The organism is Hafnia alvei (assembly GCF_034424155.1).
Lineage (GTDB): Bacteria > Pseudomonadota > Gammaproteobacteria > Enterobacterales > Enterobacteriaceae > Hafnia > Hafnia alvei.
Map to the genome: position 1 here is coordinate 2532972 of NZ_CP139992.1, position 114890 is coordinate 2647861.

114 protein-coding genes, 3 pseudogenes and 1 riboswitch (1 of these 118 only partly in view) are annotated in these 114890 nt (G+C 47.2%); of the genes and pseudogenes, 74 read left to right on the forward strand and 43 right to left on the reverse strand.

The genetic code is table 11. The annotated features are described in order from the left end of the window. Nucleotides 1-280 precede the first annotated feature (280 nt). From U0008_RS11895 to U0008_RS11915, 5 genes are all read right to left on the reverse strand, one after another. Nucleotides 281-733, reverse strand: coding sequence for an outer membrane lipoprotein YfiB (locus U0008_RS11895; protein ID WP_046359891.1), 453 nt, complete (start codon nt 731-733; stop codon nt 281-283). Nucleotides 734-803: 70 nt separating this feature from the next. Next, nucleotides 804-2030: a diguanylate cyclase DgcN/YfiN gene (locus tag U0008_RS11900; protein WP_226929871.1), complete on the reverse strand. Its 1227-nt coding sequence runs from the start codon at nt 2028-2030 to the stop codon at nt 804-806. After that, the gene (locus U0008_RS11905; RefSeq protein ID WP_226929872.1) at nt 2031-2624 is read right to left on the reverse strand and encodes a regulatory sequestration protein YfiR; all 594 of its coding nucleotides are present in this window, start codon (nt 2622-2624) and stop codon (nt 2031-2033) included. A 485-nt stretch (nt 2625-3109) separates the two neighbouring features. Then, complete coding sequence (locus tag U0008_RS11910; RefSeq protein ID WP_040046608.1) at nt 3110-3481, reverse strand: helix-turn-helix domain-containing protein; 372 nt, start codon at nt 3479-3481, stop codon at nt 3110-3112. A gap of 30 nt (nt 3482-3511) precedes the next feature. Beyond that, nucleotides 3512-3928: an aspartate/glutamate racemase family protein gene (locus tag U0008_RS11915; protein WP_051874145.1), complete on the reverse strand. Its 417-nt coding sequence runs from the start codon at nt 3926-3928 to the stop codon at nt 3512-3514. Between the two features lie 846 nt (nt 3929-4774). On the opposite strand from U0008_RS11915, the gene U0008_RS11920 reads away from it, so the two are divergent. Beyond that, complete coding sequence (locus U0008_RS11920) at nt 4775-5107, forward strand: DMT family transporter (RefSeq protein ID WP_395038435.1); 333 nt, start codon at nt 4775-4777, stop codon at nt 5105-5107. Nucleotides 5108-5394: 287 nt separating this feature from the next. Beyond that, the gene (locus U0008_RS11925) at nt 5395-6342 is read left to right on the forward strand and encodes a LysR substrate-binding domain-containing protein (RefSeq protein WP_043493497.1); all 948 of its coding nucleotides are present in this window, start codon (nt 5395-5397) and stop codon (nt 6340-6342) included. A gap of 15 nt (nt 6343-6357) precedes the next feature. Here the strand turns inward: U0008_RS11925 and U0008_RS11930 are convergent, their stop codons facing one another. Continuing rightward, the gene (locus U0008_RS11930; protein ID WP_043493848.1) at nt 6358-7809 is read right to left on the reverse strand and encodes a methyl-accepting chemotaxis protein; all 1452 of its coding nucleotides are present in this window, start codon (nt 7807-7809) and stop codon (nt 6358-6360) included. A 322-nt stretch (nt 7810-8131) separates the two neighbouring features. On the opposite strand from U0008_RS11930, the gene U0008_RS11935 reads away from it, so the two are divergent. From U0008_RS11935 to U0008_RS11945, 3 genes and pseudogenes are all read left to right on the forward strand, one after another. Continuing rightward, on the forward strand, nt 8132-8575 hold the full coding sequence (locus U0008_RS11935) for a GNAT family N-acetyltransferase (RefSeq protein WP_043493499.1): 444 nt from the start codon (nt 8132-8134) through the stop codon (nt 8573-8575). A 74-nt stretch (nt 8576-8649) separates the two neighbouring features. After that, entirely contained in the window at nt 8650-8817 is a 168-nt protein-coding gene (locus U0008_RS11940; RefSeq protein WP_155273776.1) for a hypothetical protein, read from the forward strand. Between the two features lie 375 nt (nt 8818-9192). After that, nucleotides 9193-9327: pseudogene (locus U0008_RS11945) on the forward strand (SDR family oxidoreductase); the annotation flags it as partial. Between the two features lie 534 nt (nt 9328-9861). Here U0008_RS11945 and U0008_RS11950 read toward each other — a convergent pair. Then, nucleotides 9862-10776, reverse strand: coding sequence for a LysR family transcriptional regulator (locus U0008_RS11950; protein ID WP_043493502.1), 915 nt, complete (start codon nt 10774-10776; stop codon nt 9862-9864). Between the two features lie 105 nt (nt 10777-10881). On the opposite strand from U0008_RS11950, the gene U0008_RS11955 reads away from it, so the two are divergent. Then, a complete protein-coding gene (locus tag U0008_RS11955) occupies nt 10882-11820 on the forward strand; it encodes a DMT family transporter (protein WP_043493504.1) in 939 nt (312 codons plus the stop codon). Nucleotides 11821-11913: 93 nt separating this feature from the next. On the opposite strand, the gene U0008_RS11960 is transcribed toward U0008_RS11955, so the two are convergent. After that, a complete protein-coding gene (locus U0008_RS11960) occupies nt 11914-12255 on the reverse strand; it encodes a hypothetical protein (protein WP_043493508.1) in 342 nt (113 codons plus the stop codon). A gap of 667 nt (nt 12256-12922) precedes the next feature. Here U0008_RS11960 and U0008_RS11965 point away from each other — a divergent pair. Beyond that, entirely contained in the window at nt 12923-13663 is a 741-nt protein-coding gene (locus U0008_RS11965; RefSeq protein ID WP_025796973.1) for a helix-turn-helix transcriptional regulator, read from the forward strand. Here U0008_RS11965 and U0008_RS11970 read toward each other — a convergent pair. The 4 genes from U0008_RS11970 to umuD form a co-directional block, all read right to left on the reverse strand. Then, nucleotides 13644-14291, reverse strand: a complete 648-nt coding sequence (locus U0008_RS11970) for an acyl-homoserine-lactone synthase (protein WP_043493511.1) — start codon at nt 14289-14291, stop codon at nt 13644-13646. The two genes, U0008_RS11965 and U0008_RS11970, sit on opposite strands and share 20 nt — an antisense overlap. Nucleotides 14292-14686: 395 nt before the next feature. Next, entirely contained in the window at nt 14687-14965 is a 279-nt protein-coding gene (locus tag U0008_RS11975) for a YdgH/BhsA/McbA family protein (RefSeq protein WP_025796977.1), read from the reverse strand. Between the two features lie 175 nt (nt 14966-15140). Further along, a complete protein-coding gene (gene umuC / locus U0008_RS11980) occupies nt 15141-16409 on the reverse strand; it encodes a translesion error-prone DNA polymerase V subunit UmuC (protein ID WP_043493513.1) in 1269 nt (422 codons plus the stop codon). Further along, the gene (gene umuD / locus U0008_RS11985) at nt 16409-16828 is read right to left on the reverse strand and encodes a translesion error-prone DNA polymerase V autoproteolytic subunit (protein WP_043493515.1); all 420 of its coding nucleotides are present in this window, start codon (nt 16826-16828) and stop codon (nt 16409-16411) included. Before umuD ends, umuC begins: the two co-directional genes overlap by 1 nt. Nucleotides 16829-17142: 314 nt before the next feature. Between umuD and U0008_RS11990 the strand changes: the two genes are divergently transcribed. Continuing rightward, nucleotides 17143-18027, forward strand: a complete 885-nt coding sequence (locus tag U0008_RS11990; RefSeq protein ID WP_043493518.1) for a GNAT family protein — start codon at nt 17143-17145, stop codon at nt 18025-18027. Between the two features lie 100 nt (nt 18028-18127). Here U0008_RS11990 and U0008_RS11995 read toward each other — a convergent pair whose 3' ends face one another. Next, a complete protein-coding gene (locus U0008_RS11995; RefSeq protein ID WP_043493520.1) occupies nt 18128-19129 on the reverse strand; it encodes a sodium:calcium antiporter in 1002 nt (333 codons plus the stop codon). A gap of 92 nt (nt 19130-19221) precedes the next feature. Then, nucleotides 19222-19344, reverse strand: a riboswitch (yybP-ykoY riboswitch). 203 nt (nt 19345-19547) lie between these two features. Here U0008_RS11995 and U0008_RS12000 point away from each other — a divergent pair. Beyond that, nucleotides 19548-19988: a GNAT family N-acetyltransferase gene (locus U0008_RS12000; protein ID WP_043493522.1), complete on the forward strand. Its 441-nt coding sequence runs from the start codon at nt 19548-19550 to the stop codon at nt 19986-19988. Nucleotides 19989-20050: 62 nt separating this feature from the next. Here the strand turns inward: U0008_RS12000 and U0008_RS12005 are convergent, their stop codons facing one another. Next, nucleotides 20051-20254, reverse strand: coding sequence for a hypothetical protein (locus U0008_RS12005; protein ID WP_025796988.1), 204 nt, complete (start codon nt 20252-20254; stop codon nt 20051-20053). Nucleotides 20255-20498: 244 nt separating this feature from the next. Here U0008_RS12005 and U0008_RS12010 point away from each other — a divergent pair, with 244 nt between their 5' ends. The 3 genes from U0008_RS12010 to U0008_RS12020 all read left to right on the forward strand — a co-directional run bounded on the left by U0008_RS12010 (nt 20499) and on the right by U0008_RS12020 (nt 21981). Next, a complete protein-coding gene (locus tag U0008_RS12010; protein ID WP_219334615.1) occupies nt 20499-20672 on the forward strand; it encodes a YnfU family zinc-binding protein in 174 nt (57 codons plus the stop codon). 133 nt (nt 20673-20805) lie between these two features. Further along, entirely contained in the window at nt 20806-21345 is a 540-nt protein-coding gene (locus U0008_RS12015) for a DUF2058 domain-containing protein (RefSeq protein WP_040046593.1), read from the forward strand. Between the two features lie 153 nt (nt 21346-21498). Beyond that, the gene (locus U0008_RS12020) at nt 21499-21981 is read left to right on the forward strand and encodes a cold-shock protein (RefSeq protein WP_040046592.1); all 483 of its coding nucleotides are present in this window, start codon (nt 21499-21501) and stop codon (nt 21979-21981) included. Between the two features lie 106 nt (nt 21982-22087). On the opposite strand, the gene U0008_RS12025 is transcribed toward U0008_RS12020, so the two are convergent. The 3 genes and pseudogenes from U0008_RS12025 to U0008_RS12035 all read right to left on the reverse strand — a co-directional run. After that, complete coding sequence (locus U0008_RS12025; RefSeq protein ID WP_043493527.1) at nt 22088-22390, reverse strand: hypothetical protein; 303 nt, start codon at nt 22388-22390, stop codon at nt 22088-22090. A gap of 399 nt (nt 22391-22789) precedes the next feature. Next, a complete protein-coding gene (locus U0008_RS12030) occupies nt 22790-23035 on the reverse strand; it encodes a YmjA family protein (RefSeq protein ID WP_043493530.1) in 246 nt (81 codons plus the stop codon). 118 nt (nt 23036-23153) lie between these two features. Continuing rightward, a pseudogene (locus U0008_RS12035) lies at nt 23154-23267 on the reverse strand (hypothetical protein); the annotation flags it as partial. A gap of 85 nt (nt 23268-23352) precedes the next feature. Between U0008_RS12035 and U0008_RS12040 the strand changes: the two are divergent. Then, on the forward strand, nt 23353-23589 hold the full coding sequence (locus U0008_RS12040; protein ID WP_051874146.1) for a hypothetical protein: 237 nt from the start codon (nt 23353-23355) through the stop codon (nt 23587-23589). Between the two features lie 122 nt (nt 23590-23711). On the opposite strand, the gene tolA is transcribed toward U0008_RS12040, so the two are convergent. Together tolA and U0008_RS12050 are read right to left on the reverse strand one after the other, a co-directional pair. Beyond that, nucleotides 23712-24095, reverse strand: coding sequence for a cell envelope integrity protein TolA (tolA, locus tag U0008_RS12045; protein ID WP_043493533.1), 384 nt, complete (start codon nt 24093-24095; stop codon nt 23712-23714). Nucleotides 24096-24124: 29 nt separating this feature from the next. Continuing rightward, complete coding sequence (locus U0008_RS12050; RefSeq protein ID WP_043493535.1) at nt 24125-25066, reverse strand: LysR family transcriptional regulator; 942 nt, start codon at nt 25064-25066, stop codon at nt 24125-24127. 103 nt (nt 25067-25169) lie between these two features. On the opposite strand from U0008_RS12050, the gene U0008_RS12055 reads away from it, so the two are divergent. Further along, nucleotides 25170-26378, forward strand: coding sequence for an MFS transporter (locus U0008_RS12055; RefSeq protein WP_043493537.1), 1209 nt, complete (start codon nt 25170-25172; stop codon nt 26376-26378). 100 nt (nt 26379-26478) lie between these two features. Here the strand turns inward: U0008_RS12055 and U0008_RS12060 are convergent, their stop codons facing one another. After that, a complete protein-coding gene (locus U0008_RS12060; RefSeq protein WP_043493539.1) occupies nt 26479-27381 on the reverse strand; it encodes a LysR substrate-binding domain-containing protein in 903 nt (300 codons plus the stop codon). Nucleotides 27382-27548: 167 nt separating this feature from the next. Here U0008_RS12060 and U0008_RS12065 point away from each other — a divergent pair, with 167 nt between their 5' ends. From U0008_RS12065 to U0008_RS12085, 5 genes are all read left to right on the forward strand, one after another. After that, nucleotides 27549-28094: a hypothetical protein gene (locus tag U0008_RS12065; RefSeq protein WP_043493541.1), complete on the forward strand. Its 546-nt coding sequence runs from the start codon at nt 27549-27551 to the stop codon at nt 28092-28094. A 4-nt stretch (nt 28095-28098) separates the two neighbouring features. Continuing rightward, nucleotides 28099-28425, forward strand: coding sequence for a hypothetical protein (locus U0008_RS12070; protein WP_072008171.1), 327 nt, complete (start codon nt 28099-28101; stop codon nt 28423-28425). Between the two features lie 13 nt (nt 28426-28438). Next, a complete protein-coding gene (locus U0008_RS12075) occupies nt 28439-29281 on the forward strand; it encodes an MBL fold metallo-hydrolase (RefSeq protein ID WP_043493542.1) in 843 nt (280 codons plus the stop codon). A gap of 393 nt (nt 29282-29674) precedes the next feature. Next, nucleotides 29675-30019 (forward strand): colicin E1 family microcin immunity protein, encoded by a 345-nt coding sequence (locus U0008_RS12080; protein ID WP_043493546.1) that lies wholly within the window; start codon nt 29675-29677, stop codon nt 30017-30019. Between the two features lie 145 nt (nt 30020-30164). After that, entirely contained in the window at nt 30165-30623 is a 459-nt protein-coding gene (locus U0008_RS12085; protein WP_043493549.1) for a GNAT family N-acetyltransferase, read from the forward strand. Nucleotides 30624-30688: 65 nt separating this feature from the next. On the opposite strand, the gene U0008_RS12090 is transcribed toward U0008_RS12085, so the two are convergent. The 3 genes from U0008_RS12090 to icd form a co-directional block, all read right to left on the reverse strand. After that, nucleotides 30689-31126 (reverse strand): VOC family protein, encoded by a 438-nt coding sequence (locus tag U0008_RS12090; RefSeq protein ID WP_043493551.1) that lies wholly within the window; start codon nt 31124-31126, stop codon nt 30689-30691. Nucleotides 31127-31355: 229 nt separating this feature from the next. Next, nucleotides 31356-32171, reverse strand: a complete 816-nt coding sequence (gene cho, locus U0008_RS12095; RefSeq protein ID WP_043493854.1) for an excinuclease Cho — start codon at nt 32169-32171, stop codon at nt 31356-31358. A 399-nt stretch (nt 32172-32570) separates the two neighbouring features. After that, nucleotides 32571-33824 (reverse strand): NADP-dependent isocitrate dehydrogenase, encoded by a 1254-nt coding sequence (gene icd, locus U0008_RS12100; protein WP_025797012.1) that lies wholly within the window; start codon nt 33822-33824, stop codon nt 32571-32573. Nucleotides 33825-34065: 241 nt separating this feature from the next. Between icd and rluE the strand changes: the two genes are divergently transcribed. The 12 genes from rluE (at nt 34066) to U0008_RS12160 (ending at nt 46310) form a co-directional block, all read left to right on the forward strand. Continuing rightward, nucleotides 34066-34692, forward strand: a complete 627-nt coding sequence (gene rluE / locus U0008_RS12105; RefSeq protein WP_043493552.1) for a 23S rRNA pseudouridine(2457) synthase RluE — start codon at nt 34066-34068, stop codon at nt 34690-34692. 72 nt (nt 34693-34764) lie between these two features. Then, nucleotides 34765-35217 (forward strand): NUDIX hydrolase, encoded by a 453-nt coding sequence (locus U0008_RS12110; protein ID WP_025797016.1) that lies wholly within the window; start codon nt 34765-34767, stop codon nt 35215-35217. A gap of 279 nt (nt 35218-35496) precedes the next feature. Then, the gene (locus tag U0008_RS12115) at nt 35497-36117 is read left to right on the forward strand and encodes a 4Fe-4S dicluster domain-containing protein (protein WP_043493556.1); all 621 of its coding nucleotides are present in this window, start codon (nt 35497-35499) and stop codon (nt 36115-36117) included. 1 nt (nt 36118) lies between these two features. Further along, the gene (hyfB, locus tag U0008_RS12120) at nt 36119-38134 is read left to right on the forward strand and encodes a hydrogenase 4 subunit B (RefSeq protein WP_043493558.1); all 2016 of its coding nucleotides are present in this window, start codon (nt 36119-36121) and stop codon (nt 38132-38134) included. 10 nt (nt 38135-38144) lie between these two features. Next, nucleotides 38145-39095, forward strand: a complete 951-nt coding sequence (locus U0008_RS12125; protein WP_043493560.1) for a respiratory chain complex I subunit 1 family protein — start codon at nt 38145-38147, stop codon at nt 39093-39095. Between the two features lie 15 nt (nt 39096-39110). After that, complete coding sequence (locus U0008_RS12130) at nt 39111-40550, forward strand: hydrogenase 4 subunit D (protein WP_043493856.1); 1440 nt, start codon at nt 39111-39113, stop codon at nt 40548-40550. Nucleotides 40551-40561: 11 nt separating this feature from the next. Then, nucleotides 40562-41212 carry a hydrogenase 4 membrane subunit gene (gene hyfE, locus U0008_RS12135; protein WP_025797022.1) on the forward strand — a complete coding sequence of 217 codons (651 nt, stop codon included), beginning with the start codon at nt 40562-40564 and terminating at the stop codon, nt 41210-41212. Between the two features lie 4 nt (nt 41213-41216). Continuing rightward, the gene (locus tag U0008_RS12140) at nt 41217-42803 is read left to right on the forward strand and encodes a hydrogenase 4 subunit F (protein ID WP_043493563.1); all 1587 of its coding nucleotides are present in this window, start codon (nt 41217-41219) and stop codon (nt 42801-42803) included. Beyond that, nucleotides 42757-44544 (forward strand): hydrogenase large subunit, encoded by a 1788-nt coding sequence (locus tag U0008_RS12145; RefSeq protein WP_172625151.1) that lies wholly within the window; start codon nt 42757-42759, stop codon nt 44542-44544. Before U0008_RS12140 ends, U0008_RS12145 begins: the two co-directional genes overlap by 47 nt. A gap of 10 nt (nt 44545-44554) precedes the next feature. Beyond that, a complete protein-coding gene (hyfH, locus tag U0008_RS12150) occupies nt 44555-45106 on the forward strand; it encodes a hydrogenase 4 subunit H (RefSeq protein WP_025797025.1) in 552 nt (183 codons plus the stop codon). Then, entirely contained in the window at nt 45103-45879 is a 777-nt protein-coding gene (locus U0008_RS12155; RefSeq protein WP_043493569.1) for an NADH-quinone oxidoreductase subunit B family protein, read from the forward strand. The genes hyfH and U0008_RS12155 overlap by 4 nt, the downstream gene beginning before the upstream one ends. Beyond that, nucleotides 45879-46310: a formate hydrogenlyase maturation HycH family protein gene (locus U0008_RS12160; RefSeq protein ID WP_043493572.1), complete on the forward strand. Its 432-nt coding sequence runs from the start codon at nt 45879-45881 to the stop codon at nt 46308-46310. The genes U0008_RS12155 and U0008_RS12160 overlap by 1 nt, the downstream gene beginning before the upstream one ends. Before the next feature lie 49 nt (nt 46311-46359). Here U0008_RS12160 and U0008_RS12165 read toward each other — a convergent pair whose 3' ends face one another. Further along, complete coding sequence (locus U0008_RS12165) at nt 46360-48372, reverse strand: sigma 54-interacting transcriptional regulator (protein WP_025797028.1); 2013 nt, start codon at nt 48370-48372, stop codon at nt 46360-46362. Between the two features lie 286 nt (nt 48373-48658). Between U0008_RS12165 and focA the strand changes: the two genes are divergently transcribed. The 12 genes from focA to U0008_RS12225 all read left to right on the forward strand — a co-directional run bounded on the left by focA (nt 48659) and on the right by U0008_RS12225 (nt 59209). After that, entirely contained in the window at nt 48659-49516 is an 858-nt protein-coding gene (gene focA, locus U0008_RS12170; protein ID WP_043493574.1) for a formate transporter FocA, read from the forward strand. A 188-nt stretch (nt 49517-49704) separates the two neighbouring features. Next, complete coding sequence (locus tag U0008_RS12175) at nt 49705-50430, forward strand: hypothetical protein (protein WP_043493576.1); 726 nt, start codon at nt 49705-49707, stop codon at nt 50428-50430. A gap of 98 nt (nt 50431-50528) precedes the next feature. Continuing rightward, nucleotides 50529-51113: a fasciclin domain-containing protein gene (locus U0008_RS12180; protein ID WP_025797035.1), complete on the forward strand. Its 585-nt coding sequence runs from the start codon at nt 50529-50531 to the stop codon at nt 51111-51113. A gap of 58 nt (nt 51114-51171) precedes the next feature. After that, a complete protein-coding gene (locus U0008_RS12185; RefSeq protein ID WP_043493578.1) occupies nt 51172-51735 on the forward strand; it encodes a sigma-70 family RNA polymerase sigma factor in 564 nt (187 codons plus the stop codon). Then, on the forward strand, nt 51732-52415 hold the full coding sequence (locus U0008_RS12190; protein ID WP_043493580.1) for an anti-sigma factor: 684 nt from the start codon (nt 51732-51734) through the stop codon (nt 52413-52415). Before U0008_RS12185 ends, U0008_RS12190 begins: the two co-directional genes overlap by 4 nt. Before the next feature lie 150 nt (nt 52416-52565). Continuing rightward, a complete protein-coding gene (gene mnmA, locus U0008_RS12195; RefSeq protein WP_043493582.1) occupies nt 52566-53669 on the forward strand; it encodes a tRNA 2-thiouridine(34) synthase MnmA in 1104 nt (367 codons plus the stop codon). Between the two features lie 158 nt (nt 53670-53827). After that, nucleotides 53828-54886 (forward strand): GGDEF domain-containing protein, encoded by a 1059-nt coding sequence (locus U0008_RS12200; RefSeq protein ID WP_043493584.1) that lies wholly within the window; start codon nt 53828-53830, stop codon nt 54884-54886. Between the two features lie 169 nt (nt 54887-55055). Next, nucleotides 55056-55682 carry a high frequency lysogenization protein HflD gene (gene hflD / locus U0008_RS12205; protein WP_040046563.1) on the forward strand — a complete coding sequence of 209 codons (627 nt, stop codon included), beginning with the start codon at nt 55056-55058 and terminating at the stop codon, nt 55680-55682. A 155-nt stretch (nt 55683-55837) separates the two neighbouring features. Continuing rightward, a complete protein-coding gene (gene purB, locus U0008_RS12210; protein WP_043493587.1) occupies nt 55838-57208 on the forward strand; it encodes an adenylosuccinate lyase in 1371 nt (456 codons plus the stop codon). Between the two features lie 185 nt (nt 57209-57393). Further along, on the forward strand, nt 57394-58155 hold the full coding sequence (locus tag U0008_RS12215) for a GntR family transcriptional regulator (RefSeq protein ID WP_043493589.1): 762 nt from the start codon (nt 57394-57396) through the stop codon (nt 58153-58155). A gap of 294 nt (nt 58156-58449) precedes the next feature. Continuing rightward, nucleotides 58450-58851 (forward strand): type II toxin-antitoxin system RelE/ParE family toxin, encoded by a 402-nt coding sequence (locus U0008_RS12220; protein ID WP_051874147.1) that lies wholly within the window; start codon nt 58450-58452, stop codon nt 58849-58851. Continuing rightward, a complete protein-coding gene (locus tag U0008_RS12225) occupies nt 58844-59209 on the forward strand; it encodes a helix-turn-helix domain-containing protein (RefSeq protein ID WP_043493592.1) in 366 nt (121 codons plus the stop codon). The genes U0008_RS12220 and U0008_RS12225 overlap by 8 nt, the downstream gene beginning before the upstream one ends. 9 nt (nt 59210-59218) lie before the next feature. Here the strand turns inward: U0008_RS12225 and U0008_RS12230 are convergent, their stop codons facing one another. From U0008_RS12230 to U0008_RS12240, 3 genes are all read right to left on the reverse strand, one after another. Further along, a complete protein-coding gene (locus tag U0008_RS12230) occupies nt 59219-60166 on the reverse strand; it encodes a PfkB family carbohydrate kinase (RefSeq protein ID WP_043493593.1) in 948 nt (315 codons plus the stop codon). Then, a complete protein-coding gene (locus tag U0008_RS12235; RefSeq protein ID WP_043493595.1) occupies nt 60166-61206 on the reverse strand; it encodes an ADP-ribosylglycohydrolase family protein in 1041 nt (346 codons plus the stop codon). The genes U0008_RS12230 and U0008_RS12235 overlap by 1 nt, the downstream gene beginning before the upstream one ends. A 77-nt stretch (nt 61207-61283) precedes the next feature. Continuing rightward, the gene (locus U0008_RS12240) at nt 61284-62540 is read right to left on the reverse strand and encodes a nucleoside permease (RefSeq protein WP_043493598.1); all 1257 of its coding nucleotides are present in this window, start codon (nt 62538-62540) and stop codon (nt 61284-61286) included. 405 nt (nt 62541-62945) lie between these two features. Here U0008_RS12240 and U0008_RS12245 point away from each other — a divergent pair, with 405 nt between their 5' ends. From U0008_RS12245 to U0008_RS12295, 11 genes and pseudogenes are all read left to right on the forward strand, one after another. Next, a complete protein-coding gene (locus U0008_RS12245; protein WP_043493858.1) occupies nt 62946-63677 on the forward strand; it encodes a gluconate 2-dehydrogenase subunit 3 family protein in 732 nt (243 codons plus the stop codon). Then, a pseudogene (locus tag U0008_RS12250) lies at nt 63678-65456 on the forward strand (GMC family oxidoreductase). Nucleotides 65457-65470: 14 nt separating this feature from the next. Further along, the gene (locus U0008_RS12255; RefSeq protein WP_043493601.1) at nt 65471-66754 is read left to right on the forward strand and encodes a c-type cytochrome; all 1284 of its coding nucleotides are present in this window, start codon (nt 65471-65473) and stop codon (nt 66752-66754) included. A 342-nt stretch (nt 66755-67096) separates the two neighbouring features. After that, nucleotides 67097-67597 (forward strand): hypothetical protein, encoded by a 501-nt coding sequence (locus U0008_RS12260; protein ID WP_130992423.1) that lies wholly within the window; start codon nt 67097-67099, stop codon nt 67595-67597. 63 nt (nt 67598-67660) lie between these two features. Next, nucleotides 67661-68065 (forward strand): cell envelope integrity TolA C-terminal domain-containing protein, encoded by a 405-nt coding sequence (locus U0008_RS12265; protein WP_043493605.1) that lies wholly within the window; start codon nt 67661-67663, stop codon nt 68063-68065. Between the two features lie 297 nt (nt 68066-68362). After that, on the forward strand, nt 68363-68986 hold the full coding sequence (locus U0008_RS12270) for a porin family protein (protein ID WP_043493608.1): 624 nt from the start codon (nt 68363-68365) through the stop codon (nt 68984-68986). Between the two features lie 71 nt (nt 68987-69057). Further along, a complete protein-coding gene (phoP, locus tag U0008_RS12275) occupies nt 69058-69732 on the forward strand; it encodes a two-component system response regulator PhoP (RefSeq protein ID WP_040046551.1) in 675 nt (224 codons plus the stop codon). Beyond that, nucleotides 69729-71201, forward strand: coding sequence for a two-component system sensor histidine kinase PhoQ (gene phoQ / locus U0008_RS12280; protein WP_025797076.1), 1473 nt, complete (start codon nt 69729-69731; stop codon nt 71199-71201). The genes phoP and phoQ overlap by 4 nt, the downstream gene beginning before the upstream one ends. A 150-nt stretch (nt 71202-71351) precedes the next feature. After that, on the forward strand, nt 71352-72473 hold the full coding sequence (locus tag U0008_RS12285; protein WP_043493610.1) for a ribosomal protein uL16 3-hydroxylase: 1122 nt from the start codon (nt 71352-71354) through the stop codon (nt 72471-72473). Nucleotides 72474-72686: 213 nt separating this feature from the next. After that, nucleotides 72687-73910 (forward strand): phosphoadenosine phosphosulfate reductase, encoded by a 1224-nt coding sequence (locus U0008_RS12290; protein WP_080723947.1) that lies wholly within the window; start codon nt 72687-72689, stop codon nt 73908-73910. After that, nucleotides 73907-74542, forward strand: coding sequence for an IbrB-like domain-containing protein (locus U0008_RS12295; protein WP_043493612.1), 636 nt, complete (start codon nt 73907-73909; stop codon nt 74540-74542). Before U0008_RS12290 ends, U0008_RS12295 begins: the two co-directional genes overlap by 4 nt. Nucleotides 74543-74612: 70 nt before the next feature. On the opposite strand, the gene cobB is transcribed toward U0008_RS12295, so the two are convergent. From cobB to lolC, 5 genes are read right to left on the reverse strand one after another with little or no spacing between them, the layout of a single operon-like run. Beyond that, the gene (gene cobB / locus U0008_RS12300; protein WP_043493614.1) at nt 74613-75452 is read right to left on the reverse strand and encodes a Sir2 family NAD+-dependent deacetylase; all 840 of its coding nucleotides are present in this window, start codon (nt 75450-75452) and stop codon (nt 74613-74615) included. Between the two features lie 50 nt (nt 75453-75502). Then, nucleotides 75503-76414 (reverse strand): N-acetylglucosamine kinase, encoded by a 912-nt coding sequence (gene nagK / locus U0008_RS12305; protein ID WP_043493617.1) that lies wholly within the window; start codon nt 76412-76414, stop codon nt 75503-75505. A gap of 57 nt (nt 76415-76471) precedes the next feature. Next, entirely contained in the window at nt 76472-77722 is a 1251-nt protein-coding gene (gene lolE / locus U0008_RS12310) for a lipoprotein-releasing ABC transporter permease subunit LolE (RefSeq protein ID WP_025797088.1), read from the reverse strand. Next, nucleotides 77722-78441, reverse strand: a complete 720-nt coding sequence (gene lolD, locus U0008_RS12315; RefSeq protein WP_025797090.1) for a lipoprotein-releasing ABC transporter ATP-binding protein LolD — start codon at nt 78439-78441, stop codon at nt 77722-77724. Before lolD ends, lolE begins: the two co-directional genes overlap by 1 nt. Further along, a complete protein-coding gene (gene lolC, locus U0008_RS12320; protein WP_025797092.1) occupies nt 78434-79633 on the reverse strand; it encodes a lipoprotein-releasing ABC transporter permease subunit LolC in 1200 nt (399 codons plus the stop codon). The genes lolD and lolC overlap by 8 nt, the downstream gene beginning before the upstream one ends. A gap of 272 nt (nt 79634-79905) precedes the next feature. Between lolC and mfd the strand changes: the two genes are divergently transcribed. Both mfd and U0008_RS12330 read left to right on the forward strand, forming a co-directional pair. Then, nucleotides 79906-83367, forward strand: coding sequence for a transcription-repair coupling factor (mfd, locus tag U0008_RS12325; RefSeq protein ID WP_025797095.1), 3462 nt, complete (start codon nt 79906-79908; stop codon nt 83365-83367). A gap of 263 nt (nt 83368-83630) precedes the next feature. Beyond that, on the forward strand, nt 83631-84161 hold the full coding sequence (locus U0008_RS12330; protein WP_043493619.1) for a hypothetical protein: 531 nt from the start codon (nt 83631-83633) through the stop codon (nt 84159-84161). A gap of 176 nt (nt 84162-84337) precedes the next feature. Here U0008_RS12330 and U0008_RS12335 read toward each other — a convergent pair whose 3' ends face one another. After that, entirely contained in the window at nt 84338-84877 is a 540-nt protein-coding gene (locus U0008_RS12335) for a glycine zipper 2TM domain-containing protein (protein WP_025797099.1), read from the reverse strand. Nucleotides 84878-85347: 470 nt separating this feature from the next. Between U0008_RS12335 and U0008_RS12340 the strand changes: the two genes are divergently transcribed. Continuing rightward, nucleotides 85348-86787: a CBM96 family carbohydrate-binding protein gene (locus U0008_RS12340; protein ID WP_051874148.1), complete on the forward strand. Its 1440-nt coding sequence runs from the start codon at nt 85348-85350 to the stop codon at nt 86785-86787. Between the two features lie 81 nt (nt 86788-86868). Here U0008_RS12340 and U0008_RS12345 read toward each other — a convergent pair whose 3' ends face one another. After that, entirely contained in the window at nt 86869-88173 is a 1305-nt protein-coding gene (locus U0008_RS12345) for an NAD(P)/FAD-dependent oxidoreductase (RefSeq protein ID WP_025797100.1), read from the reverse strand. 385 nt (nt 88174-88558) lie between these two features. Between U0008_RS12345 and U0008_RS12350 the strand changes: the two genes are divergently transcribed. Both U0008_RS12350 and U0008_RS12355 read left to right on the forward strand, forming a co-directional pair. Beyond that, nucleotides 88559-90625: a carbon starvation CstA family protein gene (locus tag U0008_RS12350; RefSeq protein WP_043493622.1), complete on the forward strand. Its 2067-nt coding sequence runs from the start codon at nt 88559-88561 to the stop codon at nt 90623-90625. 25 nt (nt 90626-90650) lie between these two features. Beyond that, complete coding sequence (locus U0008_RS12355) at nt 90651-90956, forward strand: YbdD/YjiX family protein (protein ID WP_025797104.1); 306 nt, start codon at nt 90651-90653, stop codon at nt 90954-90956. 62 nt (nt 90957-91018) lie between these two features. On the opposite strand, the gene kdgT is transcribed toward U0008_RS12355, so the two are convergent. Further along, nucleotides 91019-92002 (reverse strand): 2-keto-3-deoxygluconate transporter, encoded by a 984-nt coding sequence (gene kdgT, locus U0008_RS12360; RefSeq protein ID WP_043493627.1) that lies wholly within the window; start codon nt 92000-92002, stop codon nt 91019-91021. A 260-nt stretch (nt 92003-92262) separates the two neighbouring features. Then, complete coding sequence (gene fsa / locus U0008_RS12365; protein WP_043493631.1) at nt 92263-92928, reverse strand: fructose-6-phosphate aldolase; 666 nt, start codon at nt 92926-92928, stop codon at nt 92263-92265. A gap of 159 nt (nt 92929-93087) precedes the next feature. On the opposite strand from fsa, the gene U0008_RS12370 reads away from it, so the two are divergent. The 4 genes from U0008_RS12370 (at nt 93088) to U0008_RS12385 (ending at nt 97500) form a co-directional block, all read left to right on the forward strand. Next, the gene (locus tag U0008_RS12370; RefSeq protein ID WP_046449156.1) at nt 93088-93987 is read left to right on the forward strand and encodes a glycyl-radical enzyme activating protein; all 900 of its coding nucleotides are present in this window, start codon (nt 93088-93090) and stop codon (nt 93985-93987) included. A gap of 4 nt (nt 93988-93991) precedes the next feature. Beyond that, entirely contained in the window at nt 93992-96424 is a 2433-nt protein-coding gene (locus tag U0008_RS12375) for a formate C-acetyltransferase/glycerol dehydratase family glycyl radical enzyme (protein WP_043493634.1), read from the forward strand. 72 nt (nt 96425-96496) lie between these two features. Further along, complete coding sequence (locus tag U0008_RS12380) at nt 96497-97258, forward strand: DeoR/GlpR family DNA-binding transcription regulator (RefSeq protein WP_043493637.1); 762 nt, start codon at nt 96497-96499, stop codon at nt 97256-97258. Further along, the gene (locus U0008_RS12385; RefSeq protein WP_043493639.1) at nt 97255-97500 is read left to right on the forward strand and encodes a DUF2164 domain-containing protein; all 246 of its coding nucleotides are present in this window, start codon (nt 97255-97257) and stop codon (nt 97498-97500) included. Before U0008_RS12380 ends, U0008_RS12385 begins: the two co-directional genes overlap by 4 nt. A gap of 176 nt (nt 97501-97676) precedes the next feature. On the opposite strand, the gene aphA is transcribed toward U0008_RS12385, so the two are convergent. After that, the gene (gene aphA, locus U0008_RS12390) at nt 97677-98390 is read right to left on the reverse strand and encodes an acid phosphatase AphA (protein ID WP_043493643.1); all 714 of its coding nucleotides are present in this window, start codon (nt 98388-98390) and stop codon (nt 97677-97679) included. A 283-nt stretch (nt 98391-98673) separates the two neighbouring features. Between aphA and dinI the strand changes: the two genes are divergently transcribed. Beyond that, nucleotides 98674-98922 (forward strand): DNA damage-inducible protein I, encoded by a 249-nt coding sequence (dinI, locus tag U0008_RS12395; protein WP_025797120.1) that lies wholly within the window; start codon nt 98674-98676, stop codon nt 98920-98922. 190 nt (nt 98923-99112) lie between these two features. Here dinI and tehA read toward each other — a convergent pair whose 3' ends face one another. Further along, a complete protein-coding gene (gene tehA / locus U0008_RS12400; protein ID WP_043493644.1) occupies nt 99113-100135 on the reverse strand; it encodes a dicarboxylate transporter/tellurite-resistance protein TehA in 1023 nt (340 codons plus the stop codon). Nucleotides 100136-100373: 238 nt separating this feature from the next. Between tehA and U0008_RS12405 the strand changes: the two genes are divergently transcribed. From U0008_RS12405 to U0008_RS12420, 4 genes are all read left to right on the forward strand, one after another. Continuing rightward, nucleotides 100374-100661 carry a hypothetical protein gene (locus U0008_RS12405; RefSeq protein ID WP_025797123.1) on the forward strand — a complete coding sequence of 96 codons (288 nt, stop codon included), beginning with the start codon at nt 100374-100376 and terminating at the stop codon, nt 100659-100661. Nucleotides 100662-100825: 164 nt separating this feature from the next. Further along, nucleotides 100826-101080 carry a biofilm formation regulator BssS gene (gene bssS / locus U0008_RS12410; RefSeq protein ID WP_004092990.1) on the forward strand — a complete coding sequence of 85 codons (255 nt, stop codon included), beginning with the start codon at nt 100826-100828 and terminating at the stop codon, nt 101078-101080. Between the two features lie 203 nt (nt 101081-101283). Then, nucleotides 101284-102396, forward strand: coding sequence for an N-methyl-L-tryptophan oxidase (solA, locus tag U0008_RS12415; protein WP_043493646.1), 1113 nt, complete (start codon nt 101284-101286; stop codon nt 102394-102396). Nucleotides 102397-102561: 165 nt separating this feature from the next. Beyond that, on the forward strand, nt 102562-103182 hold the full coding sequence (locus U0008_RS12420) for a response regulator transcription factor (protein WP_043493649.1): 621 nt from the start codon (nt 102562-102564) through the stop codon (nt 103180-103182). Nucleotides 103183-103306: 124 nt separating this feature from the next. Here U0008_RS12420 and proP read toward each other — a convergent pair whose 3' ends face one another. Further along, nucleotides 103307-104848, reverse strand: a complete 1542-nt coding sequence (gene proP, locus U0008_RS12425; protein WP_043493651.1) for a glycine betaine/L-proline transporter ProP — start codon at nt 104846-104848, stop codon at nt 103307-103309. A gap of 602 nt (nt 104849-105450) precedes the next feature. Here proP and U0008_RS12430 point away from each other — a divergent pair. Continuing rightward, complete coding sequence (locus U0008_RS12430) at nt 105451-105543, forward strand: DUF2770 family protein (protein ID WP_309544517.1); 93 nt, start codon at nt 105451-105453, stop codon at nt 105541-105543. A gap of 45 nt (nt 105544-105588) precedes the next feature. Here the strand turns inward: U0008_RS12430 and U0008_RS12435 are convergent, their stop codons facing one another. Beyond that, a complete protein-coding gene (locus U0008_RS12435; protein ID WP_043493654.1) occupies nt 105589-106626 on the reverse strand; it encodes an AI-2E family transporter in 1038 nt (345 codons plus the stop codon). Between the two features lie 321 nt (nt 106627-106947). On the opposite strand from U0008_RS12435, the gene pdxR reads away from it, so the two are divergent. Next, nucleotides 106948-108420: a MocR-like pyridoxine biosynthesis transcription factor PdxR gene (gene pdxR / locus U0008_RS12440; RefSeq protein ID WP_043493656.1), complete on the forward strand. Its 1473-nt coding sequence runs from the start codon at nt 106948-106950 to the stop codon at nt 108418-108420. A 19-nt stretch (nt 108421-108439) separates the two neighbouring features. On the opposite strand, the gene trhO is transcribed toward pdxR, so the two are convergent. Continuing rightward, nucleotides 108440-109489 carry an oxygen-dependent tRNA uridine(34) hydroxylase TrhO gene (gene trhO / locus U0008_RS12445; RefSeq protein WP_043493658.1) on the reverse strand — a complete coding sequence of 350 codons (1050 nt, stop codon included), beginning with the start codon at nt 109487-109489 and terminating at the stop codon, nt 108440-108442. A gap of 176 nt (nt 109490-109665) precedes the next feature. Continuing rightward, the gene (locus tag U0008_RS12450) at nt 109666-110220 is read right to left on the reverse strand and encodes a helix-turn-helix domain-containing protein (RefSeq protein ID WP_043493663.1); all 555 of its coding nucleotides are present in this window, start codon (nt 110218-110220) and stop codon (nt 109666-109668) included. 140 nt (nt 110221-110360) lie between these two features. Between U0008_RS12450 and U0008_RS12455 the strand changes: the two genes are divergently transcribed. Then, nucleotides 110361-111341, forward strand: a complete 981-nt coding sequence (locus U0008_RS12455) for a DMT family transporter (protein ID WP_025797136.1) — start codon at nt 110361-110363, stop codon at nt 111339-111341. On the opposite strand, the gene U0008_RS12460 is transcribed toward U0008_RS12455, so the two are convergent. Then, nucleotides 111282-112178: a LysR family transcriptional regulator gene (locus U0008_RS12460; protein ID WP_043493669.1), complete on the reverse strand. Its 897-nt coding sequence runs from the start codon at nt 112176-112178 to the stop codon at nt 111282-111284. The two genes, U0008_RS12455 and U0008_RS12460, sit on opposite strands and share 60 nt — an antisense overlap. Before the next feature lie 127 nt (nt 112179-112305). Between U0008_RS12460 and U0008_RS12465 the strand changes: the two genes are divergently transcribed. From U0008_RS12465 to U0008_RS12475, 3 genes are all read left to right on the forward strand, one after another. Then, the gene (locus tag U0008_RS12465) at nt 112306-113184 is read left to right on the forward strand and encodes an MBL fold metallo-hydrolase (protein WP_043493673.1); all 879 of its coding nucleotides are present in this window, start codon (nt 112306-112308) and stop codon (nt 113182-113184) included. A 141-nt stretch (nt 113185-113325) separates the two neighbouring features. Continuing rightward, complete coding sequence (locus U0008_RS12470; protein ID WP_043493676.1) at nt 113326-113760, forward strand: DoxX family protein; 435 nt, start codon at nt 113326-113328, stop codon at nt 113758-113760. Nucleotides 113761-114186: 426 nt separating this feature from the next. Next, nucleotides 114187-114890, forward strand: partial view of a peptide MFS transporter gene (locus U0008_RS12475; RefSeq protein ID WP_025797143.1) — the start only. The gene runs 817 nt beyond the window's last position; the window shows 704 of its 1521 coding nt (coding positions 1-704); the start codon lies at nt 114187-114189; its stop codon lies off the right edge, out of view.

Genomic DNA, 114890 nt, shown 5'->3' on the forward strand with positions numbered 1-114890 from the left:
TACGCATTTTCCGGCCCTTTTATCCTTATTTAATCCTTCAAATAACGTAGCTGCTAGGTAACAATAATTCAACAAAATGGCCCAAATGTCAAAATTTGTGATCTTAGTCACTCGAAACGTAAAGATGATTTGCCTAGAAAAATATATAACAAAGATTATATTAACCATTTGAAATTAATTAATGGTTCGAATATTTACACTACGAGGAGAACGGAATAACGCAGGGTTTGAATGGAACTATTGAGTAGGCATCATCCGTGATACCCAAGCCAATATTGGTTTATGGTGACTCGATTACAATGGCAACGCGTCTATTTTCCGAGCGGCCCTGTTTAGTACTATTACTCGCAATCGGGTTACTTTCCCCCATACCACGAGTCGTCAAATTCATGCGTGGGATCCCGCCCTGAGAAAGTGCGTCTGCGACGGTATTGGCCCTTTTCAAAGAGAGCTGCTGGTTATAACTTTCGTCGCCATAGTTATCAGTGTAACCACTCAGACGCGCATGCATGATATTAATTTGCGCGAGTGTTTTACCCATTTTTTTGACTGTTTCAACGCTTTCAGGGGTTAAATTAGATTTGTTATTGCCGAAAAGAACCTTCTCTGACAGCCCAAACATCCAACCTTCATCGGTTTGTTGAAAGCCTTGTTCTTTTAGTACCGCAATTTGTTCTGCGGTGAGCCCACCTTTATGCTGACAGCCTGCCAAAAATAACATGGCTAAAAACATGCCAATAAATTTCCAGTGAATATGCTTTCTCACGTGCCCTACTCCCTATTTCTATTTTTTAAGATTCTCGCTATGAGATACTCCAACCACCACCGCTATGCTTGCTGTGATACATCGCGGCATCTGCCTTTTCTAATAATTCAACCGGTGTGCTCTGTGCATGTGAAAGCGTGAAGCCAATACTCAGTGAAATAAACACCGGCTCACCGTTGGGTAAATATATTGTTTCCCGCATTGCTTTGACAATTTTATCAATGACTTGCATAACATCGTCTTTATGCGCGATATGGCGCAATAAGATTGAAAACTCATCTCCGCCCATGCGAGCAACTAAATCACTCTTGCGAATTTGCGTTCTCAGCCTCTCAGCAATAGTTGTCAATACATGGTCGCCAGCTGCGTGTCCCCACGTATCGTTCACCGCTTTAAAACCATCCCCATCGAGGAACATCACGCATATTTGTTCCTGCGCCGTATTCATACTTTCCAGCATGCTCATAAAATTTGAACGGTTAGGTAGTGAGGTTAGCGGATCGTGTAATGCTTTATATGAAAGCTGATCGTTTTCATTCACTAAATCGGCCTGTTGCAGTTCCATTTCGCGCAGCAGACTGTTGAAGCCTCGGCTTAGCTCATTAATCTCAGCGATTTGTGACGGTCTCACACGCAAAGTAAATGCTCTATTTTCTCGGGCCGAACGGGCAACATGGGCGATGTTTTGTAACTCGTCAACAATTCCGGTGTGCATCCGGCGTACCAACCCAAATGATAGCAACGCGGTAAGCACCAAGCAGCTTAGTAGTCCGAGCATTAAGTTTCCTAGAAACTTAACCATCGTCGCGCCACCTGCGGTCAACGTTACATACCCTACCACTTCGTTTTCACTCATTATGGGCTGCACAACCATTTTTGGCAGTAGCCATTTGCGAATAGGGTCATCGATGGTCATATGCAAACGGGTCGGTGAAGTCCAACTGGCCAATAGATCTTTCTTTTGATCATAGATGCGAGCTTCGTAAATCTGTTCTTTTCGCGCAATCAGCGTGAGGGCTTCCTGAGCCGCGGGTTTATCACCAAATACCACTGCCGCTGCGCTGGTGTAGCTTATCGTTGACGCAACCAACTGCAAATTGTGCTCCGCATAGGTTTTCAGCGTAAACACGGATAATACAGACAACGGTATACCCGCCATAAGCAGCGTAATCGCAATGATCATCAAATGAATACGCTGAAACATACTGCGCAACGTTGGCCGCGCTTTTGGCATATTGGCGTTTGAGGCAAAAATATGATTCATCTAATTACCCTTTTTCTTCGCCAAAAGCAGCACGTTAGGATTCACCTGAACATTGCTGCGCGCCAAAATATCTAAGTTCAGATCAAATGCGATCCCTGAATTATCAATGCGTAAACAAAATGCGCTGCCCTTAATACACTCTGGGTTATCTTCTGCAATGGTTAAAATACTTTTTCCCTGCATATTTTGTATGAGTAATTCTTGATCGCTCGGCTTTATATTCCCGAAGTAAACCACGTCGCATTGTTCAAGCAATTTCGTTGGCGAAAAATCAACGATTTGCGTAGAGACATGACGACTAGGTAACACGATATTCTCCTCGACTAATAAACGTGCATAGCGTGCTGGAGGAACAATACAAAGCTTAATAGGATCAGGAGAATTGGCCCAACGGGTATAGCGGATCATCCCAATAACAACTTTTGCAACTTCTTGTTCTTTAACAGCAATTAACTGTGGAGAGTCTACAGGCGTTTCGGCTGCAAAAACAGGAAAGCACTGTGCTGATAGAGCGAAAATTAAGGCTACAGCGGCTGTGCTCTGTATCCCTCTTAAATATCGGCGAAATTTCGTACGGACAGAGGGGGGCATCATGAAAAAAGAAGCCTAACGGCAACGGCCTCAGTTTTAATTAGGTTACACATTATTATTCCTCCGTTAACATCCGCCAGCATAATGAAAACATTAAGTACAAAAAAAGTATACACGTAAACTATAGGATTTTTCTCGCATCCGGAATTTTCGCACAACAAAGGCGCTATTTTTATTAGATGCGTTTAAAACCTCAATAAGATTGTTCCTTTTATTGTGCAGTCCGTGAACATATCCATACTTAGTGAACCAAAGTGTGAGCTATAACTCATCAATATATCGGTTAGAAACGTTTTTTCTTTAACCGAGAATTGTTCACTTATTTTTCAATAAACTAGGCGTATTTTGTTATTAACATAAAGGAAAGAGATACCCTTGGCATCATTATTATTAGCAGTATGCCTATGCCAACTTAATGAACGCAAAAAAAGCACCTTACTCAGTTGGGAGTCCAACTTTTGAGGTGCCGTTCATAATGGTGACTCTCGCTAATCTCTTTTGTTCATTTCCATTACCTCATCGAGGTTAGGATATTGTCTTTTATCGCGAAACTTGGCGGGAGATGTTTCGAAATGAGCCCTAAACACACGGCTAAATGTCTGCTGAGAGCTAAAGCCATACTTAAGCGCGATATCAATAATTGGCAGTTCACTGGCGCACAATAACGTTGCGGCTTCGTGTAAACGACGTTTCCGGACATATTCAGCAATAGAGAGTCCTTTTTTCTGCTTGAACTCGCGCTGTAGATACCACTTTGAATAGCCGCTTTTTGCTGCGATAGCATCAACTTTAATGGCCTCACTCAGCTGAAGCTGTCCTTCTATCCACTGAATCAGCTCGCTGACAATCACCTCTGACATTTATAACCTCTATCTGTAAGTGCTCAGCTTCTAGCTGATACTCATAATTTCTTTAGCAAGCAGAGTTGCCTGTTCAGTTGTTGACTCTATGACCGGTACGCCATACATCCGCTCTAATCCCTGCCTAAGATTATCTGCGCATCCTTTGTTTGATGAACAGAGTATAATAGCTTTGCAGCATGCCGAAAAATCGTCTCGATGTTTTCTCAGCCATTTGGCAATAACCGTTCTCGCTTCTCGCGCCTCTTCATTTTCCACCGGTTTTGTTTCTCTATTTTCTGGTGGGAAATGCAGCTCAGGATAAATCAGTATAAACGCACAGTTTTTCGCCAATAACTGCTCGGTTTGTTGCACCCAATCTATTCCGGAAAAACGCATAAATTCAGCGCTAACGTGAATCAGTGGCATCGCTTTTAGATCATATAATTGGTCATTTATCATACTCATGTCTTTTTCCTTAATGTCAAAATTTCAGGGTAGACATGTTCACATTGCGTTCAGATTTATTCTTTTTATACGAATTCAATTTCTGATGAGGCGTATTGTAATTGCCTGTATTTTTCATCTGGTGCATTTCGTGCTGAGTGGCGCGTATTTTTCCCCTGCAGAGCACGAACTTACTCTAAAAAATAAGCAACCTATGGAACAAAACACCAAGAGCTAAAAAGGCAGATATGGTATGCTACACGCTACTATAAAAGGTGGTATGTATGGCCTTAATGACTAAGGTTCTCGATATATTTAAAAGTAAACAGGCGTTTGTTATTTGTCAGGAATGCAATCACAAAGGCCGCTTTGATGAGTTCAAGATTGAAGACAGCATAATGATGCACTGTCCGCATTGTCATTATAGTTTCAATCGTAAACGACACAAGATTTCGTCTATTTGATGATCGTTTGATCCCAAAAATACCTGAGTTTTCCTATCTCGCCGCCTAACGATGAATAACGTTTTTGCTGGAAAAATAGCAATAACATTCTGCGAAAAATGGTGATTGTTGAAGATAGGTTGAACTTGTCTTGCTAAGATATGTAAGGTGCATTTCAACAATATCGTAGCAGGGAAATTTATGCGATTTTTGATCAATACAATGACAGGGCTCGTCGTCATTTTACTTGCTGTATGGACCGCATTCATATTCGACTTCAATGAAGTAAATAGACTCCCCGCCTTTTTATTTCATCATATTGAATCCTTTTTCAGCCGCTGATCCTTATCGTATAATGGAGGCAACAGGCAGTAGCCATGCGCTTAGCCCCTTTAATTTGTAAGGATTTATAATGTCTCCCGCGTTGATCACCTATGGTGCGTTAGCTTTCGCTATTATTTGCGAAGTCATAGCAACATCTATTCTTCCGCACACTAAAGAATTTACCCGTCCCGCACTCACGATTGTCATGGCCCTTCTGTATGCCGTTGCGTTTTATATGCTATCAATTGCAACACGAACCATGCCCGTTGGAATTGCTTATGCAATATGGAGCTGTTTGGGCATCGTACTCATTTCGGGCGTTAATTATGTCTTGTTTAAACAAACCCTCGATGTTCCTGCGATGATTGGGCTAGGGTTTATTATTTCCGGTGTGCTTATCATTAATATATTTTCTCATTCTGTATCACACTAATATTTCTTTTTACAACCAGCTGATAGATTTGTTTACAACTGGTTGTAAATAGCATGTTCTTTTAATTACAATAGCCACTATTTAAAGGTATACCCTTACATTTTATCACAATCTTCTTCTCAATTTTCCTTTTCAGTCATTTATTCATTTTTGTTTTTATCTTAAAATTATTGAATCTACTAGGTTTTAGTTTATAGTTTTAAAATTAGGCATATATAAAAACACAGACTCAGAGTGAGTTTCTACATCATGTGCTCCACACCGAATCGAGCGTTCAGAGATACGAAATGAATAATATCAATGAAAAACAAATCCTCAGGCGAGTGCGCAGCATAGATTTAAATTTACTCACTGTTTTTGAAGCTATTTTTAGCTGCAAGAGCGTGAGCCTGGCAGCTAAGACCTTGAATATATCGCCTTCTGCAGTCAGTCAATCATTACAAAAAATACGTTATCACTATGAAGATATACTCTTCATTCGACAGGGGAACGTTTTGCAACCGACCCTTGTGTGTTTGAAAATCCATGAGCAATTAGCTGAGATCATGCGTTTAGTTGATTTCTCTCTGAATAGTCGAGTTGATCCACTCAAAAAGAAAAAGTTTATTATTTATGCGTCGCAATTTATGGCGACGTTCTACCTGCCAAAACTGATTAACCTGCTACAGCATCAATCCCCTAATGTTGAGATCGTGCATCATACGTTGACGGAGAGCACCAACGTTGACGAACTACTGATTAATCGCCAAGCCGATCTTATTTTTGACCTTCACCCTACCGCCAGCCACTCTGTGATTTCTACCGAGTTTTCTCGCGAAACACTCACGTTAGTATGCAGCACGGAGCACCCTCGCCTCCAAGGTAAAGTCGATATAACGCAGCTGTATACCGAGCGTTTTTGTGGCTTAAACTCGGCGATTCCTTACATTATGCGGCGCCAAGTTGAGCTTTCGAGACTGTTTAAAGAGCGGAATTTTATCTTCTCCAGTGATTCCGTTATGGCTATTTTAAGTATTATCAAAAATACAGAGTCCATTGGCCTTGTGCCTACCTCTTTGTTAACAGAAGACCACCATCTTCATATCCGTCAGATCGATATCGATATTCAGATCGAACCGGTCATGTTTTACGTTCTGTACAACAAGCATGTTGCTGATTCACCGGGTTTCTCTCAGCTCTTGGCTATCATTATGCAGCTCCGGCAAGGCGTGACCACTGTACCTAACGGTGCCTAGGAAAGCCTCCGAGTGTTACGCCAAACGAAATACCGAGATCGCCCGCTTGAGTGCGTCGGCCTGATGTCCCTGTTGTTGAGCTACCCTCACCGTCTCAGCCACATGACTTATATTTTCCTGCACGCTGCTATCAATTTTAGCAATACTGTCATGCATTTGTGCGATGCTGACCCGTTGTTGAACGCTCATTTCCGATAGTTCATCGACCAGCTGTGACAATTGCGTAATCGAACTCATGACCTCCTGCATCGTTACCCCAGCGGCGCTCACCTGCCGCGATCCCGTTTGAGTACAGCTCACGGATACCGCGATTAATTGGCGTATTTCTTTAGCCGCATTTTCACAGCGCTGGGCCAGCATTCTAACCTCGGTCGCTACCACCGAAAATCCTTTACCATGCACACCAGCACGTGCGGCCTCCACGGAGGCATTCAGTGAAAGAATGTTAGTTTGGAAAGCAATACCATCAATAATTTCTAGAATATTACTGATGCGGACAGATTCCTCCCTAATCTGCGCCATCGTCTGGATTGTGGCAGAAATATTTTCGTCGCCGCGGGCCGCAACATTCGAAGCTTGTAGCGAGAGTTCTTGGGCCAGCAACGCTTTTTCACTGGTATATGTAGAGACAGAGGTCAGCTGCGCCATCGCACTCGCGACTACCGCAAGCGCGGATGCTTGCTCATCTGTCCGCTGCGATAATGCAGAATTCTGCCGCAGAATACTTTCTGCATCACCTTGCACCATCGCGATCCCGTGGCTTACCTGACCAAGCGTATTGCGCATCGTTTTCAACGTGGCGCTAAAAGTGCGAGCGAAAGCCGAATGGCTTGGGCGCTGCTCACGATCCAACGTCAGACAGCCTGCTTCTCGATTAATATGCGATGCCAACTGCGCAACTTCACTTGCCGAGCGGGCATCCCGCGCCATATGCACCGCCATGTAAATCAATATAGCCGTTTGCGCCACCACAAATACCGCGTGGAAAACAACCATATGAAACCCAGGATGCATGAAGCAGACGATCCCATAAAGATCGTTTTCCTGTAAATAATTAAACAACAGATGATGAACAGCGGCAGTGATCGCCCCCATGAGCAAAGGCCGATAATCTCGGTAGGCTAATAACGCTGAAAGTAGAACAAAAACAGAGAAATGAAATTCAGTCTCACCCTCACCTAATTGGATCAATAAAGCAGCAAAGCCTAATAGCGTAAAAGCATAAAATAATCGGGTAATTAATTTCCCTGGAAACAGCATCTTTATCAGCGAAGAACTGAGTGCCAATATTGCCCCCGCAATTAACGCAGTAGATGTATGCTCGTAATACCAACCCACGCTAACCGCAATAGCAAATAATACCCAGACTAATAGCAACATCAGCCAATCAGCACGCCGGTAGATCTGTTCGAGTGAAACCGTCTCTGACGATTCACCTTTACTCTGTAAGATTGTCGCTGTCACCATTTTATCATCCATACTGTCTGTTATAAGAATCGCTAACGTTTTAAGCATTGCTATCTCATCAAGCGTAGATGTTTTATGGACAAGTTGTGGAAAATTTAATGTGTATTTAATCTGTAGAATTAACAGGTAAGAGTGATTTTTTATTGGAGAGACGAACCTTTACGCACTTCTTTTTTCTAGGCGGCATACAAAATAAATGTTCAGTTATATTTACATCAAAATCCTCTCTAAAATTTAGCGAAATCATCCATACTGACTATCACTCTCGTAAATTGCTTATTAGCGCTATGCTATTCATCACACATATAGAGGTGATAACACAATGAAATTATTTACAGCTCAACTTCAAGACGTTAAGAAAATCCTTCCGCTTTACTTAGGCTATCGTGCATTTTATCAAGTCCCTGAATCTGCTGAAAAAGCTGAGAAATTCCTGACTGACAGGATCACCAATCATGAATCCGTCATTTATTTTGTTGAAAAAGACGGCGTCCCTGTTGGATTCACACAGCTGTATCCGCTGTTTTGCTCATTAGAAATGAAGCGTATTTGGCTGCTTTATGACCTATTTGTTGCACCTGAAGCCAGAAAAGCTGGAGTTGCACAACAACTGATTGCTCGCGCCGATCAGTTGGCTAAAGAGACAGATTCCGCCTTCATCATGCTCAGCACGGCAACTGATAACGTTAAAGCTCAGGCCTTATATGAAAAAGAAGGTTACGTTAGAGATACTCAGTTCTTTGTTTACAACAAAATGCTCGGTTAACGGATGCTACACAAAACGCTGTCATGCACTAGACTTTCAGGATAAACAATAACTGACTAAGAATTGAGGTTCTTATGCGCAAGACTTTATCTGTTTTATTTATTCTGATGCTTGCTGGGTGCTCTGGTGGATATCATCATCAGAAAGCCACTGACGATCAAAATAGCGAACAAACTTGTCAAAACCCAGACGCTAATGCGGACAGCACCTGTGGTCATTCCATTGTTCCGAGCATGTATTAGCAGCATGTTTGAATACATAAATGATAAAGGCCACCGTTTGGTGGCCTTCTAACTAGAATAACGATTAATCACGTGTAATTTTCTCAGCCTCTTCTTCCGTTTCAATATAACTCGACCCAAACGCAATTGTTGCAAGCAGCCCGACAATAAACCCCACTAATCTACTGCGCATTATCTCTCTGAGTAGCCTCATCGCATCTCCAGTTCAGGAACGGAGTTAGACTATACAGAGTAATATGGGTGGAAAATGCCAATTAGCCAGCAAATTTTTTAGTTCTACTGGGAGATATATCAGCTTTCGACCATGCTAGTTTTCTGTTCAATGGCGATCATGATAGTTTTACGCACCAAAGAGATTGTATCCCTTGCCCGCAGCTACATGCCTTAACTAAAAATATCGCCATTGAGCTTGGTGCAAATGGCATCCGCGTTAATGCAGTATCACCTGCGGTTGTGCAAACACCAATCTATGAGGGATTCATACCGAAAGACGAAGTAAACGGAGTCATGGCAGGTCGCAACGCAGGTTAAAACATAACAGGCTGCGAACATTTTGTCTTACTACTATAACGCTGGCTTTCTTCTTTGAGGCCAGCATTCTTATTCTAACCGATATCGTGTCACTCGCGAGCTCATAGCAAGTTACCCCCTTTACTTGTATAAATCGCTCGTTAATAGCTAGCATGATTTTAATTTTAATAAAATTAATATCAGTACAATAATTTAAACAACTCCCAAACAAATATTAAAAACATCCTATCTGAGCAATACATTTATATGACCAGTGATATCATCAGCAGGATTTTTACAACTACTCTAATTTTTCAATATTTGTTGGGACTCACCATGCTGAAAACAACGCTTCTTTCCGCTATTTTTATCTTATCAGGTTACTGCCAGCGACTGGATCAGCGCCGCCGGTGGCATTATGCAGGCAAAAGATGATCATAACCGCTCTACTATGGACTCAAGAATTAAAGCGGCGAATAAAGCAGCAGGATACTAGCGTCCATTAAGAACGAGTACTCACTATCCAACACGTCTTCATTGTCCATCACTAATCCGCGTGATCCTTTGGCGTAGAAAATCAACTAATCGATTGCTGTCTGGTGACAGGACAGCAGCCTTAGTATTCACAACACCAACATCCATATAGGTAATGCAGTCATCAATAGTTCGGCGTACAACCCGAAGACCATCTAAAGACCAAGGCCGATAAACCAGATCCGATAAAATAGTCACGCCTTTGCCTTGGGCGACGAGGCTGCGAATAGCTTCGAAAGAGTTAGTTCGAAAATGAACATCCGGAATACATCCCCGACTATGCCAATAATCTTGAAATACTTCGGCATATTCGTCGGTCACTAATAGCAGAAATGGATATTTTTCCACATCAGAAAGAGTCAGCATCGGCTGGCTTAGCAACGGGTGACCAATGGGTGTCCATAGTTTTCTCTGAGAACGTATAAACGTCTCGATCCGCAAATCAGCGTCATGATTGATATTAGAAATCAGCAATAAACAGAAATCGAACTGCTTTTGGCGTAATGCACTAACAAGAACTGGAGAAGCCGCTTCTTCAAATATAATTTCCATCAGCGGAAAACGGTTTTTTATATCACTAAGAATATTAGGCAATAAATAGGCCGAAAGCGTTTCAGCAATGCCAATGCGTACTGTACCACTCGCTGTTTCCGGCTGGTTTTGTAGATCCTCCAATGCCACGTGGCTATTCATCACAATTTTGCGCGCGTGGATGAGAAATCGCTCTCCTGCCTGGGTTAGCTGAACCCCTTTCGGGTGACGGATAAACAGTTGGCTGTTCAGCGCCTCCTCGAGATTACGCATAGCTACTGTCATTGAGGACTGCGAAATATGACAACGGTTAGCCGCTTTTGATATTTGCAAAGTTTCAGCTAATGAAATGTAAAATTCAAGTTGCCTCAATGTAAAGTTCATAGTTTTAACCTATACCCAAGGATAAAAACTTTATATTAGCATCCTAGCATTTATTGGCAGTAATCTTGATCTAACAAATAAGCCAATACTTTTACTGGAGCATTTATGCCCTATCTCCTACTTAGCCTTGCAGCATGCTTTTGGGGTGGAAACTATGTGGTAGGCCATGTATTAGTCGCTACCGCAAATCCTATTATTCTTTCTGCCGCTCGCTGGATTTTTACTGCTCTCATACTAGTGGCAATATATTTTCGACAAATTCGAGAACAATGGCCTGTCATGAAGAAATCAGCCGGTGTTATCGCATTTCTTGCCTTTTGTGGTCAGGTTTTATTCCCATTAACGCTTTATATTGGCCTGCAATACACTTCATCACTTAATGCCGCTATATACTTATCAACAACGCCAGCAATGGTGTTATTGATTAATCACTTTATCTTTAAAGAGAGAATATCATCACGAAATATCAGCGGAGTCATACTCAGTTCTTTGGGAGTAGTGTGGTTAATCCTGCAAGGAGATATCGCCCATGCGAACCTATTTAGCCAACTTAATAGAGGCGACCTTTGGACCATGGGGTCAGCCGTTAGTTGGGCGGTATACTGCGCATTTTTACGTACAAAACCGAAAGAAGTTAAAGGGAATGCCTTTGTGGCGGTGAGCGCTGCATTAGGTGCCGTGGTATTGCTTCCTATATTAGCGCTAACCATTATTGAAAACGGAGTTCCGAACATAACCCCCTATGTTCAGCCTGGATTTTTAATGGGTCTCGCATATCTGATCATATTCCCCTCTTGGCTCTCATATCTTCTTTGGAATAAGGGTATTGCAGCTATTGGGGCGACGCGTGGAGAAATATTCTCCCACATCATTCCGCTCAGCGGCGGTGTATTTAGTATTTTGTTTTTGCATGCACAACTCCATGCATACCATGGGGTAAGCGCCCTATTCATTGTGTCGGGTATCGCGTTATGTTCTCATTCAGGCAGTCTAAAAATGACAATAAAAGAAAGTGACAGAGGAAGGGATGAAATAGAGGACTAACAATGCCCCCCTGTATCCGGTACATCGAGCGTATCTGCGTGCTTAGCTACTGCAGATACGCATATCAGATCAGATACGGACAAATTGGCTCACTCATTTAGCTCCACGATAAGGTATTGGATGTTGTGATAATGGGTGGTCCAAATTTACATTGTGGGCACCCTCGATTTTAGCAATAACGACCTGAAAGCCAGAAATCCACTTGCTGCTTTGCTCTTTGGCACGTAAATGCTCAACGTTGCTCATAAGTAATTCGAGTCCTTCCCGATTATCCCAGTAGTAATTGTTTATTAGACGACCACTCTGAGCATCAGTAAATGACTCCATTCCAATAAATCCAGCAATGCCTTTTGAGAAATCTTCAATTTTTTTATCCAACTTATAAAAATCTTCATCATATTGTTTTTTGTCAAAGATAAAACTGGTTAGAAACATTGCATATTCCTCTGATAATTCCTGATGTTAGAACTTGCTGGCATTTTCTATCAACACCATCAACATGCTCCCAATATCACACTATACAGGTATAGCCTCAGTAAAGGCGGCCACCTTGCATTTCCTGAAGGGTGTATCACCACAATCATTACCAGTCATCCTACGCCACATCGAGAAAGAAACGAACAGATGGAATATTAAATGGCGCCCCTGAGTCGATCCTTACTAAAACACCTATGTGTTAAAAGTATTATTAAGTATTTTCAGCATAAAATAATGTTACAACCTGTCGCTTATTTGACCAAAAAACAAAAGAATATCGCAAATTGGCAGCAATATGATTCATTTTCTTTGTATTGAAATAAGGTGGTTTTTTGAGCACTAATGAGAAACAGAATGGGGAGTGTTTGAAACGAAATTTAAGTGGTGCTAAAGTAGAGACTCTCTGGACAGTATTGGCTTTGCAAATCCACTGCCCAGAGATTTTTCCCTGGTGTTGGCTGAATTAGCTACCTGACTCTCGTGGTCAGGTTTTTTTTACCTTCAGCTTACCGGGGCATTATAAGTCATTGGCTAAGTTCTGTAAGTTGTACTTAAGTACTTTGCGCCCTGTACTTAAGTGCATGTTGTCACTCAGACATGGGAAATTGAACGTCTAGGAGCCCAAATGTTTTCTGTTTTCAATGAAAATCCGATACTAACGGAAACGCTCCGAGATTATATCGATAGAAAACTATCGCATTTAGGCAGTCCAGAGTACGCCTACACGGTCATCAATAAAAAAAACCCTTCAAAACTGCTTATCATTTCAAGCTACCCCGATGAGTGGGTTAACCTCTACCGTACTAATAATTTGCAGCATATCGATCCGGTCATCTTAACCGGCTTCAAACGTACCTCGCCCTTCGCGTGGGACGAAAACATCACATTGATGTCAGACCTCAAGATTTCAAAGATTTTTTCGTTATCAAAACAATACAATATTGCCAATGGCTTCACCTTCGTACTGCACGATCATTTGAATAATCTAGCGCTTTTATCTTTAATCATTGATAGCAATATGAAGGAAAATTTAGAGAAAAAGCTGGCCGCTGAGCGTGGCAATATTCAGATGCACCTCATTGAAATTAATGAGCAAATGTATCATCTCGTTCAGTCGATATCTTTTGGCAATGAAGACAGCGAGATTGATTCAGACAAACCGATTTTCACCCTGCGTGAAAATGAAGTGCTTTATTGGGCAAGTATGGGGAAAACCTATGCCGAAATTGCCACCATCGTGGGTATTTCAGTGCGCACCGTTAAGTTTCATATGGGCAACGTCGTGAGCAAGCTTGGAGTAAGCAACGCCCGACAAGCAATAAGGTTGGGCGTTGAACTTGATCTTATTACACCAATGCAGGCGTAACGGCTATCGACATTGGCCAATTAACCATCTGGGACTGAATACCACCGACTGAAGCGGTTATTTTGGCTGCCATTTTATTCTGGCTGACAGAGTCTGTCGGGAGATAAACCAGATAAATTCGCTCATCCTCACTCAGATATGCTTCCTTAAGCGGTTTAATTTGCCAACCTGAACGTTTCAATATTGTCAGCATTGCTCGGCTGACGATAGTGTAAATACCGTTGCAACCATAGTGCCTAGCATAATTTATCATCGCTAAAAATAGTACTTGGCTTAGCGGATATCGCTCGCCTAACAAATCCCTCGCGCGTGATTTATCAACAAAAAATCGGCTTGATTCTGTTTCACCGGCAGGCAAAGGCACATCCGAAAAACAAGCCTGAAACGTGTGAGTAATCATATTAGGCTCATCCAATGGAACAAAGCGCACGCTGCAGACCAGCTGTCCCTCATATAAACCTAGGATGTAACGTGTATTAGGATTATCAAACTCGTCAAACTCCATGTCTTTGTTGCAGACAACATCCCATCCCAACCGGTCACTGAACGTTTTTTTTCTCAGTCGATAGAGTTCATCAGAACGGACCCCATTCAGTTCTTCGTAACTGACATCAAATAGCTCAAGCATTCCATCACCTTGATTACATTTTAGTTACTATCCATATTATCTATGGCTGGTGTTTTTCGCGTCCTGCTATTGTACAGTTTTTTTTAAGAATATTTGAAGATAGGTTATAAAAGTCTGGGATCAAAGCCGCAACTCATTTTCAGCGCACGCAGGTAACCTGAGCAGATATAGGCGTTCATGGAGGGATATTCGGTATGACTTTAGGATTATTCAAACATGTTGTTGAACGTAAAAACGCACCTCATCTTCGCTGTTAAAAAAATAAAATGAGCTAATGTGTAGAAAATCCGAGTGTAATAAATTGATTACCAGACATGATTTCAGCAGGCTTGCTCGTAATCGCGAGGGCCGTTATGTAAAAAGGCTACTATAAAGTAGCCTTTTATTCATTTTATTTATTTAAAAACTTCAGCTACCGCTTCAAAGTTTGGGCCATGCTCACGGGCTGCAATAATCACGTAGTATTTCCCACCCTTTTCATCAGCCAGTTTTGATAACCGTTTATGTAGGTCGGAAGGAGAACCCACTTCACCGTTAGTCGCGCCTACAGACACATTTCCAATATACTCATATTTGAAATGATGGGCTTCATCCTTAGAAATCAAATCTGCCGCAGCGGCACTGAATGCCGTCATTGAGAAAGCAAGGGCAGTAGCTAAAATAACTTTTTTCATATAACACTCCATGCTCATTATGAATCCTTACCGTAACATACCATCAACAAATATGAATGATCTACATCAAATTATTCACATTATGTATGTTTTAATGCACGGTGGAGTGCTGCCCAATTGAGCCAATATCAAGGCATTGTGTTGATATTAGCCCCCCCACGGAACAGCGACTTTTCTAATGTGCCATCACAATCGGCAATTCGCTAAACCGTGTGGTATACGCTGGAGACAGCATGTTGCGTTTCATCTGCCAATCCCTTTTTATTCCCTGCCCAGCAAACCACACCTTGCTACGTCCTTTATTATTTATTTCGTCGAGCACTTTCATCAGAGCTTCACTATTAGGCTTAGGGTTAAACTCATCGAACAGATTCAATTGCGAAATGCCGTGATCGTAGAAATCCCCGAGCATAACTCCGCCCTTTTGGTAGCGTTTATCAGGCTTCCAAATGTGATCTATGCAAATCAATGCGTGTTTAATGATGTCTCGAGTATCATTAGTGGGTATTTCTAACCGAGCCGACGCTAAATTGTTGTAATGCATTTCATGCGCAGCAAATGGCGACGTTTTAATAAAAGTACTCACATGTTTACAAAACTGCCTTTCGCCTCGTAGTTTCTCTGCGGCCCTTTCTGCATAGCTGCAGATAGCTTCCTTCAGATCTTGATATTCTGTAATACGTTCGCCAAAACTACGGCTACATACAATCTGCTGTTTCGCCAATGCAGCATCTTCAATATTTAAGCATGATTCACCACGCAGCTCCCGCACGGTTCTTTCAAGAACGACGGTGTAGTTACGGCGAACATAGGCCAAATCCATCTCAGCCAACTTTAGCGCCGTATCAATACCCTGTGTTCTAAGCGATTTTGATATCTGCCTACCAACGCCCCACACCTCTTCAACAGGCATCAGTGCCATCAACTTGCGTTGCCTAAGCTTGTTAGACAAATCTACAACGCCCGCAGTTTGCGGCCACTGTTTTGCCGCATGGTTGGCCAATTTAGCCAACGTTTTTGTTGGGGCAATACCTATGCCCACATCCAGGTGAGTCCCCCGCTTAATTTGTTCACGAACTTCGTGCCCAAACGCTTCAAGGTTATGGCAATGGCTGACGCCACGCAGATCCATAAATGCCTCATCGATGGAATACACTTCAACACGCGGAACCATAGCCTCAAGCAATAACATCACTCTCTGGCTCATATCGCCATAAAGTGAATAATTACTGCTAAAAACATGTACGCCATATTGCTCAAACAGCCTCCGCTGCTTGAAATAAGGTGCCCCCATGGTCACTCCGAGTTGTTTAGCCTCCGCAGAACGTGCAATGACACAACCATCGTTATTTGAAAGAACAACTATCGGCTTACCATGCAAATCGGGGCGAAATACCGCCTCGCAGCTGGCATAAAAACTATTCACATCAACAAGGGCGAACATTAGCGCGCCTCGTTGATCACAAACTTAACGACCCCGAATGTCTCAAGCACTTCGCCCTCACTGAATTCGATCGCTGAATACTCTGGATTTTCGGCAAGCAGCATGACCCTAGGACGGGTTACATAACGCTTTACCGTGAACTCACCGCCGAGGCACGCAATGATAATGTCGTTATGCTTAGGCCTCATGCTTGAATCCACCAGCAGCAGTGAGCCATCAAAGATCCCCGCCCCCGTCATTGAGTCACCAGAAACACGCACAAAATAGGTTGATGCCGGATGAGCAATAAGTAGCTCATTTAAATTGATCGGTTTATCAATGTAGTCAGCCGCGGGACTTGGAAAACCCGCGGGCACGCAGTCTGCGTACAACGGAAGTGGTGCCGAAGGCTCGCTCAAACAAGCAGGATAGAATTTCATAACATTAAACCGGTAACTGTATATATATACAGTATAGTGCGTGATTTTAAGAATGAAAAGTGCCTACTCTCCAGATCGGCAGTTCTATACGGGAAAGTTCTGATTTGGAAAGAATTATATTTCTTCGGGCTTAATTTTATTCTTAGCCAGCTTAACCTGAAAATATACGGCCATTAAACCAAAAGATAATATGAGCCCCCTATTCAGGTATCTCACAGCGATCTGCTTAATAACGTGATGTGGTTTAATCAATATTGAGGAATACATTGGTAAATTTGCGAAAAGTAAACCGAGTTATTTTGGAAAATCGCAACATGTTACCAGCAAAATTATTAGGGTGGAAACCATCCAGCTATGAGATTTATTGCCAGGCTTATCGTGAATTTGGCGGGAGTGTATGCAACCATCCTTTAGTATTAAAAATATTGGAAGATAGAGCCCCCAATCAAATTCAGTTTTTTCATAAAGAAGCGAATGGGAAAATCGTTGGTGCATTCTTCACTGATAAGTGTGGGGAAATTATCCATCCGCACAAGAAAATCCCAGTTATATTTGAGAATATTATTCTCCCAATCTCACCAGATTTAGGAAGTTTCTATCTACCTGCAAAATCGAAAGAACTCTCTATTAGACATAAAAAACAATTCCTTAACTTCACCTATGGCGTATTAAACCGGCGATCAATATGTCTTGTTAAAGATTCATTTTCTAAGAAAACGAATAAGAAAAGACAATCTGATATGAACAAGTTTCTCAAAAATGGCGGAGAAGTCGTTTCCGCCTCCTCCTTTAGCAGCGAGCAACTCAGTGCAATTTACCTCAAATTATCTGGTATGCGTTGGGGGAGTCAACATAATCACAGCGATATCACAGAACTTGCTGAATTTATAGAGTCAATCCGAACAATGATTTTTGGTAACGTTTTATTCTATAAGGGCGAACCCTGTGCTTACGACTTAATTTATCAGGCAGAATGCAACAACTGGATTTATTTTGACGATCACAATGGTGGGATTGATACAACGATAAAAGATTTTAGTGTCGGGAGCCTTTTGCTTTTCGCTAATATCAGTGAAGCACGTAATCTTTGCCAGCAGAAAAATAAAGAGTTTATTTTTAGCATCGGCAGATCAAACGATAAGTGGGCCTATAAAAAACTATGGTCAAATGAAATAAAATTAGGGAAATCTATTTTTTAAGCTCACAACTGCCATCCGAATATGATTTTATACTTTGTATAACCATATAAACGCCGGAGTTTCAAATTTACTCCGGCGTATAGTCAGTCAATAACGATCGCTACGCGACATAGCCGAATACCAACAGCACAAATAGCGCATACCCTCCACTGACAATGATTAATGCACGTCCATCAGCAATACCTCGGCGAAAAACGTGCCAGAGATAAACAATAGCCAAGGCGGTCACTATTCCAGCGACTAACAACGGACCATCAAACAACCACGGTGTGAAAAATAAGCCTAGCGCGCTGGGAATGGTTGCTTGAATCATCATCGCCCCCGAAATATTAGCCAGAGCTAAACGCTCTTTGCCCTGACGCACCCAAATCAGCGCATTCATTATTTCGGGTAGTTCGGTCGCTACGGGGCTCAGAAATAAAGCGACTAAGTGCGGGGGCCAATGCATGATAGTTCCTATATTCTCAAGCTGGCTGATAAAAATATGAGAAGCTGTCGCGATAACGATCAGTGATAAAACAATTTGCAGCACAATCCAACCCATTGGCGGCTCAATTGCTGAGGGTCGAATTTTGAGCGGTTCAATCATTTCTTCTTCAGGTGCAGTATCGCTATTCCTGATTTCCCGCCAAACATAGAGCGCATAGGCCACGAGAAATAAAACGCCCAACCATGGCTTCAAAGTAAAAACAATCAGGCCTAACGCAACTTTAACAAAAAATACGGCGAGAAATGTAGCCTGATCATGGCTCATACGCGCATAATCGGCCCGGATTTTGGCGCTCTTTCGATTGGAACGCCGATGATGGCAAATCAGCGCTAATCCAACCACAGCATAGGCCAGAGTCGCTAACACCAGTGGCCCCCCCATCGCAGCGCCGACCCCAATATTTTTTTGTTCTGGCGTACTACCAAAGACCACCGCCATAAAGGTCACCGTGCTTTCAGGCAGTGCGGTGCCAAAAGCGGCAAGCACAGAACCAACGGCTGTAGCGCCAATATTTAGCCGCCGCCCGAACCATTCGATCCCATTAACAAAACACTCACAGGCTAAATAAATAGCGATCGCAGAAAGGAAAAAGAAGGTGATTGTTTGATACATAATAATGATGTGGCCGGGCGAGTCGGATCCCAATGGTGCAACAACACGACTCGCCCGGCTGGGAAAGTGTATTGCGACCAAAAGTCTCGCCTGGCTATGCTTTCGCAATGGCTGACCACGCCATGAGGAAATAAACCTCAAGTTTGTTGACGTGGACTCCCTAGCAGTACTCCCAGTACGGCTGAAGGATGGCTACTCCCCAATGATAGTGTCGGCATGCTACCAGAACTGAATACACGCGTCTCGGGAGTTCAAATGAAGTCATCAGTCTGTTTTTGTTCTGTTTAGGATCGAAGGACTACGAGAAAGAAAACTGGCATAATGATGATAATATTCATGTGATAAGAATTAAGTTCAAGACTGGATCAATGCAAATCCCCTGCATTCATCCTCAAGGCCTACGCATCGGAATATTATTATGCTAACCATAGAACCTGCTGACTCTTCAGTATTTGAGCGCCTCGTTAGTATCTGGGAAACCTCAGTTCGAGAAACTCACTTTTTCCTAACCGAAAGCGACATCACGGAGTTACGCCCTTTATTACTTAATACCTATTTGCCAAACCTACCCGTTTTTATTACCCGAGATGCAACGGGTACGATCCACGGATTTATAGGCGTTGATGAAAATCGTATTGAAATGCTGTTTGTTGATGCAGCGAGCAGAGGGAAAGGTGTCGGAAAGCAACTTCTTACTTATGCCATTGAGAAATTACACGCAAATGAAGTGGATGTTAATGAGCAAAACCCTCAAGGCGTCGCTTTTTATAAACACATGGGATTTGTGCAAACAGGCCGCTCAGCAGTAGACAGTCAGGGAAAGCCGTTTCCGTTATTGTATATGAGATATTCTTGCTGAGACGGCAATGTGGGCCGATGACAACCAGACTCTCCTATTTTATCGAACCCACACCAGTATGATTACTGCTCTTTATTTGCTTTAGAATGAAATGAAAGACGAGTCTTGAAATAGGCTTTCACGCTCTCTCCCATCGCGTGAATTTTGGCGTCGATATCCTGACATAAAAACTCATCACTGTTCATTGCTCTGACTCTCTGTAACGCGAACTCGTCTATTTCTTCTTTTTGCTGTTCAGTTAGCTCATGGTCATTTTGTTGTTTCATTGGGAGTGAGTCCTCTTGTTTAGTGGTTAAAATACGCATTGTGGGCATCACCTTCAGAGTCAGACACATTAATGCCAGACGTGACGGTTCTATCCCTTAATTATACGAGTAATGACACTATAGTTTATAAATGCACGCTACACGGCTTGTGTCATATGGCAATAATGAACAATAAATAGGCATTTTAGGGCTATTGCTGAGCTTTCAGTGTATGGTGATCTCCCATGTACTCAGAGAAAGCCTTATGTCATTTTTTGATGGTTTAAAGCTATATAGTACTCGTTCTATACAGATCACCTGCCCCAAATGCTCTCATGTATCAGAGCAAAGTGTTTCGAAAATTCGCAAGAACACAACACTGATTTGTACAAGGTGCGGTGAGTATTTCTTGCCTAATGAGATTAAAACCAAAGAGTAACACTTAGTGTTTCTAAACAAGGCTGCTTTAGGCAGCCTTTAAGCTATGTATCAAGCATGGTTCTACGCTCTGGCATAGTCTTAAAAATTACAGGTATAATCCCACCTATTATTCAACTGGTTTAGAAACGAAGATGACAAAACTCACCTTACAAGAGCAGATGCTTAAAGCTGGACTCGTCACCAGCAAAAAAATGGCCAAAGTGCAAAGAACGGCTAAAAAATCACGCGTTCAGGCTCGCGAGGCGAGAGAAGCCGTGGAAGAAAATAAAAAAGCGCAGCTTGAACGAGACAAACAGTTAAGCGAACAACAAAAGCAAGCCGCTTTATCGAAAGAATACAAAGCCCAAGTGAAGCAACTGATTGAAATGAATAGAATTGACATTTCAAAAGGCGACATCGGATTTAATTTCACTGATAATAATTTAATTAAGAAACTCTATGTCGATAAGCTGACCCAATCTCAGTTGATTAATGGTCGTCTCGCGATTGCTCGCTTAGTTGTCGATGGCAGCAGTGAGGCCGGATACGCAATTATTCCCGCAAGCGTGGCCGATAAGATTGCGCAGCGTGACGCGGACAGTATCGTATTAAATAGTGCGCTGAGTCAGGAAGAGCAAGATGAAGAAGATCCGTACGCCGACTTTAAAGTTCCTGATGATTTGATGTGGTAATGAGTGTCGAAGCTTAAAAAGCCCAAATGGGCTTTTACTCTCGTCACGATTTTATGTTCACCCCGATCATGGAAAGACGTAGGCTACGCAGACATTGTGCTTTACACTGCGCGCTGCAAAAACTGAGTAGATAAACAATTTAAGTAGGCGGTAATGGCGATGAATGGAACGATCACAACGTGGTTTGAAGATAAAGGTTTTGGATTTATCAAAGATGAAAACGGTGATAACCGCTATTTTCATGTGATTAAAGTCGCCAACCCTGAGCTGATTAAAAAAGATGCGGCGGTCACATTCGAACCCACCACGAATAACAAGGGCCTATCGGCTTATTCTGTAAAAGTTATTCCAGACAGCAAATATATCTACATCGCAGGCGAGCGTATTAAGCTGACGTCGATTAAGTCTTACCTCGTTTACAGCGAAGAAGTGCCAGCCGATACCCGTATTGATAAAGAAAATACCGTGCTATCGGTCGGCATATTGATGAACAGCATCAGACCAAAAGCATCGACTCAATCAGATGAAATGCGATCGCTGAAAAAACTGGCGATCACCACTTTTCAGGAAACGACGCTAATCTTCACTGAAGATGAAATCGACATAGATGCGACGGTGAAACTGCTCAAGGTCTAAGTGATTCCAATGCTGGACTCTTGTCCGATGCAAAAACAGGGTTTCAGCCCATAAAAGAGGCCACCTAAGGTGGCCTTTTCAATTTTTCAAAACCGCTAAAAATACGTTAGTTTTGCGTTTCGATCTGTGACCAGCCCTTGCTGTACATGCAATCTTTAATCAGCACTTTGCGCTTTGACTCATTTGCGTCAGAAACCGAATAGCTCGTATCAGACGTTTTATTTTTCTTATCTTTTGTCGTATATGTCGAACTAACAACATTATCTGGAGGTAGGTCTCTTAGGGCCTGAGCCTCACATTTTGTTTCAGCGATGGCGGCATCATTTGCATTAGAACCCGGTTTCACCCATTGATAGGTGCTACATCCAGAAAGGAGTAGCACCGCTGAAAGAGTAATAAACTTATTCATTATTAATCACTTATAATTAAAGCTTAGTGAATATCAATATAAAAAAGAATTACTTATAGAATTCGAATCCATAAATCCCCTTCCCTGATCCATAGATATTCACTCAAAAGATAAATCCGCTGTTACCAGCTAGGATAGTGGTTTGTTGCCGCAGCCGTGCGTCAACTTAAGTTGTTCATGGCAACCACCCTTTTCCATAAGCTGGGTTAAAACATGCAACGCTCTCAGAGTAGCCGAATGAAATATCATAAACAATAACCGCACGTTATTTGTTTACTCTTCATTAACCGCGAAAATGATGGACTGATAACCCAGCGCAACGTAAAGCCGCTAGCATCTAACAACCAAGACGTAGTGATGTTGCTAGCAACCCACACTGAGCACATTATGCAAAATGAGCTACTCATTACCCCATCGATTGAGAAACTCGGCGATATCATCAATTCGTTGCTCGTCAATACCCGCCTCGCCGGCCATCTGTTTCTGCGTATCTTCACTCACTTCTTCGTTGTTCATTAAGCGGGTAATCAGTAGCTGGAAGTAATGCGCCAGAGAATCACGTTCCGACTCGCTCACTGGTTTTGCTGATTCCGTCGAATATTCATCCAAAATGTCATAATATTTCAGGGATACTTCATTATTCATAATTCATCTCCAAAGTTAGATCTAAGTCAGTGACGATCTATATCGTCTGGTTTTAATAATATCATTCTTCCTATATTTTCTGGCGTGTGATAATCAGGCCTGAACCTGCGACAGCAGTTTAACTCATCAAAATGCTATATTTACCAGGTGAAAAGTCCGTCTTGCGTTTAAACATATTTCCGAAAGACTCCGCAGAAGCATAACCTAGCCGGTGGGCGATTTGAATAACACTTCCCAACGTTTTGCTCTGCACCTCGGATACCAGTACGGTTTTCAGCAGAACATTGCCCGTAGCAACAAAGAGAATAGGTGAAAAGATGGTGTCTGTGCCACAAACGGTGGATGAATTTATTGCCAGCAACGCCTCAATATTTATTCAAGGGGAGAGTAACAGTGCCACAGGATTACTGGCAGCGGCAAAATTACTCAGCCAAATAATGATGCGAGAAGCGCAAACAATGGCATTTTCCGATGCATTTTTGCTGATTAGTATCTTACTGGGTATCGCATTTATGCTAGCTCCTGTAATGGATAGAGCTACCGGTGCTACATAGAAATAACTCATGCGATTGGACAGTATACAATTCGCCCTAGATTATCCCTTCTTCACTGAATAATGTGCTGTCCCCCAAAGATAACCTTTGATTGAGTCGCTCGTGATTATTTATCGTCTAAATCAATCAGGTCTAACAGCAATTATTGTATTTTTAAAAATCTGATAGACCTCATTGCTCGGTGGCTTAGGGAATTTGGCTAGTTTCACTGCCTTGACCGCGTCACTACATAACGTTGGGTCGCCATCTTCTGCAGTCACTGCCAACAAACGACCATCAGGGGCAAGATTAATGCGTAAATTGCAAATTTTCCCTTTGAAGCTGGGTTGTATTTTAAAATGCCACTCTATTGCAGATTGAATATCACCAGCATAATTTCTAATAGATTGGCTAAGCTCAGTCCCTTTAGAGTCCGCGACTTGTGAATTAGTCTTATTGCTACATCCTGACAAAAGCGATAGCGCGCATAGTGCCCCTACTCCCAATAACGAAACAAATATCTTCATATTACTCCACCATTGTCTGTGACAACTATTTAATCCCCAGATGCAACATGTTTGGTTGTTGCGAAAGATATATTACTCAATTTTTGCTGCATGAAATCAATGAGCGCTCTTGTTTTAGCGGGTAAATAACGCCGATCTGAATAAAGTGCGAACAATTGCAATGGGGCTACCGATTGTTCAAACTCAATCTCAATTAACCGTCCATCGTTAAGGTAAGGTTGGCAGGCTTGTTTCGATAGAATGGCAAAACCGACACCTGATACCGCCGCCCGTCCTGCCATCTCTCCGCTATTTACCCGATAATGGCCTTTAACCTTAATAGTCTCGAACTCCCCTTTTTTATTAACAAACTGCCAAGGAGCACCTTTAAGTGCACTTACCGTAGTAATACAGGGTAATTCTTCAAATTGCTGTATACGAGAAGGGATGCCATAACGCTGAATGATGGAGGGAGCTGCAACGATGGTGCAAGGGATAGTCACCAGATGGCGGGCTATGCAGTCACTGTCATCCATCTGACCACGGCTAACAATGATCGCTAAATCCAGATCATCTCGCAGGGATTCAAAACCAGACAAATTTGTCACGCAGCTTATTTCTAGATCAGGGTGCTGACAGGCGAAATCGGCAACCACAGAACCCAACAATGCAGGACCTATTTCATTGGGGATACAGATACGTAATGGGCCCTTGAGTTGCATTTGACGCAACGTTAATTCTGTTTCAGTTTGTTCAAGCGCCTCCAATAAAGGCTTCGCACGAGTATAGAGTAGGTGCCCCGCCTGAGTGAGTTTCATATGTCGGGTACTGCGCTCAATGAGTTGAAGATTCAGTTTGTCTTCTAACTGAGAAATACAACGACTCACATTTGATGTCGGCATTTCGAGGGCTTTCGATGCCCCAACAAAACTTTCTCTTTCAACCACAGCAATGAACACTCTCAGGGCATTAAAATCAAGAGCCGGACGCATCAACTATCCCATAAATGATAATAATAAGTGCCATTTTTACCATCTAATGAACAGCTTTGATAGCGGTTAAACTCGGATATCTTTCATCCTCAGGTCACTTGCTATGCCACTGGTCACAACAACGTTTAACCATAAATCCCTCTTACGGATAGCTATTGTAATGGCTTTTATCCAGTTCACTAATGCTCTGGAATATATGATGTTCAACCCAGTATTTGCCTTCATGGCCGCCGATTTCGCAGTTCCCGTGTCATTCGCAGGCTATGTATCCGGCATGTACACATTTGGGGCAGTCCTATCGGGAATTGCCGCCTTTTACTGGATTGGCCGTTTCAACAAGAAACGTTTCTTAATCGCCAACATGGCACTACTCTGCCTACTGACACTTTTGACGACATTTACCTCCAGTTTTAGTCTTCTGCTTACATTACGATTCTGTGCGGGATTGGTTGGAGGTACGACAATGGGGGTGGGTATAAGTATATTGATAAACCACGCACCGACTAACTTGCGTGGAAAAATGTTGGCGACGGTGATTGCGTCATTTTCGATGGTAAGCATTGTAGGAATGCCCACTATATTATTTCTTTGTACTCATTACGGTTGGCATGCCGCTTTGTGGTTAATCAGTACACTGTGTTTGTTGGCGTTGCCACTGATTGTCGCCATCATCCCTCAAGACCCAGCCTCTTTCGACACACGCCACGCACTCTCTCTCAATAGGGATACTTTACTGTTTGCTTCAGGTAATGCGCTTGTACAGTTTAGTCCAATGTTAGTCATTCCTATTCTGGTACCTTTAATGACACAGCAACTAGGTGCTTCTCAAGACCTGTTAACTTGGCTGTTCTTCGGCGGTGGTGTTGCAGGGTACCTGTCTACAAAAATGACAGGCGAATTAACCTCCCGTTTTTCTGCTTTGATTCTGGCTACAGGTTCAACCATAGTTTTTATACTGAGTTTGCTAATACCAATGCTGGGCTATCGGCATCCGGCGTTATTTATTATGTTATTTCTTGGCGCATCTTACAGTCGTTTGGTTTCATCTTCGGCGGTTACAATTCAGTTTCCTGATGATAGCCAACGAGCTGGATTCTCTTCATTACAGACATCAATAATGTATCTAATTACAACCGTTGCATTTTTCCTGTCCGCTTTTCTATTACCTAATCATGGCATGGCACCACAAAATGTGAACATGTTACTGGCAGTATGTGCAATTTCCGCATTAGCACTCCCAATTATCGTAATCATTCTGCAAAAGAAACTGGCTAAACGTAAGATCTCGCCAGATCATCTCATCATTGATTAGCATAACGTCCGCTGTTGGCACAAAGTGAACAGTACAGTTAGCTGTCAGGTCCGCTATGAGCGAACGGCGAGCGTGATGTCATACTTTGGCATTAATGGCTTCAAATAGATGCTTCTGCAAGAGTATGTATTTCAGCAAGCAACCATCGTTCAAAAATCTCCAATGCAGCTTCATTTACTCCAGTTTCCGGCGGTTTTACTAGACAAAATTTTTTGCTCAGACTTTCTGACTCTGGCCAAGGCGAAACAAGTAAGCCACGGCTCAATTCATTCTGGACGTACATCCGCGGCACCAAGGCAACGCCCTGTCCTGTCATTACGGCAGCTATAGCCATTTCATGAAGATCATACCGAACTCCCTGCGTCGGATTGCCAAGACTTATTTCATTTTCATTCGCATAGTGATGCCATGCATCCGGATTCTGCCGCCGATGGATCCGTGGGATATCGTTTAATTGTTCATAGACGTCCTTATCCGTTAACAGTGTCGGTTGGCATACAGGTACCAGTTTTTCCTCAAAAAGAAATTGTATGCGCATGCCCGCCCATGCTGGATGCTCAAAATGAATAGCGGCGTCAAAACCACTTTCGGTCAGAATGAAAGGATCGGTTCTGGCAGCAATATTCAATGTTATATCCGGATACATAGCCTTAAAACCACCCAGACGAGGAATAAGCCATCGACTGGAAAAGGTAGGCAGAGCAGCAATATCCAGACTCTTACTTCCTTCAGGTATTCCCATTATGTACTGAGTATCCCGTTCGAGCCGCTCAAGCGTTTCGCGGATGTGATGAGCATAGTGTGCGCCTGCTGGATTGAGCTTCACGCGACTTCCCGTACGGTCGAACAGTTTACGGTTGAGCAAAAGTTCAAGGCGTGCAATCTGGCGACTAATGGCTCCTTCCGTCAGCGATAGTTCCTCTGCGGCCCTGGCAAAATTACCATGCCTTGCGGCGGCATCAAAAGCTTGCAGGGAAGCGCTACTGGGTATTTTTCTGCGCATAAAAACGGTTCCTTTCTCTGTGTCTGTGGTGCGCCATCAGTGAGTTAATATCACTAAACCATGAAATAATATCGATTTATAGAGGGAGAAACAGTGGGTAGCATGATGAAAAATCATTGATTAGGTTTATTAATTTCTTGCTACTTGTTTTATGTGGAGGGAAGTCGATGTTCTATACCGTGGAATGCTCATATAACGATCCTGATAGCGAGGATGAGTGGAATGAATTTTACAGCCAGGAAAAATTGCCAGCGTTAATATCGGTTATCGGATTCAGTACGTCTCAGCGTTTCCGTGCCGCCAAAGCCGGTAAGCCTGTTTACCTCGCCATTCATACCGTTAAAAATGCGGATGTTCTTAGCAGTGATGATTATCGGCTGAAAGGGGGTGGGAATTTCTCTCGTTGGCAGGCATATATCACTGACTGGTATCGAAATCTATATGAATGTGAAGGTCTGGCTCCGGCCGTATCCCCAGATGAAATCCTGCTATTGTGCGCTCAACCGATAAGCTCTGTAGCGACAGCCCCTAGGTACCGGGCTCTGGAAATGCACGCGGTAGGACTGGATAAATTCCCGGAACGTCGCATTGCATACATTCTGCCACGTGAAAATGCAGCATCGTTTGCGGATGTACCCGGGGTCTATCTCTACGACCCCCTTACATCGCAGTTGCAAAATTCTGTTAAGGGCTATCAAAGAGCGAAGCTATAAAATCATGCCTAATCTGACTTTTTATATTTCTGAAGATCAATCGGACAGGTTTGCGGACCTTCCCAGTTTTACTCATAACTGTAGCGCTCTCTGCTGTGGCATTCTCGGTGCAGAACCCGAAAAAGTTCATATCATATATGTCGATATAAAACCTGGATGCGGGCATTTGGTATACGCCGAACTTTTTTATCGTATGACAACACTGCGTACGCCAGAAGTGATGAAGAACTTTATGTATGAATTGGATCTCGCCACTCAGCAGGCTTCGGGGCTAATAGCCCGTATTCGCTGTTTTGGTTCTACTTCATCACAACTATACGCCCGCAACTAACCTTGAGGTATTTATGAACAATCAGATCTTCCCATCCCGTCAGATAGGGGATTTTCAGGTAACGGCTCTGAGTGATGGCGATATGTCTGCCAGCCTAGATTTACTATCCGGCATTGAAGCAACTGATGCAGAGGATATTCAGTACACGGCTGGGATTACGGAGCCAGGTAATATCCATATCACCTGTTATCTCATTCGTGGTCAGGGGAGAACGATTCTGATCGATGCCGGTGCTGGGGGACTGAACAACGTGGGCGGGCAGCTCAAAGCAAATCTCGCAGCCCTCGGGATCAGCGCTAACGAAGTAGATACAGTCTTATTAACACACTGCCACCCAGATCACATCGGAGGCCTATTGGATGCTGAAAAACGGCCAGCCTTTAAGCATGCTGAACTTCTTCTTCATTCTCTCGAAGCGGAATACTGGTGGGATGATGAAAAACTTAAAATAGCGAGTGAACGTGGACAACGTAATATCAGGCTGGCCCGTCAAACGTTAGATACTTATGCACAGAAGATCCGTTTTTTTAGCAATAGCGAGATAGCAAAGGGCATCGTCCCAGTGTGGCTACCGGGTCATACACCTGGGCATACAGGGTTTCGTATTGATTCGGGCGGTCAAAGCTTATTAATTGGCGGGGACATCTTCCATTATCCGCATATTCAGTCGGCACAACCGACTGTTTCCGTTTTGTTTGACGTCGATCCTGCTCAAGCCGAAGAAACACGGAGAAAATTTTTGGAACAGGTAGTCAGAGAAAAACTGCTTATTGGAAGTATGCACTTAGGCCGTGCTGGCTTTGCTCTCGTTCTCAGGGGGAATAATAGATATCATATTTCCTACCCTCAGAAATGAATGGTAATGCCTAGCTTACTCACCCATTGATGGGTCAACGCAAAGTTATCAAAGTCTACTTATGGCACAAAGCGAACCTAAATATTAGCGACTATCCACCAACAATAATCATAAAAAACTAAGGAATGCCTAATTGGAACCTGAAGATAGAACTACCGTCTAACCCTCCCACCTACCACGGGTTTTTGATAGCCCTAAAATTAAATAATAACAAAACGGGAGCACTAGGCTCCCGTTGCTATGTTTAGACATGACTCGATTACATGCGTTTAATATTAGTTTCTGCTACTCAACGAGCTGTGGGCCAAACCTGCTTAAGCGGTTACGGCCTTGCCACTCTTACTCCCCCTCAGATACAATCTTATGCAACAAGCATCTCAATAAGCTCATGAAATGACTGCCACATATTATCTAAAAAACTGTTTCTGGGGTTTATTTGGCCCCGGTTTTCTTGCTTACAATATTCTGAACGACTTACAAGATGGATTGATCTTTCCTGCATACATACCCTATATGCCGTATGTTGCTATCTATTTAGCAATAGGCGCAGTTATTTATCCTTTTTCTTTCTTTGTTTTAGAGCAGTTAGCAATGAAAATAATGAAAAAAGAAACGTGGCGATATTATTTTACTTTTGATGGCCCATCACGGGGACTTTTTATTTTTTCATATATGCTTTGTGCGTTGTTATCAATACCATTGTTCATGCTTTATCCAGTTATAAATAAAAAACGTTAATATCACACTAGACTCAAAAGCGATAAAGATTAAGAGCGACAGAACTTTCGGCGGTCTGCTGGTGATTTTTGGCGTGAGCCAGCCGGACGCGTTAAGGCCGGCATGGCCGCAACATAATAGTCAAGACATAAGGTAAGGATTAAAGATGGAAATAAGCTGGAAGGCATTGCGGGGCAACAGCCTCAGCGCACGGCAGTTGCATGATATTCTGGCGCTGCGCATCGCGGTTTTTGTCGTGGAGCAGGCCTGCCCTTTTCAGGATATTGACGGGCAGGATCTGCCTGAAAGTACCCTCCACATTGTTGGCTACAGCAACGAAAAGCTTGTCGCCTACGCGAGGGTGCTGCATGTGGATGACTCACCGGATGCGGCCAAAATCACGCGGGTAATTGTTGATGACACATTCAGGGGGCAGAGGCTGGGCTTCAGGTTGATGGAAAAAACAATGTCCCTTATCCACGATAATGAGCCAGACAAGGCGATAAAGCTCTCGGCGCAGTCTCACCTCGTCAGATTCTATGTGGGATTCGGGTTTAAAACGGTGTCCGATGAATACCTGGATGACGGCATCCCCCATCAGGATATGGTGTATGCGGACGCCTGAGTCTTACCGCGCCTGACGGCTTGGCGTCGCCTGCGGGCGTTGTTGCTGGCAACAACTCGTCTGAATTACCCACGAAGCCATGGGGTTATTGTAAGCCCAGTGAGCAACCCTTCAGGGCTAAGCAGGCGAGTCACTGCTTGCCCCCAAGGCTCCATGCGGTTAGCCACCAACAAGCGATAACCCTTTTCGCTCAAGATACGGGTAGCTGAATCGAGATCCTGTACCTCATATTCAATCCATCCCTGCGGTATTGGGTATTCGGTTGGCCACTGGTCAGCACCAAAACATGAATTTGCGGCCTGTGATAACGGCCAGACGGCAAAATGCTTAACGCCCTTCAGCATACACTCTTCCGACAGCAGGTAATCGCTGTTACCTTCCATTGGTTTAAGCGGTAGACCGAGTACCTGCACATAAAATTCGGAGCTGGATTCAGTATTCTGCGAGATTGGGCCAAACCCTGCTACAAACAAAACTTCAATTCCCTGTAAATTCTGCAACATGCCGGCTTCCCTAATTGTCTGAAATTGAATTCTAAATTTATACTACGACTCACTAAACCGCCACGTCTAATATTGACATCTCGGTGCCATATGAGCGGAATCCATTGCATCTACGCCTCGCTCATAAGAGATTTAGCAAGACACGGCACCAGCATATATGAGTACTCCAATACGAACTAAGCGGCAGTGAGCATTAAATATAAAAGATTGTAGCGGGAATAACTTCAATTCATTCCAAAGCAATAATATTAAATTTCCCACTCAGTAACGGTTTGCATAATATTTTGTATCCGTCCCTATCGAAGCAATCTGCCGTAGTGTTGATTGATTTGGCCTCTTGCAAGCTTCCGACTGTCCCTAAGTAAAACCAGTTATTAATAATATGATACTGAGTGAGAGTCTCGCTGCTTTCCTCAACAGCAACTTTGCCATCATATGGCCAGCACTGCACACGCATGCTCTCCATCGCTTGCACCAAACGCAGCTGATGCCCTTCGAGCGATTCCTTACCGCAGCAAGCGCCGGCACACCGTTTAAGAACATAACGAAAGCAAGAACGTCCTTGAACCAAACGCTCCAAACCTAATACGCCATAACAGAGTCTTTGCTGATCAGCTACCGCTCTTAATGCATCTAATGCTGACGATTTATTGGGAAATAAACCGAATAATTGGTCTTCGTGCCAAAAGCCACGATCTCCAGCATAAACAACCTCAACGCCGCTATGCTTTAGCGATAGCGAGCAAAGCTGCTTAGCATGTCTCAGCCTTTTATTGAACAATGGTTTTTGTGCCTTTATCAACTGAGCTTCTATCAGCAGAGCCCCTAGCTCACCCGCCATTTCTATATGTTCAATATGGGTGGTTAAATGAAGCAGTTTTGCTTCATTCTTATTCCTAAAGTGCGACATAACCCTAGAGCGAATATTGACACTTTTACCGATATAAAGCGGCATTGTCTTACTTGTACCATGAAAAATATATACCCCTGGTCGCGAAGGGAGGGCCGCGAGTTCGTTCTTCAGATGCTCTGGATATTTATACATATCCTCATCTAATATTGACACTTATTGCCTCCTTTCAGCCAGAGATGGGCTCGCTCAAGAGTGGCCTTTAGAGAAAGTTGTTAACAGACGCCTAATTAGTACTGCGGATGCCTAATTCATAGACTAGACATGGTACATCGTAATGTCTTTCTATTGCCTTGTAAGTCATGCCTAGCTTTCAGCGACCTACTCCCCATAACGCAACATCGCGCGATAAAAGCTATGGCGGCTACAGGCACACAGCGGACAAAGAGCAAGTTCATAAGGTCTACTATGAGCAGACATTGAATAAAGTCCTATTGAGGTGATATAAATTGTTTCGAGTCAGTACAACTTAGCCGAAACTGACAACAAAACGGGAGCACTAGGCTCCCGTTGGCATATTCAGACGTTAACTGATTACATGTGCTTAATAATCGCGTCACCAAACTCTGAACATTTCAGCAGCTTAGCGCCTTCTAACTGACGTTCGAAGTCATAGGTCACGGTCTTGGCAGCGATTGCGCCTTCCATACCTTTAACAATTAAATCAGCCGCTTCGAACCATTCCATGTGACGCAGCATCATTTCAGCGGACAAGATAATAGAACCAGGGTTTACTTTATCCTGACCCGCATACTTAGGTGCGGTGCCATGAGTCGCTTCAAACAGAGCGCATTCATCACCGATGTTAGCGCCCGGTGCAATACCGATACCACCAACCTGTGCAGCCAGCGCATCAGAAATGTAGTCACCGTTCAGGTTCATACAGGCGATAACGTCATATTCAGCAGGACGCAGCAGGATCTGTTGCAGGAACGCATCCGCGATCACATCTTTAACGATGATGTCTTTGCCGGTTTTAGGGTTCTTGATTTTAACCCATGGGCCACCGTCAATCAGTTCGCCGCCGAATTCTTCACGCGCCAACTGGTATCCCCAGTCTTTAAATGCGCCTTCGGTGAACTTCATAATGTTGCCTTTGTGAACCAGCGTCAGAGAGTCACGGTCGTTGGTGATCGCGTACTCAATCGCCGCGCGAACCAAACGCTTAGTGCCCTCTTCCGAGCAAGGCTTGATACCGATGCCGCAATGTTCAGGGAAGCGAATTTTCTTCACGCCCATTTCATCACGCAGGAATTTGATCACTTTATCAGCTTCAGCGCTGTCTGCTTTCCATTCGATACCGGCATAGATGTCTTCTGAGTTTTCACGGAAGATCACCATATCAGTAAGTTCTGGTTGTTTCACCGGGCTTGGCGTGCCCTGATAGTAACGGACTGGACGCAGGCAAACGTAGAGGTCGAGCTGCTGGCGCAGTGCAACGTTAAGAGAACGAATACCGCCGCCAACCGGGGTGGTTAGTGGGCCTTTGATAGCCACGCGGTAGTCACGAATAAGGTCCAGCGTCTCTTCAGGCAGCCATACGTCTTTACCGTAGACCTGAGTCGATTTTTCGCCGGTGTAGATTTCCATCCAAGAAATTTTGCGTTCGCCTTTGTAGGCTTTGTTAACGGCTGCATCAACGACTTTGATCATCGCAGGAGTCACGTCAACACCGATACCGTCACCTTCAATGAACGGAATCACCGGGTTATGCGGAACAACCAGTTTCCCCTGAGCATCAACCGTAATTTTCTTACCTTCAGCCGGAACAACAACTTTGCTTTCCATTAACCTCTCCTTCAGCGCACGTACTTATAAAATACCGTTTATAAATATTACTACCCATTAACCTGGGTCATTCGTTTTTGTACAGTAACTGCTTGATTTCGCAAAGGCATGAATTTTTAAAAATGCAGCCTTTTGTTAATGCATTGTAAGATACCTGTCAATATTACTTGAAATATTGTCCGTCGCCAATCGGAATACGATTTCAGTTATAATGTTGTGACCATCTGCTATCATAATCACTATGTCAAAATTCCCTGTTAAAAATCACAACGTTAACCGATTCAGCTCGCGTCCTAATGCGGCTGTGAAGCGTCCACGTGGGCCACGAAAAGTGGTCATATTCAACAAACCTTTCGACGTTTTGCCTCAGTTCACCGATGAAGCAGGACGCTCTACATTAAAAGATTTCATCCCGTTGACCGATGTTTACGCGGCTGGCCGTCTCGATCGGGACAGCGAAGGCCTGCTGGTGCTAACCAACGACGGCAAACTTCAGGCTCAGTTGACTCAGCCTGGGCAAAAAACAGGTAAGGTCTACTATGTTCAGGTTGAAGGTGCACCAGACGAAGCCGCTCTGGAGCAATTCCGCCGTGGCCTTGAGCTAAAAGATGGTATGACACTCCCTGCTGGGATTGAAATCGTTGCGGAACCAGAATGGCTCTGGCCGCGCAATCCGCCGATCCGTGAACGTAAATCCATCCCTACCACATGGATGAAAGTAACGCTTTATGAAGGCCGTAACCGGCAGGTACGCCGAATGACAGCGCATATTGGTTTCCCCACCCTGCGCCTGATCCGCTACAGCATGGGAGATATTACGTTGCAAGATCTCGCCCTCGGCGCTTGGCAAGAAATCCAATATCCATAGCCAGAAAGCATGGCCAAATAACGAAATGGTTAATCAGTCATGAATAGCTAACTCATAGAAGAAGGAAATCTGATGCTAAAACCTCATGTGACCGTTGCCTGCGTCGTGCAGTCTCAGGATCGTTTTTTGATCGTAGAAGAAACCGTACACGGAAAACCAACGTGGAATCAGCCTGCGGGTCATTTGGAGGCCGACGAAACCCTGCTAGAAGCTGCGGTGCGTGAGCTATGGGAAGAGACGGGCATACACGCCCAACCTCAGCACCTCTTGCAGATGTATCAGTGGGTTGCACCAGACAATACGCCTTTCTTGCGTTTTACCTTCTCGATTGATTTACCCGAACAGCCGGAAACGCAGCCGCACGATGACGACATCGATCGTTGTCTGTGGCTCACCGCCGATGAAATTATCCACAGTGACCGCCTGCGGTCGCCGCTGGTACGCGAGAGTATCCTGCGCTATCAACGCCCTGAGCGGTATCCGCTGGAAATTCTCGCCACCTTCGGTGAGCTAAAAAGAAGCTAATTAAGCTATAAGCCCCGCATCGGCGGGGTTTTTCTTGTCCTCTCGACACAGCGTGCTTGCGATCACACTTTTTACCTTTGATATTCTTATTCGTCACAATTGACGTTTTTTTAACTCATAAAAATGACGACCCCCGCTCAAATCACCTTATTTAATTCTCCCTAAAAACGTTACCTATTCTTTTTATTAGAGAAATTTTCCAGGCTCCTCTTTGGCACAGATCGTGCTCATGCATTGAGCATGCTAGTCACCGTTGTGATCTGAACCAGAGGACCGAACATGAATCGCTTTGTGATTGCAGAACCTTTGCGATGCATTGGCTGTAATACTTGTCTGGCGGCCTGCGCCCAGACGCACAAGGAACAGGGTTTACAACAGCACCCTCGCCTTGCGATGACGCGTACTGGCGACCAAACGGCGCCCATCCTGTGCAGACAGTGTGAGGACGCGCCGTGTAAAAGGGTATGCCCTGTTAACGCCATCAGCCAAGGCACCGACGCCATTGAGCTAAACGAAAGCCTGTGCATCGGCTGCAAACTATGTGGTCTGGTCTGTCCTTTCGGAGCGATTACGCCTTTCGGCAGTCACCCTCTCGATCTTCCTGACCAATTTCAATATCACGTCAGCGCGGCTGAACTGGCCGATGTGCCCGTCAGTTCGCCGACGATGGAGCCGTTTCTAGCGTGGAATGCAGGCGTACGCAGCATTGCCGTCAAATGTGATCTGTGTGCTTTCTCATCGTCTGGCCCCGCCTGTATCCAAGTTTGCCCTACTGATGCGCTGCACTTGGTCGATGAAAAACTGATCGCACAGCAGCTGTTGCAACGCCGCTTGGAGGCCTCTTCTGAGTTAGCGTCTGACCTTCTGGCGCTCGCCATCCCACCGCAGGAGCACCTCTAATATGGATTCTCTTCACTTGTTGTTCTGGTCTGTTGGTCTCTACGTGATAGGCGCCGTGCTCTCGCTACTCTTCGCAAAGCAAGAGCGTATCGCGATTTGGGCCACCGGCATCAGCGCTATTCTTGGCGGGATTATCGGACTGTGCAGCGCGTTTCCCGTATTGATACAGACCGCAACGCTCACATTTTCTGCCGCAGGCCCCTTCCCTTTTGCCGAGTTCGTGGTGCGCATGGACCCATTGGCGGCGTTTATGGTGCTGGTCATTTCGTTGCTGGTCACCCTGTGCGGGCTCTATTCGCTTTCTTATGTCGAGGAGTATCGCGGGCGCGGCGCGTGGAGCATGGGGTTCTTCATGAACCTGTTCATCGCCTCCATGGTGGCGCTGGTCGTGATGGACAATGCTTTTTACTTCATCATTCTGTTCGAGATGATGTCGCTCGCTTCGTGGTTTTTGGTTATCGCCGATCAGGACGACGAATCTATTCATGCGGGTCTGCTCTACTTCTTTATTGCCCACGCAGGTTCCGTGCTCATCATGATTGCGTTCTTCTTGATGTGGCAGCAAAGCGGCAGCCTCAATTTTGCCTCCTTCCGCAGCCTCTCTCTTTCTCCTGGGCTGGCCTCGGCCGTTTTTCTGCTGGGCTTTTTTGGCTTTGGTGCCAAGGCAGGGATGCTGCCGTTACATAGCTGGCTGCCTCGTGCTCATCCTGCGGCACCTTCTCACGCATCGGCGTTAATGTCTGGCGTCATGGTCAAAATCGGCATTTTCGGCATCATCAAGATCGGTATCGACCTTTTGGGTGCCACCGAACTGTGGTGGGGGATCGTGGTGCTAGGATTTGGCGCCGTATCTTCCGTGTTAGGCGTGCTGTATGCGCTTGCCGAGCACGATATCAAACGGCTCCTCGCCTGGCATACGGTTGAGAATATCGGCATTATTTTAATGGGCGTCGGCGTTGGCATGGTTGGAATGGCCACTCAGCATCCGGTTCTCGCCGCGCTAGGCTTGCTCGGTGCGCTCTATCACCTGTTGAATCACGCCGTATTTAAAGGGCTGTTGTTCCTCGGCGCGGGCGCGGTTATTTATCGTGTGCATACCCGCGACATGGAAAAAATGGGCGGCCTCGGCAAGCTTATGCCTTGGACAGGACTCGCGTTCCTCATCGGTTGTATGTCCATTTCGGCACTCCCCCCGCTCAACGGCTTCATCAGTGAGTGGTACACCTATCAATCGCTGTTCTCAATGAGTCATTCCGGTGATTTCATCATGCGGCTAAGTGCGCCAATTGCCATTGTGATGCTAGCCATCACCGGCGCACTCGCAGCGATGTGCTTCGTTAAAGTGTACGGCATTAGCTTTTGCGGTGGTGCGCGCAGCGAGCGGGCCGCTCAGGCTCGTGAAGTGCCTTGGCCGATGACGCTATCCATGTTGCTTTTAGCGTTACTGTGCATATTGCTTGGCGCAGGTGCCAGCGTCGTTGCGCCCATCATCTCTAGCGTAGCCACAACGCTCGTCAACACTCACCCCATCACCGTATCTGAAGGATTGCTATTGGTTCCCGCGCAAGCATCCCAAGCGATGCTTTCCCCGGCGGTTATGTTCATCTTATTACTCGCCTTACCGCTGCTGCCGCTGCTGGTTTATCTGGCATTGCGCGGAAAACAGCAGAAATTTCGCCGCCATGGCGATCCTTGGGCCTGCGGCTACGGCTGGGAAGACGCCATGTCCGCCTCCGCGGGCAGTTTTACGCAACCACTGCGCGTGATGTTTATGTCGCTTTATCGACTGCGTAAACAGCTTGATCCATCCCCACTTTTAGCGCGCGCGTTGGATAGCACCACACGCGGAGCCGCGCGAGCAGAACCGTTTTGGGATGAAGGCATCATTTATCCACTGGTGCGTGGCGTGCGCCGTTTTGGTTCACGCGTTCAAAATTTGCAGGGTGGCGATTTCAGGCTGTATTGCCTCTATATCGTGGCCGCATTGGTGATCCTACTTTTGATTATTGCGGTGTGAGGAGAAAATCATGTTGATGCAAGAAACGCCCTCGCTGGCAATGGGGATCTTCGCGCTAGTGCAAGCGATTATCCTATTAGCCATGACTCCGCTGATGACCGGTATCTCACGTCAAATCCGCGCCAGAATGCAATCTCGGCGCGGGCCGGGGATTTGGCAGGATTATCGCGACCTTAGCAAACTGTTTAAGCGCCAAGAAGTCGGCCCAGCACAATCCGGTATTATCTTCCGCCTAATGCCCTACGTTTTGCTCGGCAGCATGCTGCTGGTGGCGATGTCTCTTCCCGTCTTCACACAGACTGCGCCCTTCGGCGGCGCGGGTGACTTAATCGCTCTGCTGTATCTTTTCGCGCTATTCCGCTTTTTCTTCTCGCTTTCCGGTTTGGATACCGGCAGCACTTTCGCCGGTATTGGTGCCAGCCGTGAACTCACCTTAGGGATCTTAGTTGAGCCAACGTTGATTCTGGCTCTGTTAGTCGTAGCGCTTATCGCGGGATCGACCAACATTGGCACTATTAGCGCCACCTTAACTCAAGGATGGAGCTCACCAACGGCAACATTTTTGGCGCTGCTGGCCTGTGGATTTACCGCTTTTATCGAAATGGGAAAAATTCCCTTCGACGTCGCCGAAGCCGAACAAGAATTGCAGGAGGGGCCGCTGACCGAGTATTCAGGCTCGGGACTAGCCTTAGTGAAGTGGGGGATCGGGCTTAAGCAGGTCGTGGTCGCAGAACTGTTTTTGGCGGTGTTTATTCCCTTTGGCAAGGCCGCCACGCTCAGCGCCTCGGCGCTCTTCTTCGCACTGATCCTCATGCTGATCAAACTTCTGGTGGTATTCGTGCTGGCCTCACTGGTGGAAAACAGTTTGGCTCGCGGTCGCTTCCTGATGACTCATCGTGTGACATGGCTTGGCTTTGGCATCGCAGCGCTAGCCTTCGTGTTCTACCTAACCGGTCTATAAGGAGCTACCACCATGATGGAAAATATCGCTCTAACGACCCTTTTGCTACCGTTTATCGGCGCACTTATCACCGCCTGCGCGCCCAAACGTTATGCTAAATGGCTATGTACATTCTTCGCCCTAATCCCAACCTTAGGCACGCTGGCTCTAGGTTGGCAATATTGGCTGCACGATAAAGCCGATGTCACCTATACCCTGCTCAGCTACGGCACGGTCGAGCTGTTTGGTTTTACCATTGACCGAATCAGCACGCTTATCGTTTTTGCTGTCGTGTTTCTTGGCTTCTTGGTCAGCCTTTATTCCACCGGCTATCTCACCGTTGGTAATAAAGAGCATCCGCATGAGGGGAGCAATCGCTATTACGCATTTCTGCTGATCTTCATAGGTGCCATGGTTGGGCTGGTTCTTTCATCCACCATTCTGGGGCAACTGCTGTTTTTCGAAATCACGGGCGGCTGTTCCTGGGCATTGATTGGCTATTACCAAACGCCAAAATCTCAGCGTTCCGCCATGAAAGCGCTGCTTATCACTCATGTGGCCTCGATTGGTCTGTATCTCGCTGCCGCCACGCTGTTCCTTAATACCGGCACGTTTGCCCTCAGCGCTCTCGCCAATTTGCACGGCAGCGCCAGCTATATCGTGTTCGGCGGTATCTTGTTTGCCGCATGGGGGAAATCGGCCCAGCTACCGCTACAGGCGTGGTTACCTGATGCCATGGAAGCGCCAACGCCTATCAGTGCCTATTTACATGCGGCATCAATGGTTAAAGTCGGTGTTTATATCTTTGCACGTGCCATCCTTTCTGCCGGAGAAGTGCCGCATATTATCGGCTGGATAGGCATCGTCATGGCCACCATCACGCTGATTTATGGCTTCCTGATGTATCTGCCGCAAAAGGATATGAAACGCCTGTTAGCGTGGTCGACCATCACTCAGCTTTCTTATATTTTCCTCGCCCTCTCGCTATCGATATTCGGCTCTAAGCTGGCCTTTGAAGGCGGTGTGGCTTACATCTTCAACCACGCTTTTGCCAAGAGCCTGTTCTTCTTGATTGCCGGAGCACTCAGCTACAGCTGCGGCACCCGAATGCTGCCGCGTTTGAAGGGCGTGCTGAAAAAAATGCCGCTGCTAGGCATCGGATTCTGCGTGGCCGCCTTAGCCATTACCGGCGTCCCCCCGTTTAACGGCTTCTTTAGCAAATTCCCTATTTTCGCCGCAGGTTTTGCGCTTTCACATGAGTTTTGGGTCATGACGCCATTAATGGTGTTGGTACTCATCGAGTCTGTCGCCAGCTTTGCATGGTTTATTTACTGGTTCGGTCGCGTCATTCCCGGCACGCCGAGCGAAGAGGTCGCCCAAGCGGCACCGGTTCCTCTGGCCATGCGTATCGTGCTGGTGGTGCTGATCGCGATGTCGGTGTTCTCAAGTTTTATCGCCGTTGCCTGGCTTGGATAAGGGAGTCAACTATGACCGGATCATTAATCGTTAATAACCTAGCAGGGCTGATGATGCTCACATCGCTGCTGGTCATTGGAGCCAAACGCCCTACCGCTTCCTGCTGGCTCTATGCTTTGCAGTCGCTGGTTCTGGTGCTGATATTCTTCACGTTATCGCAAACCCTTGAGGCTCATCAGTTAGCCCTTTGGGCCATCAGCGCTTTCATCACCAAAGTGGTGATGGTGCCGCTCATTATGGGCTATGCCTTCCGCAAACTGTCAGACCCCTGCGCCAATGGCAGCATTATCAGTATGTCGATGCTGATGCTGTCTGCTGCCGTTATCGTTGTGCTGTGTTGGTTCGTGGTGGCACCGGTTCAACTCCCGTTACTGGCAACGCTAAAACCCGCGCTGGCGGTCTCTCTTGGGCACTTCCTATTGGGGCTGCTGTGTATCGTGACCCAACGCAATATTTTAAAACAGGTATTTGGCTACTGCCTGATGGAAAACGGCTCTCACCTCACTCTCGCACTGCTGGCATTCCGTGCACCAGAGTTAGTTGAAATCGGTATTGCCACCGATGCCATTTTTGCCGTGATCGTGATGGCGGTGCTAGCGCGCAAAATTTATCGCACGCTCAACACGCTGGACGTTGAACAACTCACGGCGCTGAAGGGGTAACGCGATGAATCAAGAATCGATTTTATTTCTCCTACTGGCGACGCCGTTAATTGCCTCGTTGTTAACCTTTGCCAGCCGCCTGCTGGGTGATTCAGCCCGCATCGTGGTCACGGCGCTACACAGCATTGGCATTCTCGCGCTGTTAATCGTCGCCCTGTGGGTGGTCGCGATGACCGCCGAACACGGCGAACTCTTATCGGCTAACCACTGGCTGCATATCGACAGTCTCAGCGCCCTATTCTTGGCAATTCTGGGCGTGATTGGCTTTTTAACCGGGCTTTACTCGATTGGCTACATGCGCCATGAAGTCGACGAAGGAGAAATTTCCGTCCCGACGCTGTGCAATTACTATGGTTTCTTCCACCTGTTTCTCTTCACCATGCTACTGGTGGTCACCAGCAACAACCTCATCTTAATGTGGGCCGCCATTGAAGCCACTACCTTAAGTTCAGCGTTTCTGGTGGGAATTTACGGCCAGCGATCGTCGCTGGAAGCCGCATGGAAATACATCATCATTTGTACCGTCGGCGTCGCCTTCGGCCTGTTTGGCACCATTTTGGTTTATGCCAATGCGGCCAGCTTTATGCCCGATGCCAACAACGCTATTTTCTGGACGGAAGTCCTTAAGCATGCGAGCGAACTAGACCCAACGCTGATGCATTTAGCCTTTGTATTTATCCTGATTGGCTTCGGAACCAAAACCGGGCTATTTCCTATGCATGCGTGGTTACCGGATGCCCATAGCGAAGCGCCCAGCCCCACCAGCGCCCTGCTTTCTGCGGTGCTGCTAAACTGCGCGCTGCTCGTTATCATCCGTTACTACATCATTATCAGCGCCGCTATCGGACCCGTTTTCCCAAGCCGATTACTGATCGTATTTGGTTTGCTGTCTGTGGCTGTTGCTGCGTTCTTTATTCTGGTTCAGCGCGACATCAAGCGCCTACTGGCCTACTCCAGCGTCGAAAACATGGGGCTGATTGCGGTCGCTATCGGCATCGGTGGCCCGCTAGGGGTGCTGGCGGCCTTGCTGCACACGCTTAATCACAGCCTCGCCAAAACCCTGCTGTTCTGCGGTTCTGGCAACGTGTTATTGAAATACGGCACGCGCGATCTACACGCGGTGAAAGGCATGCTCAAAATCATGCCGTTCAGTGCCGTACTCTTCGCGGGAGGCGCATTAGCGCTCGGAGGTATGCCTCCATTTAACGTCTTTATCAGTGAGTTTATGACCGTTGTTGCCGGTTTGGCGGCGGGGCATGTTTGGCTCACCGTGTTTATCTTGCTGCTGCTGACCATCGTACTCGGTGGCTTAGTTCGCATGGTGGCGTGCATTCTGTTTGGCGACGCCCCCGAAGCCGTCAGCAAAGGCGAGCTGGGGCTGTTCACCACCTTACCGATGGTGATCCTGATCGTGCTGATGCTGGTCATGGGGACACACATTCCCCAACCGGTAACGCGTCTACTGGAAAACGCCGCCACCATCGTCATGAATCCATCATCAACGCAGACCCCGACCTTCAACTGGCCGTGGGTCGCAGCACAACATGTGCCGTCCGCGCAATGCGCATCAACATCCTGCATGGAGAAGTAATGTGAGCTACCTAAATGTGGTGAATAGCAATCAACAGGGTGAAAAGCGCGGTGCGGGTTATTTAAAAAAACTGCGCGAAAAATTTCCCAACAGCGTACTGGACGAAGAGTGGCAAACCGCCGATCAGCTCACCGTTACGGTGAAAACCAACGAACTGCCAGAGATTGTGGAATATCTGTACTATCAGCTCGGCGGCTGGCTGCCGGTGTTATTTGGCAACGATGAACGTTCCCTAAATGGTTATTTTGCGGTTTATTACGTGCTGTCGATGGAGGAAGGCGAGAAGTGTTGGGTCACGGTGAAAGCCTTGGTCAGCGCGACCACGCTGGAATTCCCTTCGGTCACCCCTCGTGTTCCGGCTGCGGTATGGGGTGAGCGTGAAATCCGCGATATGTACGGTTTGATACCGGTGGGTTTGCCCGATGAGCGGCGCTTAGTGCTACCTGATGACTGGCCTGACGGCATGTATCCGTTGCGCAAAGATGCGATGGATTATCGCCAACGCCCAATGCCGACCACCGATGCCGAAACCTATGAATTCATCAATGAACTCGGCGGCAAAGATAACCGTATTGTGCCGATTGGCCCGATGCACATTACCTCGGATGAACCTGGACATTTCCGCTTGTTTGTCGACGGCGAGCAGATTATCGATGCTGACTATCGGCTTTTCTACGTGCACCGCGGGATGGAAAAGCTGGCTGAAACCCGCATGGGTTACAACGAAGTCACCTTCCTCTCAGATCGGGTATGTGGAATTTGTGGCTTCACCCACAGCGTGGCCTACACGACCTCGGTCGAAAATGCGCTCGGTATCGTGGTTCCGCCTCGAGCCCATACCATTCGCAGTATTTTATTAGAAGTCGAACGTCTGCACAGCCACCTACTTAACCTCGGCCTATCGAGCCACTTTGTCGGCTTTGATACCGGATTCATGCAGTTTTTCCGCGTACGTGAAAAATCCATGATGATGGCTGAGTTGCTCACCGGTGCACGCAAAACCTACGGTTTAAATCTCATTGGCGGCATTCGTCGTGACATTCTCAAAGCCCAGCAGATGAAAACCCTGCAATTAGTGCACGAGATGCGCGATGACGTCACTCAGCTAGTCGATATGCTGATGAATACGCCGAACATTGAGCAACGCACGCAGGGCGTGGGCATTTTAGATCGTAAAATCGCGCGGGATTTCAGCCCCGTTGGGCCACTGATCCGCGGCAGCGGTTTCAAGCGAGACATGCGTTTCGACCACCCGTATGCCGATTACGGCAACCTACCTAAAACGTTATTTACCTTCGACGGCGGCGATGTGTTCTCGCGCGTGATGGTGCGCGTGAAGGAGGTTTTCGATTCTTTAGCCATGATCGAATACGGTTTAGACAACCTGCCCGAAGGCAATCTGCTGGTCGAAGGCTTTACCTATCAACCACATAAATTTGCTTTAGGGTATGCCGAGGCACCACGCGGTGAAGACGTGCATTGGAGCATGCTGGGTGACAACCAAAAATTGTTCCGCTGGCGCTGTCGCGCAGCAACCTACGCCAACTGGCCGGTGTTACGCTACATGCTGCGCGGAAACACCATTTCCGATGCGCCGCTTATCATTGGCAGCCTTGACCCCTGCTACTCCTGTACCGATCGGGTAACCCTAGTTGACGTGCGTAAGAAAAAATCCAAAACCGTCTCCTATCGGGAAATTGAACGCTATAGCGTTGAACGTAACCATTCACCGCTGAAATGAGGGGTAAACAATGCTGAAACTGTTTAAGACCATCCTCAAAGCCGGTGAGCCAACGGTGAAATATCCGTTCAAGCCGCTGGACGTTTGTCCCGGCTTTCGTGGCAAACCGGAATACGATCCCGAACAATGCATCGCCTGTGGAGCCTGCACCGTCGCCTGCCCTGCTAACGCATTAACGATGGAAACGCATCTCCAGAGCGGCGAGCGCATTTGGCAATTGTTTATTGGTCGCTGTATTTTCTGTGGACGGTGTGAAGAAGTATGCCCAACGCGAGCGATTGTGCTATCACCTGAGTTTGAAATGGCGGTCACCCGCAAGCCCGATTTATACGTAAAGGCAACGTTTCAACTCCAGAGCTGCCGCAGCTGTCATCGTCCTTTTACGCCGGTGAAATCGGTGGAATATGCCATGGCGCTGCTGATCCAGTCTGGCGTCGATGCCGCCAGCGTTGAGGAAATGCGCCCCAAGTTTGAAACCTGCCCTCGCTGCCGACGTAGAGATGACCTAAGCCATCATGAGCATCAGAACCTGAGCTATCACGTTGGGGAGAAAAATCAATGAGCCACACACCGAGTCAGATAGGTCACACAGCCAGTAAACCCATTCAATTGGATGAGTCGGCAACGGCGCTCAAACAAACTCTGCTCAGGGATATTAAACGTTCAGCCTATGTCTATCGCGTCGACTGCGGCGGCTGCAACGGATGCGAAATAGAAATATTCGCCGCGATCACCCCCCTGTTTGACGCCGAGCGTTTTGGTATCAAAGTGGTTCCTTCACCGCGCCATGCCGACATTCTTCTGTTTACCGGCGCCGTCACGCGGGCGATGCGCGTTCCGGCATTACGTGCTTATGAAGCAGCGCCCGATCCTAAAATCTGTATTTCTTACGGCGCCTGCGGCTGCGGTGGAGGCATTTTCCACGATCTGTATTGCGTATGGGGCGGCAGCGATACGATTGTTCCGATTGATGTTTGGATCCCCGGTTGCCCGCCAACACCTGCCGCAACAATTTACGGTTTTGCCGTCGCACTCGGCCTGCTCGATCAAAAACTTAAAGGCGTTAACCACCAGCAGCAAGCGAATGAGAAAGCCTCGTTATTGCTGCCACAAACGCTGCCTGAACTCAGAATCCTTGTCGAGCGTGAGGCACGGCGTTTGGCAGGTTATCGGCAAGGACGCGAGATCAGCGATCATTTCCTCGGGCTACTACAAAATGGCGATGCCAACACCGTGGCAGGCAATATTGCACAATGGTTACAAAGTGCTGACGATCCACGTCTAAACGAAATCGTGCATCGGCTACAAAGCCTGCTGGCAACGGGAGGTCGGTAATGACTGGCGAGGAAAAACCAAATAAGAACAATGTGGTCTTTTGGTCACTGCGGCAAAAATTTCTTGATAGCGGCGATGTTCCCGAACAGGCACAGCAGGTGATGTATTACTCCTTGGCGATTGGTCATCACGTGGGCGTGATTGACTGTCTGAATACCGAGCTGACCTGCTCTTTAGAAGCTTACCAGAACTGGATTTCACTCTTACCTGAGGGTGAAGCATTGCGTAAAATGCGTGGTTTACTCACTTTTGGCGAGATAACGATTGATATTACGCACACTCAAATGCTCGCCAACGCGTTTGCGCCGCTATGTGAGTCAGCAGCGGCACCTTTTGCCGAATGGAGTTCAACCTTAATCCGTTTGTTAACCGAAATAGTTAACGAACCCGCCATCTATCTGATGGTAAAAAAGACACCGTCCAATATCTAATTGCCTCACGACAAAATGAAGAAGAAGCACAGCAATGTGCTTCCCAAACTTATACTTCTCGGGCAGAAATGCCTAAACGCTGCATCCGCGAGAGCAACGTGGTGCGTTTGATGCCCAGTTTAACCGCCGCACCGCGTGGCCCCGCCACAATGCCGTTAGTTTCACGCAGCACCTGAACAATACGCTCTCTTTCTTCTTCATCATTTTCTGGTGCTTTGGTTTGCAGGATCTGCGCCATTTTAGAGATTTTGTCTGCCACATGGCTTTTGGTTGCAGGGATGCGCAAATCATTAAGCTGCAAATTAAGCGGCCCGCGACGGGTCAAAATCACCGCCCTTTCAATTACGTTTTCCAGCTCACGCACGTTGCCTGGCCAAGGATATCGGCTCAAATGTTCCAAGGCTTCGGCGGGAATACTGTCAATATCACGATTCATGCGGCGAGCCAGTTTTTGAGTGAAAAATTTAGCCAATAAGGGAATGTCGTCTGGCCTTTCACGCAACGGAGGCAACAAGATCGGAAACACATTTAGCCGGTAATAAAGATCGCCACGAAACTCACGTTCAGCTGCCATATGTTGCAAATCACGGTTGGTCGCTGCAATCACACGTACGTTAACAGGAATTACGCGATTTCCCCCTAAACGCTCAATCTCCCGCTCTTGTAAAACTCGCAGCAGTTTAGGTTGCAGTTCAAGCGGCATATCGCCGATCTCATCTAAAAATAACGTTCCGCCCTCGGCCATTTCGAAGCGCCCAAGATGGGTATTGGTAGCACCGGTAAATGCCCCTTTATCATGGCCAAACAAATCGCTCTCCAGCAGACTGGAAGGCACCGCCGCACAGTTCATTTTTATCATGGGGTTATTATGTCTGGCGCTAAGCTTATGAATGGCGCGAGCCACCATCTCTTTGCCGGTTCCCGTTTCCCCCAAAATTAATACGGTGCTATCGCTTTCAGCGACCATTTCCATTTGCTCAACCACATCACTCATCGCTTGGCTTTGGTAAATAATATCGCTGAACCCGTCGCTATTTTGGATCTGTTCATTGAGCCAGATATTTTCATGCGCCAGACTATCTTTACTGCGGGTGATCTGCCCATAAGCGTCGGCGTTTTCCACCGCAATGCCGATACGGGCCGCGATCTGAGCCAAAAGCTGGCAGCTATCGCGGGTAAAAATAGCGGGATCGGGATGTGCTAAAATCAGAACGCCAAGAGGCTTGTGGTTAAACGATAACGGCAGAAAAAAAGCCGCCTGCATGCCTTTTTGAGCCAATGTCTGAAGCAACGGATCTTGTCTCCAATCGGCTAAATGCTTATGGGTTTGCACCAGAATAGACTGATTTTCATGCAGTGAACGCGCCACCATGCTGCCATCCAGCTCAAGAGAAAATTGACGGCAGGTAACAGATTGATGAGGCAAATAGTCACTGGCGTATACCACCAAACTTTGCTGCTTACCGGCGTCGCGTAACGCCATGCCAATCGATGCAATGCCAAAAAAACGATGGATCTCTTTCGATACTTCTGCCACCAGCGCATCTGTTTCAAGATGCGATAGCACAGAATTGGTGGTATCCACCAAAATCTGACACTGATCGCGTTCATGGCTTAAATTCACGCACTCTTCCCGCAGGCGTTCTTGCTCCAGTAGGCCTTCAATAACCGGGGTGACTAACCGCGCGAGCCAGGAAAAAAGCACTTTATCGTCGGCGGTAAACAGCCCTCCGTCATTACGCACAAATCTGAGCTCAACCAACGTACTGCCCGCAAGCTTGACCACGTGCAAATTGGTGTCGCTCACACTCCCCGAAAAAGCCGTTGCCGAGCGCTCAACGCTACCATCGTCAAAACAGCGATAATAAACACCGTCGTTGAGATGAAGTTCGATAAATTGCACAGGGCTAAAGGGGGGCGGTAGAGGGATAAATGCTTTGAGTGCAGAAATGCTGTCGGTTTGGCCAAGCAACTGCTGCGTAACCAGAGAGACAACCTCCTGCCACGGTAAATTTTGCGGAGTAACAACGCTAGTAAGAATACTCGTTTCGCTCGGCTTCATAATATCGCAACGTTATCATTCTGATTATTGAACCCCCAGTGTAATACGTTTTTAAATTAATATAACAAGTGACACATTATTCTTTGATCAGAACAGGATATTTTTTATTGTCTATCATCCGCATATATCCGCGTCATCTTTAATAATCAATTTTTGTGATCTCGATAGTTATTCCACATTCGCCATAAAGTTTTTTGGTACGCAACGTGCATGTTTTAACGTGAATATAGAATCACACTTTCAATTCGTTCCTTTTTTATATCAGATGATATGACAGGAGTTAGCTATGAGCACAGGCAATCCATTTGATTTACGCTTGCCGGATGAAATGGCAAAAGTCGCTGAACAAGCAGGATTATATAAAGCAACGAAAAAGAAAGAGCTCTCATTCTTTCTCGCATTAACCGCTGGCGTATTTATTTCCCTCGCCTTTGTCTTCTACATCACCGTGACAATGGGCCCTGCGCCCGCAACAGGAGTCACCAAGCTGGCGGGCGGGTTATGCTTTGCCTTAGGACTGATTCTGGTTGTCGTTTGTGGTGCCGATCTCTTTACTTCTTCGGTGCTTACCGTGATGGCTAAGGCCAGTGGTCTCATCAACTGGCGTCAATTAATAACCAACTGGATCATTGTGTACATCGGAAATTTTGTCGGCGCTATGCTGCTGGTTGCGCTTATCTGGTTCGCAGGTCAAGCGATGAATAGCAACGCCCAGTGGGGGCTCAACGTTTTACAGACCGCCGATCACAAAATGCATCATACGTTTATTGAAGCGGTATGCCTCGGCATATTGTGCAACCTAATGGTTTGCCTTGCCGTATGGCTCAGTTACTCTGGGCGTACTTTGGTCGACAAAATTGCCGCCCTCTTATTACCTATCGGCATGTTCGTCGCCAGCGGTTTTGAGCACAGCATTGCCAATATGTTTCTTATCCCACTGGCGATCGTTATTCGCAATTTTTCACCCGATATATTCTGGCAAACACTGAATACCACACCGGATCGGTTTTCTGCTCTGACCGTAAATAATTTTATTACTGACAATCTTATCCCCGTTACTATTGGTAATATTATCGGCGGTGGCGTATTAGTGGGCATTACCTATTGGATGATTTACTTACGGCATCCTAAAAATGAACGGTAATATCATCGTCATTAATGACGATATGAATCACTCATTATCATAATGGCGCACTGCCATTGTGATAGACATGAAAAAAAAGTTACGCGTAATATCTGAACCGATGAGTTTTATTTGAATTCGTCAGATTTGACGATTTAAAAATATCATTTTTAACTGCCAATATACCAAGATAAATAGGCACATTTTATATGCCAAAGAAGCAGGTTAATCTTATTCAACATGACATGATAGAGGACCTTTCGGTCTGTTTTATCGCGTATTTTGAACGTTACGGCAAACCGAAAAAAACCTGCTTCTTGACACATTTACAAACGTTATATCAGATGCACACTGGCGTAAACCTTCCCATAAGCGGAGAGCATTCTCATCATCTTGAAAGATTACTCAGCCAAGCAACAAAAGCATGGCATATCTACCGCTACCACACTTTTGACCGACCCACGAACAGAAATCAAAACCATCTACAAGCGGGACGCGTATTTCGCGTGAATAACTGGAGCGTTCGCGACCTTTATCAGTGGTCGAAGAAGAATAGCTTTGACCTCTTTAATCATCTCAAGATGCGGGGGGCGAAAAAGCTGCAGTGTGTTTACCTCTACGATGAAGAACAGCCCTATTACATTCGTTGGCGCTCTGCCGCCGCAGGCATTCATCCCTATGACATTATTGATTTTTCCTGGCGGGAGATTTCCACCTATCGGCTGATTCTCTCTGAATCATTGATCGTACACAACCGCTGCACTGGCACCGAAAATGGCATCTGCGTTCATGGAAATAGCTACCGTTCCATTCGCGATGCCTATGAAAGTTTGATGCCAAATAAATCTTACGGTGCCATTTGTCGTTTACTGCGTCATGGGGCGACTCCAGATGAAGCATTTGATGATGGCGAGTGGGATCGAAAGAAAAGCTAAAATATTTTCATTTTTCTGCATCCAATCCGCCTGCCCGTCCGTATATGAGTATGTGAGGCACAGAGCCTGACTTTTCCCCTACTCATAAGGAACGCATCATGAATATGTTTACCCGTACCTTACTTTGCTCATCTCTGCTGGTGTGTGGCGCTTCTGCATTTGCACAAAACATGTCTGAAGCCTCCATGATGTCTGGTGGTACTACCATGGTCGGTGGTGCAACAATGTATCCACAAAAAAATATCGTCGAAAACGCAGTGAACTCTAAAGATCACACCACCTTGGTTGCGGCAGTCAAAGCCGCCGGTTTAGTCGATACCCTGCAGGGGAAAGGCCCTTACACCGTCTTTGCGCCAACCAATGAAGCATTTGCCGCGCTCCCCGCAGGTACAGTAGATACCCTGTTAAAGCCGGAAAACAAAGCCAAACTGGTGTCTGTACTCACATATCATGTGGTTCCCGGTTCTCTGGATATGAAAGCACTGGAGAAAAAAATCCATCAAGGTAATGGCAAAGCCATGCTTAAAACGGTGAACGGGCAAGATATCTGGCTATTACAAAACGGCCCGCACAATATTCAGATTAAAGATGCGAACGGCGGCGTCGCTAATATCAGCACGTATGATGTTCATCAGAAAAATGGCGTCATCGATGTCATTGACAAGGTGCTCCTTCCTAAATAAAGCCGTCTATACTTGCTGCAGGTGATTTCTGTAGATTATTCCTGCACAAGGTAGAACGATGAATAACGGCGATATTGAGCCTCTAACACGATTAATCCAAGAGGCTGCTCGGGGAAACCGAGCGGCCTTTGAAGATCTTTATCGCCAGACGTCGCCGAGGCTTTATTCGGTTGCCGTGCAAATATTGCGTAATCCGGTATGGGCGCAGGATATTCTGCAAGAGAGTTTTATTACCATTTGGCACAAAGCGGCTACCTATCAGCCAGGGCTTAGCAGCCCGCAAACTTGGTTGACCCATATCGTGCGCAATCGTGCCATCGATGGTTTACGTAGCGGTAGCGCACGCTATGAAATACCGACCGATGACGAATTTGACACGGAGATGGGTGACAACGGCATTAATGACGATCCGCTACAGCACATCCAAGATAACGTGCAAAATTTACGGCTTAAAGAGTGCTTAGCGGGGCTGCCTTCCGATCAGCAGCAAACCGTGGTACTGGCTTATTATCAAGGGCTGTCACATGGCGAAGTTTCTGCCTTTCTCCACCAGCCACTGGGGACCATAAAAAGCTGGATACGCCGTGGACTAGAACAACTTAAAGGATGCTTAGGCTTATGATCCCTCGCACTGAACATCTCGAACAACTGGCTGGCGAATACGTGCTGGGCACGTTACGCGGTTTGCCTCGAGCACGGTTCGAGCGTTGGCTAGAACAAACGCCTGAGCTGCAAGTTCACGTACTACGTTGGCAAAATGGCCTCGCACCGCTTGACGATCTCTATCAGCCAATTCAGCCTCCGGCTCACGTTTGGCAAAATATTGTACGCCAGCTAGACAGCGAACATGACAACGTCACAAGCATCAAATCGCATTGGATTAAACGCCATGGTTGGATAGGCGTAGCTGCACTAGCGGCGGCCTGCTTGTTATTAGTCTTGCTCCCAAGAACATTGGTGAAACCTTTTGCCCCGCCGTCTGAAGTCGCGGTCCTTGCCACACAAGACAATAATATGCGCTGGCAGGTTAGCTTAAATCCAGACAGCCATGCGTTAACACTAACACCTCCACGTGGGTTGAATATTCCTAGCGATCGGAGCTTAGAACTGTGGGCAATACCAAAAGGTGGCAAGCCTATTTCACTCGGTATTATCAGCAATACCGCATTGAGTGCCGTTTCTGCATTAGGCAAACCGATTATTAATGGCAGCCTATTGGCCATAAGCCTTGAGCCGCGTGGCGGTTCCCCAACCGGACAGCCAACAGGTAAGGTTCTGTTTACAGGCAGTATTCAACTGTAAAATAGGCATTGTTCTCGATATGCCCATCGCTTCAGCCTGCGCCGCTAGACCAGTCGTCTAGAAAATACGGCGCAGTGCTTTTTCCACGCCCTGCTTTCGTGCTAAAATCCGCCCCTTAAATTTGTGTTCCACTCAGACTGTGAGAGTCTCATGTCAGATAACAGCCAGAAAAAAGTGATCGTCGGGATGTCCGGCGGCGTTGATTCCTCCGTATCCGCCTACCTATTACAACAACAGGGATATCAGGTTGCTGGCCTGTTCATGAAGAACTGGGAAGAGGACGACAATGAAGAGTACTGCTCAGCGGCGACCGATTTGGCCGATGCTCAAGCAGTCTGCGACAAGTTAGGTATCGAACTGCATACCGTTAACTTTGCGGCAGAATATTGGGATAACGTATTTGAGCTGTTCTTAGCCGAATACAAAGCTGGCCGCACGCCTAACCCCGATATCCTGTGTAACAAAGAGATCAAATTCAAAGCATTCTTAGAGTTCGCCGCTGAAGACTTAGGCGCTGACTACATTGCAACAGGTCACTATGTGCGCCGTCGCGATATCAACGGCACCACGCAGCTACTGCGCGGCATTGATACCAACAAAGATCAGAGCTACTTCTTGTATACGCTGAGCCATGAGCAAGTGGCACAGAGCCTGTTCCCTGTGGGTGAACTCGAAAAGCCAGAAGTTCGCAAAATCGCCGAACAGTTAGATCTTGCGACCGCGAAGAAGAAAGATTCAACCGGTATCTGCTTTATCGGTGAACGTAAATTCCGTGATTTCCTTGGCCGTTATTTGCCTGCGCAGCCGGGCAAAATCATGACCGTTGACGGTGAAGAGATTGGCCAACATCAAGGCCTGATGTATCACACGCTCGGACAGCGTAAGGGGCTCGGTATCGGCGGCACTAAAGACGGCGGTGAAGATCCTTGGTATGTGGTCGAGAAAGATCTTGAAAACAACGTGTTGCTCGTTGCTCAAGGCCACGACCACCCAAGCCTGTACTCGAATGGTTTAATTGCCCAGCAGCTGCATTGGGTCGATCGTAAAACCGTGCGTGAACCGTTCCGTTGCGTGGTGAAAACTCGCTATCGCCAGCCGGATATCGCTTGTACCGTCACGCCAATTGATGATGAGCGCATTGAAGTTCGCTTCGACGAACCTGTTGCGGCGGTGACGCCAGGGCAGTCTGCCGTGTTTTACATCGACGAAGTCTGCTTAGGCGGCGGTGTTATCGAACAACGCATCATTGACTAAGTTTTCAGCACCTTACTTAAGCCGGAGCACATTCTTTGTTCTCCGGCTTTCTTATTTACAAAATTCAGACAGTTATAAATAAATCCTTTCTTAAATTACGGTTGAAAGTCGCGTGCTAGACTGAGAATATTCTGACGAATACTAATCAGAGATAAACGATGAATCCGTTACAGTCGCTCGATGTTCTCTACATAAATGCTTGTGTCACCTACGCATCGCTGTCGGTGAGTTATTTTGTGCTTAGCAAACACAACGCATTAAATTCACATTCATCGTTAAGTCGCCGCATTTTATTTGGCGTGATCGCGGGACTCATCTCGCTCTATCTCACGCGCAGTAAAATGTACTTCACGCAGGAGGTTTACTACAGCTTCGAAATTGTACCGATGCTGTTAGTCACTTTCTTTGGTGGCGGTATTGCTGGGATCACCGCATGGCTAGTAAACTTCGCAACCACCGGCGGTTTCGTTCTCGATAATCTGCTACTGGCGGTGATGCTAGTGCCAGTGCTCATCGCGAAAGTCTGGGAGCGTAATACCTTCCGCACCTATCTCAAAACGATCGTTTTTATCACGCTTTATCGCGTCGTAATTGTGCTACCGTTTTTGCATACCAAAGACCACGTTTTAGATATTTTACTCTACCAAACCGTCTCTTTTATTTGTTTACTCGTCTGCTACCAAACGCTTTCTATCAAGCGCCGCAGCGTCGATGCCTTCTTTAAAGTCCGCGCAGCATCTTTGCTTGATCCCATGACGAAAGTGCATAACCGACAGGCACTCGAGCAACAAATGCAGGCGTTGTCGAAGTCACGTTCGCCCTGCTGTTTAGTGATGATCGATATTGATAACTTTAAATCCGTTAATGATACCTATGGGCATTTGGCGGGCGATCAGGTTCTGATTGAAGTGGCCGAACTGATTCGATTGATCACCCGTTCAAGCGATTTTGTGGCACGCTTTGGCGGTGAAGAGTTTGCGCTTATTATCAATTATGACGATCTTAATCGCGCCTATCACATCTGTGAGCGTATCCGGTTAGCCATCAGCAACCGTAAGTTCTTCCTCTCGCATGGGCCAAAAATTCATGTCACGGCCTCATTTGGTATTAGCCTATTTGACGGGAAAACTGCAACCTTAGAAGAAACGCTCAATCGCGCCGATAACGCGCTTTATACGGCAAAACACAGCGGAAAAAACAGGGTCGTTATCGAGTAAAGTTTGCCCCATCGGCATGGGAATCGAGCAGACGTCAGCCAAATATCAGCAAGGGACTCGATTGCCTCTGTGTTTAAGCCCTGCTTTGTGGCATGATCTGCGCTTGAATTTCTACGCGGGTTGCTAAACCTGCGTTAATTTTTCCTTGCCCGCGCATACAGGAGTCTCCGTGGCGAAGAACTACTACGACATCACCTTGGCATTAGCCGGTATCTGTCAATCAGCCCGACTGGTTCAACAGCTGGCACATGAAGGTCAGTGCGATAACGCCGCAATGAGAACGTCGCTGAACAGTATTCTTCAAACTAACCCGCCATCGACGCTGGCCGTATTCGGCGATCATGAGCGCGATCTTAAGTTAGGCCTCGAAACGCTGTTAAACGTGCTGAATGCCAATCGCCAAGGGCCTGGCGCGGAGTTAACGCGTTATTGTCTGAGTCTAATGGTGTTAGAACGCAAGTTATTTGGCAACAATGCTGCCATGCAAACGCTGTCTGACCGTATCAATGTTCTAGACCGCCAACTGGCACATTTTGATCTTGAATCTGAAACGATTGTTAGCTCTTTAGCCTCGATTTACGTTGACGTCGTAAGCCCATTAGGCCCTCGCATTCAGGTCACTGGCTCCCCAACTATCCTGCAAAATCCGCTAATTCAAGCCAAAGTACGCGCTGCATTGTTAGCGGGTATTCGCTCTGGGATCTTGTGGCAGCAGGTTGGCGGCGGGCGCTTGCAGCTGATGTTCTCGCGTAATCGTTTATTCCAGATGGCCCAAAATTTACTTACGCATTGTTAATCCAACGTCTTGTCAGTTCTAAAGACAATATGTTGTTGGTTCTAAAGAATTTTTTAGATTCTAAAGAATAGTTAGCCCAGCGATCGCTCGCTGGAAGATTTACCGATTGGTTACGTTTTTCAATATCCACCACAATCCCTCAGGAGTTGCTACCGATGGAATTATCCTCTCTGACCGCTGTGTCACCGATTGACGGCCGCTATGGCGATAAAGTCACCTCGCTGCGTCCGATTTTCAGTGAATATGGTCTGCTGAAGTTCCGTGTGCAGGTAGAAGTACGTTGGTTGCAGAAATTAGCAGCCTGTGCAGAAATCCGCGAAGTTCCGGCTTTTGACGCCGACGCAAACGCTTACCTTGACAAAATTGTCGCCGAATTCAGCGAACAAGACGCTCAGCGCATCAAAACCATCGAGCGCACCACCAATCATGATGTTAAAGCTGTAGAATACTTCCTGAAAGAAAAAGTTGCCGAAGTTCCTGCGCTGCACGCGGTATCCGAGTTCATCCATTTTGCTTGTACCTCTGAAGACATTAACAACCTGTCTCATGCGCTGATGTTGAACACCGCGCGTGAAGAAGTGATCAAGCCGCAGTGGCGCAAAATCATCGATGCTATTGCCGGCCTGTCTCAGGAATACCGCGATATTCCCCTTCTCTCTCGCACCCACGGTCAGCCAGCAACGCCTTCAACCGTAGGCAAAGAATTTGCCAACGTGGCTTACCGTATGGAACGCCAGTTCAGACAGTTGGGTAACGTTGATATCCTCGGCAAAATTAACGGCGCGGTGGGTAACTATAACGCCCACGTGGTGGCATACCCTGAAGTTAACTGGCATCAGTTTAGCGAAGAGTTCGTCACGTCTCTGGGTATCCAATGGAACCCATACACCACGCAAATTGAACCGCATGACTATATTGCAGAACTGTTCGATTGCATCGCACGCTTCAACACCATTCTGCTCGATTTTGACCGCGACATTTGGGGCTATATCGCACTTAGCCATTTCAAACAGAAAACCATCGCGGGCGAAATCGGCTCCTCAACCATGCCGCACAAAGTCAACCCAATCGACTTCGAAAACTCTGAAGGCAATTTGGGTCTATCGAATGCTGTTCTGGGACATTTGGCCGCTAAATTGCCGGTTTCACGCTGGCAGCGCGATCTGACGGATTCCACCGTACTGCGCAACTTAGGCGTTGGACTGGGCTATGCGTTAATTGCTTATCAGTCCACCCTGAAAGGAATTAGCAAACTGGAAGTGAATCGCGATCATCTTCTGGATGAGCTGGATCACAACTGGGAAGTGTTGGCCGAACCAATTCAGACCGTGATGCGCCGTTACGGCATCGAAAAACCGTATGAAAAACTGAAAGAGTTAACGCGCGGTAAACGTGTTGACGCGGCGGGCATGCAGGCATTTATCGATGGGCTAGCTCTGCCAGACGACGAGAAAACGCGCCTGAAAGCCATGACACCAGCCAATTATATTGGTGAAGCTATTACTCTCGTTGATAAGCTGAAATAATTAGCATTTCCTCTTCAAGCTGCCCGCGATTGCGGGCAGTTTTCATTCAACCTGTTGTATTTTGTGCTTCGATATAAATCCCTGCCACGAAATCACGCATTTTTCCTTCTGCAATCTGAAATCACGGTCTACACTGAGGATCTCATCCGTCTTAATCAATACAAATAATCCGGACGTTCAACGCTATGAGCGCAGAAAATAGCCTGCAGTTATTAAATAAATTACAGCAAGATATTGCCCAAACTGGCTCGATGCCAATCTATCTTCGATTTAATGAATCTCTCCGTGAAGCCATTGATCAAGGGATCGTCAAACCAGGCGATTTTCTGCCCAGCGAACGCGCTTTCACCGACGCGTTAAAAATATCCAGAATTACGGTGCGTAAGGCGCTGGCATGCCTTGAGCAAGACGATATTATCGGCCGTGGCCGTGGCTTTGGTACCATGGTGAAAAATACCCCTACGCCGCCGCTGGCCTACTCCCTCGCGACCATTAAAGGGTTTTCCGGTGAGGTGAATTTACAAGGCCGAACGCCTGGCTCAGTGTGGATCAAGCGTGAGCGCGTGACTGCCTCAGTCAACGTTGCTGAAAAGCTGAATATTCCACAAAACAGTTCGGTATTCCGCCTAGAACGTATTCGTACTGTGGATCACAGCCCTGTTTCCGTCGCTATTTCATACGTGGTTGAAAACGCCATTGATGACGTTGAGCAAATCGGCAATTCACTGTACGACTACTTGCGCAGCCGCCAGATCCAATTTGGTAAGCTTTATAGCCAAATTAGCGCCTGCTTAGCGAATAACGAACTGCGCGAAAAACTGCTGATCAAAGAACCTGCGGCAATGTTGGTGATCCGTCAGACCTTACTCGATCACGAACTGCGGCCGTTGGAGTACAGCATCAACTATTGCCGTGGCGATATGTATGAGTACTCCACCGAAGACTGAGTTCTAACGCCTCATCATCAAAGCGCAACTCACCAATCGAGTGGCGCTTTTTTATTTCCTTCTTTGCGAATCTCTCCGCAAGTTTATTTAGTAATTGCCTTTCAAGCTTTACCGCGCTGTGCACAGCCTCGCACACTTTTATCACCAATGAATTTTCCCCAAGCAATTAAATTTACTCAGGATTACTCTTCTCCCGGACCACCTCATGCCGAATTATGTTGGTGTGCATCTGAAAATACTGCTTGCAAAGCATACAAACAGGTATAAAATTTTATACACAAAAGGATCGACACCATGTGTGATCAAAAAAGGACTTTCATTGCCATAACGGTTTCTGGTTTAAAACTAACGCCTAGTGTTAAACCTATCGACTGGAGGGGAACATCTAAGAAGGTGCTGCTCTCCTTCTGCGATGAAGTTAAAAAAACGGCGGGGTTTGAGCTTCATCGTGTTCAATATGGCCTTGAACCTCGGCACTGGAAGCCGAGAAACGATCTTGGCTCCGGCATCGTTGAAATCCGAATAGATAACGATAATAACCAATACAGAATCATGTATGTCGCAACATTTGTCGAATCAGTCTATGTGCTGCATTGCTTTACGAAGAAAACGCAAAAGACCTCGCGCATAGACAATGAAATCGTCATGTTGCGGTATAAAGAAATCGTCAAAGAAAGGAGTCTTAAACATGAGTAATCACAACGTAAATAACCACGTAAATAACCACATTGATACTCAGTCTCGCCATTTCACCGAAGCTGATGGCAATATTTTTGCAGACCTTGGTTTTTCTGACAGCCAAGCTCAGCAACTGCATGCGGAATCTCTCACCCAGATAAACGCCGAGTTAGAGATGAAGATCACCCTGATGGTAGAAATTACCCAGTGGATTGCGTCTAACAATCTTAAACAAAGCGCCGCCGCAGAAATATTGAATATTTCGCGCCCGAGAGTATCTGACGTGGTGAACCAAAAAACGGAGAAGTTTACTATCGACTCACTTGTCGGCATGCTGAGCATGACCGGCAAGCGAGCACGTTTAGTGATTGAATAGCGCGTAGGGTTAGAAAAATTCAGCTAACTCTTCTATGGTCGGTGCACAATCACCGCCGCGAAAAGAGACTACGTAGGCAGCGATATGGTTGGCTAGCGTCAACGCATCCTTGGCTGACAACCCGCAGGCCAACCCTGCCAGCAGTCCAGCACAATGACTATCACCGGCGCCAATCGTATCAACCACGTTGACGAGGCAAGCATCAGCCCAGCCTTTTTCATCATCCGCGTGGTGATAGTAACAGCCAGCCTCTCCCATTCTGACCACCACCAGCTCTTTGGTTTGCTGATGAAGCTGCTGACAAAACGCCTCAACGCCATCCTTTTGCATACCAAGGATCTGGGCTTCACGCTCATTGAGCGTGAGAATAACGCCAGGGCGCAATAGCTGCTGAACTATCTGAGGTGAAATGCGATCCAGCCTTGGGCCAAAATCCACCACCACTTTCACATCCGTTGGCAAACCATTAACCCAATTCAGCAAAACTTCACCACGCGGAACGCTAAGCTGATAGCCGGAAATAGACACAAAGCCCGACGTTGGTGTCAGCGGTGCTAACCACTCTGCCTGCCACTGGTTTTCAATACCGTCAAATGAGATAAAGGTTCGCTCACCATCAGGTTCAACCAACGCCAAACACCAACCATTGTCGCCGCCGGTGACATTAAGCTGGCTATGAATGCCTTTGCTCGCCATGGCCGCCCGCAGTCGATCTGCCCACATTCCCTCGCCAATTGGCAGCATGGGTACACAGCTAACGCCCAAACGATGCAGCGCCAGCGCAATGTTTAACGCACATCCGCCCAGATGAACACCGCGCTCAAAGGCGGGCTGATCGCCGCCCTTTTCTGGTATACGATCGGTATCTGCCACCACGTCCATGACCGAGGCGCCGAGCACCATGACCGGCTGCGCCTGCTTTCGTTGATACAAAAATTGGTTCAGCCACGGTTTCATTATTTTGCATCCTGCCATTGAGCACGGAATTTTTCGAACGCGATGCTATAACGCGTCATATCGATAGGGTTAGTTTGTTGCAGCGTTGACAGCCATTCAGGTTTAATTGCGTTAACCCCTTTCAATGCGCCGCAAATAGCCGTTGCCATAGCACCAATGGTATCAGTGTCGCCGCCAAGATTGGCACACAGCACCGCACACTGGTTTGGGCATCCCTGAGCCAAATCAACCATCGCAATCGCCGCAGGAACAGATTCGATGGTACTCACCCCTGCCCCGACTAATTGATAAACGCGCTCGCTGGCGTCTTCTATACCATCAGAACCAGAAACCACCGAAAGCGCCAGCTCAATGCGTGCTGCCAAGGATGCGCTGAACGTTGATGGTCGGAACTCTTGCGCATAGGTGGCCACGGCAGGCAACGCTATTTTAATCTCTTCCCACGAGGCACCTTCAACGGCCTTCGACACTGCCCATGCGATCACCACGGCACCGGCTACCGCAATATCTGATTTATGCGTTGGACTTGAGGCCTCCCATACTTGGTCAACAAAAGTACGCAACGGAGCCGAAGGAAGCACGCATCCCAAAGGAGAAACGCGCATCGCCGCGCCGTTGGTCACTCCGTTGTTTTCTAAACTGCTAATTGGCTTGCCTTCTTTCTGTTCACGCAGCGCCACTTTTGAACTTGGGCCTAAAATATTCTTATTAAACGCATCGAAGCTATCTACCCAACGAATGACGTTTCTCGCAATCAGCTCAGGGACCACTTTTCCGTTAGCCTCTACCAGCGCGTCAGCTAATGCCAGTGCCATCGAAGTGTCATCGGTGAATTGTCCGGCGGTGAAATAACATGCAGCGTTGTTTTCCTGAGGGCCATCTAAGAAGCGGTCAATCCAGCCAAAATGACTACGCACGCGCGAACGTGGCCAAAGCTCAGAAGGCATCCCAAGTGAATCGCCCAGCATTTGACCATAAAGTGCACCCAGAATTCGCTGTTGGAGAGCCACTTCTGCCTGTGAAGATACGTGTAAGTCCATAACAAACAACCTCAATATTTCATCGGCGACTGATTCAGAAAGCTGCCAAGCCGCCGTAAGATTAAATAAAAACGGTATTAATTTCCGATAGCAACCTGCGTAATTTCACGGTTCTTTTCACGGAAAAAGAGAATGAAGAGCAGCATCACGGCAAAGACCATCGCCGCACCCACGCCCCACACGGTAAACCAGTCGAAGGTCATACCGTTGTGCGCTTCAGGTAATTGGAAAGCAGTCATTGCGCGACCTCCCAGCCAGTTACCGATAAAGCTGCCGAAGCCTTGGCAAATAAGAGTGATCAAACCCTGCGCCGCTGTTCGCATATGCGCAGGCGCTTTTTTATCCACGTAGATATAGCCGGTCACAAAGTAGAAGTCGTAGCTAACGCCGTGTAGCAAAATGCCGATAAACAACATGCTATACATCAGCACATCCGCCGTGCCGCCATAGATAAACAGCACATAGCGAATACCCGCGGTGACAAAGCCCAGCAGTAGCACTTTTTTGATGCCGTAACGCTTTAACAAGAACGGCAACGCCAGCATGGCGAAGATCTCAGACACCTGCCCGAGCGTCATCCAGCCGGTGGCATTTTCTAAGCCCACCTGCGTGAGGTAACCATTGGCAAATTGATAGTAGAAGGCCAGAGGCATACAGAAGAGAAACGAACACAGCGCAAAAATCGCAAAAGATCGGTCACGCAGCAGGCCCAGCGCATTCAGTCCGAGCAAATCTTTAATATCGGTACGTTGACCCACTTTCGGCGGCGTATTTGGCAGCATAAAGCTGTACAAGCCTAACAATACGGAAGCCAGCGCCGTGACAATCAGCGGCATATTGGTATCCGAAACGTTATCCATCCCCAGCAATGGCGGCAGCATAAAACCAACGACTAATCCTGAAGCAATCCAACCTAAGGTGCCTAATACGCGGATTCGGGGAAAGTCTTTTTCAGTATCACGAATATTGGCAAAGGCGATACTGTTAGTCAGCGCTACGGTTGGCATATACGTCAAAGCATAAACCACCAGCAGAGGGAAAAACGTTGAGAACTGTGTCTGCCACGCCAGCAGCAACATGAGCGCGCCGCCCACCAAATGCAGCCACCCCAGCACCTTTTGTGCCGCAAAATAGCGATCGGCAATGACCCCTACGAGCACTGGAGACAATATTGCCGCAATCGCCGTGCTGCTATATGACCATGCAATCTCTGAAGGCGAAAAACCGAGTTTATTCAGATACTGCCAAAGCGGCACAAACCATGCGCCCCAAATAAACCACTCCACGAACATCATCACGGATAGTTTAGTATTGTTATTATTAACTGTTTGCATTTGATTTCCTTGCACACGAATGGACTAAGAACCCTTTCATTGTGTAGTACCTTAATAATACCATTGAAATAAAACCGAGAGCTGAATCGAACAATCATATTTACTCTCTCGATCTAGGCAAACGTTTTCTCCTCACTCCTTACCCCCCCTTTCTAGCCAAGCACCCCTTGTTCGTTATTCTACTGAGTGCTTTAGGTAAAAAAATTGTATGAAAATATTTTCTTAATTGTTTTTTATTCCCATATCTTTACAATGGGAATTATGATTAGCAAGCTAAGAATACGAAAAGCAAATGCTTATCATAATGTCTTCATCATCCTTCTCTGCCTCTCACTCAACCTGAAGCTGGATCAAAACAAACAGCACTTCTTGGATGACAGGTATCTCTTAAAGCAAGGTGCAGTTATGTCGAAGCCTCATGAAGCAATTCCAGCCAGAAGGCTGTTCTTAAAAAAATCGTTAACGCTGATCCCACTTGCCGCAGCGGCGGGAGCCGGTGTGGTATCACTCACCACAACTGCCCAAGCATCACCAGCAAAATCCCCCGGAGTGAGCCAGCACTACGTTCCTGTTTATTTTAATAATGAGGAGTGGGCCTTCCTGCTAGCAGCCTGTGAACGGCTGATCCCTACCGATGCAAATGGCCCTGGCGCGGTATCGCAGGGAGTCCCAGTTTTTATTGATAAACAGATGGAAGCCCCCTTCGGGCATGGTGGCCTGTGGTATATGCATCCCCCTTTTGTTTCTGCGGTACCAGAACTGGGATATCAGTCCAAATTGGTTCCTCGCGAGGTTTATCGTTTAGGCATTGGCGCAGTGAACGATTATTGCCAGCAAAAGTTTCAACATCGTTTTGCCGAGTTAAAGCCGGAGCAACAGGATCAAGTGCTATCTGACCTAGAAAAAGACCAACCGGCATTCGATGCTGTACCCGCCAAGATGCTGTTCGATTTACTGCTACAAAACACCAAAGAGGGATACTTTGCGGATCCCATCCACGGTGGCAACCAGACGCTCGCATCGTGGCAACTGATCGGATTCCCCGGTGCTCGCGCCGACTTCACCGACTGGGTCGATCATCCCAATGAGCCTTACCCACAGGGCCCTGTCAGTATTTCCAGCAAGAGGACTGCATAAATGACAACCATAAAAAAAGACCCCGTTGATGTGGTAATTGTTGGTTTCGGCTGGACCGGAGCCATTATGGGCATGGAAATGACCGATGCGGGTTTGAGCGTCGTTGCGTTAGAGCGCGGGGAAAAACGAGACACCTATCCTGACTTTGCCTATCCACGAATTGCCGATGAACTGACCTATGGCATTCGCCTTAAACTTTTTCAGGAAACAGCCAAAGAAACGGTGACCGTGCGCCATAATCCCGGTGATTACGCCGTGCCCTACCGTCAGTTTGGGTCATTCTTGCCGGGCAACGGCGTCGGTGGAGCAGGGGTTCACTGGAACGGCATGCATTGGCGTGCATTGCCGAGCGATTTGAAGTTACACACGACGATAAGCGAACGCTATGGAAAGGCATTTATTCCTGAAGGCATGTTGTTACAAGACTATCCTGTTGATTATGCCGACTTAGAGCCTTTCTTTGATAAATTCGAAAAAGTCTGTGGAACTGCGGGTAAATCAGGCAACCTGCGGGGACAAATTATCGAAGGCGGTAATCCTTTTGAAGGCCCAAGAACCTCCGAATATCCAACCCCACCGCTTAAATCGCTCTATTCGGGCACTTTATTTAGCCAGGCCGCCAAAGAGCTGGGTTATCACCCTTTTGCCATTCCGGCGGCAAACTGCTCACAGCCCTATACCAATCCCTATGGCGTACAATTAGGCCCATGTAACTATTGCGGCTACTGCGAACGCTTTGGGTGTTTCATGTACTCCAAAGGATCGCCACAAAGTACCATCTTGCCCGTACTCACCCAGCGCAAAAACTTTGAACTACGCACCAACTCAATGGTTATCAAAGTAAACCTCGATAGCAGCGGCAAAAAAGCCACCGGCGTGACTTACATTGACATCCAAGGCCGCGAAATTGAGCAACCCGCCAATATGGTTATCTTGAGCGCCTATCAACTGCATAACGTTCGCTTGCTGTTACTTTCCGGCATTGGTAAGCCTTACAACCCACAAACCGGTGAAGGGATGGTGGGTAGAAACTACGCGTATCAAATGAACAGCGGCATTTCGCTCTTCTTTGATAAAAACACCCATTTCAATCCGTTTATCGGCGCGGGTGCTGCAGGTGCCGTCATTGATGATTTCAACAGCGATAACTTCGATCATACCGATCTTGGATTTATCGGCGGTGCTTATATCTCCGCCGTGCGTACCGGCGGACGTCCGATCCAGCAAATGACACTTCCTGCCGATACGCCAACGTGGGGCGCAGGCTGGAAACAAGGGATCAAAGATAACTATCTACATTCGATGAGCATCGGTTCCGAAGGCTCTGTCATGCCTTACAAAGAGTGATATTTAGATCTCGATCCAAACTATAAAGATGCTTTCGGCCAGCCACTGCTACGCATGACCTTTGATTGGAAGCCCAATGAAGTGAAAATGACGCAGCACATCACCAGTAAAATGCAGGGTATCGCCACCGCGATGAATCCTAAGCAAATGAAAGTCTCGGTGATGGATATGAATAGTCATTATGACGTGCGGCCTTATCAGTCCACCCATACCACCGGTGGCGCAATTATGGGCGATAGCCCATCCAACAGCGTGGTGAATAAATACCTGCAAAGCTGGGACGTCCCTAACGTCTTCGTACAGGGTGCAAGCGCCTTCCCACAAAATATGGCCTATAACCCAACCGGATTGGTTGGCGCATTAGCCTATTGGTCAGCACATGCTATTCGCACCCAATACTTAGCCAATCCGGGCCCATTGGTTCAGGCCTGACAGGGAGAGTAATCATGAAAATAATCAGACAAACGCAGCTGGCCATATTGTTACTGAGCACATGCGGACTTTACGCCCAAGCGGCTCCTGTTCCGCTAGAGCAAAGGATCGCCCATGGCGAATACCTTTCCCGTGCTGGCGACTGTACCGCATGCCATACCGCCGTGGGTGGTCAGCCCTTTTCCGGCGGGTTGAAAATGACGACGCCGGTCGGGGCAATTTATTCAACCAACATCACCCCAGATAAAGAACAAGGGATTGGTGAATACAGTTTTACCGAGTTTTCCGACGCGGTGCGTAAAGGCATTCGCAAGGATGGCACCCATCTTTATCCGGCCATGCCCTATCCATCCTTCGTTAAAATCAACGAAGACGACATGCAGGATCTCTATCTCTACTTTCAGCATGGCGTAAAACCCGTGGCGCAAGCCAACAAAGACAGTGATATTCCTTGGCCGCTGAATATGCGCTGGCCGCTGGCTGGCTGGAGCCTTCTGTTCCGTCATGACGGCGTATTCCAACCTGATACCCAGCAAACGACTGCTTGGAATCGCGGGGCCTATTTAGTTCAAGGGCTTGGTCACTGCGGTTCTTGCCATACACCGCGAGGGATCGGTTTCCAAGAAAAAGCGCTAGACCAGTCTGAGCCTGAATATCTCAGCGGGGGTACGCTAGAAGGTTGGCACGCAGCCAACTTACGCGGTGATAAAGCCACAGGTCTGGGCTATTGGAATGAGCAACAAATTGCCCAATTCTTGAAATCCGGTCATACGGAAAAGTCCGCCGCGTTTGGCTCCATGACCGACGTGGTGCAAGACAGCACGCAATATCTAAATGCAGAAGATTTGCAGGCTATCGCTGTCTACTTAAAATCGCTGCAGCCGATGGGCGATAACGCCAAAGAGCCCGTGAAGGATTCGGCGACCTATCAGGCGCTCGCCAACGGTAAGGCAACACAGCCCGGCGCACAGCTGTATCTTGATAACTGTGCGGCCTGCCACCGTTCAGACGGTATGGGCTATGAAAACACCTTCCCTGCGCTGGCGCATAATCCTGTGCTGCTGAGCAAAGATCCCTCCTCGCTCATCAGCATTGTATTGAAAGGATCTCATATGCCGATCACGCGAACGGCACCAACAGGACTCACCATGCCAGATTTTGGCTGGCGTCTCAGTGACGACGATGTCGCTCAACTGCTGTCATTTGTTCGCACTGGTTGGGGAAACCAAGCAGAACCCGTCAGCGCATCACAGGTGAAAGATATACGTGCCGAGTTGCCTAAGCCTCAAGGCAAGTAATCGTTTTTCTACTCTCAATAAAAAACCTCCGGCATCGTCGGAGGTTTTTCATATACACCTTTTCTAGGCGCTAAAAGGTAAACCCGATGGGATCAAAATTGTGCCGCGTACCTCTCCAGATGATGGGCGTCGTCCCCAATAGCACCAGCGGTTTTGGTGACATAGTCAAAGCAGCTCAGTTTTTTGTACGTAATGAGCTACCGAAAACAAGTAACGGACGGACACCCTAAATAGCACCACGCCGATGTTGAGGGGGCAAGATAAAAATAATATTTAACTTTGCATGCGCACTGATGCACACTCATATAAGAATCAACAGCAATGCAAAGGTATTATATGAGAATGGATTCCTACGCGTTTTTAATCCCTTGTATCCTTGGGTTCTTGCTTGCAGCCTTTTTTTTCGTGTTATGGCAAACGGAAATTGCGCGCGTTACTTTTCTAAACAGAGATGCCGTGTCATTGATGCTAATAGCAGCATCAATAGTTGTCGCATTATCGTCAGTTTTGATTCTATTCGTTGCGAGGAATCGCATTAAAAAGCCGTTAGATTATTTAAGATTACCTTTAGGTCTTTTTATCCTAGCTATCATAGCAAGTTATATTGGAACTTCGTGTTTTGTTTACTATTTCCCCGGAGCGGAAACTCAGTATATTACAAGCTATAAAATTGCCTATTCGAGTAGAAACAGTTGCTCAGGGGTTTTTATCTATGATCCTGAATTACAGGACGAAATTAGAGTTTGTTACCCCAGCGGCGATGTGGAAACTAATCATCGTGTATTTATTGTGAAAAAAAGTAATCGCTATGGGATTGTAGTAAAAGCAGCAGCCACATTTTAATATCTGCCACATGCCAGCCACGACACCTACTGTTTTCTTTAATCAACATATGTGAGATTCATCATGATAAAAATATTTCTATTGGTGCTGATGACAACTGTTTTAGTTGGTTGTACCCCTCTAGCCCCAAAAGATTGTCTGAAAGCACATGCGCTTGATTCATGCCATTACGACCGCTCAGGTAAAGTATCTGACAATGATATCTATGGTGAGCAAGCGTCAGGAATTAAAAAAAATCTGGATGCTGCACTTACCTCTCCCCATGCTTGGGACGGTAAACGATGTAATGTACATATAGATCTTAAAATTGACGGTACACTACAAAATTTCATCATAAAGGGCGGCGACAAGGACTATTGTCATGCTCTAGCCGAAGCAGCTAAACGCGCCAAATTTCCCGCATTTACTGACCAGCATGTTTACGACGTGATGGGATCCGCACGATGGGATTTGCATGGGCAACCATAAATCGAAGATCTCCGCCACGCCTGCCCGCTTTAAATGTCTCGCGAGTTCTGTCGATGCGGCTCTCACCAAGATACGGGGCAAAGATGCCGACAACCTTCGGGACTTCTTCGTCGTATTTTGTTGTTTCCATACTCCACACCACTATCTTTGTTCTAGGTTGATGCCCCATTCGAGGCCTTTTATTTCCCGTTTAGTTTTCGTTTAAGTTTGATGGCGCATGGTTGAGGAAGGGTTTAGGCGATAGTTTCGATACTGGTTGTCGCAACACTGCAACAATGAATATTGAGGGAGTCACCTATGTTAAAACAATCCTTATGCGCAATGACCATCATCAGTGCGATGACCGGTATGGCACAGGCCGATGATTACACCTATGTCGCTGGCGGCCTTCAGGTTGGTGGTATCACAAGCAAAAGTGATTTTGATAAATTAGTGCATCAAAACCGTTCAGATCAAAGCAAAACCACCATGGGTGGCTTTTACCTGCGCGGTGGCTACGGATTTGAAAATAATCTGTTCATTGATGCGCGCTTGAACGGAATGGGAAATAGCCAACGTAGCAGCGGCGATAGCCTGCTGGGTCTTGGTTATCATTTCCCTATTAATCCAAACACCGATATGTATGCACTCATCGGTGCCAGTGGTCACGCCATTTCAACCAATTTTGATTGGGACAAGAAGCGTGATAAAAGCTGGGGCAGCGCAACCGGCGAAATTGGTGTGAAAAGCCACATTACCGATAAAATCGGTATGAATGTCGCCTATCGTTATGCTGAATATGACAGCCGTGGTTTTAACGAAGCGCGAATTGGGGCAGATTATGCCTTAACATCAAATCTTGCGGCCGAAATTGGTTATACCTACCATAATTGGAAAGTGGACGATCAGATCGGTGAGATCGGGCTTCGTTATACTTTCTAGTAAGATAACGCGAATATTAATCTTGCCAAGAGACACTTTCTCTTGGCCCCCACCTTAGGGAGAAGTCATTCATGCGAATTCTGGTCGTTGAAGATAATGGTTTGCTTCGTCATCACCTGTCTGTGCAAATGCGCGATATGGGCCATCAGGTCGATGCTGCGGAAGATGCCAAAGAGGCTGATTTTTTTGTTAATGAACAAACACCAGACATTGCGATTGTTGATTTAGGTTTACCGGGAGAAGATGGCTTAAGCCTGATCCGCCGTTGGCGTTCAGAGCAAATTAAGCTGCCTATCTTGGTGCTGACCGCGCGTGAAAGCTGGCAGGACAAAGTTGCCGTGCTTGAAGCGGGTGCAGATGACTACGTCACGAAACCCTTCCATCTCGAAGAGGTGATTGCACGTATGCAGGCGCTGATGCGTCGTAACAGCGGATTGGCCTCGCAGGTGATTACCCTACCTCCGTTCCAGATTGATCTTTCGCGTCGTGAGCTCACGGTTAACGACAACCTGATCAAACTGACCGCGTTTGAATACACCATCATCGAAACGTTAATCCGTAACCACGCCAAAGTGGTTAGCAAAGACGCTCTGATGTTGCAGCTTTATCCTGATGCTGAGCTGCGTGAAAGCCATACTATCGATGTCTTGATGGGCCGTCTGCGTAAAAAATTACAGAACGAGTACCCACATGAAGTGATTACAACCGTGCGTGGTCAAGGCTACAGGTTTGATATCAACGAATGAATCTTTCGCGCTGGAACCGCTTTAAAGCACAGCCGTTCTCATTAAGAACGCGCTTCCTACTTGCCACTGCAGCCGTCGTTTTCATGCTGTCATTAGCCTATGGCGTGGTTGCAGTAGTTGGTTACGTGGTCAGTTTTGATAAAACCACGTTCCGCTTATTGCGCGGCGAAAGTAATCTGTTTTTCAGTCTGGCGCACTGGGAGAACAATAAGCTCACCATCACCTCTCCACCTAACTTCGATCTCAATGCACCGACGTTGGTGATGATTTACGATGACAAAGGCAAACTGCTTTGGTCACAGCGTAAGGTTCCCGAGCTTGAAAAACGTATTGAAAAATCTTGGCTAGAAAAGCCGGGATTCTATGAGTTGGACTCCAGCACCGTGTTCAGTAGCGCCGTGCTGGGAGACAACCCAAAGGTTCAAGACCAGCTCAAAGATTACGATGACGACGATGACGATGCGATGACCCACTCCGTGGCGGTCAATCAATACGCCGCAACGGCGCGTCTACCAGCGTTGACCATCGTCGTCGTCGATACTATCCCTCAGGAGTTACAAAATTCCGATATGGTGTGGGGCTGGTTTACCTATGTCCTAATCGCCAATATTCTATTAGTGGTACCGCTCCTGTGGTTGGCAGCATACTGGAGCTTACAGCCGATAAAAGCGGTGCTAATACAGGTACGGGAGCTTGAAAGCGGTCAACGAGAACAGCTGAGTGAAAATCCACCGCGCGAACTCCGTGGGCTGGTACGTAACCTGAATATTTTGCTCAACAATGAACGCCAGCGTTATACCCGTTATCGCACCACGTTAACCGATTTAACCCATAGCCTGAAAACGCCGTTAGCTGTGCTGCAAAGCACTCTGCGCTCATTGCGTAATGGCAAAGACTTAAAAATTGAACAAGCTGAACCCATTATGTTGGAGCAAATTAGTCGAATCTCACAGCAGATTGGTTACTATTTGCACCGCGCCAGCATGCAGTCTGAACACAATATGCTAAACCGTGAGTTGCATTCAGTTCCACCTTTATTGGACAGCCTGTGTTCGGCGCTCAATAAGGTTTATCAGCGTAAAGGCGTGGATATTACGCTTGATATTTCTCCTGAACTCACTTTTGTCGGTGAAAAGAACGACTTTATGGAAGTGATGGGAAATGTGCTGGATAATGCCTGCAAATATTGTCTAGAGTTCGTAGAAATTACTGCACGGCAAACCGATAAAGAACTGATTATCATGATTGACGACGATGGGCCAGGTATTCCAGAGAGCAAACGTGAGCTAATCTTCCGTCGTGGACAACGCATTGATACTCTGCGTCCAGGACAAGGTCTTGGCTTAGCGTTAGTCGATGAGTTATTACAACAGTATGACGGTGAAGCCATCATTACCGATAGCCATTTAGGTGGAGCACGAATGAGTATTCATTTCGGCCGCCAACAGGTTTCGCACGCCGTCGATTAAATAATCCCCTCTTTTCTCTCAATACGGCGTGTTACCTGCGCCGTATCAGCAAAACATTACGCTTAAAAGTATAAGTTGTGACAAACAGGCAGAGGAATCCCTGCGCGCTTCCGTTATAATCCCAACAGATACATACACAGGGAATTAACAATGGATTATCAACTTGATCTCGACTGGAATGATTTTTTGCAACGCTACTGGCAAAAACGCCCGGTCATCCTAAAGCGTGGGTTCAAGAATTTTGTTGATCCCATTTCGCCCGACGAATTAGCAGGTCTTGCGATGGAAAACGAGGTTGATAGTCGCCTTGTAAGCCATCAGGACGGTCGCTGGCAGGTTGCTCACGGCCCGTTTGAAAGCTATGACCATCTGAGTGAGAATAACTGGTCTATTCTGGTACAGGCGGTCGATCATTGGCACGTGCCCTCCAGCGCGTTAATGCGCCCATTCCGTAAGCTTCCTGACTGGCGAACTGACGATCTCATGATCTCGTTCTCGGTGCCGGGCGGCGGCGTGGGGCCTCATTTAGATCAGTACGACGTCTTTATCATCCAAGGTACCGGTCGTCGTCGGTGGCGTGTCGGTGAAAAGCATCCGCTAAGGCAACATAGCCCGCATCCCGATTTACTTCAGGTTGAGCCTTTCGACGCCATCATTGATGAAGAGATGGAACCGGGCGACATTCTGTATATTCCACCAGGATTCCCACATGAAGGCTATGCGCTAGAGAACTCGCTGAACTATTCGGTGGGCTTCCGTGCCCCTAATAGCCGTGAGCTCATCAGCGGCTTTGCCGATTTTGTTCTGGCTAACGAATTAGGCAGCGAGCGCTACAGCGATCCCGATCTCGCCCTTCGCGAAAATCCTTCGGAAGTGCAAAACGCTGAATTGGAAAAGCTGCGTGGCATGATGATGAGCCAATTGCAGAATCAGGATAATTTCAATCTTTGGTTTGGTGAATTTGTCAGCCAGTCTCGTCATGAATTGGATATTGCACCACCAGAGCCGCCTTATCAGGCTGGTGAGATTTACGAATTACTCCAATCCGGAGAATCTCTGGAACGACTGGGCGGGCTACGTGTTATCAACGTCGCAGGCAGCTGTTATGTTAACGGTGAGATTATCGTCACCGAACACAGTGCTGCGGCACAGGCCCTAGCGCGCGAATACGTGGTTAACGCCGCAATGCTGGGAGAAGCGCTCGACGATCCAAGCTTCCTTGTGACATTGGCAGCTTTAATTAATAGCGGTTATTGGTTCTTCCGCGATTAAGAATATCTACATTTATAAAACCCAACATCTGGCAAATTAAATAAATTTTCCAGATGTTTTTTTATTTAAAATATAAAATAGTTATTTATTAAAACATTTTTAATTTAGAGTTAATCAATATATGTGCCCCACCTCTCTATCAAACTAATAACTTACGTATTATTCTCTTCCTTATCCTTTCAATAGAACCAATTTTTTAGAAAACCACTTTCTATGGATGCGCTGTCTAATAAGAAAATATCTCTACGCATTAACGTATTAAAAGCGGCAAGAACACGTATTGAATGGACATTCAATACCTTCAGCCGAATTTGCATTTCTTTTTCAGGAGGAAAAGATTCAACTACATTGCTTCATTTAGCGGCAGATCACGCCAGAAAAAATGGAAAAAAATTCGATATTGTCTTTATCGATTGGGAGGCGCAGTTTAGCCACACCATCAGTCATATTGAAAAGATGCGAAGCTTATATCAGGACGTCATCGGTCATTTTTATTGGGTGGCATTACCTATCACCACGGAGAATTCTGTTTCACAATTTCAGCCTGAATGGCAATGTTGGACGCCCAATACAAATTGGATCCGTAAACCACCCGCCGATGCCATTACCGATCCTAATTTTTTTCCTTTTTATCATGATGGCATTACCTTCGAATCATTTATGCCTGCCTTTTCTGACTGGTATTCCAACCATCAGCCCTGCGCCATGATGATTGGAATTCGGACCGATGAGTCCTACACCCGTTTTTGGGCCATTGCGTCTAAGCGTAAACACCGCTTTGCCGATGACAAGCCATGGACGACAGGAACAATTTCAGGCCATACCTACAATATCTACCCTATCTATGATTGGAAAACGGACGATATTTGGACCTACTTCTCCTCCACTAAAAAAATCTACAATCCCTTGTATGACCTGATGTTTCAGGCTGGGGTGGGATTACATGCCATGCGGATCTGTGAACCCTTTGGGCCAGAACAGCGGCAAGGTTTGTGGCTCTACCATGTTCTTGAGCCTGAATGCTGGGAGCATGTCTGCGAGCGAGTCTCGGGGGCTAATACCGGCAGCATTTATGCTAATAGCCGAGGTGATTTCTATGCTCGCCGTCAGGTACATAAACCCGACAATCACACTTGGCGCAGCTATGCCCTATTCTTACTCGATAGTATGCCGCGACAAACCGCCGAGCATTATCGAAATAAGATCGCAATTTATTTACGCTGGTATCAAACTCATGGTTTCCCTCGCGATATACCCGATGAACAAGAAAAAGATATCGGTTCTAAAGATATTCCGTCGTGGCGGCGCATTTGCAAAGTACTTTTACGCAATGATTATTGGTGCCGATCATTATCATTTAGCCCAAATAAGCCAACCAGCTATGAGCGTTACAACAAAAGAATTCAAGCGAAAAGAAAATACTGGAGCATCATATGAAGATTGATTTATTAATTAACGAGCTAAAAATAGAATTAGGGACGATGTCCGAAACCGTCCAAATTGAGACACTAAATAAGATCCGATTGGCACTGCATAAGGTCAGCCCCTTTTCCAATGAACCCATTGATTGCGTGCTTTGGAAACCCATTGAGCGCGTTCTCTCAAATGATTACAACCCCAATTCCGTAGCACCACCAGAGAAACGGTTACTCTATACGTCATTATTACGCGATGGCTATACGCAGCCCATAGTCACCAGCCAACAATCCCCCGATGATGAAACGCACGTTATTGTTGATGGTTTCCATCGTCGCGAGCTCGCATCCAAGCGCCCTCTTTTACGCACCCGGGTGCTTGGTTATCTCCCCGTGGTAATGCTTAAAGAAAGTGCGCAGGAGAAAACGCATCTGATTGCGGCAACTATTCGTCATAATCGTGCCCGAGGCAAACACCAGATCAGCGCCATGTCCGACATCGTTCGTGAGCTTTATCATTTAGGTTGGGATGACGAAAGGATCAGTGAAGAATTAGGCATGGACGCTGATGAGGTTTTACGCTTAAAACAGATTAGCGGCCTAATGGAACTGTTCCAAGACCGTGAATTTTCAGAAGCATGGACGGTGAAATAGCAAAAAAATCGCCATCCTTACTCGGTAAGAATGGCGAACAATACAGTTCAAACAGGTAAGCCTCGAGCCACTATTTATAAATTTCTTCTAACAGCTCGCGAACATACTCAGGCACCACCTGACTCGCTGCGCCGTAATGCTTCTCGTCAAACTGGCTTTCGACTTGGCTAGGTTCAAGATTGAGCTCAACGGTATGAGCGCCATTTAAATGAGCCTCATGCACAAAACCTGCCGCAGGATAAACATGCCCCGATGTGCCAATCGCAATAAAGTAATCGGCTTTTGCCAGGGCATCATAAATTTCATCCATACCGATTGGCATTTCACCAAACCAAACAATATGCGGACGCAGCGGTGCTGGGAACTGACAGCAATGACAACGGTCATCCACGGTTAGATCGCCTTTCCATTCAATAACCTGCCCAGACTGAGTACAACGAACTTTTAACAATTCCCCGTGCATATGGATAATGCGGGAATTTCCTGCTCGCTCGTGTAAGTTATCGATGTTTTGCGTCACTAGCACAAAGTTGTCGCCCAACTGCCGCTCTAATTCTGCCAGCGCCAAATGGGCCGCATTTGGCTGAATTTCTGGCTGCTGTAGCTGCTGACGGCGTGCATTATAGAAACTCTGCACCAATTCTGGATCGCGATGGTAACCTTCTGGCGTAGCCACATCTTCAACCCGATGCTCTTCCCACAGCCCATCAGCGGCACGAAACGTTCTGATCCCCGATTCGGCAGAAATCCCCGCGCCGGTGAGTACCACGACATATGGCTTAGTCATACACCCTCCTGCCTGATTATTCGCATGACACAGCGTGTCACGGTGGAAAATTCGTGAACGAAAACGCTGGTGTCGTAGTCGTTTATTTTTCCTAAACCGGCATATACGATGACGGGTACGCATAACCACAGCTCCTCATTGGTTTCATTACCACAGCAAAAAAATAATCGTCGTTAGTCGGTCAAATTCAAAAACGCAGCACCGCGCACGCCACCCGCGTCGCCATAGCGAGCAGGTTCAATACGTGGCGCTTTAGCAACCCGCAGTAAAGCACGTGGGACACGTTCATTGAGCAGCGGATACAGCTCAGTGAAGTTCGACAATCCACCACCGAGCACCACCAGATGCGGGTCGACCACGGTAAATAGGTTGCCCAAACACATCGCCAGCACATCGGCAAAGCAATCCACATGCGCCAGCGCTTTATCATCACCTGCGCGGTAGCGCTCAATAATCTCTTTGGCACCGAGATTTTCACCGGTGCGGTGCTGATACAACCATTCAAAACCACGACCAGAAATATATTTTTCGATACAGCCCTGCTGCCCACAGCCACAGGCAACACGCGGTGTATCAGCACCCATCCGATCCAAGGCATCAACCGGCAAACGGAAATGGCCAAACTCACCGGCAATATAATTACGGCCAGTCAAGGTTTTACCATTAATCACTAATCCGCCACCCACGCCGGTACCCAAGATGATCCCCAGCACGATGGGATAAGCGCGGAACTCTTCGTCCCACGCTTCCGAAAGGGCAAAACAGTTGGCATCGTTATCCACTCGAACTGGACGCCCAATGAGCTGCGAGAGATCGCGCGGGAGCGGTTTCCCCATTGCGGCAGGCACGTTCGAGGTAAAGAGCTCGCCCGTATCGGCGTTGGGTAATCCTGGGATGCCGATACCTACCTTGCCCTGAGTACCGGTGAATTCATCGGCTTCAAAGGTTAACGACGCTAGCGTATTGAGTAATTCACGGTAATCGTCATGAGGCGTAGGCACACGCTTACGCCAAATCTGATTCAGCTCGGCGTCAAATACGCCCAGCTCTATTTTGGTGCCGCCCATGTCAAAACCGTAATACATTAACTCTCCTTGTTGCGCGTCGTTGATTGTAGTCGTTATTTATTATTGCCTACCGCGTTACTGACCGCCGCTTAGCACTCGTGCAGGATCAATGCGGCTTGCACGGCGAGCGGGATACCAGCTAGCCACTAAACTTAACACAATCGCGGTGGCCAGCACTTCCACCACGTCAATCCAATGCAGCTCGGTTGGCAAGAAATCAATCGGATAAATATCGCCCGACAGCAATCGGTGTCCGATCACCTTTTCGATAACTTTAGATATATTCGTCAGTTCGAGTGATGCCACTACGCCGATCACCACGCCACAAACGCTGCCGACCATCCCCGCGAGCAAACCATACCAGATGAAAATCGCGCGAATCAGCCGGTCTTTTGCACCTAGCGTTCTGAGCACCGCGATATCACTACTTTTATCTTTCACCGCCATAACCAGCGTAGATACGATGTTGAAACACGCCACGCCGATCACCAAAACCATCGCCAGATACATGATGGCGCGGATCATCTGGATATCACGGAACATATAGCCGTAGGTGCCTTTCCAACTGCGAATATAAACATACGCATTGGTGACCTCACCCGCATCGCGCACCAGTTTGTCAGCGTTGAAGACATCATCCACTTTAATGGAAATACCGGTAACGCTGTTGCCAAGGTCTTGATACTGCTGAGCATCGGCCAGCGGCACCATCGCTAAACTGTGATCGAGCATACCGCTCAATTGCAGAATGCCGCTTACGTGCAGACGAATGCGTTTTGGCTGCAAGAGTTTCATCTGTGGATCGTTGTTTGGCACCATCACGGTCACCCAATCACCAACCTTTACATGCAGTGCATCAGCCACGCCTTTACCGAGAATAACCTGCTGCTCCCCCGCTTTAAACGTTGACCACGCATCACCTTGCACATATTGCGACAGCGAGCTTACGCGGCTTTCTTGCTCTGGATTGACGCCGCGAAGTTGTACCGCCACCAGCTGAGTGCCGCTCTCAATGAGGCCTGTAAATTCCACATAAGGCGCTGCGGCAACGATACCTTTCACTTTTTCAACGCGTTCTAACACCTGTGGCCAGCCGTTAAACGGCTGCTCTACCGGATAAATTTCACCGTGAGGTACAACGGAAAGAATGCGATGATCCAGCTCACGCTCAAAACCGTTCATGGCACTCAGGCCGACGATCAAAACGGCTACACCCAGCGCGATACCTACGGTAGAAATCACAGAAATCAGAGACACCATGCCGCCACGGCGTCGTCCACGGCTAAAACGCAGACCGATCAGCAGAGATAATGGTGAAGCCGACATTATTGCGCCCCCATCAGGGTCACATTTTGTTGAAGTTGACCATCGCGCATTTCAAGCTGACGATTCAAACGTTTCGCCAACGCCAAATCATGGGTCACCACCAAGAAAGCCGTTCCTTGACGCACGTTTAGCTCGCCTAACAGATCGAAAATACTGTCGGCGGTGCGCATATCAAGGTTACCGGTCGGTTCATCCGCCAAGACCAGCGAGGGGTTGTTTACCAACGCACGCGCAATCGCCACGCGCTGACGTTCGCCGCCCGACAGTTCCGATGGACGGTGATGGCTACGCTTAGCCAATCCAACGGCGGTGAGCATGTCCATCGCTTTACCTTGGGCGTCGTCACCTTTTTTGCCGCCAATTAACAGCGGCATCATCACATTTTCTAACGCGCTGAAATCCGGCAGTAAATGGTGAAATTGGTAAATAAAACCCAGTTCACGATTGCGTAGTTCAGCCTTGGCGGTTGAAGACATATCGTTGAGCGATTGACCTTTAAAAATCACCTCGCCGGAAGTTGGAGAATCCAGACCGCCGAGCAGATGCAGCAACGTACTTTTACCTGAACCTGAGCTGCCCACAATGGCCATCATTTCGCCGGGCTGCATGTCAAAGGTCACATTACGCAATACGTCCGTGTGCAATTTACCTTCGTGATAGGTTTTGCACAGGTCTTTGCACTGCAACAGTTCTTTATACAAAGACGGAGAATTACTCATAACGTAAAGCCTCAGCAGGATTCACCGCGGCGGCACGCCACGACGGATATAACGTAGAAAGCAGCGCGAGCAGCATTGCCACAACGGCAATCAGCACCACCTGCGGAATATTGATATCAACCGGTAGACTACCACCGGCCAACATTTCGCCTAACCCTGGAATAACATTGATTTGGCTGGCAAACACCACGCCCAAGACGGCGCCAAGCAAAGCGCCGATAATACCGGCACTGGCGCCCTGCACCATGAACACCGACATGATTTGTGCACGGGTTAATCCTTGGGTTTGCAGAATCGCGACCTCGCCCTGCTTCTCCATGACCAGTAGGCTCAACGAGGTAATAATATTAAACGCGGCGACGGCGATAATCAGGCTGAGCAGCAGCCCCATCATATTTTTTTCCATCTTAACGGCTTGGAATAACTCCCCCTTCCGCTCGCGCCAATCTTTCCATACCAAGCCTTTCGCTAGCGGTTGGCTGACCAGCGCATCAATCGCCAGTGGCTTATCCATATAAATACGCCAGCCGGTGATATTCCCCAGCGGATAGCGCATCAGGCGGGAAGCATCCTGCTGATTCATTAACATTTGATACTGATCGACTTCGCTATTGGCAGAGAATGTGCCCACCACGTTAAACACGCGCTGGCTTGGAATGCGTCCCATTGGCGTAAACTGGCTGGCGCTAGGCACCATAATGCGCAGCTTTTCACCGCGCTTCACGCCCAGTTGCCCCGCCAGTTGGTCACCTAAAATCACATTGTATTGGCCCGGCTGCAAAGCCTGCTGAGTCGCGCCATTAAGATATGGCGACAACGGATCTTTTTCATCAGGGTTTACGCCAATAATCACGCCCACCGCCACGCTATGCGCGCTTTGCAGCACCGCATTACCGGTCGTCAGTGGTGTAACACTTTTAACACCGGCCAGATGTTCAAACTGGGTGGCTGGAACCTGTTGAGGATTAATCGACCCTTGCGTCGACGTCACTAATGCCTGCGGCATCAGCCCAAGAATATTATTTTCTAGATCTCGCTCAAAACCGTTCATCACCGAAAGAACGGTGACTAACGCCATAACGCCGAGCGTGATGCCTATAGTAGAAAGCCAAGAAACAAACCGGCCAAAGCGGTCTGAGGCTCGTCCGCGCATGTAACGCAGACCGATGAATAACGCGACAGGTTGATACATGAAATCCGTTCGGTTGCTGTTGGTAAGGCAAAATGAGTGTGGATGATAACATTTAGGAAACCCAAAAAAACTACGTAATGCATTTTCACTTCATTTTGTCGCTATTTCAGCGCCCTAGACACCATGGATTCCCTCCTAGGAGCTTGCGTTTCAACCACAAGGCATTCACTCAGCAGTTGCTAAAGTGAAGTGATAAAGGATAATAAAGCTCAGAACTGCGGTGCCTGATCGGGCTACGCGCCAAAAGAGCGACAGAGACTGACTAACGATTTATGCCTGAACAATACCAATACACGTTACCTGAGCGTTATACGCTCCCGGCCAAAGCTGGCGATGTACGGCTTTTAGGTCAGCTCACTGGATCTGCGTGTGCGCTAGAATGCGCGCAGATTGCCGAAAAACATGCGGGTCCGGTGGTGCTGATCACCTCGGATATTCAATCAGCGCTGCGACTACGCGACGAAATCCAACAGTTCACGACGCGTATGGTGACCACCCTGTCTGACTGGGAAACTCTGCCTTACGACAGCTTCTCACCGCATCAGGACATCATCTCCGCTCGCCTGTCTAGCCTATATCAACTCCCGACGATGAAACGCGGCGTCTTTATTCTGCCGGTCAACACGCTGATGCAGCGCGTATGCCCGCATGAATTCCTGCATGGTCATGCGTTGGTGATGCAGAAAGGCCAGTTGTTGTCTCGCGATAAACTTCGCAGCCAATTAGAACAGGCAGGCTATCGCAGCGTCGATCAGGTGATGGAACACGGTGAATTTGCCACCCGTGGTGCGTTGCTCGATCTCTATCCGATGGGTAGCGACGAGCCTTATCGTATTGATTTCTTCGACGATGAAATCGACAGCCTGCGCGTGTTTGACGTGGATTCCCAGCGCACGCTCAATGAAGTTGAATCCATCAACTTACTCCCGGCGCACGAGTTCCCAACCGATCAAACCGCCATCGAGCTGTTTCGTAGCCAATGGCGCGAACACTTTGAGGTGCGTCGCGATCCCGAACATATCTACCAGCAGGTCAGTAAAGGCATCTGGCCTGCGGGGATAGAATATTGGCAGCCGCTGTTCTTCAGCCAAGCGCTACCGCCGCTGTTTAGCTATTTCCCAAGCAACACGCTATTAGTCAACACCGGCGAATTAGAGGCCTCGGCAGATCGATTTTGGTTGGATGTGAATCAGCGCTACGAGAACCGCCGCGTTGACCCGATGCGCCCGCTGCTCACGCCAGACAAGCTCTGGCTGCGCGTTGATGAACTGTTTTCCTCGCTCAAACAGTGGCCACGTGTTCAACTCAAAACAGACAAGCTTGATAAAAAAGCGGCGAACACCAACCTCAGCTACCAACCGTTGCCAGAGCTCACGGTTCAGGCGCAGAACAAAAATCCGCTCGATCTTCTGCGGCGCTTCATTGAACAAACCAAAGATGCCATTGTTTTCTCGGTAGAAAGTGAAGGTCGCCGCGAAACCATGCTGGAACTGCTGGCGCGCATCAAAATAAATCCGAAGCTGATTACCCGTATAGAAGACGCGGAAGCAGGCAAAATTTATATTATGCAGGGCTCGTGCGAGCATGGATTTATCAATCCAGAGCTTAAGCTTGCACTGATCTGTGAAAGCGACCTGTTAGGTGAACGCGTAAGCCGTCGTCGCCAAGACAACCGCCGAACTATTAATACCGATACGCTGATCCGTAACCTAGCCGAGCTGAGCATCGGCCAGCCGGTCGTTCATCTGGAGCACGGCGTAGGCCGCTATGGCGGTATGACAACGCTGGAAGCCGGCGGAATCAAGGGCGAATACCTGATCCTGACCTATGCCGGTGACGCCAAACTGTACGTTCCAGTATCCTCGCTGTATCTGCTCAGCCGTTACTCCGGTGGTGCAGATGAAAGCGCTCCGCTGCATAAATTAGGCAGCGACGCGTGGACCCGAGCACGCCAAAAAGCCGCAGAAAAAGTCCGCGACGTCGCGGCTGAGCTGCTGGATATTTATGCTATGCGGGCGGCGAAACCCGGTTTTGCGTTCAAACAGGATCGCGAAGCCTATCAAATGTTCTGCCAAACCTTCCCGTTTGAAACCACGCCCGATCAGAGCATGGCGATCAACGCCGTACTCAGCGATATGTGCCAACCGCTGGCGATGGACCGTTTAGTGTGCGGCGACGTGGGCTTCGGTAAAACAGAAGTGGCGATGCGCGCCGCGTTCCTCGCGGTGCACAACAATAAACAGGTGGCGGTATTAGTACCAACCACCCTGCTGGCTCAACAGCATTACGACAACTTCCGTGACCGTTTCGCCAACTGGCCGGTTCGCATTGAAATGATTTCTCGCTTCCGTAGCGCGAAAGAGCAAACGCAGGTGCTGCAAGATGCCGCGGATGGCAAAGTCGATATTTTAATTGGTACCCATAAGCTTTTGCAGGCTGATGTGCAGTGGCGTGATTTAGGTCTACTGATCGTCGATGAAGAACACCGCTTTGGCGTTCGACAGAAAGAACGTATCAAAGCCATGCGCGCCGACGTGGATATTCTCACGCTGACCGCGACGCCGATCCCACGAACGCTCAACATGGCGATGAGTGGAATGCGCGATCTGTCGATTATTGCCACGCCACCAGCGCGTCGTTTAGCCGTAAAAACTTTTGTGCGCGAATATGACAGCTTAGTGGTGCGCGAAGCCATCCTGCGTGAAGTCACGCGCGGCGGTCAGGTTTATTATCTGTACAACGACGTTGAAAACATTGAAAAAGCAGCACAGAAGCTGAGCGAACTGGTGCCTGAGGCGCGTATTGCCATCGGCCATGGGCAGATGCGCGAGCGCGAACTTGAGCGCGTGATGAATGATTTCCATCACCAACGCTTCAACGTTCTGGTGTGCACCACCATTATTGAAACCGGTATCGATATTCCAAGCGCGAATACCATCATTATTGAACGTGCCGATCATTTTGGTTTGGCACAGCTGCATCAGCTGCGCGGGCGCGTGGGCCGTTCTTTCCATCAGGCCTATGCTTATCTACTTACGCCGCCGCCAAAAGCAATGTCGACCGATGCGCAAAAACGTTTAGAAGCCATCGCATCGCTGGAAGACTTGGGCGCGGGCTTTGCTCTAGCCACCCACGATCTAGAAATTCGCGGTGCGGGTGAGCTGTTGGGCGATGACCAAAGCGGCCAGATGACCACTATTGGTTTCTCTCTGTATATGGAGCTGCTTGAAAGCGCGGTTGATGCGCTTAAAGAGGGACGCGAGCCTTCGCTAGAAGATCTCACCAGCAATCAGACCGACGTCGAGCTCCGCATGCCGGTATTGCTACCGGATGATTATATTCCGGACGTCAGTACCCGTTTGTCATTCTACAAACGTATTGCCAGCGCCAAGAATGACGATCAGCTTGAAGAGCTAAAAGTAGAATTGATCGATCGCTTCGGCCTGCTGCCTGATGCGGCGCGCAATTTACTGCAAAGTGCCAAGCTGCGTCTGGATGCGATGGAACTCGGTATTCGTCGTATTGAAGGCAATGATAAAGGCGGATTCATTGAGTTTGGCGATAAAAACCACGTTGACCCCATGTTCCTCATTGGCCTGTTGCAGAAACAACCACACATCTTCCGTTTGGATGGGCCAACCAAGCTGAAGTTTATTATCGACCTCAGCGAACGTAAGGCACGCCTTGAGTTCATTTCCGATCTTCTCAGCCAGTTTGCTGAACATCGGGTTTAAATCATAAACGGGGTATATGAATATATGCCCCGTGTTTTATTGAAAATAAATACACTTTATCTATACGTCCATTATTTACCTACGCGCCTATTGCTATTTATAAATACCCCACGAATTATCACAGCGACATTTTAAAAAAATATTCTTTACTCAGTTTCAAAAACAAGTTATAGCTGCCATGCTTTAAAGCACAGTTCCTTCTACTGTAACTCGAACTATTTTTGACGCATTATTGAATACGGATATCATATTGAGGTAACAAAATGTCAAGTGACCTGATAGCGAAATGGAAAGCCTGTGGACAGAATAAATCAGATTTAAATTACGAAAATAAACTTGCTGATTTTTACAACGTATTTCGCAATAGCTTATTTTTCCTCGAGATCGTTCCTATCCCAGAAGAAGGTGCAGGAGAGTGCCTTCGGTTTATCCCTATACCAGAGGATGGTGATAACCCTGTTATATTACCGGCCTATAGCACAGCGAACGAGAATCAATTTCCTGCAAACATCCTTGGGATGATGCAAGGAACTGAAAGGGATTTCACTCCCGCTAACGGAGATTTCATTTTATCTATCGTTGATAAATATAGTTTTAGTCTTTCAATAATTAATGCAAATAATGAGTCTGTACTTATTTCTAAAGATTTCGTCGTTCGGCTTGCTGAAATAAGCAAAAAGATAAAAAATAGTGAGAAAGAGCTTAAGAAAAAAGCGGCTAAAAAATTCGCCTTTATCACTCTACCTTTAATTGTACTTATGATGATTATTGCAGGCATATTCTTCATTCACTGATCCTGAAATACTCCTGAGATGAGTCAATGATTCGGATATTCCATTCAGCTAACTATTTCATTTCTACTAACAAAGCGTAGCTCAATGCATGACTAATAGTCAGAGGTAAATAAGACTGCTATGTTGGCAGTATAGGGAGGCATAGCCTCCCTTACTGGTTTCGTGCTATCAAACTCTTACACGCTTTGGTTCAATACCAATTGGCCGTTACGGTCAACGGGGATCTGGGTGCCCGGATCTTTATCCATGCGCACGCGCCCTTGCTGATCGCCAATTTTGTAGGTTACGTCGTAGCCCAGCAGTTTCTGCGATTTGTCATAAACGGTAGAACAGCGTTGCTGGGTGCTGGTATAGGTGTCATTGTTTTGCATTGCGCCTTGAACCTGGTTACCGGCATAGCCGCCACCTAACGCTCCGACCACGGTCGCCACATCTTTGCCGCGCCCGTTACCGATCTGATGGCCTAATACCCCACCTGCTACCGCGCCTAATACAGAACCTGTGATTCGGTTCTCGTCTTGTACCGGACGGCGATGCGTTACCGTGACGTTGCGGCACTGCTGTCGTGGGGTCTTCACTGACTCATGAATCGGCGTTGCTGAGAGTACCTGCGCATAGCGCGGACCAGTACTAAACACGTCTAAACTTGCTACAGCGGCAACGCTTAACGCTGCGGCTACGCCGATACCAACACCTGCCAACATTGATTTATTCACAGGGCACTCCTCCTGAATAGACTCACGCAATAGTAATGAACACGATGTTTATGAACGTCACGGGTTCATCGCGATGCGAAAGTCTTTTGCATCCTTTCGCTCGGTGTGCGTGCTTCACCTAAGTTATAGGAGATAGTGTGCATAGGAATATTCCCTGCAACAATCAGACAACATAACGAAATGATATTCATCATTATTTTTAAGACATTTCCTACCCAGCCTACGTCAGTATCGCTAGTGCCTTAACGTCATATGGCCACTTGTGCAGCACCTAACACAAATATTTATGAAAACTTAGACTGCCTTATTTAAATAAAAAATTTTTATTCCCTAAACAGAAAGTACATTTTAAATTTAATTAAGCATTTTATTTTTAGATATGATAGACCAATACAGTAACTAAGCTATCTTAATTTTGACGGGAATTGTTTTCTTCCCGACTTTCGATATTAAATACTTGGAGAAACATAATGAGGCATTATTTCACTTCGTTATTATTGTTCCTATCAGTACTGCTATTAAATCCATTTTACGCTTATGCAGACAATTATCAGACCAGCGTCAACTGTGCGTACAGTCACACATTAGGAGACGATGCAATTCTGATGTTTGGTATGCCAGGTCGGGCCATGTGGCATGATTTTTTTGGCAATCAAAAAACTGACGCATATTCAACTTACGTCACACTTCGTGAAGCTGCTGGAACAACCTGCGACACTCTCGCAGACTCCTCTGCCTATTGGTCGCCAGCCATGAGATTACCGAACCAGCAAATCGCACCGCCTAAATATACCAAGGTCTATTATCAAACTGTCAACAGCACTCAATATCCATTAACCTCACTGCCTGAAGGATTGCAACTATTAGCCGGTAACCATACAGGAACAACCGAAAACCCTTATATTTCTTTCTTTTGCAACGATGGTTCCGGTTATAGCAATACTGATCAGCGTACCTGTCAGCGTGCATCTGATGGAACGTTGCAGGTTGATATTGGGATTCGATTTCCTAACTGCTGGGATGGGCATACATTAAAAGCGAAACCCTCTGGCTCACCAGCAAAACCTAATGCCGTTTATTCTAATGACGATGGTTCTTGTCCAGTAGATTATCCGAAACATATTCCGACAATAAATATGAACGTCGCCTATATTATTAACGGATATGACAAATTAGATTTATCGCAGGTTCAATTATCGTTAGATCCAATCATGAATGGCGATCAGCGCATTGATCAATGGGGGACGATGTATACCGCCCACGGGGACTTTGTTAATGGTTGGTCGCCAGATGCAGCGAAATTTATGACAGAGCGCTGCATGAATAATAATTATGATTGCACAGGCTATATGCCATACAGCTACAATGACCCCATTGCTGATACCTATGTCAGTAACTTAGCTGACAGTGACAAAAATTTTGGCTCACAACCCCAAATGCTAGCGCTAGGTGATGTATCCAATAACAACGCGCTAAGCAATCCGATGAAAATAGCGCTGGTAAAATATAAAATCCCCCCGATGCCAACCCAGTATCCCGCTGATCAACTGGCTCTATTCAGCTATAAATTAAGATTATCTGGCAATATTCTCACAACACCAGCAAATGCCATCACTATGTATGCTTATCCCGCCACGACTGACTGGGATGAAAATAGCGTCACATGGAATAATCGGCCAACCTGCGACGTGACAAGCTGGAGCTCTTTGTATTTAGATAATGCAGTTTCCTACCGTGAGTTTGATGTTACAACTCTGGTTCAGAAGGCCCTACAAAAAGGGCAAACTGAAATTGCCTTCTGCATAGCTGGGGACAGTAAAACATCAGGATATACCTATAGTTTTAGCACCAAGGAGACGCCTTATCTGTCTCAGTTACGCGTTGTTGCTACCCAACCTGGCGGCGCATAATACCCTATGTCCTATCATAGGAGATAAAAAAACGGCTCTAATCAGAGCCGTTTCAATTTCTACAATATGCTTATCAACGCATTAGTGCAGTTTCAGGCGCGGGCGAATGACGCGGTTGATGCCCCCCACCAGCATCATCAGCCCGGTCTTGATATAGCCATGCAGCGCGATTTGGTGCATGCGGTACAGCGAGATATAAACCATACGCGCAATACGCCCCTCCACCATCATTGAACCGCGCATCAGGTTACCCATCAGGCTGCCAACGGTGCTGAATTTAGACAAAGAAACCAGTGAGCCGTGGTCTTTATACACGTAAGGCTTCATGTTGCCGCCTTTAAGCTGGGCCAAAATGTTGGCGTAGCAGCGGGAAGCCATCTGATGCGCAGCCTGAGCGCGCGGAGGAACAAACCCACCGGATGGCTGCGGGCATGACGCACAGTCGCCAATCGCGAAGATATTCGGGTCACGCGTAGTTTGCAACGTTGGCTCAACCACTAATTGGTTAATACGGTTCGTTTCTAAACCGCCAATATCTTTCATGAAATCAGGCGCTTTGATGCCCGCCGCCCACACCATCAGATCGGCAGGAATAAATTCACCATCTTTGGTGTTGAGGCCATTTTTATCTGCGCTGGTGACCATGGTTTTGGTCAGAACACGCACGCCTAATTTGGTCAGTTCGCTGTGCGCCGCGCCAGAGATTCGTGGCGGCAGCGCAGGCAGAATGCGTTCGCCGGCTTCCACCAACGTTACGTTTAACGCTTCGCTGCTCAGGCCTTCAAAGCCATAGCTGTGCAGCTGCTTAACCGCATTGTGTAGCTCCGCAGACAGCTCAACGCCGGTCGCTCCGCCCCCCACAATCGCGATATTCACCTTCGCCGCTTTATCTTTTTGCGCCGAGAACTTCAGGAACAGATTCAGCATTTCGTTGTGGAAACGGCGCGCCTGATGCGGGTTATCTAAGAAAATGCAGTTATCTTTCACGCCCGGCGTACCGAAATCATTCGAGGTACTGCCCAGCGCCATCACTAGAATGTCGTATGACAGTTCACGCTGTGGTACAAGGATTTCCCCCTGTTCGTCGCGAATGTCTGCCAGCGTCAGCTGCTGCGCAGCGCGATCGATGTTGGTCAACGACCCCAGTTGGAAGGTGAAGTGATGATTACGCGCATGAGCCAAATAGCTCAGCGCATCCACACCGTCATCCAACGATCCGGTAGCAACTTCATGCAGCAATGGTTTCCACAAGTGGCTATGGTTGCGGTCAATCAGAATGATTTCCGCTTTGTCTTTACGACCGAGTTTATGGCCCAGACTGGTTGCCAGCTCGAGACCGCCCGCACCACCGCCGACAATCACGATTTTTTTCTTAGATGCGCTCAAAGCTTTCTCCCTTGGTAAAAAATGTAAACCAATAGTTAATTAACGGTAAATATTTAATACCCTTATTTTACGTATGGTTCACTCAGGTTAATTCAATTTTCTAAGGAAAGAATAACACGACAGGTCATTTGGTCATACCAAAATTGATGCACATCAATTTTTATGTTTATTCCTTGGGCGATATGTATCACTCCCTCACAAATTTGAGTTATTTTTCAACGTAATCATTACAAATCAGACGCTCTTCACACTTCTATCGCCTACTCCAGTCATCAACATGACAAAGCCCAGTTTTTAACCTTTATTTAACCATGCGAGCCTAGTCTCCAAACCTCTCTTACAACAAGAAATCGATACTTCTCCCCCTATACGAAGGAGCCGTACAATGAAGAACGTCCGATCCGGCCTGATTTGGCTATTGGTGGCGTTAATCGGCGCTTATGCTTTTGGCATGCTAGCGCTGAGCCGTGGTGAACATATTAATGCGGTGTGGCTGGTGATAGCCGCTATTGCCTGTTACAGCATCGCCTACCGGTTTTACAGTCTGTTCATCGCTGAAAAAGTGTTTGAGCTCGACGACCGTCGCTTAACGCCCGCCGAGCGCCACAACGATGGTTTGGACTACGTGCCAACCAACAAGTGGGTGCTGTTTGGGCATCACTTTGCGGCGATAGCCGGAGCCGGTCCGCTAGTCGGGCCCATTTTGGCCGCACAAATGGGCTTTTTACCCGGCACGATTTGGATTTTGGTTGGCGTTATGCTGGCCGGTGCGGTACAGGACTTTTTAGTCCTCTTTATTTCAACTCGCCGTGATGGCCGCTCGCTGGGCGAAATGGCGAAACAAGAGTTGGGTTCTTTTGCGGGCGTCATCACCATGCTGGGCGCATTAGGCGTGATGATTATCATCCTGTCCGCTCTGGCTCTGGTGGTCGTTAAGGCCTTAGCGGACAGTCCATGGGGGCTGTTTACCATTGCCGCCACGATCCCTATCGCTCTGTTTATGGGCGTGTATATGCGTTATCTGCGTCCGGGGAAAATTGCGGAAGTTTCGATCATTGGCTTTGTTCTGATGATGGCGGCGATTATCTACGGCGGTGATATCGCTATGCATCCGTACTGGGGCCCGTTCTTCACGCTGCACGGCACCACGCTGACGTGGGTGTTGGTCATTTACGGTTTCATTGCCTCTGTGCTGCCGGTTTGGTTGCTGCTAGCGCCGCGCGATTATTTATCGACCTTCCTGAAAATTGGCGTGATCGCTGGTTTAGCCGTAGGCATTGTCTTTGCTGCGCCTGAAATGAAAATGCCAGCGGTAACGCGCTTCATTGACGGCACTGGCCCAGTATTCTCCGGTAGCCTATTCCCATTCTTGTTTATTACCATTGCCTGTGGTGCCATTTCTGGTTTCCATGCGCTGGTTTCCAGCGGTACAACGCCTAAGCTTATCGAGCGTGAAAGCCATATTCGCTTTATCGGCTATGGTGCCATGTTGATGGAATCATTCGTGGCCATCATGGCCTTGATCTGTGCGTCGGTCATCGACCCTGGCGTCTATTTTGCCATGAACTCCCCTGCGGCGCTGATTGGCACTACGGTTGAAAACGCCTCACAGGTGATTAATAGCTGGGGCTTTGTCGTTACCCCTGAAACGCTTGCCATGATCGCCAAAGACGTGGGTGAGAATTCCATTCTGTCACGCGCCGGTGGCGCACCGACCTTTGCCGTTGGCATGGCGCATATCATCACGGAAGTTTTCAACAGCCGCGCCATGATGGCGTTCTGGTATCACTTTGCCATTCTGTTTGAGGCATTGTTCATCCTGACCGCCGTAGATGCGGGTACGCGCGCCTGTCGTTTTATGGTGCAAGATCTGGTGGGTGTCGCTATTCCAAGCTTAGCCAATAACCGCTCTTGGTTTGGTAATTTAGCAGGCACCACGGTGGCCGTTGCTGGCTGGGGCTTTTTCGTTTATCAAGGCGTGGTTGATCCGCTCGGGGGAATTAATACGCTTTGGCCGCTGTTTGGTATCGGTAACCAAATGCTAGCCTCGATGGCGTTAATTCTCGGCACGGTCGTGCTGTTCAAGATGAAAAAACAACGCTACGCATGGGTGACTATTCTGCCAACGGCCTGGTTATTCGTCACCTCAATGACCGCGGGCTGGCAGAAGATTTTCCATGAAAAACCAAGCATTGGTTTCTTGGCGCAGGCTAAACGCTTCTCTGCGGGCATCGACTCAGGCACCCTGATTGCACCAGCCAAAACTATCAAAGATATGGAAACCATTGTGATGAATAACTACATCAACGCCGCGCTGTGTGGCTTCTTTATGTTGGTTGCCGTCACCATGCTCATCTCTGCTTTCTTTGTTATTCGCCGTGCGCTCAATGCCAACCAGCCGACGGTGCATGAGACCACGCCGGCACTGCGTGAGGAAAAATCACATGGCTGATGATCTTGATATCAAAGCGAACATGATGATCAAAAGCGGTTTGCCGTGGAAAAGGCAGGCGCAGCCAAACATGGTTATCCTTCGTTGCTTGCCGCTGTCGCTGGGTGAGTCACACCCAACGTCGGCATGGCAGTGGGTAAAACTGATGTATCGGCGAGCCGCGCAAAGCTTTCGGTTGATGGTTGGCGTGCAGGATTACCAGAACTATGTACGCCACCAGCGGCTGCATCATCCCGAAAATACGCCCATGACCGAGCGTGAATTCCATCGCTACTGCTTAGAGGCACGTTTCCCAAGCAAGGGCGGGAAATTGGGCAAATGCCCATGCTGAGGTTCACACGCTAGTCAACGTCAAAACCGGCCAGTTGGCCGGTTTTTTTATGGTGATCTATTCTATTTTACCGCTTGAGGTATGCTTTTCATTGCCAACATACTTTTTGCTCGTTTTGACCACATTGCCGTCAGGATCGGAACCAGTATTGAGGTGACGATAACCGAAGTTGCCACCAGCGCCGTCGCCGCTGGGGCAATAGGTTTGAACGCAGGCACCATCTCAGCAATAAGCACTGGGGTTGCTACCGCCGCGCCTGCCGAACTGGACGCCGCGACACCTGCCGTACCATCGCCGCCGCCGATCAATTTATCGGCAAAAATAAGCGGAATACCGGTGATAATAATAACCGCCACGCCAAGCAGAATACCCAGTAATCCGGTTTGCGCAATCACACCTAAATCAATGGTGTTGCCCAATGCGAAAGCGAAGAACGGAATCAGCGTTTGAACCGCTTTACTGAAAAAGTCACGCAGTTCTGGGTCGAGATTCCCCAAACCAAAGCCGATTAAGAAGGGTAAGACCGCGCCTACGAAAACATGAGGTTCAAACGACGCAATACCTGCAGTACCTAAAATCACCATCGTCATCAACGGCCCTGACTCCAGAGACATTAAGACAAAAGCTCCTGATTCTTCTTTGGTTCCATATTGCTGCATGATCGATGCATATAGTCCGCCGTTCGTCATATCCATAGCGGCAACCAGCGCCAGCGTGGATAAACCGGCGAAGAAACCAATTTCAACGCCGTTTTCCGGGAGAACGCGTGAAGCTATCGCAGCAACCACCCAAGCCACCGCAATCTTAGTCACTACCAAGGTGCCAGACTTACGCAGAACGGTGCCCGTTGCACTGAGCTTAATTGAAGCTCCCATACAGAAAAACCATACAGCCAGAATAGGTACGGTTCCGGTTACCAGACCATTAGTGAACGAACCAAAATATTTGCCCGCATCGGGCGCAAAAGTATGGCAAATCGCCCCAATAAATAACGGAACCAGCATCATACCGCCAGGTATTTTTTCTATTACGCGCTTGATATGCATGTGAACCCCACCCTGTCATTAAATAAGAAAAACTGACACCTCAGTAGCACTGGATGACATCAGCCAATAACATCGTGGGCAGGACAATACGCATTTATGAGAATGATAAATGTGATCGAAAACCTACAAATAAAACACTGTTTTATTTTTAACGGTCTTTAGTTTTAAATTAAGATCATAATCACATTATTCTCACTGAGCCAAATAGCAGGCATAAAAAAACGGCATCCGTAGACGCCGTTCTTTGCGGACAACACACATTATCCCAATAAATTAGTACCAAACGCACCCTGCCAATCTTGTTCAAATTTCTCAACCGCAGACTGCACCGCTGGGCTTATTAGCATTTGTTCTGCAATGTCGACCGGCAGCGTGATCGCTTCACACCCCGCTAACATGCAGTCCAATGCCTGACGCGGCGTTTTAAAGCTGGCCGCTAGCACGCGAGAGTTTGGCGCATGCATCTTCAGCAATTGGTGTAATTCTCGCACCATGCCAATACCATCACCGCCCTGCGCATCGACTCGATTAACGTAGGGAGCAACGTAGGCCGCACCGGCCATAGCCGCCAGCAAACCTTGGCCTGCACCATATACCGCGGTGCCAAGCGTGGCGATATTCATTGTATTCAGTTGTTTGATGGCTGCGAGCCCCTCTGCCGTGGTCGGGATTTTCACGATCACGCCAGAAATTCGCTCGGTCAGCATAACGGCTTCTGTCACCATGCGTTCCGAATCATTAGCCATCACCTGAGCAAAAAGTTTACCCGATCCGCCTAGCGCATCCCGCAAGGCTGGTAACACTTCCCAGACAGATTTGCCCTCTTTAGCAATAATGCTTGGGTTGGTTGTCACCCCTTGTAAGGGTAAAACGCGCGCTAATCTCTTCACCGCAATGACATCGGCCGTATCCAGATACAGTTCCATTCACTTCCCCCTATCGAAAATGTGCTCAACGTCTGATTGTGCCCACTATAAAGCATTAAACCTGTTTGCAGTTGATCAATATCAATTCAACTTTCATTCGAAAGTGCATTAATCTTCGTTAGAAGAAAATGAGCATAAATTATACCCTTCGGAGTTCATATGCTATTTAACCTGCAACGCTATTCGACCCATGATGGGCCAGGGATCCGTACCGTAGTATTTCTGAAAGGGTGCTCTTTAGGATGTCGTTGGTGTCAAAACCCAGAGAGCCGCGCACGTACCCGTGAAGTGCTGTATGACGCAAGATTATGCTTGGAAGGATGTGAGCTATGCGCACAGTGTACACCGCACGCCATTCTGCGCGTGAATAGCGGCATAACGATCGATCGTCATGCGATCGCTGATTCCGATTTAGATCGTCTGGAAACATGTTGCCCAACGGGCGCACTATCCGTGTGCGGTTCAGCGCTGGATCTAGATGAGGTGATGGATACGGTGTTGCGGGATTTGCCTTTTTATCAGCGTACTGGCGGCGGAATCACCCTTTCAGGCGGCGAGCCTTTCATGCAGCCCGAAGCCTGTGCAGCATTGTTGCAGCGTAGCCATCATCACCAAATTCATACCGCCGTTGAATCCTGCCTGCATGTGCCTTGGCATAACATCGAGCCCAGCCTTGAGTTTTTGAATCTCTTGCTAGCCGATTTGAAGCACGTTAACGCCAACACCTTTAAACAATGGACTGACGGTTCTGCCAAACGCGTGATGGACAATTTCTGTCGCCTCGCCGCACACGGCGTCAATATGACGATCCGTGTCCCTCTCATTCCAGATTTTAACGCCGATGAAATATCCATTCGCGCAATCACCGATTTCGCCGCCGACGATCTCGGCGCTAAAGAAATTCATTTTCTGCCCTACCACACGCTCGGCATCAATAAATACCGCCTACTGGATATGCCTTATTTAGCGGCGGATAAACCATTGGATAACCCGGAGTTACTGGACTTTGCGCAGCAATATGCCCGCGGCAAAGGTCTTACGGCTCTGCTACGAGGATAATGCCATGACCCAACTCGATCTGACTTCGCTGTCGCCACGTATTCGCGCGCATAAAGAGGCGCTGATCCACATCGTTAAGCCACCGGTATGCACTGAACGCGCACAGCACTATACCGAGATGTACCAGCAGCATCAGGATAAGCCTCTGCCCGTGCGTAGGGCGCTGGCATTAGCCCATCATCTTCAGCAACGCACCATCTGGATTAAGCATGATGAGCTGATCATCGGCAATCAGGCCAGTGAAGTGCGCGCTGCGCCGATATTTCCTGAATATACGGTCAGTTGGATTGAGCAGGAAATCGACGAGCTGGCAGATCGCCCCGGCGCTGGATTCTCCGTCTCAGAAGAGAATAAGGCGGTATTACATAAAATCTGCCCGTGGTGGCGAGGACAAACCGTTCAAGATCGCTGCTACGGCATGTTTACCGACGAGCAAAAAGCCCTGCTCTCAACCGGTATCATTAAAGCAGAAGGCAATATGACCTCCGGTGATGCCCATCTGGCAGTCAATTTTCCCCTGCTGCTAGAAAAAGGACTCGACGGGCTGCGAAATAAAGTCGACGAACGCCGCAGCCGTTTACACCTCACCGACTGGGAAGATTTACACAAGGAGCAATTCCTAAAATCGATTGATATCGCCCTAAGCGCCCTTAGCGATCATATTTTACGTTACGCGGAGCTGGCCAAAAGTATGGCTGAGCAAGAGAATCGACCTGAACGTCAGGCTGAACTGCGCCATATTGCTGAAAACTGCGAGCTAATTGCACATCAGCCACCGCAAACCTTCTGGCAAGCGCTGCAGCTTTGCTACTTCATGCAACTAGTGCTACAGATTGAATCCAACGGACATTCGGTTTCATTTGGTCGTCTCGATCAATACCTTTATCCATGGTACCGCCGCGATGTGGAACTGCAACAAAGCATCAGCCGTGAATTTGCCATTGAGTTATTGCACGGTTGCTGGCTGAAATTGTTGGAAGTGAATAAAATTCGCTCAGGTTCACACTCCAAAGCCTCTGCCGGTAGCCCACTCTACCAAAACGTCACCATCGGCGGCCAAACGCTGCTCAATGGCCAGCCACAAGATGCCGTCAATCCCTTGTCCTACACCGTTTTAGAATCCTGCGGGCGTTTACGCTCTACGCAGCCAAACCTCAGCGTTCGATACCATGCGGGAATAAGCAATGATTTCCTCGACGCCTGCGTACAGGTCATTCGGTGTGGCTTTGGCATGCCCGCGTTTAATAACGATGAAATTGTGATCCCAGAATTTATTAAACTGGGCGTTGAACCGCAGGATGCCTATGATTATGCCGCGATTGGCTGTATCGAAACTGCTGTCGGCGGAAAATGGGGATATCGCTGCACCGGCATGAGCTTCATCAACTTCGCCCGAGTGATGCTTGCCGCATTAGAACAAGGCCGCGATGCCACCAGCCAAAAGATATTTTTACCGCAAGAGTTAGCGCTGTCTAAAGGTAACTTTGAAACGTTCGATCAGGTTATGAACGCGTGGGATGAGCAAATCCGTTACTACACCCGCAAATCAATCGAGATTGAATGCGTGGTGGATACCGTACTTGAAGAAAACGCCCATGACATTATCTGCTCTGCGCTAGTTGATGATTGCATCGAAAGAGGCAAAAGCGTGAAGCAAGGCGGGGCTAAATATGACTGGGTTTCTGGCCTACAGGTCGGTATCGCCAACCTCGGTAACAGCTTAGCCGCTGTACGTAAATTAGTCTTCGAACAAGGCGTTATCGGCCAGCAACAGCTTGCCGCCGCGCTGGAAAATGATTTTGATGGTTTAGACGGTGAACTGCTGCGCCAGCGATTGATGAACAATGCACCCAAATATGGCAACGACGAAGATGACGTCGATAACTTGCTGGTTCGTGCCTATCAGACCTATATTGATGAACTGAAACAGTACCATAATACGCGTTTTGGTCGTGGTCCGATTGGCGGCACCTATTATGCGGGAACCTCATCCATTTCGGCCAACGTGCCGTTTGGTGCGGCTACGCAGGCCACGCCGGATGGACGTAAAGCCAAAACGCCGCTGGCGGAAGGCGCAAGCCCAGCATCGGGAACCGATCATCTTGGGCCTACGGCAGTATTTAACTCTTTAGGCAAACTCCCCACCGCCGCAATTTTAGGGGGCGTATTGCTGAATCAGAAACTCAATCCGGCTACGCTGGAAAATATGCGCGATCGAGAAAAACTGATGCTGATGCTACGCACCTTCTTTGAAGTGCATAAAGGCTGGCACGTGCAGTACAACATCGTTTCACGCGAAACACTGCTGGAAGCCAAAGCCCACCCAGAGCGATATCGCGATCTTGTGGTGCGCGTGGCGGGCTACTCAGCGTTCTTTACAGCCTTATCTCCTGACGCTCAGGATGATATTATCGCGCGTACCGAACATACGCTTTGATGTAGGCGATTAAGCACAAAGCTATCGGTGGTTTCGGCCACCGATAAATTAGGTCGTTAAGCCAAGGAACTCATGAATTCAAGACAGCAAGCTATTCTCCAATATGTCAATGATATACGCCGCGTTAGCGTGGCCGATCTAGCGCGTAATACCGGAGTTTCAGAGGTGACGATCCGTCAGGATCTGAATCTATTGGAAAAGCGTAACTACCTAAAGCGCATCCACGGATACGCCGTGGCGCTAGAAAGCGACGATGTAGATGCTCGAATGATGATTAATTTCACGTTAAAACAAAAATTGGCGGCCTATGCCGCGTCTTTGGTTAACGATGGCGAAACGATTTTTATCGAAAACGGCAGTACTAATGCCCTTCTCGCCCGTTATCTGGCAGAACGTAAGCGCGTTACGTTGGTGACCGTGAGCACCTACATAGCGCACCTGCTGAAAGAAACGGATTGTGATGTCATTTTGATGGGTGGGCTGTACCAAAAACGCAGCGAAACGATGGTAGGTCCACTAACTCGCCAGTGCATTCAGCAAGTTTATTTCAACAAAGCCTTCCTCGGTATTGATGGTTTTCATCCTGAAACAGGCTTTACCGGTCGCGATATGATGCGCACCGATATTGCTAACACAGTATTAGCCAAAGGCGTTGAAAACATTGTGCTGACAGATTCATCAAAGTTCGGCCAAATAAACCCCAACCCCTTGCAGCCCACTCATGCGATTAATCGGGTAATCACCGACTATCGTTTAAGCGACGAATACAGAAACCATCTCAAAAAGATGAATATTGAGCTTGATATCGTGTATGAAGAGCAAGGTACGCTATGAGTGACATCACCTTCAGCCGTGAGCAGACCTCGCAGATGGTCCACAAATTACAAAAATATCTACAGGCTGAATTAGACGTCGAAATTGGTGATTTTGATGCAGAGTTCTTGCTGGATTTCTTTGCCAAAGAGCTCGGAGCGCATTTTTATAATCAAGGGATGGCTGACGCGCTGCGCGTAGTAGAAGAAAGAACGGAAGATCTTGTCGATACCCTAACTTGGCTGCAAAAGCCTGTCGATTAAAAACATACCTCCATACATGCACTCATAGCGAACTCTACGCCCGATATTAGGGGGAACCGTAGGGATGGGGTCGTAGCAGCTTTAGCTGCCGAAGCGCCCCACCCTACGGTAGCCCCCGTGAATCTCAATCGCCAAAGCGACCAGCATCAGCCATCACACTATCTTTTTCTATAGTATTAATACTCAGAGTTAACAATAACCTCTTCACCCAGCGCACCGGCTTTTGGCAACGGCTGATAGCTTGAGTTGGATGCGCGCAATACGCGAATACCCCGGATCCCGACATCGCGAGCCGCGGTGATATCCCCATCCGAATCGCCGTAATAAACCTTAATCTGCTTTTCCTTAATCCAGTTTATCTTGGTATTTTGCCCCGGTTGGTCACCTGCGAAAATCACGCTATTCATGCTGGCTGCCGGTATCGAGAAATCTTCTTGCAAGGTATTCGTAACGGTTTCTGTTTTGGTCGGGCTGCGACCGGTAATGAAATAGATGCTGTCGCCGCGTTTAAGGTGCATGGCAATCAGATCTTTGCCCACCTGCTTGGGCATACTGAAGCTGTCCCAGCCGTTATTCATTTTCTCCCAAAATGCCGGATCTTTCAGATAGCTTTGATCTTGCGGAGAGAACTCTTTCTGCCCACGATAAAACCCTGGGCTCGAAAATAGCACCGTATCATCAATATCAAAACCGACTGCGATAGGAGGAATGCCCTGTAGGCTATTCTCAATCTGTGTCACCGAAACCCAGTGAATGGGCGCTTGGTGTGCCAGCTGTGCCACGGTAACACCGGCATTAAGAGGCGTATCTGTAGAGACTTTTGCCTGTGTCGATGGGCTTAAACTGATAACAAAAGCTAACGCACTGAGTGCAACCGCAATCTTTCGCATGGATATTCCTTTTATTTGTTATTTCTCACATTCACATCTGTGGGATATCTGATTAGGGTTTTGTCACATTCGCGTTTCATAGTATGCAGCAAATACAGCAGAAAACGTGCTCTGGTTCAAAATTGGTGGGCGTAATAAACCGACAAATTGGGAGAACTTCGCATATTGCGAGAAAAGTGACTGGCAGAAGCACAAAGAAAATAAAAATAGTGCTTGTACAGTATTGCGTTAACAGAATCTAGACTGTATAAATATACAGTATATTGTGAATGCGGAGGCGACCATGCGCATTGAATTAACATTGGATAAACGTAACAAGCTGCCAGACGGTGCTCTGGAAGCATTAAACCACGAATTTTCGAAACGAGTAAATCATATCTATCCTGATACCGCGGTACAGGTGCGAATGACTAACTCAAATACGCTAACCGTTATGGGCGGGCTGAAATCCGACAAAGAACGCATCGAGGAAGTCCTGCAAGAAACGTGGGAAAGTGCCGATGACTGGTTCGATAACGGATTTAGCGAATAACACGAATTCGCGGTGTAAACACACATTTTTACGCCGCAATAATAAGCCTAATTCATTGAATGATAATAGGCGATGAGTTCCATCTCCGTTAGCCATCGGCAATTCCTACGGATAGTAAAATACGTAGGCCGGGAGTCGCTTCCCGGCTTTTTTTTACCTATCAATCCACACAACGTTTTTCCTGCACCCATTATTTCGTTCGCGATGTGCAGCAAGGTCTTTCCACCGTAGGGATCAGCCTTTTTTGCATCAGCAGAATCATCGTTTTAACCATCAGCAAAGCAATCACGACGTTAGTAAACACGAACATGGGAACCGCTAACGCCGCAAACAATCCATCTTGCTCGCCCACGCTTAAATGCAGAGCGGTGGTTGCGAGTGCTGAAATTCCGAATGAAAAGCTCCAAAAAGAAGCATTGAAAGGCTGTCTCATATACCACGGCATCAGCCGCAACATAAAAATAAGCTGCAACAGTCCATAGCCAAACAGCATCTTGGCAACAAAGTCTGTATGTCCGCCATTAACGCTGAGATAAGCACTGCATGCCACCAATGCCGGCGCAAGTTGAATACCCAGCGAAGTTCGTACCGGCTTAGCCATTTCGCCATGGCTACGCAGTCGATGTAGGATCGCGGGCTCCAAGCTCAGCCATGAAAATACCCCCGCGCCGAAGAACATAATACCCAGATCGTGAAAGCCTAATGCGCCACATGCCATTGCACTGATAAAGTTATTGGCCACCGTGGGCAAGTATAAGCCTGGTGTCGTGGCCTCGGCCGGATGCTCTCCTTTCCACAGCCCTGCGCTTTGCCATGCGGCATAGCACAGTTGGACACAGGCACCGATCCCAAACATGATTTCAGCCAGAAGATGCGTTGGCGAATAATGTGCAAAGCCAATTGAAACCAACATTGTGGTGGCTGGGAATAAGCTAACGAAGCTTCCGGTCAGCGGATGACGCATTTCGGCTATCACTAACTGGGGATAACGCACAAGGCGATATATAAAAGCCAGCGCTAAACTGAGCCAAATCAACGTTGCTAGCCCAACTAAGCCTTCACCAATGAAAGGAGAAATGGGCCAAATGGTCGCCGCATAGCGCCAAGCAAAACCCATCCCGATGATGCCCAGCACCATTCCAAAATATCCTGCAGGGATATTGACCACCTGAGGCTCAGTGCGCTCAGCGGCGCTTTCTATAGAACTATTCATGAGAACTTTTACACAACTAAAACAAGACGCAGATTATAGCGGATGATCCCCTCGGTGTTTTCACTTTCATCCTACAAAACTGACAAAGTGTCATTTTTAATACGCTTTTCATCACCTCGCGCTGGATTTAGGTTATTTATCTGATTGTATTGGCATAAAAGGATGGACTAGGCTTAACTTAAACCCGTGGTTTAACTCGTCTTAATACTCTAGGACACATGCCGTAGGAGAACAGTAAATGAACAATGACAACCCAGAACATGCGATGACGTTTGGCGAGCTACTGGAACTGATTCACGATCAGCAACGTAGAATTAATGTGCTGGAAACCGCATTTTCCTATTTAGCATTTGGACTCGAGGGAAAAAGCTGTCAATTATTGATCCACAGCTTGAAATTGGAGGCCAACAACCAAACATATGATACTAAGACGCAAGAATACTTCGCCAAGCTTGCAGAGCAGTTTGAGGTACGTAATTCTGGCGTCAGCGAGACAGCAGCAATCCCAAACAATGACAATATCTAGTCAGTTCTACGTTTGATAAATCACCAGAAAACATTTTTTTAACAAAACACACAAAAAATGCGTCATTTAAACAGTTAGATGCGTATACTGAAAATGCTCATCTAATGAGACACATTGATCCTGGTTAGTAGCTCACGACAGTCACTACGTTTTAGGGGGTCTTTATGAACGGAAAAGATGAAGTAATTCAGACACACCCAGTGGTTGGTTGGGATATCAGTACTGTTGATAGCTATGATGCTCTTATGATCCGCCTGCATTATCTTTCTTCACGCGATCAAGATCCTGAGAAAGCGGAAGTCGATCGCACTCTGTGGTTAACCACCGATGTTGCACGGCAGCTCATTGACATCCTCGAAGCCGGAATTGAAAAGATAGAATCCTCGGAATACCAAGACATTGATTATCTTAAACATTAGTACATTAACGCACCGCTAAAGCACCGCCCCTCACAAGGCGGTGTTTTTTTATGTATCGATTTTCCTCTGCCCCCCTGCAAAGGTTATCATCAGGTTGTAAAATAGATCGTAAATGTTGTTTAACCAGACTGATTGCGCTGGATTCGTTTATTGCAATAAAGCTGGTGTACTCATGGAAAAACCATGACACGGAGGATCCCCTTATGAAATACGATTTAGCGATTGTCGGCTGCGGCTCTGTTGGTGCGGCCGCCGGTTATTATGCTGCGCTTTCAGGCTTAAAGGTTCTGATGCTAGATAGCCATACACCGCCCCATCGGCATGGCAGTCATCATGGTGATACCAGAATTATTCGCCATGCCTATGGCGAAGGTGAGAAATATGTTCCCTTAGTGCTACGCGCACAGGAACTGTGGACCAAGTTAGAAGAAGTTTCAGCCGTACAGCTCTTTCATCGCAGCGGCGTGCTCAACATTGGGCCATCCAGTTCTGAATTCATGCGTAATGCCGAAAACAGCGCTACTCAGTTTGGGCTGACCGTAGAGAAAATGGATGCCGAACAACTGCAAAAACGCTGGCCTGAGTGGTCCGTGCCTGATGGTTATATCGGCCTTCTAGAACCTAACGCCGGTTATTTAAAAGCTGAGCTCGCGGTGGGTATTCTCAATGAAAAAGCCGCAGAGGCCGGTGCTGATCTACACTTTAACTGTCAGGTGAATGCCATTACGCCTGAGGATAAGGGGGTAAAAATCACCACAGCTGAGGGCGAGTTTAATGCACATCGAGTTGCCGTTACTGCCGGAACATGGGCAAAAGCGTTGCTGCCGGAATTGCCAATAACCCCAGTACGTAAAGTATTCTCTTGGTATCAAGCCGATGGCCGCTATAGCGAAAACAATAACTTCCCTGCTTTTACGGTTGAAACGCCTGAAGGCGATCAGTTTTATGGCTTCCCATATAACAATGATGGTCTAAAATTGGGTAAACATAATGGCGGACAGCCCATTACCGTGCCCGAACAGCGCCGCCCGTTTGGCACTAATCCACAAGATGGTAGTGAAGTATTTGGCTTTTTACGCCAATTTCTGCCTGGCGTCGGCGTCTGTCTGCATGGTGAGGTTTGCACCTATGATGTCTCTCCAGATGAAGATTTCATTCTAGACTCACTTCCAGACTCGCCACAGATCAGTGTCGTGACAGGCTTAAGCGGGCATGGTTTCAAATTTGCTACCGTATTAGGTGAGATTATTGCGCTTCAGGCTGCTGGCCAACCCGTTCCATTCGATTTATCTCCTTTCAAAATAAGTCGATTTTAATTGCTCGCCCGCAAAAATTGCGGGCCAATAATTTAATCGCACAAACCATCACCTGTAATGGTTATTTTAGAATTGACAACTACATATTAAAAACACTAACTTATAGAGGTTAAATTTATATAAACCATATCACAAAAAATAAGACGTTATTTTCAAGGATGATGAATGAACGTATTAGTTGTAGACAAGTGTCTCTATACACGACTAGGTATATCCTGTTATTTTTCTGAAGAAACAGGTATAAATATTCACCATGTGAATTCAGTGAATCAAGCTTTAGAGAAAAAAGATATACCTAATCCTGATATTATTTTAGTCAATCTAACTGATTATTGCCGTATCAATGAGCAAGACACCTCTCTGATAAGATTTTTCTCTCAGTATTCACACGTTAAAATATTCGTTTACCTCGATGCAGACTATCCGAATGGCACTAGACCTATCATATTAAACAGTCATGTATATATTATTAATAAACAAAAACTTACGTCACTTCTTGCTGTTTTTACTGATTTACATCAAAAACCAGACCTACATAAAAGCATACAGCAATACTTTGGCAACTACCCCGCATTGACAGACCGCGAAGCTTCCATCACCCAATATTGGATGGAAGAAATGCCGAACCACAAAATTGCACGTAAGTTAAATATCTGTGGACGAACTGTATATGTACATAAACAACACATCACCGAGAAAATGCATGTAAGAAATCGGCTCGAATTCTGCTATCTCTATAATGTCATTAAGTATGTCGTCTGCCCTGCCCCTTGCTTTATAAAATAAATGCTGCGGTATGAAAAAGCCCGCGAATGCATCGCGGGCTTTTTTTTAAAAGAAAATGCTTTTCATAATATAATTCACAAAACAATAGTTTTATATTTACATCATAATTAATTAATAAGCATCTTTAATTTACAGTACTCTGGTTATTTTGTAAGACCAGCTCTTGTTCTTTTTTCTGGCGGCGTAAACGTAATTTGTTTATCAAGGCTTTCGCTTCAGCTTTGGTCGCTACCGCAGGTGCCGAACCACGCAGGGGCTTCCTCGCTGTTTCTCGCATAAACAGCACAGTGACAACGCCAATCACTCCAGCCCCCATCAAATAATAAGCCGGAACCATTTGATTGCCCGTTGACGAAACCAGCCATGAAGTCATCAACGGAGTCGTTCCGCCAAATAATGAAACCGAAATATTAAAGCCTACCGCCAAAGCACTGTAGCGAGTTTGCGTAGTAAATAACGCAGGCAATGCTGATGGCATGGTGCCGCTAAAGCAGGTATGCAGCACACCCAAAATCATCAAACCTGCAAATACTGCCCACATATTCCCTGTACCTATCAGCATCAGGGATGGGATAGCCAAGACGATTAAACCCAGCGCACCAAACATGATAACGGGCTTACGACCTAAACGGTCATTCCAATGGCCCCACAGCAGCGTCATTGGCATCATGATAAACATGACGACCATGATCAGCATTAAGCCACTGAGCTCGCTCAGACCCAGCACACCGGTCAAATAGCTCGGCATGTATGAGGTCAGCATATAATTAGATACGTTGAACAGCAGGACGAGGCCAATACACTTCAACATCTGCTGCCAATAGGTGCCCATCATTTCGAACAAGCCCATCTTCGGCTTACTTTCTTCAATGGCTTCCTGTTTTTCCATATGCTTTTGGAACGCAGGCGTTTCTTCAAGTTTCAAACGAATGTAAAGACCAAATAATCCTAACGGCGCAGCGATAAAGAACGGAATACGCCAACCCCATGCAAGCAATGTTTCTTCAGGCATGATCGCCGTCAGCCCCGTCACCAGCATCGCACCTAACAAATAGCCGCCGAATGTACCGAACTCTAACCAGCTTCCCATGAAACCACGGCGCTTATCCGTTGAATACTCAGCGATAAAGGTAGCAGCGCCACCGTACTCACCACCGGTGGAAAATCCCTGAACCAAACGAGCGACCAGAAGCAAAATGGGAGCCACAATACCAATACTTTCATAGCTTGGGATCAGACCAATACAGAATGTTCCCACCGCCATCATGATCATGGTAAACGCCAATACCTTTTGGCGACCAATGCGATCGCCGAGCGGGCCAAAAACCATGCCTCCGAGTGGACGGACCAAAAATGCTGCCGCAAAGGCGGCAAAGGTAGCAATCAACTGGGCTGCTGGGCTGCCGCTGGGGAAAAAGACTTTACCAATGGTCACGGCTAAAAAACTGTAAACACCAAAGTCAAACCACTCCATGGCGTTACCCAACGCCGCAGCGCCTACTGCACGCTTGAGCATGCTGCGGTCGACGATAGTAATATCGTCAACGGTCATTTCTGGTTTTTGATTTTTCTTTTGACTCTTGCGCCAAAACGCAAGATGGGATGAATGTGGCTGTGCGTTAGCCACGCGCGTTTCTGACGCGAGAGTCTCTTTAGGATCGGTCATAGTTACCCTTGATGTGCATTGAATTAATTCTCAGCAGCACCATAGATTTCGCGTCCCCGTAATTACGGCTTAATCCCATTTTCGGATCGCAGCGTGAGGCGAGATCTATGCAGCAGCATTAACGAGAAATCGTTAAAAGTTACCTATTTTTTGTCGTGTTATTTTCTGCTCCCTTAGCAGTTTTTTTATTTTCCATGACACCTTTACATATCTTTAATTTACACATTTTAGTGACTTCGGTCAAGTTTTTGACTTTTTGTCTAACACATCATCTCGGTAATTTACCGAAGTCATCACATGCGGTTATTATTTAAAAATAACTTACTATTCATATGATTAGATTAAATTTTGTTTTATTCATGTTCGCTGTAAACCGGGTAAAACCGACGCTAAAACTGATGCTGAATAAGGCTTTATCACACACCGTTTTTAGCTAGGAAATTGACAAAAAAAGACAGACAATTAAGCCAGGTTTTCAAGGGGAATATATGTGGTAAATCCGACAGAAATATCATCTGCTGATTGTAGTTTTAGATATAAAAAATTATACTTTTTTCAATCTGCACTTTTGAGCTGCACGCATGTTTGACAAAATAATTCAGATGATTATTAACAACGTTCGAAATCATCTGATCTTTTATCTGGCCATTTCGTTATTACTCCTTCTGTTAGATATTTATCTTCTTTACTTCTAAAATCGCCTTCCCCCTCTTCTCACGAAGAGAGGGCTTCGTCACAGGCTATTTCTCTTCCACGCCCTCACCTAAAAGAACCGCAAAACGCGATCCCACAGGGGTAAGCTCTAGCAAGATTTTCACGACGATAGTTAATGGAACCGACAACAACATACCGATAGGGCCAAGCAGCCATCCCCAAAATATCAGCGACAAGAACACCACCAGCGTTGAAAGCCCCAAACCACGCCCCATCACTCGGGGTTCGAGAATGTTGCCAAACACCATATTAATGACGATATAGCCCGACGCCACCATGACGGCATCGCCAAAACTATTGAACAACAGTGCCTGAATCACCGGTGGAACAGCGGCAATCACTGAACCAATATTCGGGATATAGTTCAACACAAAAGCCAATACACCCCACATCATGGCAAAGCGAATCCCCATCAGGTGCAACATTAGCCAAACCACCACGCCAGTAATAACGCTGATACCGGTTTTCAACGCCAAATATTGGGTTACGCCATCCAACGCCCGCTGAATACTTCCCATGCCCGCATCAGCATTGGAGAGTGACTTTCGTAGTTTGTAAGGAAGATGGGGAACTTCCATCAACATAAAAACGACCGTCATCAGCAGCAGGAATAAACTCGACATTGCCCCTGATAATTGAGTGACGATCCGCGTAGCCATATTCATCACCACTCCGGGGTCAAAATGATTAGCTAATTCGATAGGTGAAAAATTCAGATTCAAGCGCTCGGCAATATGCTGTACCACCGCAAGCTTGTTGGCTAACATGCCGCGATACTGCGGCAACGTTCTGCTGAAATCGTTGAGCGAGGAGCCCAGCATACCAATCATCAGCGTCAGCAGCAGAATAATAATAACCAGTACCAGCCCAACTGCAGCTGCGCGTGGCAAGCGTAACCGCATAAGCCCTGTCACTAACGGGTTTAGAATAATGGCCAGAAACAGGGCCAGTAAAAACGGTACAATAATGTCAGACGCTGCTCTTACACCGGCTAACACGATAACCAGAGCCGCAGCCATAATCGCAATTCGAATACCCTGCGCGCTTAATACGGTTCGGGACATGGTGATTCCTTGTTGTCATATATCCTGATCGGTGCTTTCCGATCCTGTTGTTCGCATAATTCCTATCCAAGCCCTTGCTCACCCATCATTCTTCAGATGCTGTCTCTAGCCAGATACGGTCATTCTCTATAGATTATCGCAAGATTTTTTTGATCACTACCCACCCACTAAATTCAGAATATCAATATGAATAAGGTCATTGGTAGTGGTAATTAAGTAATTGATTGTAATATATTTTACGTCAACATATTGATGGATACTCCATCCCATTGGCTAGAATCACGTATACTGGCGTTTTATTCTCTTTGATCCGGATCCCGAATGCTGTCGTTTAACCTCGATCGCCACGACTCTCTGTCGCTGCAAAAACAGATTTATCAGCAAATCCATACGGCGCTGCACAACGGAGTGTTAACGAACGGCGAACGCCTGCCTTCCATTCGTGAGCTCGGAGAAAAGCTACAGGTTTCTCGCAATACGATTACCGCCGTTTATGAAAAACTGGTTCTGGAAGGCTTTATTGCCAGTCGTCCCGGCGTGGGATACAACGTCATCCTTTCATCCCGGGTAGAGCTCCCCGAGTCTAAAACACCGCAAAGCGATTTAGACCATCCGCCCAGCGTTTTGCAGACTCAGGCTCCAGACACCTACGTTGACGTAGATAGCCCTATGTTTTTCAGCCTGGGTAATCCAGATGAATCCTCGTTTCCTTGGCAGCGCTGGCGCAGTTGGAATAACAAAGCCTCACGCAGTAAACATCTGTTGATGACGCGTTATCACCCACCGGCAGGTCTGATGTCGCTGCGACAAGAGTTGGTCAAATACTTGGCGAATGCACGCGGCATTCATACCGATGCAGATCACATCATCATCACCAACGGCGTCCAAGAAGGTTTAGCCCTGATTGCGCGCACGCTATTAACGCCGCAAGAGCATATAGCCGTGGAGTCCCCCTGCTATTCCGGCGCGTGGAATTTATTTAGTAGCTGCACCCCGCATATTCACGCTATTCCGGTAGATGATTTTGGGTTGCAAACCCAAGGCCTGCCAGACCAGCAGTGTGCGCTAGCCTACGTGACACCGTCACATCAGTATCCTGTAGGTGGAACATTGCCGCTAGAACGACGCAAAATGCTGTTGGACTGGTCGCGGCGCTCAAACGCCTACGTGATTGAAGATGATTACGACACGACGTTTCTCTACGGCACACAGCCGCTTCCGGCGTTGAAATCATTGGAAAATGCGAACAACGTTATTTATCTCAGCAGTTTTTCGAAAACGCTGGGGCCCGGCATGCGCATTGGTTTTATGGTATGTCCAGAGCGGTTAGTGGCGCCAATTCTTAATCTAAAAGCGCTGTGGAATCACGGTGCCAGCTGGCTGTATCAGCAATTCCTCGCCGACTTTATGCACGATCAGGGTTATCACCGCCATTTGCGCAAACTGGAAATCGAATATGGCGCACGCCAAAAATTATTACGTGAAGGCCTAATGACACTATTCCCCAGTGCCACGCTGCTAGGCACCTCGTCGGGCCTGCACATCACGTTAAAAACGTCACTATCGGCCCACACCGTTAGTCAACTGCGTGAACGCTGCCTGCGAGAAGGCGTACGTTTTGATACCTTAGGTAGCATGTGCAATGGATCAGAGAACGCCTATCTCGCAGAAAATCAGGATACGCTGATGCTGTTTGGCTTTAGCGCATTGTCGCAGGGACATATTCGGTTAGCATTAGAGATTATTGGCAAAGCCTGCCGGGAACTGAGTATTTCATCCACCGGCAAAGCTTAACTGCGGCTATTTGTGCGGGTTATTCGTCGCGGCCAGGAATGCGTAAGCGAAGCGGCTTGCTGCGTGACTTGTTGAAAATCATATTGCCATTTTCACGTCCAGCACGGCGAGCCCGCTGCTCTTCAACCGGCAGCGCTCGTTCCTCTTGGCATTCAGAACTACAGCAACCGCTGTATTTCTCTGCGCAGGACAGACATTGAATAAATAGCAGATGACAACCGTCGTTCAAACAGTTGGTGTGCGTATCGCATGGTGTCCCGCACTGGTGACATTGAGAGATAATATCGTCGGTGATGCGTTCGCCCATGCGCTCGTCAAAGACAAAATTTTTGCCAATAAACTTCAGCGGTAATCCCTGCTCACGGGCACGGCGAGTGTATTCGATGATGCCACCTTCCACATGATAAACATTATTAAACCCGTTATGTAGCATATAGGCGCTGGCTTTTTCACAGCGTATCCCACCGGTGCAATACATCACGATTTTCTTATCTTTATCCTGCTGTAACATATCTACCGCCATCGGCAGCTGATCGCGGAAAGTATCCGAAGGCACTTCTAACGCATCGGTGAAATGCCCAACCTCATACTCATAGTGATTGCGCATATCCACAAACACCGCATCAGGATCATCCAACATCGCATTCACTTCAGCCGCTTTTAGATATTGACCTACGTTGGCAGGATTAAAGCTAGGGTCATCAATACCATCGGCAACAATTCGCTCACGTACTTTCATACGCAAAACCCAGAACGATTTTCCATCATCGTCTAGCGCCACGTTCATTCTTAACCCGTCGAAATCAGGGTGCGCCTGATACAACGCGCTTTTCATCGCTTCGTAGCGGCTTGCAGGAACGGAAATCTGTGCGTTAATCCCTTCATGAGCGATGTAGATACGGCCGAACACAGCGAGATCACGAAACGCAATGTAGAGAGCGTCACGAAACAGCTGTGGCTCTTCGATTCGGCAGTATTTGTAGAATGAAACCGTGGTGCGCGGCTCAGTTTCGGCCAGCATCTTGGCTTTTAATTCTTGGTTGGATATTTGGTTATGTAACACTGGCATGGTGTTCATTTCCTCAATGTTAGTTTTTCAGATTCTCACAGGCTCATCGGGCATATAATCCGAGGCCGCCCCATAGGGCGGCGATTATGGATATTCATTGATGAATAATCCACCGACAGACCGTGTGGTTATTTAAAAAATAGCTAACAAAAAGATAAATAAATGTTGCTGGGTGCTTATTCATCCTCACGTGATTGGGGATAATGAACAATATTGTAGAATTTAGCGGCTTGATTGCTCGTATTGCGATAGCTGTGTATTTGGTCAGCTACAAAGCGCAATGGCTTGCTGGTGGTCACCGCCTGCCATACGCCTTTCACCTGCACTTCGATTTCGCCATCGATCATGAGAATGTCTTCAATAACCCCTTGCTCGTGCGCATAGGAGTTGTGAATGCATCCCGCGTGCAAGGTGATAAGAAGCACTTCATAGCCCAACTGGGCATCAAAACTGAGTTGAGTCTGAGCAGTAATTGCCTCATCTTCATGATGCAAACTTAGCATAGGCTCTTCATCCACCAGCTGCGGAGGTAAAAATTCACTGAAGGAAGCCTGTAGCCCGCTAGAGATCCGCCACAGGGTGACCACGGTTGGGCTCGATTCGCCACGCTCTATTTGCCCAAGCATAGCCTTGCTCACCCCCGTGGCCTGCGCCGTTTTATCTAGACTCCATCCGCGCCGTTGACGCAGTTCACGCAACGTTTTTCCAATATGAAGAGCAAGATCGGTCATGATTTATTCTCATTGGTGTTGTGCGTTATAACGCACAATGCTAATCTTGTTTCGTGCGCTATAACGCACAAGGCGGTGAAAAGTTTATCCTACTACAAGCCATTCACCAATCCTGATACATAAAAAACTCGGACTTACCCATGCAGGCTATTGTCTACGGCGTGATCTCATCCCTTTTCTTCGCCTTCACTTTTATTTTCAATCGTTCTATGGAAATTGGCGGCGGCGACTGGATGTGGAGTGCCAGTTTACGATTTTGGTTTATGGCACCAATGCTATTGGTGCTTGTCGCCCTGCGCGGCCAGCTACGCCAAAGCCTTGCTCATCTGCGACAGAATATCCGCCCCTATTTGCTGTGGAGCACGCTGGGCTTTGGGCTGTTTTATGCGCTTGTTACGTTGGCGAGCGCCTATGGTCCCGGCTGGTTAGTGGCGGGGACGTGGCAAATTACTATTATTGCAGGATCGTTGCTGGTGCCTTGGCTGGGCGCAAGCGGTGAGCCTAAGCATAAAATTCCGTGGTTTGGACTACGTTGGTCACTGCTGATCTTACTCGGTATTGCGCTGATGCTGTGGCAACAAGCTGAACATATCAGCCTGTTTCAGGCGCTGGCGGGGCTCATCCCCGTGGTTATCGCCGCATTTTTGTATCCTCTTGGCAACCGCAAGATGATGAATATTTGCCACCATAATGTGGATACGCTGCAACGCGTATTGAACATGACCCTCGCCAGTCTGCCATTTTGGTTGGTGATTTCGTTAGTGGCTTGGTCACGTGTTGGCCTTCCTTCCGCGCCACAGGTCGAGCAATCCGTATTGGTGGCGCTGTTTTCTGGCGTTATTGGCACCCTGCTTTTCTTTGCTGCAACCAACCGCGTGCGTAATGATCCCTCGCAGCTTGCCGCCGTGGAGGCCACACAATCAGGCGAAGTATTGTTTACGCTGCTGGGCGAGATGTTTTTCCTCGGTGCTGCGCTGCCTTCCCCCGTTTCTCTGCTCGGTATTACCTTAGTTATTTTAGGTATGATTGCGCACAGCATGGCTTCTAAGCAAATAAGAGGCTCAGGCAAAACGCGGATCCGACGCAAAGCGAGCCACCAAGAAATCGAGAAACGCGCGTAGGGAGACGGGCAGAAACTGGCGCGACGTGTAAACACCATATATTCCCAGATCTTCTGGCTGATATTCAGGCAGGATCTCAACTAATTGCCCATCTGCGAGCAATTGATTCACCAAATAACGCGGCAACAAGCTGATGCCAAAACCACGCAGCGTTGCCGCCGTTAACACCGTTGCACAATTAGCACTTAAATTGCCGCTTATCGGCACCGTGATGGATTCCCCTTGATAGACAAAGCCCCAATGGTGATGAGCGTAGTATTCATGCGTCAGGCAGTTATGTTCACTTAAATCCGTAATTGTTTGCGGTAACGCATGGTGCTCGAAATAGCGAGGAGCCGCACACAATACCGAATGACAGGTTCCCAAGCGGCGAGCAATCAGGTTGTGATCCAGCTGATTCGTAATGCGGATTGCCAGGTCGATACGTTCATCCACTAGGTTAAGCGTTTTTTCTTGGCGGCAAATATCAATCTGAGCAACCGGATTGAACGTCAGGTAGTCACACACCGCATCGGTAAGAAAGGCCTGTATCAGCGACTGGCTGCTCGTGATACGTAACAAGCCTCTCGGTTGCTGCTGACTATTATCAACCACCTGCTCAATCTCTTCGCTTAACAACAGCAACGCTTTACAGCGCACAAGAACCTCTTCGCCGGCGCTGGTTAGGCTTTGGCTGCGCGTAGTTCGATGCAACAGGCGGCCACCAATCCACTGTTCTAAGTCTGCCAAATAGCGTGAAACCATGGCTCGCGAAAGATTCAGCTTCTCTGCGGCGCGACTCAAACTCCCCTGCTCAACGACGCAAACAAAAACCCGCATCGCACTGAGTCGATCCATATGTTCTCTCCTACGATTTGCTCGATTTGGTAAACAGTATGTCTACTATTCTGGCCTATTTCTTTCAACGATTGCTGAATATACTTCCAAACAGTAATAATTCACATTAATAATAAAGGCCTGTCTCATGCAACCATCCATCGCGGTTAAACCTCTGATTTTGTCGTTAGTTCTCTCCACCAGCGCCTTTGCAGCACAGGCTAAAGCGCTTGAGCTACAAACCTATAACCCGGGTGCGACCAGTCTGTTTCCGGTCTCTTCTGAATTAATTGTTGGCGATAACGAAGCTGTGCTAATTGATGCACAATTTGAGAAAAAAGACGCTAATGCGCTGATCGACATGATCAAAAAGAGTGGCAAAACCCTGACCACAATTTATATCAGCCACGGCGATCCTGACTTCTATTTTGGCTTACAAACGCTAGCAGCGGCTTATCCGCAGGCTAAGATTGTGGCAACTCAACCTACCGTTGACCATATCAAAGCGACTCAAAACGCCAAGCTTCAGTATTGGGGCCCATTGATGAAAGATCAGGCGCCAACAAAAATCATTACGCCAGAAGTCCTTCAGGGCAATGAAATCACGCTTGAAGGCCAAAAACTGATTATTGAAGATCTCGATAGTGCCTCGCCAGACCGTACCTATGTCTGGATCCCCTCACTCAAAGCCGTAGTGGGTGGAGTATTAGTTTCAGCCAATCAACATATTTGGACTGCCGATACCCAAACGAAGGCCTCACGTGAAAACTGGATTAAAGCGTTAGATCGCATGCAGGCGTTACACCCTCAAACGGTGGTTCCTGGCCATTATTTAGGAACACCTCCGAAAGGTGACGCCGCAATTGTATTTAGCCGTGACTATCTGAAAAAGTTTGAACAGGTTTTAGATACTCATAAAACCTCTGCGGGTGTGATCGACGCTATGCAAAAGGCTTACCCTAGCCTGAAAGATGGTGAAAGCCTTAATTTAAGCGCGAAAGTGAATACCGGCGAAATGAAGTGGTAATATTTCAATTATTTTGATGTTGTTTATCAATGTTATCCGGTTACTTGCGGGGGCAAAGTGCCGGATAATAACCATACAGTTTAGCCAAGAAATTTTACTTTTCCGGTGCTCGTTGGCACCACCTCTACAAAGGATGTAAGTATGCTCACCTCGCTGAATCAGGCTTTCACACGTTTAACCGATCACCCAGACGGTGGAAAACTATTGCTGCGTCTCACCTTTGGCCTATTGATGCTGTTTCATGGCGTTGCCAAAATCGAACACGGCGTTGGCTGGATTTCTGAGATGCTACAGGCACAGGGTTTACCTGGATTTGTCGCCTATGGTGTATTTATTGGCGAAATCGTTACGCCAGTGCTGATGGTTTTGGGAATTTTCACCCGCCCTGCGGCCCTGATATACGCCGTTAACCTGCTGGTCGCCACCCTGATGGTCGGTACCGGCAAGTTCTTTACCCTGACCGACGTCGGTGCTTGGGGACTGGAAAATGAAATGCTGTATTTCATGGGTGGCATCATCATCATGTTGCTAGGCAGTGGACGTTACTCTATCGTCAGTAATCAGGCCCTGCGTTAATACTGCAATTACTCCCCTTACCGCTCGCTTAATCTGCCCTATCAAAAAGAGCTATTTGAAACCTTCAAATAGCTCTTTTGAAAACATCCCTTCTTAAAACCATTTGTCGTCAAAAGCCCCGTGCCATAGAGATTCACAGCGGAAAAACCGTACCATTAACGATGTTTACCCTGCTTTACACCTCATTTTCGTTACAAAAACCCAAATAACTGTTCACAAAACAACGATTTTGATGATAAAAAGATGACCACGCCTATAAATCTATGTTAGTTTCCAAATCCCGTATTATTAATGAATACTCGAATAACATGGCAAAAGCCAAACTGTTCATTAATAAATACTATAAATACAATGAGTTAAATATTAAGTTTTTAAGTTATCAATCATACGCTCTCGTTCTTTGCGTATAGTTAATGGGAATACAACATGCAATCCTCTGATAAAACACAGCAAGGCCGTACTTTCCTCGGTCATCCCTATCCACTCGGGTCATTGTTCTTTACCGAGATGTGGGAACGCTTCTCCTTTTACGGGATCCGCCCGCTGCTTATCCTGTTTATGGCCGCCAGTGTTTATGAAGGCGGAATGGGCATTCCACGTGAGCAAGCCTCGGCTATCGTCGGTATTTTCGCCGGTAGTATGTATCTGGCAGCGCTGCCGGGTGGCTGGTTAGCCGACAACTGGTTAGGTCAACGTCGCGCTGTTTGGTATGGTTCGATTCTGATTGCGCTGGGCCATCTAGCCATCGCGCTTTCTGCGCTGTGGGGCAATACCCTATTCTTCGTGGGTCTGCTGCTTATCGTTCTGGGAACCGGTCTATTTAAAACCTGTATTTCGGTCATGGTGGGCACCCTTTATAAAGACGGTGACACGCGCCGCGATGGCGGATTCTCACTGTTTTATATGGGGATTAACCTCGGTTCATTCATTGCACCGCTGGTAACCGGTTTGCTCGTGGGTGAAAAAGGCTGGCATTGGGGCTTCGGTATTGGTGGCCTAGGCATGCTGGTTGCGTTGCTGATTTTCCGCTTCTTCGCTGTTCCTTCCATGCGCCGCTACGATCGTGAAGTCGGTTTGGGATCGAGTTGGAACCATGCCGTTGTTGAACGCAAAAACGTTGGTCGCTGGAT

What these genes read in the sequence shown, in the direction of transcription:
- U0008_RS11895 (WP_046359891.1), bottom strand. Translation starts at nt 733, where the DNA reads ATGTTTTTAGCCATGTTATTTTTGGCAGGCTGTCAGCATAAAGGTGGG.
- U0008_RS11900 (WP_226929871.1), bottom strand. Translation starts at nt 2,030, where the DNA reads ATGAATCATATTTTTGCCTCAAACGCCAATATGCCAAAAGCGCGGCCA.
- U0008_RS11905 (WP_226929872.1), bottom strand. Translation starts at nt 2,624, where the DNA reads ATGATGCCCCCCTCTGTCCGTACGAAATTTCGCCGATATTTAAGAGGG.
- U0008_RS11910 (WP_040046608.1), bottom strand. Translation starts at nt 3,481, where the DNA reads ATGTCAGAGGTGATTGTCAGCGAGCTGATTCAGTGGATAGAAGGACAG.
- U0008_RS11915 (WP_051874145.1), bottom strand. Translation starts at nt 3,928, where the DNA reads ATGAGTATGATAAATGACCAATTATATGATCTAAAAGCGATGCCACTG.
- U0008_RS11925 (WP_043493497.1), top strand. Translation starts at nt 5,395, where the DNA reads ATGAATAATATCAATGAAAAACAAATCCTCAGGCGAGTGCGCAGCATA.
- U0008_RS11930 (WP_043493848.1), bottom strand. Translation starts at nt 7,809, where the DNA reads ATGGTGACAGCGACAATCTTACAGAGTAAAGGTGAATCGTCAGAGACG.
- U0008_RS11935 (WP_043493499.1), top strand. Translation starts at nt 8,132, where the DNA reads ATGAAATTATTTACAGCTCAACTTCAAGACGTTAAGAAAATCCTTCCG.
- U0008_RS11940 (WP_155273776.1), top strand. Translation starts at nt 8,650, where the DNA reads ATGCGCAAGACTTTATCTGTTTTATTTATTCTGATGCTTGCTGGGTGC.
- U0008_RS11950 (WP_043493502.1), bottom strand. Translation starts at nt 10,776, where the DNA reads ATGAACTTTACATTGAGGCAACTTGAATTTTACATTTCATTAGCTGAA.
- U0008_RS11955 (WP_043493504.1), top strand. Translation starts at nt 10,882, where the DNA reads ATGCCCTATCTCCTACTTAGCCTTGCAGCATGCTTTTGGGGTGGAAAC.
- U0008_RS11960 (WP_043493508.1), bottom strand. Translation starts at nt 12,255, where the DNA reads ATGTTTCTAACCAGTTTTATCTTTGACAAAAAACAATATGATGAAGAT.
- U0008_RS11965 (WP_025796973.1), top strand. Translation starts at nt 12,923, where the DNA reads ATGTTTTCTGTTTTCAATGAAAATCCGATACTAACGGAAACGCTCCGA.
- U0008_RS11970 (WP_043493511.1), bottom strand. Translation starts at nt 14,291, where the DNA reads ATGCTTGAGCTATTTGATGTCAGTTACGAAGAACTGAATGGGGTCCGT.
- U0008_RS11975 (WP_025796977.1), bottom strand. Translation starts at nt 14,965, where the DNA reads ATGAAAAAAGTTATTTTAGCTACTGCCCTTGCTTTCTCAATGACGGCA.
- umuC (WP_043493513.1), bottom strand. Translation starts at nt 16,409, where the DNA reads ATGTTCGCCCTTGTTGATGTGAATAGTTTTTATGCCAGCTGCGAGGCG.
- umuD (WP_043493515.1), bottom strand. Translation starts at nt 16,828, where the DNA reads ATGAAATTCTATCCTGCTTGTTTGAGCGAGCCTTCGGCACCACTTCCG.
- U0008_RS11990 (WP_043493518.1), top strand. Translation starts at nt 17,143, where the DNA reads ATGTTACCAGCAAAATTATTAGGGTGGAAACCATCCAGCTATGAGATT.
- U0008_RS11995 (WP_043493520.1), bottom strand. Translation starts at nt 19,129, where the DNA reads ATGTATCAAACAATCACCTTCTTTTTCCTTTCTGCGATCGCTATTTAT.
- U0008_RS12000 (WP_043493522.1), top strand. Translation starts at nt 19,548, where the DNA reads ATGCTAACCATAGAACCTGCTGACTCTTCAGTATTTGAGCGCCTCGTT.
- U0008_RS12005 (WP_025796988.1), bottom strand. Translation starts at nt 20,254, where the DNA reads ATGAAACAACAAAATGACCATGAGCTAACTGAACAGCAAAAAGAAGAA.
- U0008_RS12010 (WP_219334615.1), top strand. Translation starts at nt 20,499, where the DNA reads ATGTCATTTTTTGATGGTTTAAAGCTATATAGTACTCGTTCTATACAG.
- U0008_RS12015 (WP_040046593.1), top strand. Translation starts at nt 20,806, where the DNA reads ATGACAAAACTCACCTTACAAGAGCAGATGCTTAAAGCTGGACTCGTC.
- U0008_RS12020 (WP_040046592.1), top strand. Translation starts at nt 21,499, where the DNA reads ATGGCGATGAATGGAACGATCACAACGTGGTTTGAAGATAAAGGTTTT.
- U0008_RS12025 (WP_043493527.1), bottom strand. Translation starts at nt 22,390, where the DNA reads ATGAATAAGTTTATTACTCTTTCAGCGGTGCTACTCCTTTCTGGATGT.
- U0008_RS12030 (WP_043493530.1), bottom strand. Translation starts at nt 23,035, where the DNA reads ATGAATAATGAAGTATCCCTGAAATATTATGACATTTTGGATGAATAT.
- U0008_RS12040 (WP_051874146.1), top strand. Translation starts at nt 23,353, where the DNA reads ATGGTGTCTGTGCCACAAACGGTGGATGAATTTATTGCCAGCAACGCC.
- tolA (WP_043493533.1), bottom strand. Translation starts at nt 24,095, where the DNA reads ATGAAGATATTTGTTTCGTTATTGGGAGTAGGGGCACTATGCGCGCTA.
- U0008_RS12050 (WP_043493535.1), bottom strand. Translation starts at nt 25,066, where the DNA reads ATGCGTCCGGCTCTTGATTTTAATGCCCTGAGAGTGTTCATTGCTGTG.
- U0008_RS12055 (WP_043493537.1), top strand. Translation starts at nt 25,170, where the DNA reads ATGCCACTGGTCACAACAACGTTTAACCATAAATCCCTCTTACGGATA.
- U0008_RS12060 (WP_043493539.1), bottom strand. Translation starts at nt 27,381, where the DNA reads ATGCGCAGAAAAATACCCAGTAGCGCTTCCCTGCAAGCTTTTGATGCC.
- U0008_RS12065 (WP_043493541.1), top strand. Translation starts at nt 27,549, where the DNA reads ATGTTCTATACCGTGGAATGCTCATATAACGATCCTGATAGCGAGGAT.
- U0008_RS12070 (WP_072008171.1), top strand. Translation starts at nt 28,099, where the DNA reads ATGCCTAATCTGACTTTTTATATTTCTGAAGATCAATCGGACAGGTTT.
- U0008_RS12075 (WP_043493542.1), top strand. Translation starts at nt 28,439, where the DNA reads ATGAACAATCAGATCTTCCCATCCCGTCAGATAGGGGATTTTCAGGTA.
- U0008_RS12080 (WP_043493546.1), top strand. Translation starts at nt 29,675, where the DNA reads ATGACTGCCACATATTATCTAAAAAACTGTTTCTGGGGTTTATTTGGC.
- U0008_RS12085 (WP_043493549.1), top strand. Translation starts at nt 30,165, where the DNA reads ATGGAAATAAGCTGGAAGGCATTGCGGGGCAACAGCCTCAGCGCACGG.
- U0008_RS12090 (WP_043493551.1), bottom strand. Translation starts at nt 31,126, where the DNA reads ATGTTGCAGAATTTACAGGGAATTGAAGTTTTGTTTGTAGCAGGGTTT.
- cho (WP_043493854.1), bottom strand. Translation starts at nt 32,171, where the DNA reads ATGTATAAATATCCAGAGCATCTGAAGAACGAACTCGCGGCCCTCCCT.
- icd (WP_025797012.1), bottom strand. Translation starts at nt 33,824, where the DNA reads ATGGAAAGCAAAGTTGTTGTTCCGGCTGAAGGTAAGAAAATTACGGTT.
- rluE (WP_043493552.1), top strand. Translation starts at nt 34,066, where the DNA reads ATGTCAAAATTCCCTGTTAAAAATCACAACGTTAACCGATTCAGCTCG.
- U0008_RS12110 (WP_025797016.1), top strand. Translation starts at nt 34,765, where the DNA reads ATGCTAAAACCTCATGTGACCGTTGCCTGCGTCGTGCAGTCTCAGGAT.
- U0008_RS12115 (WP_043493556.1), top strand. Translation starts at nt 35,497, where the DNA reads ATGAATCGCTTTGTGATTGCAGAACCTTTGCGATGCATTGGCTGTAAT.
- hyfB (WP_043493558.1), top strand. Translation starts at nt 36,119, where the DNA reads ATGGATTCTCTTCACTTGTTGTTCTGGTCTGTTGGTCTCTACGTGATA.
- U0008_RS12125 (WP_043493560.1), top strand. Translation starts at nt 38,145, where the DNA reads ATGTTGATGCAAGAAACGCCCTCGCTGGCAATGGGGATCTTCGCGCTA.
- U0008_RS12130 (WP_043493856.1), top strand. Translation starts at nt 39,111, where the DNA reads ATGGAAAATATCGCTCTAACGACCCTTTTGCTACCGTTTATCGGCGCA.
- hyfE (WP_025797022.1), top strand. Translation starts at nt 40,562, where the DNA reads ATGACCGGATCATTAATCGTTAATAACCTAGCAGGGCTGATGATGCTC.
- U0008_RS12140 (WP_043493563.1), top strand. Translation starts at nt 41,217, where the DNA reads ATGAATCAAGAATCGATTTTATTTCTCCTACTGGCGACGCCGTTAATT.
- U0008_RS12145 (WP_172625151.1), top strand. Translation starts at nt 42,757, where the DNA reads ATGTGCCGTCCGCGCAATGCGCATCAACATCCTGCATGGAGAAGTAAT.
- hyfH (WP_025797025.1), top strand. Translation starts at nt 44,555, where the DNA reads ATGCTGAAACTGTTTAAGACCATCCTCAAAGCCGGTGAGCCAACGGTG.
- U0008_RS12155 (WP_043493569.1), top strand. Translation starts at nt 45,103, where the DNA reads ATGAGCCACACACCGAGTCAGATAGGTCACACAGCCAGTAAACCCATT.
- U0008_RS12160 (WP_043493572.1), top strand. Translation starts at nt 45,879, where the DNA reads ATGACTGGCGAGGAAAAACCAAATAAGAACAATGTGGTCTTTTGGTCA.
- U0008_RS12165 (WP_025797028.1), bottom strand. Translation starts at nt 48,372, where the DNA reads ATGAAGCCGAGCGAAACGAGTATTCTTACTAGCGTTGTTACTCCGCAA.
- focA (WP_043493574.1), top strand. Translation starts at nt 48,659, where the DNA reads ATGAGCACAGGCAATCCATTTGATTTACGCTTGCCGGATGAAATGGCA.
- U0008_RS12175 (WP_043493576.1), top strand. Translation starts at nt 49,705, where the DNA reads ATGCCAAAGAAGCAGGTTAATCTTATTCAACATGACATGATAGAGGAC.
- U0008_RS12180 (WP_025797035.1), top strand. Translation starts at nt 50,529, where the DNA reads ATGAATATGTTTACCCGTACCTTACTTTGCTCATCTCTGCTGGTGTGT.
- U0008_RS12185 (WP_043493578.1), top strand. Translation starts at nt 51,172, where the DNA reads ATGAATAACGGCGATATTGAGCCTCTAACACGATTAATCCAAGAGGCT.
- U0008_RS12190 (WP_043493580.1), top strand. Translation starts at nt 51,732, where the DNA reads ATGATCCCTCGCACTGAACATCTCGAACAACTGGCTGGCGAATACGTG.
- mnmA (WP_043493582.1), top strand. Translation starts at nt 52,566, where the DNA reads ATGTCAGATAACAGCCAGAAAAAAGTGATCGTCGGGATGTCCGGCGGC.
- U0008_RS12200 (WP_043493584.1), top strand. Translation starts at nt 53,828, where the DNA reads ATGAATCCGTTACAGTCGCTCGATGTTCTCTACATAAATGCTTGTGTC.
- purB (WP_043493587.1), top strand. Translation starts at nt 55,838, where the DNA reads ATGGAATTATCCTCTCTGACCGCTGTGTCACCGATTGACGGCCGCTAT.
- U0008_RS12215 (WP_043493589.1), top strand. Translation starts at nt 57,394, where the DNA reads ATGAGCGCAGAAAATAGCCTGCAGTTATTAAATAAATTACAGCAAGAT.
- U0008_RS12220 (WP_051874147.1), top strand. Translation starts at nt 58,450, where the DNA reads ATGTGTGATCAAAAAAGGACTTTCATTGCCATAACGGTTTCTGGTTTA.
- U0008_RS12225 (WP_043493592.1), top strand. Translation starts at nt 58,844, where the DNA reads ATGAGTAATCACAACGTAAATAACCACGTAAATAACCACATTGATACT.
- U0008_RS12230 (WP_043493593.1), bottom strand. Translation starts at nt 60,166, where the DNA reads ATGAAACCGTGGCTGAACCAATTTTTGTATCAACGAAAGCAGGCGCAG.
- U0008_RS12235 (WP_043493595.1), bottom strand. Translation starts at nt 61,206, where the DNA reads ATGGACTTACACGTATCTTCACAGGCAGAAGTGGCTCTCCAACAGCGA.
- U0008_RS12240 (WP_043493598.1), bottom strand. Translation starts at nt 62,540, where the DNA reads ATGCAAACAGTTAATAATAACAATACTAAACTATCCGTGATGATGTTC.
- U0008_RS12245 (WP_043493858.1), top strand. Translation starts at nt 62,946, where the DNA reads ATGTCGAAGCCTCATGAAGCAATTCCAGCCAGAAGGCTGTTCTTAAAA.
- U0008_RS12255 (WP_043493601.1), top strand. Translation starts at nt 65,471, where the DNA reads ATGAAAATAATCAGACAAACGCAGCTGGCCATATTGTTACTGAGCACA.
- U0008_RS12260 (WP_130992423.1), top strand. Translation starts at nt 67,097, where the DNA reads ATGGATTCCTACGCGTTTTTAATCCCTTGTATCCTTGGGTTCTTGCTT.
- U0008_RS12265 (WP_043493605.1), top strand. Translation starts at nt 67,661, where the DNA reads ATGATAAAAATATTTCTATTGGTGCTGATGACAACTGTTTTAGTTGGT.
- U0008_RS12270 (WP_043493608.1), top strand. Translation starts at nt 68,363, where the DNA reads ATGTTAAAACAATCCTTATGCGCAATGACCATCATCAGTGCGATGACC.
- phoP (WP_040046551.1), top strand. Translation starts at nt 69,058, where the DNA reads ATGCGAATTCTGGTCGTTGAAGATAATGGTTTGCTTCGTCATCACCTG.
- phoQ (WP_025797076.1), top strand. Translation starts at nt 69,729, where the DNA reads ATGAATCTTTCGCGCTGGAACCGCTTTAAAGCACAGCCGTTCTCATTA.
- U0008_RS12285 (WP_043493610.1), top strand. Translation starts at nt 71,352, where the DNA reads ATGGATTATCAACTTGATCTCGACTGGAATGATTTTTTGCAACGCTAC.
- U0008_RS12290 (WP_080723947.1), top strand. Translation starts at nt 72,687, where the DNA reads ATGGATGCGCTGTCTAATAAGAAAATATCTCTACGCATTAACGTATTA.
- U0008_RS12295 (WP_043493612.1), top strand. Translation starts at nt 73,907, where the DNA reads ATGAAGATTGATTTATTAATTAACGAGCTAAAAATAGAATTAGGGACG.
- cobB (WP_043493614.1), bottom strand. Translation starts at nt 75,452, where the DNA reads ATGCGTACCCGTCATCGTATATGCCGGTTTAGGAAAAATAAACGACTA.
- nagK (WP_043493617.1), bottom strand. Translation starts at nt 76,414, where the DNA reads ATGTATTACGGTTTTGACATGGGCGGCACCAAAATAGAGCTGGGCGTA.
- lolE (WP_025797088.1), bottom strand. Translation starts at nt 77,722, where the DNA reads ATGTCGGCTTCACCATTATCTCTGCTGATCGGTCTGCGTTTTAGCCGT.
- lolD (WP_025797090.1), bottom strand. Translation starts at nt 78,441, where the DNA reads ATGAGTAATTCTCCGTCTTTGTATAAAGAACTGTTGCAGTGCAAAGAC.
- lolC (WP_025797092.1), bottom strand. Translation starts at nt 79,633, where the DNA reads ATGTATCAACCTGTCGCGTTATTCATCGGTCTGCGTTACATGCGCGGA.
- mfd (WP_025797095.1), top strand. Translation starts at nt 79,906, where the DNA reads ATGCCTGAACAATACCAATACACGTTACCTGAGCGTTATACGCTCCCG.
- U0008_RS12330 (WP_043493619.1), top strand. Translation starts at nt 83,631, where the DNA reads ATGTCAAGTGACCTGATAGCGAAATGGAAAGCCTGTGGACAGAATAAA.
- U0008_RS12340 (WP_051874148.1), top strand. Translation starts at nt 85,348, where the DNA reads ATGAGGCATTATTTCACTTCGTTATTATTGTTCCTATCAGTACTGCTA.
- U0008_RS12350 (WP_043493622.1), top strand. Translation starts at nt 88,559, where the DNA reads ATGAAGAACGTCCGATCCGGCCTGATTTGGCTATTGGTGGCGTTAATC.
- U0008_RS12355 (WP_025797104.1), top strand. Translation starts at nt 90,651, where the DNA reads ATGATCAAAAGCGGTTTGCCGTGGAAAAGGCAGGCGCAGCCAAACATG.
- kdgT (WP_043493627.1), bottom strand. Translation starts at nt 92,002, where the DNA reads ATGCATATCAAGCGCGTAATAGAAAAAATACCTGGCGGTATGATGCTG.
- fsa (WP_043493631.1), bottom strand. Translation starts at nt 92,928, where the DNA reads ATGGAACTGTATCTGGATACGGCCGATGTCATTGCGGTGAAGAGATTA.
- U0008_RS12370 (WP_046449156.1), top strand. Translation starts at nt 93,088, where the DNA reads ATGCTATTTAACCTGCAACGCTATTCGACCCATGATGGGCCAGGGATC.
- U0008_RS12375 (WP_043493634.1), top strand. Translation starts at nt 93,992, where the DNA reads ATGACCCAACTCGATCTGACTTCGCTGTCGCCACGTATTCGCGCGCAT.
- U0008_RS12380 (WP_043493637.1), top strand. Translation starts at nt 96,497, where the DNA reads ATGAATTCAAGACAGCAAGCTATTCTCCAATATGTCAATGATATACGC.
- U0008_RS12385 (WP_043493639.1), top strand. Translation starts at nt 97,255, where the DNA reads ATGAGTGACATCACCTTCAGCCGTGAGCAGACCTCGCAGATGGTCCAC.
- aphA (WP_043493643.1), bottom strand. Translation starts at nt 98,390, where the DNA reads ATGCGAAAGATTGCGGTTGCACTCAGTGCGTTAGCTTTTGTTATCAGT.
- dinI (WP_025797120.1), top strand. Translation starts at nt 98,674, where the DNA reads ATGCGCATTGAATTAACATTGGATAAACGTAACAAGCTGCCAGACGGT.
- tehA (WP_043493644.1), bottom strand. Translation starts at nt 100,135, where the DNA reads ATGAATAGTTCTATAGAAAGCGCCGCTGAGCGCACTGAGCCTCAGGTG.
- U0008_RS12405 (WP_025797123.1), top strand. Translation starts at nt 100,374, where the DNA reads ATGAACAATGACAACCCAGAACATGCGATGACGTTTGGCGAGCTACTG.
- bssS (WP_004092990.1), top strand. Translation starts at nt 100,826, where the DNA reads ATGAACGGAAAAGATGAAGTAATTCAGACACACCCAGTGGTTGGTTGG.
- solA (WP_043493646.1), top strand. Translation starts at nt 101,284, where the DNA reads ATGAAATACGATTTAGCGATTGTCGGCTGCGGCTCTGTTGGTGCGGCC.
- U0008_RS12420 (WP_043493649.1), top strand. Translation starts at nt 102,562, where the DNA reads ATGAACGTATTAGTTGTAGACAAGTGTCTCTATACACGACTAGGTATA.
- proP (WP_043493651.1), bottom strand. Translation starts at nt 104,848, where the DNA reads ATGACCGATCCTAAAGAGACTCTCGCGTCAGAAACGCGCGTGGCTAAC.
- U0008_RS12430 (WP_309544517.1), top strand. Translation starts at nt 105,451, where the DNA reads ATGATTATTAACAACGTTCGAAATCATCTGATCTTTTATCTGGCCATT.
- U0008_RS12435 (WP_043493654.1), bottom strand. Translation starts at nt 106,626, where the DNA reads ATGTCCCGAACCGTATTAAGCGCGCAGGGTATTCGAATTGCGATTATG.
- pdxR (WP_043493656.1), top strand. Translation starts at nt 106,948, where the DNA reads ATGCTGTCGTTTAACCTCGATCGCCACGACTCTCTGTCGCTGCAAAAA.
- trhO (WP_043493658.1), bottom strand. Translation starts at nt 109,489, where the DNA reads ATGCCAGTGTTACATAACCAAATATCCAACCAAGAATTAAAAGCCAAG.
- U0008_RS12450 (WP_043493663.1), bottom strand. Translation starts at nt 110,220, where the DNA reads ATGACCGATCTTGCTCTTCATATTGGAAAAACGTTGCGTGAACTGCGT.
- U0008_RS12455 (WP_025797136.1), top strand. Translation starts at nt 110,361, where the DNA reads ATGCAGGCTATTGTCTACGGCGTGATCTCATCCCTTTTCTTCGCCTTC.
- U0008_RS12460 (WP_043493669.1), bottom strand. Translation starts at nt 112,178, where the DNA reads ATGGATCGACTCAGTGCGATGCGGGTTTTTGTTTGCGTCGTTGAGCAG.
- U0008_RS12465 (WP_043493673.1), top strand. Translation starts at nt 112,306, where the DNA reads ATGCAACCATCCATCGCGGTTAAACCTCTGATTTTGTCGTTAGTTCTC.
- U0008_RS12470 (WP_043493676.1), top strand. Translation starts at nt 113,326, where the DNA reads ATGCTCACCTCGCTGAATCAGGCTTTCACACGTTTAACCGATCACCCA.